The organism is Stenotrophomonas sp. FW305-3-2-15-E-LB1 (assembly GCF_058787375.1).
In genome coordinates this window covers 1-115,343 of record NZ_JBYSZR010000012.1, presented here as the reverse complement: position 1 = coordinate 115,343, position 115,343 = coordinate 1, and the positions used below count along the sequence as shown (strand labels likewise).

General features: G+C 66.4%; 97 protein-coding genes, 1 tRNA gene and 1 pseudogene (1 of these 99 running past the window's edge). 49 read left to right on the top strand and 50 right to left on the bottom strand.

Features of this window, described 5'->3' with window-relative positions; translation table 11 throughout:
- Positions 1–1,871: the 5' portion of a M13 family metallopeptidase gene (locus AC3WL7_RS11240; protein ID WP_283221717.1), read on the bottom strand. 223 nt of this gene lie to the left of the window's left edge; only the first 1,871 of its 2,094 coding nucleotides appear in the window; it begins with the start codon at positions 1,869–1,871; its stop codon lies off the left edge, out of view.
- Between the two features lie 103 nt (positions 1,872–1,974).
- Between AC3WL7_RS11240 and AC3WL7_RS11235 the strand changes: the two genes are divergently transcribed.
- On the top strand, positions 1,975–2,394 hold the full coding sequence (locus AC3WL7_RS11235; protein WP_492750307.1) for a hypothetical protein: 420 nt from the start codon (positions 1,975–1,977) through the stop codon (positions 2,392–2,394).
- Between the two features lie 214 nt (positions 2,395–2,608).
- On the opposite strand, the gene gpmA is transcribed toward AC3WL7_RS11235, so the two are convergent.
- Positions 2,609–3,358 carry a 2,3-diphosphoglycerate-dependent phosphoglycerate mutase gene (gene gpmA / locus AC3WL7_RS11230; RefSeq protein WP_283221715.1) on the bottom strand — a complete coding sequence of 250 codons (750 nt, stop codon included), beginning with the start codon at positions 3,356–3,358 and terminating at the stop codon, positions 2,609–2,611.
- Between the two features lie 94 nt (positions 3,359–3,452).
- Between gpmA and nfi the strand changes: the two genes are divergently transcribed.
- Positions 3,453–4,142, top strand: a complete 690-nt coding sequence (gene nfi, locus AC3WL7_RS11225; protein WP_283221714.1) for a deoxyribonuclease V — start codon at positions 3,453–3,455, stop codon at positions 4,140–4,142.
- A gap of 154 nt (positions 4,143–4,296) precedes the next feature.
- Here nfi and AC3WL7_RS11220 read toward each other — a convergent pair whose 3' ends face one another.
- Positions 4,297–5,250, bottom strand: a complete 954-nt coding sequence (locus AC3WL7_RS11220) for a cation diffusion facilitator family transporter (RefSeq protein WP_492750306.1) — start codon at positions 5,248–5,250, stop codon at positions 4,297–4,299.
- Between the two features lie 201 nt (positions 5,251–5,451).
- Here AC3WL7_RS11220 and AC3WL7_RS11215 point away from each other — a divergent pair, with 201 nt between their 5' ends.
- Entirely contained in the window at positions 5,452–6,867 is a 1,416-nt protein-coding gene (locus AC3WL7_RS11215; RefSeq protein ID WP_492750305.1) for a GGDEF domain-containing protein, read from the top strand.
- Here the strand turns inward: AC3WL7_RS11215 and AC3WL7_RS11210 are convergent, their stop codons facing one another.
- Positions 6,868–8,058, bottom strand: a complete 1,191-nt coding sequence (locus tag AC3WL7_RS11210; protein ID WP_492750304.1) for an MFS transporter — start codon at positions 8,056–8,058, stop codon at positions 6,868–6,870.
- A gap of 83 nt (positions 8,059–8,141) precedes the next feature.
- Between AC3WL7_RS11210 and AC3WL7_RS11205 the strand changes: the two genes are divergently transcribed.
- The 9 genes from AC3WL7_RS11205 (at position 8,142) to map (ending at position 15,925) form a co-directional block, all read left to right on the top strand.
- Entirely contained in the window at positions 8,142–8,570 is a 429-nt protein-coding gene (locus AC3WL7_RS11205; RefSeq protein WP_200732771.1) for a winged helix-turn-helix transcriptional regulator, read from the top strand.
- A gap of 96 nt (positions 8,571–8,666) precedes the next feature.
- Positions 8,667–9,002 carry a hypothetical protein gene (locus AC3WL7_RS11200; protein WP_200732770.1) on the top strand — a complete coding sequence of 112 codons (336 nt, stop codon included), beginning with the start codon at positions 8,667–8,669 and terminating at the stop codon, positions 9,000–9,002.
- Positions 8,999–10,579 (top strand): PepSY-associated TM helix domain-containing protein, encoded by a 1,581-nt coding sequence (locus tag AC3WL7_RS11195; RefSeq protein WP_492750303.1) that lies wholly within the window; start codon positions 8,999–9,001, stop codon positions 10,577–10,579. Before AC3WL7_RS11200 ends, AC3WL7_RS11195 begins: the two co-directional genes overlap by 4 nt.
- Positions 10,576–10,875: a DUF3325 domain-containing protein gene (locus AC3WL7_RS11190; protein WP_492750302.1), complete on the top strand. Its 300-nt coding sequence runs from the start codon at positions 10,576–10,578 to the stop codon at positions 10,873–10,875. The genes AC3WL7_RS11195 and AC3WL7_RS11190 overlap by 4 nt, the downstream gene beginning before the upstream one ends.
- Positions 10,876–10,896: 21 nt before the next feature.
- A complete protein-coding gene (locus AC3WL7_RS11185; protein WP_492750301.1) occupies positions 10,897–13,104 on the top strand; it encodes a TonB-dependent siderophore receptor in 2,208 nt (735 codons plus the stop codon).
- 137 nt (positions 13,105–13,241) lie between these two features.
- Positions 13,242–14,369 carry a metallophosphoesterase gene (locus AC3WL7_RS11180; RefSeq protein ID WP_492750300.1) on the top strand — a complete coding sequence of 376 codons (1,128 nt, stop codon included), beginning with the start codon at positions 13,242–13,244 and terminating at the stop codon, positions 14,367–14,369.
- Positions 14,370–14,485: 116 nt separating this feature from the next.
- Positions 14,486–14,845 (top strand): bleomycin resistance protein, encoded by a 360-nt coding sequence (locus tag AC3WL7_RS11175; RefSeq protein ID WP_492750299.1) that lies wholly within the window; start codon positions 14,486–14,488, stop codon positions 14,843–14,845.
- A 68-nt stretch (positions 14,846–14,913) separates the two neighbouring features.
- The gene (locus AC3WL7_RS11170; protein WP_079221179.1) at positions 14,914–15,126 is read left to right on the top strand and encodes a ParD-like family protein; all 213 of its coding nucleotides are present in this window, start codon (positions 14,914–14,916) and stop codon (positions 15,124–15,126) included.
- Positions 15,127–15,136: 10 nt separating this feature from the next.
- On the top strand, positions 15,137–15,925 hold the full coding sequence (map, locus tag AC3WL7_RS11165) for a type I methionyl aminopeptidase (RefSeq protein ID WP_492750310.1): 789 nt from the start codon (positions 15,137–15,139) through the stop codon (positions 15,923–15,925).
- 32 nt (positions 15,926–15,957) lie between these two features.
- Here the strand turns inward: map and AC3WL7_RS11160 are convergent, their stop codons facing one another.
- Both AC3WL7_RS11160 and AC3WL7_RS11155 read right to left on the bottom strand, forming a co-directional pair.
- On the bottom strand, positions 15,958–16,524 hold the full coding sequence (locus AC3WL7_RS11160; protein WP_492750298.1) for a hypothetical protein: 567 nt from the start codon (positions 16,522–16,524) through the stop codon (positions 15,958–15,960).
- Between the two features lie 69 nt (positions 16,525–16,593).
- Positions 16,594–17,208, bottom strand: coding sequence for a LysE/ArgO family amino acid transporter (locus AC3WL7_RS11155; protein ID WP_492750297.1), 615 nt, complete (start codon positions 17,206–17,208; stop codon positions 16,594–16,596).
- Positions 17,209–17,313: 105 nt separating this feature from the next.
- On the opposite strand from AC3WL7_RS11155, the gene AC3WL7_RS11150 reads away from it, so the two are divergent.
- On the top strand, positions 17,314–18,207 hold the full coding sequence (locus AC3WL7_RS11150) for a LysR family transcriptional regulator ArgP (protein WP_200732763.1): 894 nt from the start codon (positions 17,314–17,316) through the stop codon (positions 18,205–18,207).
- 24 nt (positions 18,208–18,231) lie between these two features.
- Here AC3WL7_RS11150 and AC3WL7_RS11145 read toward each other — a convergent pair whose 3' ends face one another.
- Positions 18,232–18,783, bottom strand: coding sequence for a hypothetical protein (locus tag AC3WL7_RS11145; protein WP_492750296.1), 552 nt, complete (start codon positions 18,781–18,783; stop codon positions 18,232–18,234).
- A 112-nt stretch (positions 18,784–18,895) separates the two neighbouring features.
- Here AC3WL7_RS11145 and AC3WL7_RS11140 point away from each other — a divergent pair, with 112 nt between their 5' ends.
- From AC3WL7_RS11140 to AC3WL7_RS11125, 4 genes are read left to right on the top strand one after another with little or no spacing between them, the layout of a single operon-like run.
- Entirely contained in the window at positions 18,896–20,305 is a 1,410-nt protein-coding gene (locus AC3WL7_RS11140) for a TolC family protein (RefSeq protein ID WP_492750295.1), read from the top strand.
- Positions 20,298–21,311 (top strand): HlyD family secretion protein, encoded by a 1,014-nt coding sequence (locus AC3WL7_RS11135; RefSeq protein ID WP_492750294.1) that lies wholly within the window; start codon positions 20,298–20,300, stop codon positions 21,309–21,311. Before AC3WL7_RS11140 ends, AC3WL7_RS11135 begins: the two co-directional genes overlap by 8 nt.
- On the top strand, positions 21,296–22,483 hold the full coding sequence (locus tag AC3WL7_RS11130) for an ABC transporter permease (protein ID WP_492750293.1): 1,188 nt from the start codon (positions 21,296–21,298) through the stop codon (positions 22,481–22,483). Before AC3WL7_RS11135 ends, AC3WL7_RS11130 begins: the two co-directional genes overlap by 16 nt.
- Positions 22,480–23,616 carry an ABC transporter permease gene (locus AC3WL7_RS11125; RefSeq protein WP_492750292.1) on the top strand — a complete coding sequence of 379 codons (1,137 nt, stop codon included), beginning with the start codon at positions 22,480–22,482 and terminating at the stop codon, positions 23,614–23,616. The genes AC3WL7_RS11130 and AC3WL7_RS11125 overlap by 4 nt, the downstream gene beginning before the upstream one ends.
- Here the strand turns inward: AC3WL7_RS11125 and AC3WL7_RS11120 are convergent.
- Positions 23,585–24,961 carry a hypothetical protein gene (locus AC3WL7_RS11120; RefSeq protein WP_492750291.1) on the bottom strand — a complete coding sequence of 459 codons (1,377 nt, stop codon included), beginning with the start codon at positions 24,959–24,961 and terminating at the stop codon, positions 23,585–23,587. The two genes, AC3WL7_RS11125 and AC3WL7_RS11120, sit on opposite strands and share 32 nt — an antisense overlap.
- Positions 24,962–25,108: 147 nt before the next feature.
- A complete protein-coding gene (locus tag AC3WL7_RS11115; RefSeq protein ID WP_492750290.1) occupies positions 25,109–25,471 on the bottom strand; it encodes a glycine zipper 2TM domain-containing protein in 363 nt (120 codons plus the stop codon).
- Positions 25,472–25,617: 146 nt separating this feature from the next.
- On the opposite strand from AC3WL7_RS11115, the gene AC3WL7_RS11110 reads away from it, so the two are divergent.
- The 3 genes from AC3WL7_RS11110 (at position 25,618) to AC3WL7_RS11100 (ending at position 31,310) form a co-directional block, all read left to right on the top strand.
- Positions 25,618–26,010 (top strand): barstar family protein, encoded by a 393-nt coding sequence (locus tag AC3WL7_RS11110; RefSeq protein WP_492750289.1) that lies wholly within the window; start codon positions 25,618–25,620, stop codon positions 26,008–26,010.
- A 388-nt stretch (positions 26,011–26,398) separates the two neighbouring features.
- Positions 26,399–30,928 carry an RHS repeat-associated core domain-containing protein gene (locus AC3WL7_RS11105; RefSeq protein WP_492750288.1) on the top strand — a complete coding sequence of 1,510 codons (4,530 nt, stop codon included), beginning with the start codon at positions 26,399–26,401 and terminating at the stop codon, positions 30,926–30,928.
- Positions 30,929–30,938: 10 nt separating this feature from the next.
- Complete coding sequence (locus AC3WL7_RS11100; RefSeq protein ID WP_492750287.1) at positions 30,939–31,310, top strand: toxin-antitoxin system YwqK family antitoxin; 372 nt, start codon at positions 30,939–30,941, stop codon at positions 31,308–31,310.
- 1,148 nt (positions 31,311–32,458) lie between these two features.
- Here AC3WL7_RS11100 and AC3WL7_RS11095 read toward each other — a convergent pair.
- Together AC3WL7_RS11095 and AC3WL7_RS11090 are read right to left on the bottom strand one after the other, a co-directional pair.
- Positions 32,459–32,914, bottom strand: a complete 456-nt coding sequence (locus AC3WL7_RS11095) for a PaaI family thioesterase (protein WP_492750286.1) — start codon at positions 32,912–32,914, stop codon at positions 32,459–32,461.
- Positions 32,915–33,771: 857 nt separating this feature from the next.
- On the bottom strand, positions 33,772–34,707 hold the full coding sequence (locus AC3WL7_RS11090; RefSeq protein ID WP_492750285.1) for a LysR family transcriptional regulator: 936 nt from the start codon (positions 34,705–34,707) through the stop codon (positions 33,772–33,774).
- 110 nt (positions 34,708–34,817) lie between these two features.
- Here AC3WL7_RS11090 and AC3WL7_RS11085 point away from each other — a divergent pair, with 110 nt between their 5' ends.
- On the top strand, positions 34,818–35,867 hold the full coding sequence (locus AC3WL7_RS11085; protein ID WP_492750284.1) for an alcohol dehydrogenase catalytic domain-containing protein: 1,050 nt from the start codon (positions 34,818–34,820) through the stop codon (positions 35,865–35,867).
- A gap of 31 nt (positions 35,868–35,898) precedes the next feature.
- Here AC3WL7_RS11085 and AC3WL7_RS11080 read toward each other — a convergent pair whose 3' ends face one another.
- The gene (locus tag AC3WL7_RS11080; protein WP_492750283.1) at positions 35,899–37,053 is read right to left on the bottom strand and encodes a glycoside hydrolase family 43 protein; all 1,155 of its coding nucleotides are present in this window, start codon (positions 37,051–37,053) and stop codon (positions 35,899–35,901) included.
- Positions 37,054–37,087: 34 nt separating this feature from the next.
- Here AC3WL7_RS11080 and AC3WL7_RS11075 point away from each other — a divergent pair, with 34 nt between their 5' ends.
- From AC3WL7_RS11075 to egtB, 15 genes are all read left to right on the top strand, one after another.
- The gene (locus AC3WL7_RS11075; protein ID WP_492750282.1) at positions 37,088–37,924 is read left to right on the top strand and encodes a 2-dehydro-3-deoxygalactonokinase; all 837 of its coding nucleotides are present in this window, start codon (positions 37,088–37,090) and stop codon (positions 37,922–37,924) included.
- A 129-nt stretch (positions 37,925–38,053) separates the two neighbouring features.
- Positions 38,054–39,157, top strand: coding sequence for an aldose epimerase family protein (locus tag AC3WL7_RS11070; protein ID WP_216822060.1), 1,104 nt, complete (start codon positions 38,054–38,056; stop codon positions 39,155–39,157).
- 122 nt (positions 39,158–39,279) lie between these two features.
- The gene (locus AC3WL7_RS11065) at positions 39,280–40,428 is read left to right on the top strand and encodes a cellulase family glycosylhydrolase (protein WP_313140600.1); all 1,149 of its coding nucleotides are present in this window, start codon (positions 39,280–39,282) and stop codon (positions 40,426–40,428) included.
- Between the two features lie 73 nt (positions 40,429–40,501).
- The gene (locus AC3WL7_RS11060) at positions 40,502–43,258 is read left to right on the top strand and encodes a TonB-dependent receptor (RefSeq protein ID WP_492750281.1); all 2,757 of its coding nucleotides are present in this window, start codon (positions 40,502–40,504) and stop codon (positions 43,256–43,258) included.
- Positions 43,259–43,357: 99 nt separating this feature from the next.
- Positions 43,358–44,074: a FadR/GntR family transcriptional regulator gene (locus tag AC3WL7_RS11055; protein WP_492750280.1), complete on the top strand. Its 717-nt coding sequence runs from the start codon at positions 43,358–43,360 to the stop codon at positions 44,072–44,074.
- Between the two features lie 25 nt (positions 44,075–44,099).
- On the top strand, positions 44,100–44,720 hold the full coding sequence (locus tag AC3WL7_RS11050; RefSeq protein WP_254051543.1) for a 2-dehydro-3-deoxy-6-phosphogalactonate aldolase: 621 nt from the start codon (positions 44,100–44,102) through the stop codon (positions 44,718–44,720).
- A complete protein-coding gene (gene dgoD, locus AC3WL7_RS11045) occupies positions 44,717–45,865 on the top strand; it encodes a galactonate dehydratase (RefSeq protein WP_108760093.1) in 1,149 nt (382 codons plus the stop codon). Before AC3WL7_RS11050 ends, dgoD begins: the two co-directional genes overlap by 4 nt.
- A gap of 5 nt (positions 45,866–45,870) precedes the next feature.
- Positions 45,871–46,656 (top strand): SDR family NAD(P)-dependent oxidoreductase, encoded by a 786-nt coding sequence (locus AC3WL7_RS11040; RefSeq protein ID WP_492750279.1) that lies wholly within the window; start codon positions 45,871–45,873, stop codon positions 46,654–46,656.
- On the top strand, positions 46,653–47,555 hold the full coding sequence (locus AC3WL7_RS11035; RefSeq protein WP_492750278.1) for an SMP-30/gluconolactonase/LRE family protein: 903 nt from the start codon (positions 46,653–46,655) through the stop codon (positions 47,553–47,555). Before AC3WL7_RS11040 ends, AC3WL7_RS11035 begins: the two co-directional genes overlap by 4 nt.
- 26 nt (positions 47,556–47,581) lie before the next feature.
- Complete coding sequence (locus AC3WL7_RS11030) at positions 47,582–49,141, top strand: sodium/sugar symporter (RefSeq protein WP_481562157.1); 1,560 nt, start codon at positions 47,582–47,584, stop codon at positions 49,139–49,141.
- Between the two features lie 5 nt (positions 49,142–49,146).
- Positions 49,147–50,232: a sialidase family protein gene (locus AC3WL7_RS11025; RefSeq protein WP_492750277.1), complete on the top strand. Its 1,086-nt coding sequence runs from the start codon at positions 49,147–49,149 to the stop codon at positions 50,230–50,232.
- Between the two features lie 63 nt (positions 50,233–50,295).
- Positions 50,296–50,883: a TetR/AcrR family transcriptional regulator gene (locus tag AC3WL7_RS11020; protein WP_079221150.1), complete on the top strand. Its 588-nt coding sequence runs from the start codon at positions 50,296–50,298 to the stop codon at positions 50,881–50,883.
- A gap of 30 nt (positions 50,884–50,913) precedes the next feature.
- Positions 50,914–51,504, top strand: a complete 591-nt coding sequence (locus AC3WL7_RS11015) for an HD domain-containing protein (protein WP_492750276.1) — start codon at positions 50,914–50,916, stop codon at positions 51,502–51,504.
- 159 nt (positions 51,505–51,663) lie between these two features.
- Entirely contained in the window at positions 51,664–52,245 is a 582-nt protein-coding gene (locus AC3WL7_RS11010; protein WP_492750275.1) for a DUF308 domain-containing protein, read from the top strand.
- Positions 52,211–54,358 (top strand): ergothioneine biosynthesis protein EgtB, encoded by a 2,148-nt coding sequence (gene egtB, locus AC3WL7_RS11005; protein ID WP_492750274.1) that lies wholly within the window; start codon positions 52,211–52,213, stop codon positions 54,356–54,358. Before AC3WL7_RS11010 ends, egtB begins: the two co-directional genes overlap by 35 nt.
- 33 nt (positions 54,359–54,391) lie before the next feature.
- Here egtB and proC read toward each other — a convergent pair whose 3' ends face one another.
- Genes proC through AC3WL7_RS10970 form a run of 7 tightly spaced genes read right to left on the bottom strand, consistent with a single transcriptional unit; the run spans position 54,392 to position 64,094 of the window.
- The gene (gene proC / locus AC3WL7_RS11000; protein ID WP_492750273.1) at positions 54,392–55,213 is read right to left on the bottom strand and encodes a pyrroline-5-carboxylate reductase; all 822 of its coding nucleotides are present in this window, start codon (positions 55,211–55,213) and stop codon (positions 54,392–54,394) included.
- Complete coding sequence (locus AC3WL7_RS10995; protein WP_492750272.1) at positions 55,210–57,213, bottom strand: alpha/beta hydrolase family protein; 2,004 nt, start codon at positions 57,211–57,213, stop codon at positions 55,210–55,212. Before AC3WL7_RS10995 ends, proC begins: the two co-directional genes overlap by 4 nt.
- Positions 57,210–58,202 carry an alpha/beta hydrolase gene (locus AC3WL7_RS10990; protein WP_492750271.1) on the bottom strand — a complete coding sequence of 331 codons (993 nt, stop codon included), beginning with the start codon at positions 58,200–58,202 and terminating at the stop codon, positions 57,210–57,212. The genes AC3WL7_RS10995 and AC3WL7_RS10990 overlap by 4 nt, the downstream gene beginning before the upstream one ends.
- Entirely contained in the window at positions 58,199–58,837 is a 639-nt protein-coding gene (locus AC3WL7_RS10985; RefSeq protein WP_492750270.1) for an FMN-binding negative transcriptional regulator, read from the bottom strand. Before AC3WL7_RS10985 ends, AC3WL7_RS10990 begins: the two co-directional genes overlap by 4 nt.
- 13 nt (positions 58,838–58,850) lie before the next feature.
- Complete coding sequence (locus tag AC3WL7_RS10980) at positions 58,851–60,290, bottom strand: amidase family protein (protein WP_492750269.1); 1,440 nt, start codon at positions 60,288–60,290, stop codon at positions 58,851–58,853.
- On the bottom strand, positions 60,287–61,822 hold the full coding sequence (locus tag AC3WL7_RS10975) for an amino acid permease (RefSeq protein ID WP_492750268.1): 1,536 nt from the start codon (positions 61,820–61,822) through the stop codon (positions 60,287–60,289). Before AC3WL7_RS10975 ends, AC3WL7_RS10980 begins: the two co-directional genes overlap by 4 nt.
- 22 nt (positions 61,823–61,844) lie before the next feature.
- Entirely contained in the window at positions 61,845–64,094 is a 2,250-nt protein-coding gene (locus tag AC3WL7_RS10970; protein WP_492750267.1) for a TonB-dependent receptor, read from the bottom strand.
- Between the two features lie 274 nt (positions 64,095–64,368).
- Here AC3WL7_RS10970 and AC3WL7_RS10965 point away from each other — a divergent pair, with 274 nt between their 5' ends.
- From AC3WL7_RS10965 to katG, 4 genes are all read left to right on the top strand, one after another.
- Positions 64,369–64,866: an Lrp/AsnC family transcriptional regulator gene (locus AC3WL7_RS10965; RefSeq protein ID WP_108746217.1), complete on the top strand. Its 498-nt coding sequence runs from the start codon at positions 64,369–64,371 to the stop codon at positions 64,864–64,866.
- Between the two features lie 234 nt (positions 64,867–65,100).
- The gene (mutS, locus tag AC3WL7_RS10960; RefSeq protein WP_428992517.1) at positions 65,101–67,656 is read left to right on the top strand and encodes a DNA mismatch repair protein MutS; all 2,556 of its coding nucleotides are present in this window, start codon (positions 65,101–65,103) and stop codon (positions 67,654–67,656) included.
- 188 nt (positions 67,657–67,844) lie between these two features.
- Complete coding sequence (locus tag AC3WL7_RS10955; RefSeq protein ID WP_492750266.1) at positions 67,845–68,495, top strand: DUF937 domain-containing protein; 651 nt, start codon at positions 67,845–67,847, stop codon at positions 68,493–68,495.
- A 146-nt stretch (positions 68,496–68,641) separates the two neighbouring features.
- The gene (gene katG / locus AC3WL7_RS10950) at positions 68,642–70,882 is read left to right on the top strand and encodes a catalase/peroxidase HPI (RefSeq protein WP_492750265.1); all 2,241 of its coding nucleotides are present in this window, start codon (positions 68,642–68,644) and stop codon (positions 70,880–70,882) included.
- A 158-nt stretch (positions 70,883–71,040) separates the two neighbouring features.
- Here katG and AC3WL7_RS10945 read toward each other — a convergent pair whose 3' ends face one another.
- The 3 genes from AC3WL7_RS10945 to AC3WL7_RS10935 form a co-directional block, all read right to left on the bottom strand.
- A complete protein-coding gene (locus tag AC3WL7_RS10945; protein ID WP_492750264.1) occupies positions 71,041–72,234 on the bottom strand; it encodes a glycoside hydrolase family 5 protein in 1,194 nt (397 codons plus the stop codon).
- Positions 72,235–72,420: 186 nt separating this feature from the next.
- Positions 72,421–72,828: an RNA-binding S4 domain-containing protein gene (locus AC3WL7_RS10940; RefSeq protein ID WP_108768217.1), complete on the bottom strand. Its 408-nt coding sequence runs from the start codon at positions 72,826–72,828 to the stop codon at positions 72,421–72,423.
- A gap of 9 nt (positions 72,829–72,837) precedes the next feature.
- Positions 72,838–73,074 carry a hypothetical protein gene (locus AC3WL7_RS10935; protein WP_079221133.1) on the bottom strand — a complete coding sequence of 79 codons (237 nt, stop codon included), beginning with the start codon at positions 73,072–73,074 and terminating at the stop codon, positions 72,838–72,840.
- Positions 73,075–73,136: 62 nt separating this feature from the next.
- On the opposite strand from AC3WL7_RS10935, the gene AC3WL7_RS10930 reads away from it, so the two are divergent.
- Complete coding sequence (locus AC3WL7_RS10930; protein WP_492750263.1) at positions 73,137–74,591, top strand: MATE family efflux transporter; 1,455 nt, start codon at positions 73,137–73,139, stop codon at positions 74,589–74,591.
- Positions 74,592–74,651: 60 nt separating this feature from the next.
- Here AC3WL7_RS10930 and AC3WL7_RS10925 read toward each other — a convergent pair whose 3' ends face one another.
- From AC3WL7_RS10925 to ffh, 11 genes are all read right to left on the bottom strand, one after another.
- The gene (locus AC3WL7_RS10925; RefSeq protein ID WP_492750262.1) at positions 74,652–75,059 is read right to left on the bottom strand and encodes a DUF1801 domain-containing protein; all 408 of its coding nucleotides are present in this window, start codon (positions 75,057–75,059) and stop codon (positions 74,652–74,654) included.
- Between the two features lie 43 nt (positions 75,060–75,102).
- A complete protein-coding gene (locus tag AC3WL7_RS10920) occupies positions 75,103–75,534 on the bottom strand; it encodes a DUF1801 domain-containing protein (RefSeq protein WP_492750261.1) in 432 nt (143 codons plus the stop codon).
- Positions 75,535–75,558: 24 nt separating this feature from the next.
- Positions 75,559–75,939, bottom strand: coding sequence for a DUF6404 family protein (locus AC3WL7_RS10915; protein ID WP_312736179.1), 381 nt, complete (start codon positions 75,937–75,939; stop codon positions 75,559–75,561).
- Between the two features lie 82 nt (positions 75,940–76,021).
- Positions 76,022–76,423, bottom strand: a complete 402-nt coding sequence (gene rplS / locus AC3WL7_RS10910; protein ID WP_079221128.1) for a 50S ribosomal protein L19 — start codon at positions 76,421–76,423, stop codon at positions 76,022–76,024.
- A 154-nt stretch (positions 76,424–76,577) separates the two neighbouring features.
- Positions 76,578–77,336, bottom strand: a complete 759-nt coding sequence (gene trmD, locus AC3WL7_RS10905; RefSeq protein WP_492750260.1) for a tRNA (guanosine(37)-N1)-methyltransferase TrmD — start codon at positions 77,334–77,336, stop codon at positions 76,578–76,580.
- An 8-nt stretch (positions 77,337–77,344) separates the two neighbouring features.
- Positions 77,345–77,857, bottom strand: coding sequence for a ribosome maturation factor RimM (gene rimM, locus AC3WL7_RS10900; protein WP_295517092.1), 513 nt, complete (start codon positions 77,855–77,857; stop codon positions 77,345–77,347).
- A 44-nt stretch (positions 77,858–77,901) separates the two neighbouring features.
- Positions 77,902–78,162: a 30S ribosomal protein S16 gene (gene rpsP, locus AC3WL7_RS10895; RefSeq protein ID WP_079221127.1), complete on the bottom strand. Its 261-nt coding sequence runs from the start codon at positions 78,160–78,162 to the stop codon at positions 77,902–77,904.
- Between the two features lie 130 nt (positions 78,163–78,292).
- Positions 78,293–79,075: an aminotransferase class IV family protein gene (locus AC3WL7_RS10890; protein WP_492750259.1), complete on the bottom strand. Its 783-nt coding sequence runs from the start codon at positions 79,073–79,075 to the stop codon at positions 78,293–78,295.
- Entirely contained in the window at positions 79,072–80,148 is a 1,077-nt protein-coding gene (locus AC3WL7_RS10885; protein WP_492750258.1) for an NAD(P)H-dependent flavin oxidoreductase, read from the bottom strand. Before AC3WL7_RS10885 ends, AC3WL7_RS10890 begins: the two co-directional genes overlap by 4 nt.
- 118 nt (positions 80,149–80,266) lie before the next feature.
- Complete coding sequence (locus AC3WL7_RS10880) at positions 80,267–80,701, bottom strand: hypothetical protein (protein ID WP_492750257.1); 435 nt, start codon at positions 80,699–80,701, stop codon at positions 80,267–80,269.
- A 91-nt stretch (positions 80,702–80,792) separates the two neighbouring features.
- Positions 80,793–82,169: a signal recognition particle protein gene (ffh, locus tag AC3WL7_RS10875; protein WP_079221123.1), complete on the bottom strand. Its 1,377-nt coding sequence runs from the start codon at positions 82,167–82,169 to the stop codon at positions 80,793–80,795.
- 122 nt (positions 82,170–82,291) lie between these two features.
- On the opposite strand from ffh, the gene AC3WL7_RS10870 reads away from it, so the two are divergent.
- Positions 82,292–83,086, top strand: coding sequence for a cytochrome C assembly family protein (locus AC3WL7_RS10870; protein ID WP_492750256.1), 795 nt, complete (start codon positions 82,292–82,294; stop codon positions 83,084–83,086).
- Between the two features lie 94 nt (positions 83,087–83,180).
- On the opposite strand, the gene AC3WL7_RS10865 is transcribed toward AC3WL7_RS10870, so the two are convergent.
- From AC3WL7_RS10865 to radA, 4 genes are all read right to left on the bottom strand, one after another.
- Entirely contained in the window at positions 83,181–83,648 is a 468-nt protein-coding gene (locus AC3WL7_RS10865; RefSeq protein ID WP_492750255.1) for a YqhG/Tai3 family protein, read from the bottom strand.
- An 86-nt stretch (positions 83,649–83,734) separates the two neighbouring features.
- A complete protein-coding gene (locus AC3WL7_RS10860; RefSeq protein ID WP_492750254.1) occupies positions 83,735–86,041 on the bottom strand; it encodes a tetratricopeptide repeat protein in 2,307 nt (768 codons plus the stop codon).
- A 55-nt stretch (positions 86,042–86,096) separates the two neighbouring features.
- Positions 86,097–87,953 carry an ATP-binding protein gene (locus tag AC3WL7_RS10855; RefSeq protein ID WP_492750253.1) on the bottom strand — a complete coding sequence of 619 codons (1,857 nt, stop codon included), beginning with the start codon at positions 87,951–87,953 and terminating at the stop codon, positions 86,097–86,099.
- A 173-nt stretch (positions 87,954–88,126) separates the two neighbouring features.
- The gene (radA, locus tag AC3WL7_RS10850) at positions 88,127–89,506 is read right to left on the bottom strand and encodes a DNA repair protein RadA (protein WP_079221118.1); all 1,380 of its coding nucleotides are present in this window, start codon (positions 89,504–89,506) and stop codon (positions 88,127–88,129) included.
- A gap of 204 nt (positions 89,507–89,710) precedes the next feature.
- Between radA and AC3WL7_RS10845 the strand changes: the two genes are divergently transcribed.
- Entirely contained in the window at positions 89,711–91,768 is a 2,058-nt protein-coding gene (locus tag AC3WL7_RS10845; protein ID WP_079221117.1) for a putative bifunctional diguanylate cyclase/phosphodiesterase, read from the top strand.
- 273 nt (positions 91,769–92,041) lie between these two features.
- On the opposite strand, the gene cyoD is transcribed toward AC3WL7_RS10845, so the two are convergent.
- The 10 genes from cyoD to AC3WL7_RS10795 all read right to left on the bottom strand — a co-directional run bounded on the left by cyoD (position 92,042) and on the right by AC3WL7_RS10795 (position 101,167).
- On the bottom strand, positions 92,042–92,383 hold the full coding sequence (gene cyoD / locus AC3WL7_RS10840) for a cytochrome o ubiquinol oxidase subunit IV (RefSeq protein WP_079221116.1): 342 nt from the start codon (positions 92,381–92,383) through the stop codon (positions 92,042–92,044).
- Positions 92,383–93,021, bottom strand: coding sequence for a cytochrome o ubiquinol oxidase subunit III (cyoC, locus tag AC3WL7_RS10835; RefSeq protein ID WP_108760122.1), 639 nt, complete (start codon positions 93,019–93,021; stop codon positions 92,383–92,385). The genes cyoD and cyoC overlap by 1 nt, the downstream gene beginning before the upstream one ends.
- Positions 93,018–95,015, bottom strand: a complete 1,998-nt coding sequence (gene cyoB, locus AC3WL7_RS10830) for a cytochrome o ubiquinol oxidase subunit I (RefSeq protein WP_492750252.1) — start codon at positions 95,013–95,015, stop codon at positions 93,018–93,020. The genes cyoC and cyoB overlap by 4 nt, the downstream gene beginning before the upstream one ends.
- A gap of 2 nt (positions 95,016–95,017) precedes the next feature.
- Positions 95,018–96,061, bottom strand: a complete 1,044-nt coding sequence (gene cyoA, locus AC3WL7_RS10825) for a ubiquinol oxidase subunit II (protein ID WP_200733924.1) — start codon at positions 96,059–96,061, stop codon at positions 95,018–95,020.
- Between the two features lie 278 nt (positions 96,062–96,339).
- On the bottom strand, positions 96,340–97,590 hold the full coding sequence (locus AC3WL7_RS10820; RefSeq protein WP_492750251.1) for a hypothetical protein: 1,251 nt from the start codon (positions 97,588–97,590) through the stop codon (positions 96,340–96,342).
- Positions 97,591–97,705: 115 nt separating this feature from the next.
- Positions 97,706–98,062 carry a hypothetical protein gene (locus tag AC3WL7_RS10815; protein ID WP_492750250.1) on the bottom strand — a complete coding sequence of 119 codons (357 nt, stop codon included), beginning with the start codon at positions 98,060–98,062 and terminating at the stop codon, positions 97,706–97,708.
- Between the two features lie 581 nt (positions 98,063–98,643).
- On the bottom strand, positions 98,644–99,069 hold the full coding sequence (locus tag AC3WL7_RS10810) for a hypothetical protein (RefSeq protein ID WP_492750249.1): 426 nt from the start codon (positions 99,067–99,069) through the stop codon (positions 98,644–98,646).
- A gap of 65 nt (positions 99,070–99,134) precedes the next feature.
- The gene (locus AC3WL7_RS10805) at positions 99,135–99,767 is read right to left on the bottom strand and encodes a hypothetical protein (RefSeq protein ID WP_492750248.1); all 633 of its coding nucleotides are present in this window, start codon (positions 99,765–99,767) and stop codon (positions 99,135–99,137) included.
- 408 nt (positions 99,768–100,175) lie between these two features.
- Positions 100,176–100,652: a hypothetical protein gene (locus tag AC3WL7_RS10800; protein ID WP_492750247.1), complete on the bottom strand. Its 477-nt coding sequence runs from the start codon at positions 100,650–100,652 to the stop codon at positions 100,176–100,178.
- Positions 100,640–101,167, bottom strand: a complete 528-nt coding sequence (locus AC3WL7_RS10795; protein WP_492750246.1) for an RHS repeat-associated core domain-containing protein — start codon at positions 101,165–101,167, stop codon at positions 100,640–100,642. The genes AC3WL7_RS10800 and AC3WL7_RS10795 overlap by 13 nt, the downstream gene beginning before the upstream one ends.
- A 767-nt stretch (positions 101,168–101,934) precedes the next feature.
- On the opposite strand from AC3WL7_RS10795, the gene AC3WL7_RS10790 reads away from it, so the two are divergent.
- Together AC3WL7_RS10790 and AC3WL7_RS10785 are read left to right on the top strand one after the other, a co-directional pair.
- Positions 101,935–103,758, top strand: a complete 1,824-nt coding sequence (locus tag AC3WL7_RS10790; protein WP_492750245.1) for a hypothetical protein — start codon at positions 101,935–101,937, stop codon at positions 103,756–103,758.
- Between the two features lie 1,132 nt (positions 103,759–104,890).
- On the top strand, positions 104,891–105,727 hold the full coding sequence (locus AC3WL7_RS10785; RefSeq protein WP_492750244.1) for an HNH endonuclease: 837 nt from the start codon (positions 104,891–104,893) through the stop codon (positions 105,725–105,727).
- A gap of 506 nt (positions 105,728–106,233) precedes the next feature.
- Here AC3WL7_RS10785 and AC3WL7_RS10780 read toward each other — a convergent pair.
- The 3 genes from AC3WL7_RS10780 to AC3WL7_RS10770 form a co-directional block, all read right to left on the bottom strand.
- Positions 106,234–106,309 (bottom strand) — tRNA-Thr (locus tag AC3WL7_RS10780).
- 36 nt (positions 106,310–106,345) lie between these two features.
- Positions 106,346–107,350, bottom strand: a complete 1,005-nt coding sequence (locus AC3WL7_RS10775; protein WP_492750243.1) for a 2-hydroxyacid dehydrogenase — start codon at positions 107,348–107,350, stop codon at positions 106,346–106,348.
- Between the two features lie 74 nt (positions 107,351–107,424).
- Positions 107,425–110,310, bottom strand: coding sequence for an autotransporter domain-containing protein (locus AC3WL7_RS10770; RefSeq protein WP_492750242.1), 2,886 nt, complete (start codon positions 110,308–110,310; stop codon positions 107,425–107,427).
- A gap of 303 nt (positions 110,311–110,613) precedes the next feature.
- On the opposite strand from AC3WL7_RS10770, the gene AC3WL7_RS10765 reads away from it, so the two are divergent.
- The 4 genes and pseudogenes from AC3WL7_RS10765 to AC3WL7_RS10750 all read left to right on the top strand — a co-directional run.
- A complete protein-coding gene (locus AC3WL7_RS10765; protein ID WP_492750309.1) occupies positions 110,614–111,075 on the top strand; it encodes an RNA polymerase sigma factor in 462 nt (153 codons plus the stop codon).
- Between the two features lie 14 nt (positions 111,076–111,089).
- Positions 111,090–112,040 carry a FecR family protein gene (locus tag AC3WL7_RS10760; protein ID WP_492750308.1) on the top strand — a complete coding sequence of 317 codons (951 nt, stop codon included), beginning with the start codon at positions 111,090–111,092 and terminating at the stop codon, positions 112,038–112,040.
- Between the two features lie 10 nt (positions 112,041–112,050).
- Complete coding sequence (locus AC3WL7_RS10755) at positions 112,051–114,822, top strand: TonB-dependent receptor plug domain-containing protein (RefSeq protein WP_492750241.1); 2,772 nt, start codon at positions 112,051–112,053, stop codon at positions 114,820–114,822.
- A gap of 315 nt (positions 114,823–115,137) precedes the next feature.
- A pseudogene (locus AC3WL7_RS10750) lies at positions 115,138–115,343 on the top strand (IS110 family transposase); the annotation flags it as partial.

Sequence of the window (115,343 nt, the reverse complement as noted above, 5' to 3'; positions counted from 1 at the left end):
CCATCGACATCGACATTCGCCTTCGGGTCTTCCTTCAGGGCCATCTGCAGCGCGTCGTACGCCACGGTCAGGCCGCCCAGGTCACCGATGTTCTCGCCCAGGGTCAGCTTGCCCTTCACGAACACGCCCGGCACCGACTCGTAGCCGTCGAACTGCGCGACCAGCTTGTCGGTGCGCTCGGTGAAGGCCTTGCGGTCGCCGTCGGTCCACCAGTTGTCGAAGTTGCCGTTGGCGGCGAACTGGCTGCCCGAATCGTCGTAGCCGTGCATCATCTCGTGGCCGATGACCGCACCGATGCCGCCGTAGTTCAGCGCCGGATCGGCCTTGGCGTCGAAGAACGGCGCCTGGAGGATCGCCGCCGGGAACACGATCTCGTTCTTGGTCGCGTTGTAGTACGCGTTGACGGTCTGCGGGGTCATGCCCCACTCGGTCTTGTCCACCGGCTTGCCGATCTTGTCCAGCATGTAGCGGTAGTTGAACGCGCGTGCCGCCTGCATGTTGCCCAGGTAGCTGTCACCGTTGGTCTGCAGGCCCGCCCAGTCACGCCACTTGTCGGGGTAGCCGATCTTCGGGGTGAAGCTGGCCCACTTTTCCAGTGCCTTCTTCTTGGTTTCCTCGCCCATCCACGGCAGCTGCTCCAGGCGCGCCTTCAGCGCCTCCGACAGGTTTTCCACCAGGTGCTGCATGGCGACCTTCGATTCGGCCGGGAACACGGCGTCGACGTACAGCTGGCCCAGGGCTTCACCCATGCCACCGTTCACCGATTCCAGCACGCGCTTCCAGCGCGGCTGCATTTCCTTCTGGCCACGCAGGGTGGTGCCGTAGAAATCGAAGTTGGCCTTCTCGAACTGGCTGCTCAGGTACGGCGAGGCGTCGTCGATGGTGTGGAAACGCAGGTAAGCCTGCCAGGTGCTGGCCGGCACGTCGGCCAGCATCTTGTCCATTTCACCGAAGAAGCCCGGCTGGGCCAGCGAGAACTTCTGCGCGGCCGGCACCTTCAGGGTGTCAAACAGCGCGGTCCAGCTGAAGTTCGGGGTCAGCTTGTCGGCGTCGGCAGCGCTGAGCGGGTTGTAGCGCTTGGCCGGGTCGCGCATTTCGATACGCGACATCGATGCCTTGGCCAGGCGGGTTTCAAAGGCCATCACGGCCTTGGCCTGCTCGGCGGCCTGCGCAGCGTCCATGCCCGACAGGGTCAGCACCTGGGCGATGTAGGCCACGTAGGCGTCACGGATCTTGGCCTGCGATTCGTCGAAGTAGTAGCCCTTTTCCGGCAGGCCCAGGCCGCCCTGGCCGACGTAGGCGATGACGTTGGCGGAATCCTTGTAGTCGGCGTTGCCGAACAGCGAGAACAGCACGCCCTTGCCTTCGGCCTGGCTGTCGCGCAGGTACTGGGTGATGGCGGCGGTGTCGTTCAGCGCAGCGATCTTGTCCAGCTGCGGCTGCAGCGGCGCCAGGCCGGCGGCCTCGATCTTGGCTTCGTCGTTGCCGGTCTTCCAGATGTCACCGATCTTGGCTTCCACCGAGCCGGCCTTGGCCTGGCTGGCGGCGGCCTGCTCGACCAGCGCGTGCTGCACTTCCAGCGAGCGCTCGCGCAGGATCTCGAAGCTGCCCCAGGTGGTCTGGTCGCCCGGCACCGGGTTGGCCTGCAGCCACTTGCTGTTGACGAAGCCATTGAGGTCGGTACAGGCGGCGATGGACGGGTCCAGGTCGGCGCTGTTGAGCGAGATCAGCGGCGTCTTGATCTGCGACTGATCGAAGGCCGGCTTGGCATCGGCGGTAGCGGCCGGCGCGGTTTCATTCTTGCCACAGGCGGCCAGCGAAGCAGCGATGGCGATGGTCAGGCCCAGCGGGACCAGGTTGCGGACGTTCATGGAGTCTCTCTCCGACGGCGAATCGTCCAGCGTAGCGGGCGCGGCGATGCCGGGGACCGGCCAAAGGTCACAGGGGGGATGCGGGCCGTTACCATGCTCCGCGATGATCATCATTACCCTCGCCACGCCGCCGGACGCTGCGCTGCGGCTCTACACCCTCCCCGGCCTGGTTGATCCAGGGCACTTGCCCGCCCCCCTTGCGGCCCGGATCGTGGAGGCTCCAGCGGGGCACCTGCTTGCGTGGTCCGCAGCCGAAAACGGAATCGCGGGTTTCAGCCAGGACGGCCGCAGCCTGGTCCTGCCACTTCCGCTGCTGGGCGCCGGCATCGGCAGCATGCAACGGGCCAAGGGCAGTGGCTTCGTCACGCTGTTCGTGAAAACAGCCGACGCGGGCATGATCGAGGTCGTGGGCAGCCAGACGTTCCAACAGGCCGCGCTGGATCGATTGCTGGCGCAGCAGGCCGCACTGGGCGCGTTGCTGGGCTGCACACTGACCGTGGAAGACTGGGGTTACGACTGCTGACGGCGGTGCAGCGGCTCTCTGGGGAAACAGCAGCCGAGCATGGGCTCGACTCTACAAACAGCAGCCGAGCATGGGCTCGACTCTACAAACAGCAGCCGAGCATGGCTCGACTCTACAAACAGCAGCCGAGCATGGGCTCGGCTCTACAAACAGCAGCCGAGCATGGGCTCGGCTCTACAAAAAGCGAAAGGCCGGCTTGCGCCGGCCTTGTGCTTTATTTTGCCTTGCCCTGGTTGGCCACGGCTTCAGCGGCCTTGCGGGCGGCTTCCGGGTCGCCCAAGTAGCGGAACGACTTCACGGTCAGGTCGTCGTTCAGTTCGAACAGCAGCGGGATGCCGGTCGGGATGTTCAGCTCAAGGATCTCCTCGCGCGAGACGTTGTTGAGATACTTGTACAGCGCGCGCAGCGAGTTGCCGTGGGCGGTGACCAGCACGGTCTTGCCCTCCTTCAGCTGCGGCGCGATGGCGTCGTGCCAGTACGGCAGCACGCGGTCCAGCGTGGTCGCCAGCGATTCGGTGCCCGGCAGTGCGTTGCGGTCCAGGCCGGCGTAGCGGCGGTCGTGGATCGGGTGGCCCGGATCTTCCAGCTCCATCGGCGGCGGCGGGATGTCGTACGAACGACGCCACACCTTGACCTGGTCCTCGCCGTGCTTGGCAGCGGTCTCGGCCTTGTCCAGGCCCTGCAGGCCACCATAGTGGCGCTCGTTCAGGCGCCAGGACTTGTTGACCGGCAGCCAGTCCTGGCCCAGTTCGGCCAGCGCGCCCTGCAGGGTGTGGATGGCGCGCTTGAGCACCGAGGTGTGGGCGACGTCGAACTGCAGGCCCTCTTCGCGCATCAGGCGGCCGGCGTTGGCGGCCTCGCTGCGGCCCTGGTCGGTCAGGTCGACATCGACCCAGCCGGTGAAGCGGTTGTCCAGGTTCCACTGGCTCTGGCCGTGGCGCAACAGTACGAGTTTACGGGTCACTGCAGGATCTCCAACGCGAGGATAGGCAGGCGGCCATTGTAGCCCCGGCCACGCTCACCGCGCCGTGGCAGCGGTCATGCCATGCTCCGGGCCGATGAAGACCGTGATCGATCCGGGCCACTGGCAAGGCAGCGTCGCCGCCGCCCGAGCACACCAGGTGCAGCTGGCCAGCCGCGTCGAGCGCCAGGACCGGCTGCCGGCCGCGCCACGCTGGCTGGCCGGGCTGGACGTGGGCTTCGAGGACAACGGCGCCATCACCCGCGCGGCCGCCGTGCTGCTCGATGCCACCACGCTGCAGCCGGTGGCGCAGGAAATCGCCCGCATTCCCACCGTCATGCCCTACATCCCGGGCCTGCTCAGCTTCCGCGAACTGCCGGCCCTGCTGGCCGCGCTGGCGCAGCTGCCACGCACCCCGGACCTGGTGTTCGTCGATGGCCATGGCATCAGCCACCCGCGGCGGCTGGGCGTGGCATCACATCTGGGCGTGGTGACCGACCTGCCGAGCATCGGCGTGGCCAAGTCGAAGCTGGTCGGCCGCTTCGAAGAACCCGGTGCCGAGCCCGGCGCACAGACACCATTGCTGGACGGAGACGAGCAGCTGGGCTGGGTGCTGCGCAGCAAGGCCCGCTGCAAGCCGTTGTTCGTGGCGGGCGGCCACCGGGTCAGCGCAGATACCGCGCTGGCCTGGGTGCAGCGCACGCTGCGCGGCTATCGCCTGCCCGAACCAACCCGCCTGGCCGACCGCCTGGCCTCGCGCCGCGATGAGGGTAGGGTCGACGGGTAGAGGCGACTGGGTAGAGTCGACTGTTAGTCGACTACCGCGCGCAGCGCGGGGTTTTCGGGGTTTTCCGCCAAGAGCAGTCGACTAACAGTCGACTCTACCCAGTCGACTCTACCCAGTCGACTCTACCCAGCCGACGAGACCCAGTCGGGATCTGTTACCGGTGCACGTGGCCATGATGACCCTGTACATCATGGTCATGATCGTGCTCGTGCCTGGCCGGTTCCCCGCACGCTTCGCCGCAGTGGTCAGCCTCGATCTGCAGGGTCACATGATCGATGCCGAACTCCTCGTGCAGGCGTGCGCCCAGTTCACGGCGCAGCGCGTCGGCGTCGGTGCCATCGCGCATCACCACGTGCGCGGTCAGCGCCGGGGTGCTCGATGCCAGGGCCCAGACGTGCAGGTCATGCACGTCCAGCACGGCGGCATGCGCACTCAAGCCTGCGCGCACCTTGGCCACATCGGTGCCCTTGGGCACGCCTTCCAGCAGTACGTTGATGGCTTCGCGCATCAGCACCCAGGTGCGCGGCAGCACCCACAGGCCGATCAGCACGGCAAGGATCGGATCGATCGGCTTCCAGCCGGTCCAGTGGATCAGCAGCGCGCCAACGATCACCGCCACCGAGCCCAGCATGTCCGCCCACACTTCCAGGTAGGCGCCTTTCACGTTGAGGCTTTCACCGCTGCCGGCCTGCAGCAGGCGCATCGAAATGAGGTTGATGACCAGGCCGATCGCTGCGATCACCAGCATGCCGGTCGATGCGATCTCCTGCGGCTGGCGGAAGCGCGCAATGGCTTCCCACAGGATGTAGCCGGCAACGACGAACAGCATCGCGCCATTGATCATCGCGCCCAGTGCTTCCAGCCGCGCATAGCCGTAAGTGCGTCGCGCATCCGGCGGGCGCCGGCTCAGCCGCACCGCCACCAGCGCGATCATCAGTGCCAACGTATCGGTGGCCATGTGCGCGGCGTCGGAGAGCAGTGCCAGGCTGTTGGTCCAGAACGCACCCACCACCTCCACCACCAGGAACGTGGTGGTCAGGCCGAGCGCCCACCACAACGGTTTCTCGTGGCGGATTTCCGATGGCAGGTGGTCGTGGTCGTGGCCCATGGCAAAGCTCCTGTGCAATGCGGTCAGGCTACGCGCGGTGGCCGCGGGAGACTATTACGCTGTTTATAACATTGCAGGCGTCGCCGCCCTGCCATCGATGCAGGCACGCTGCATGCCGCTTAAACTGCCGGCTCGCCCCCCATCAACCGTACACCCGCGCTGCCGATACCGGTGGTCTGCCGTACGCCGCTGGATACCGACGTGGACACACCCCAACTGGATGAAGCCAGCCAACCGCTGGCCGACGCCTGGCAGCACTGCCTGCTGCAGGCTGGCCCCGCAGCGACCGCGCTGCTGCGGCAGGTCGCGCAGGATGCACCGCCCGCGCTGGCACACCGCTTCTACGACGTCCTGCTGCAGGATGCGCGTGCGCGCCGCTTCCTGTCCCACGAGCAGGTGAAGGATCGCCTGCAGCCCGCCATGCAGCGCTGGCTGAACCAGTTGCTGTGCACCGATGCCGAAGGCGTGGCCATGGCGGTGGCCGCGCAGCGTGTGATCGGCGATGTCCATGCACGGGTCGGCATTCCCGTGGACCTCGTCACCCGCGGTGCGCGCGTGCTCAAGCACGAACTGTTCGTGCGCGTGCGCGGCCTGGCCAGTGATGCGGATACGGCGTTCGCCGCCATCGACTGCCTCAGCGCAACCATGGACATCGCCATGGAAGGCATGACCCTGGCCTATACCCATGCCCGCGAGCGCTCATCGCGTACCGATGCGGCATATCGCCTGTTCTCGCTGGTGCAGAACGTGAGCACCGAACGCGAGCGCCAGCGTGCGCTGCTGCTGGACTGGGAAAATACCCTGCTGTACACCTTGGCCGGCCACACCTGCGATGGCGAAGGCGCGAGCCTGGCCACGTCCGAGTTCGGCCTGTGGTTCACCCACAAGGGCGTGCCCAGCTTCGGCGAAAGCAGCGAGACCCAGCAGGTGTCCCGCCTGGTCGCGCGCATCGACGCCTGCCTGGTGCGCGCCAAGAGCGATGACACCGCACAGCGGCTGGCCGTGCTGCCGCCCATCCGCGAAGACCTGGCCACCATCCGCAGCCTGATGACGCTGCTGTTCGAGCGCATCGGCGAACTGGATGCGGGCAGCGATGCACTGACCAACCTGCTCAACCGCCGCTTCCTGCCGACCGTGCTGCGACGGGAAATTGAGCTGGCCACGCGCAACCAGACTCCTTTCTCGCTGCTGTTGCTGGATCTGGACCACTTCAAGGCGATCAACGATGGCCATGGCCACGACGCCGGTGACCGCGCGTTGCAGCACGTGGCCGCCCTGCTGGGGCAGCTGACCCGTGGCAGCGATTACCTGTTCCGCTACGGCGGCGAAGAGTTCGTGGTGGTGCTGGTGGCCGCCAGCGAATCGCAGGCGATGGTGATCGCTGAAAGCCTGCGGCGACAGATCGCGCAGTCGCCGGTCAGCCTGGCCAACGGCCAGCAGCTGGACCTCAGCGCCAGCATCGGCGTGGCCGCCCACGATGGCCACCCCGACTACGAGCGGCTGATGGCGCGTGCCGATGCGGCGATGTATGCCGCCAAGCGTGGCGGACGCAACCGGGTGGTGCTGGCTGATGCCACCCTGCCCGACGCACCCGGGCGCCGTGCCCTGCAACGCTGACTATCCCCTCGCGCCGCACGGCTGGCGGCGCAGGCGGCACAGCGCCCACCACAGCAGCGCCAACGCCGCGATGCCGGCCCCCAGCAGGCACACCGCGCCCCAGCCGTGGCGCGCCTGCACCCAGGTGCCGGCCGCCGCGCCACTGCCGCTGCCCACCGCATAGAACAGCATGTACAGCGCCACCAGGCGCCCATGCTGTTCAACCGGTGCGCGCAGCAGCAGCGCCTGGTTGGCTACGTGCAGTGCCTGGCCGCCCAGATCCAGCAGCACCACGCCCAGCAGCAGCAACCCCAGCGAGTGCGGCAGCCCCAGCAGCGGCCACCACGCCGCCAGCATCAGCAGCAGCGCGGCCAGGCTGACGCGCACCGCGAATCCACGATCCATCCAGTGGCCCACGCGCGCGGCCAGCAGCGCGCCGACAATGCCTGCCACGCCCAGTGCACCGATCGCGGCGGTGGACCAGTGCAACGGTGGCGCCGACAGCGGCAACGGCGCCGCCGCCCAGAACACGTTGAGGCCCGCAAACAGCAGCAGCGCCAGCGGCCCGCGCTCACGCAGCGCGCGGTCGTCGCGCAGCAGCGTGGCCATCGATGCCAGCAGCGCCCGCCATGACGGTGGTGTTGCCGGTACCGGCAAGGCCGGCAGCCGCCGCCACAGCAGCAGTGCCAGCAGGGCCATCAGCACTGCCGACAGCAGGTAGACCGCGCGCCATCCGCCCACCGCGGCCACGCTGCCGGACAGCACGCGCGCCGACAGCAGGCCGATGAACACCCCGCCCTGCACGACGCCAACCATGCGACCGCGCTGCGCGGCCGGCGCAAGCGTGGCCGTGTAGGCGATCAGGCCCTGGGTGAGTGCCGTACCCAGCAGCCCGGCCAGCAGCATGCCCGCCAGCAGCCAGGGTGCCGTGCGGGCGCTGGCCAGCAGCAGGAGCGCGGCCACCAGGGCCAGCAACTGCACGCGCAGCAGGCGCCGGCGGTCGCCGCGGTCCGCCAGCGGCAGCAGGCCGAGCAGGGCCAGCACGCTACCCACCTGGGTCGCGGCCAGCACCCCACCGGCGACGGCCGCATCCAGCGCGAACGCCTGCGCCAGCCGCTCCAGCAGGGGCTGGGCGTAGTAGACATTGGCCACGCTGGCGCCGGCGGCGACGGCCAGCAAGCCCAGCAATGGCCGCGATACGGGAGTGCTCATCAATGTGGTTGCATATCGAAACTGGATGCACGGTAGCGCCGCCGGTTTTAAACTGCAACCAGATTCCACACCCGGACGCCGCCATGCACGCCGACAGCCCCTGCCCCGTGGCCCGCAGTGCCGATCTGCTCGGCGACCGCTGGGCGCTGCTGGTCATCCGCGATGCCTTCGACGGCATCACCCGCTTCGGTGATTTCCAGCGCAGCCTCGGCGCCGCCCGCAACATCCTCAGCGACCGCCTGCGCCGGCTGGTGGAGGCCGGCCTGCTGGTGCAGCAGCCCGCCGCAGATGGCAGCGCCTACCAGGACTATGTGCTGACTGCCGCCGGGCGCGACCTGTTCCCGCTGCTGGTCGCCCTGCGCCAATGGGGCGAACGGCACCGTTTCGCCCCCGGCGAAGCGCATTCCACCCTGATCGAACGCGCCAGCGGCGCCGCCCTGCCCCACATGCGGCCGCAGGATGCCGCCGGCCGCGCCATCGCCCCCGAGCAGACGGTCGTTCGCAAGCTCTGACAGAAGGGCACATCCCCCGAATGGGGGACTCGACAGCGCTACCGGTGTCAAATAGCATTCGCTCGCAATTGCAGACGATTCCTATTGACATCGGCTATGGCCGCACCCTCTTCCCCCCCTGCTGCCGGCACCGCGCCGGCCAAGCGCGTGCCGCGCGGTAACGGCCATGGCCTGTTGTGGGCCCGTGGCCTGCTCGGCCTGCTCGGTGGCTATGCCGTGGCCGCCTGCTGGGCCGCCGCACTGGCGCGCCTGCTGCCCGGCGCCAAAGCCGATGCCACCCTGGTCGCCACCATGGCCGCCTTCGTGGTCTACGCGCTGGCCGCGATCTGGGCCTATGCCGCACGCAGCACCCTGCGCGCCACGTTGGGCCTGCTGGTTGCCGGTGGCCTGGGCGCGCTGCTTGCCTGGCTGCTGCGCGGGGGCGTGGCATGAGCAATCTGGGTGGCATCCGCCAATCGCAATCGGTACTGCATACCTGGTCGGGCCTGGTGGTCGGCTGGGTGCTGTTCCTGATCTTCATTGCCGGCACCGCTGCGTACTGGAAGGAAGAACTGACCCGCTGGATGCAGCCGGAAATCGGCCTGCCCGCCAGCAGCGCCACGGCTGTCAGCCAGGCCCAGCAGTTCCTCGCCCGCACCGCGCCGGATGCGCAGCGCTGGAGCATCGAACTGCCCGACTCGCGCAGCAGCGCGACCGCCGTCAGCTGGCAGCCACAGGGCGAGAAGGAACGCCGCCGCGGCCAGCGCAACCCGAACCAGGCCACGCTGGATGCCGACGGCAAGCCGGTGCAGGTGCGCGAGACGCGCGGGGGCAACTTCTTCTATCGCCTGCACTTCGACCTGCACTACGTGCCGGTGCTGTGGGCGCGCTGGTTCATCAGCGCCTGCTCGATGCTGATGCTGATCGCGCTGATCAGCGGGGTCATCACCCACAAGAAGATCTTCACCGACTTCTTCACCTTCCGCCGGGGCAAGGGCCAGCGCAGCTGGCTGGACGGCCACAACGCACTGGCCGTGCTGTCGCTGCCGTTCCATCTGATGATCACCTACACCGGCCTGATCACACTGATGACGCTGTACATGCCGTGGGCGGTGGATGCCAACTACCCCGGCGGCCGCGATGCGTTCTTCGCCGAACTGTTCCCGCGTGCGGAAAAAGTCGAAGCCAGCGGCACCGCCGCGACCCCGCCGGCGCTGGCCGAGGTGCTGCGTCGCGCCGAAGTGCAATGGGGCGGCGGCCATGCGGCCTCGCTGCAGATCGAACAGCCTGGCGATGCGGCGATGCGCATCAGCGTGCGCCGCCAGCAGGGCGACCAGATCGCTGGCGCTGCCGACACGCTGGCCTTCGATGCGCGCGGCAACCTGCTGGATGCGGCGCCGCCGCGTTCGGCCGCCGTCATCACCCGCGACGGCATGATCGGCCTGCATGCCGCGCGCTTCGCACCCACCACGATGCGCTGGCTGTTCTTCCTATCCGGCGTGGCCGGCACGCTGATGGTGGCCACCGGGCTGGTGCTGTGGACGGTGAAGCGGCGCACCCAGCTGCCGGATCCGGCGCGGCCGCACCTGGGCTTCCGCATCGTCGAACGCCTGAACATCGGCTTCGTCACCGGCCTGCCGGTGGCCATGCTGGCCTTCCTGTGGGGCAACCGCCTGCTGCCGCTGGACGTGGCCAACCGCAGCGATGCCGAGGTGAAGGTGTTCTTCTACGCTTGGGCCGCCTGCGTGGTGCACGCGATGCTGCGCGCGCCGCGTCGCGGCTGGGTCGAGCAGCTGGCGCTGGCCGGCGTGCTGGCGCTGGGCCTGCCGCTCTACAACCTGGTGGCGTGGCACGGTGGCGCGCTGTCCGCGCTTGCTGCCGGGGATGGCGCCAAGGCCGGCATCGACATCGGCCTGCTGTTGATCGGCGCCGGCCTGCTGTGGGCCGCGCGCAAGGTGCACCGTTTCGTGCCGGCGCAGCGCAAGCCGCGCACCGCACGCGCCACCTCGCCGGCCGAGGCGGGCGCATGAGCGTGCTCGCCCTGCTGTTGGCGGCCGCCGCCTTCGCCTGCCTGGCGATGGCAATGGAACGCCACCACCGCGATGTGGCCGGCCATGCGCCGCCGACGCCGCGCCGTCGCCTGCTGCAGGGGCTGGGCGTGCTCGGGCTGCTCGCCAGCCTGCTGGCCAGCATCGCCGCCTGGGGCATTGCACAGGGCTTTGTTGGTTGGTGCGGCGTGCTCGCCGCCGGTGCCGGGGCGATGGTGCTCTGGCTCAGTTTCCGCAGCCCGGCCAAGCCGGTGCCACGCCCGTCTTCCCGTTCCTGATCCAGAAACCGAGGTTCCATCATGAAGCAGCCTTCGCCTGGCGCCCTGCGCCGGAACGCCCTCGCCTTGTCGCTCGCCTGCGCCGCTGCGCCGGCCTTCGCCCAGGACAGCGCGCCAACCACCACCGAACTGGACCGGGTGATGGTCACCCAGCGCACCGAGGGCTACCAGGTCTATGGCACCAACACCGCCACCAAGCTGCCGCTGACCCTGCGTGAAACCCCGCAGTCGCTGACCGTGTTCACCCGCCAGCGCATCGAGGATTTCAACCTCATCACCATTTCCGAGGTGCTGCAGCAGACCCCGGGCGTCACCATCCAGTCCTATGACAGCAACCGCACGCTGTTCAATGCGCGCGGCTTTGCCATCAACAACTTCATGTTCGATGGCATCCCCACCAACTACACCACCGGTTCGGGCGGCAACTCGATCCTCAGCGACACCTCCATCTACGAGCGCATCGAAGTGGTGCGCGGCGCCAGCGGCCTGGTCACCGGCTCGGGCAATCCGTCGGCCACGGTGAACATGGTGCGCAAGCGCCCGACCGAAACCTTCCAGGCCAGCACCAGCCTCAGCGCCGGCTCGTGGGATTACAAGCGCGCGGAAGTGGATGTGTCCGGTCCGCTCAGCAAGGGCGGGCGCGTGCGCGGTCGCTTCGTCGGCGCCTACACCGACAAGGAAAGCTGGGTGCGCTTCCAGCATGACAAATCGCCCAGCCTGTACGGCGTCATCGAAGCCGACCTGACCGACAGCACCCGCCTGCGCGCCGGCATCGACTACCTGAAGACCGGCTCCGATGGCGGTGCCTGGAGTGCCTCGCCGCTGTACTTCCGCGACGGCACGCGTGCGCACATGCCGCGTTCCTACAGCGCCGCGGCGCGCTGGAACGAGTGGAACCGCCAGAGCACCAACTACTTCGCCACCCTCGAACAGCAGCTCGGCGCCGGCTGGAGCGGCCGCCTGGCCTACAACCACCGCGCCACCGACACCGACTCGCTGCTGCTGGCCGGTTCCAACACCGGCAACTGGGCCGATGCCGTGACCGGCCTGGGCCTGCGCATCGCCGATACCTACTCGGTGTCCGAGACGCGCGAGGATGCCTTCGACCTCTACGCCTCCGGCCCGTTCCAGCTGTTCGGCCGTTCGCATGAGCTGGTGGTAGGCATCAACCACTACGACCGCGACCTGGACACCATCCGCGCCGGCATCACCTCGCGCCCGTACAACGTCAACGCGTTCCCGAGCATCTACGAGTGGGACGGCAACATCGGCAGGCCGACCACCTTCAACTACGGCATTCCGTCGAACACGGTGAACACCACCGAAACCGGCTACTACGCCGCCGTGCGCCTGAACCCGATCGACCCGCTGAAGATCATCGCCGGTGCGCGCTATTCCGATTACCGCACCACCACCGACAACTACGACGTCAACGGTGTGTTCACCAGCCGCAGCGCACGCACCACCGCGCACGAGCTGACCCCGTACGTGGGCGTGCTGTACGACCTCAGCAGCAGCATCACCGCCTTCGCCAGCTATTCGGACGTGTTCCAGGCCACCGCGCGCCGCGACATCAACAACCAGCTGCTCGACCCGACCACCGGCGGCAACTACGAGTACGGCCTGAAGGGAGAGTTTTTCGGCGGACGCCTGTACACCGCGTTGAACGGCTTCTACATGAAGCAGGACAACGTGGCCGAGCTGGACCCGAACGGCGGCGAGATCAAGCTGCCCGATGGCAGCTCGCCCTACATCGCCAGCAAGGGCATCACCACCCAGGGCGGCGAGTTTGAAGTGTCCGGCTCGATCACCGACCACTGGAGCATGACCGGCGGCTATACCTACAGCTACAGCAGCAACCCCGATGGCAGCCGCTTCGCCAGCACCAGCCCGATGCACCTGGCACGCTTCAACACCACTTACAGCCACGGCCAGTGGACGGTCGGCGGCGGCGTCAGCGTGCAGAGCGAGATCTACCAGATGCAGCCGATCCCCACCGGCCGCTTCAATGCCAACGGCACCCCGGTCACTGCAACCGGCAAGATGAGCCAGGGCGGCTACGTGCTGTTCGACCTGATGGGCCGCTACCGCATCAACGACAACCTGAGCGTGGGCGTGACGGTCACCAACCTGTTCGACAAGGTCTACTACCGCAACGTCGGCTTCTTCAACGCGGGCTACTGGGGCGAGCCGCGCCGGGTGCTGTTCAACCTGCGCGCGAAGTTCTGATGCCACCGTGCGGCGCCGGCCACCCGACTCCGCACAGTGACCCCCACCTTCGGCGCATGCTGCCGGGGTGGGCATCGGCGTAGCATCACGGGCGGGCCTTCGGGCCCGCCTTTTTGTTGCCCGCCGAGGAACCGCCCATGCTGCACCGTCGCCTGCCCAACCCTGCCCTCCTGCTGTTGCCGCTGGCCCTTCTGTGCGCATCGTCGGTGCAGGCACGCGAGGTGGCCGCGCCGGCCGAGCATGTCGATGCCGATGGCCCCTACGTGTTCCGCGTCGGCGACCAGCTGCGGGCGAAGTGGATCTGCGGCGACCAGGTGCAGATGCGCACCCTGCCGGCCCAAGCCAGCGGTACCGACATCACGCCGCAGTGCGGCTACGGCCACAGCGTGCATGTGCTGCCGCCGGCAGCGCCCTCGGTGTCGGTGCTGCCGGCCACGCCGCGCATCGTTGCGGTGTCCGACATCCATGGCCAGTACGGCCTGCTGGTGCGCCTGCTGCGCGCCAACAAGGTGATCGATGCGCAGGACCAGTGGGCGCTGGGCAAGGACACGCTGGTGATTGCCGGTGATGTGTTCGACCGTGGCCCGCAGGTGACCGAAGCGTTCTGGCTGCTGTACGGGCTGCAGCAGCAGGCCGCCGCGGCCGGTGGCGCGGTGCATTTCGTGCTGGGCAACCACGAAACCATGGTGCTGTACGACGACCTGCGCTACGTCAATCCCAAGTACCTGCGCAGCGCGCAGCTGCTGGGCCGTAGTTACCCGCAACTCTATGGAGCCGATTCGGTGATCGGCCAGTGGCTGCGCACCCGCCCGGTGCTGCTGAAGATCGGCGACACCCTGTTCCTGCACGGCGGCATCTCGCCCGACGCCGTGCAGCTGGCGCTGCAGCCGGCCGCGACCAATGCCGCCTACCAGGCCTCGCTGGGCACGCCCAAGGCCGAGGTGAAGGCCAACCCGGCCACCGCGCCGCTGTATGACGGCAAGACCAGCCCGATCTGGTACCGCGGCTACTTCGATGGACGCCTGGACAGCAACGGCGTGCAGGCCGTGCTTGATCAGCTGCACCTGAAGCGCATCGTGGTCGGCCACACCTCGATGCCGCACGTCAGCACCTTCCATGGTGGGCGCGTGATCGCCATCGACAGCAGCATCAAGAACGGCGAGAACGGCGAACTGCTGTTCATCGAAGATGGCAGGCTCAGCCGCGGCCTGCTGGACGGTACGCGGGTGCCGCTGGCTGAAGGCGTGCCTGGCGAGGATGACTGACCCCGAGCAAGCTCAACTGCCGTTGGCATTGGTAGAGTCGAGCTTGCTCGACTGCCGTTGGCGCGATTTCAAAGCCAGTCGAGCAAGCTCGACGCTACCCATCAGGAACCGCCGCCATGCCCCAGACCGTCATCCCGCAGCTGCGCATGCTGCACGCCGACACCACCCTGCCGTTCTACGTGCAGGGCCTGGGCTTCTCCGTCGACTGGGAACACCGCTTCGGGCCGGGCATGCCGCTGTTCGCCCAGCTCACCCGTGATGGCCAGACCCTGTTCCTCAGCGAACATGCCGGTGACTGCCAGCCCGGTGGCGCGGTGTACTTCAAGGTCGATGACGTGGACGCGGTGTTCCGCGCGTTCAGTGCCGCCGGCGTGCCCATCCCGCAGCCGCCGAACGATACCGAATGGGGCACCCGCGAAATGCTGCTGGTCGACCCGGACGGCAACCGCCTGCGATTTGCGACCCACAGCGACTGAACGGCGGGGACTTGAGCGGGAATATATGAACCATATATGCTTCATATATTCCCCATCGAGAACCCGCCATGGGCATCGTCAACATCGATGACACCCTGCACGACCAGCTGCGTCGTGCCTGCACCGTCTCCAGCCGCTCCATCAACGCCCAGGCCAACTTCTGGATCCGGGTCGGCATGCTGTGCGAACTCAACCCGACCCTGAGCTTCCAGGACATCGTCGCCAGCGAACTGCGCGCGGCCGGCGTGCAGCCGCCGCTGCTGCCCGCGGGCCAGGCCTGAGCCGATGGCCATCATCAAGCGCCCCGACGAAATCGCGCTGATGGCCGAGTCCGGGCGGCTGCTCGCGCAGGTGTTCGCCGCACTCGACGCGCTGCCGCTGGAAGGCCGCAGCACGATGGACATCAACGACTTCGTTGAACGGATGATCGTCGACGAGCTGCACGCGCGGCCCGCCAGCAAGGGCCAGTACGGCTTTCCGTACGTGCTCAATACCTCCATCGACAACGTCATCTGCCACGGCGTGCCCAGCCACCATGACGTGCTGCGCAGCGGACAGATCGTCAACCTCGACATCACCCTGGAAAAGAACGGCTACATCGCCGATTCCAGCACCACCTACCCGGTGGGCGAGATCGACTACGCCGCACGCAAGCTGGTCAAGGTGGCCTACCAGGCCATGTGGAAAGGCATCGCCGAAGTGCGTCCCGGCGCGCGCCTGGGCGACATCGGCCATGCCATTGCCCGCCATGCGCGCAGCCATGGCTACAGCGTGGTGAAGGAGTACTGCGGCCACGGCATCGGCCAGGAGATGCACGAAGACCCGCAGATCCTGCATTACGGCCACGCCGGCACCGGCATGGAACTGCAGGAAGGCATGGTGTTTACCATCGAGCCGATGCTCAACCAGGGCAAGCCGGCCATCCGCCAGCTGCCGGACGAATGGCCGGTGTACACCCGCGACGGCAAGCTGTCGGCGCAGTTCGAACACACCGTGGCGGTGACCGCACAGGGCGTGCGCGTACTGACCCTGCGCCCGGGCGAGACGCCACTGTGTGCGATTGACCAGGCAGGGCACTGACACCCCAGGGTGGCGGAAGCGGCCGGGAACCCTCAGAACGTGCGCGTACAGACCAGGATCGAACGATTGGCATCGGCCGGGTCGGCCATCAGCTCAGGGGCCGTGCCAGCGTCGGAGGCGGGCGAGGACGGGAAGCCGCCGCCCAGCTGCTGGCCCAGGATGGATCGCGCGGTTGCGGCATCCTGCTGCAGGTAGAGCGCCACGCTGGGGAGGCCGCCGGTGCCGGGCAGCGCCATGCGCTGCACCGTAAGCCCACGGTAGCGTTCGTCCATGCAGAAATAGTAGAAGTCGGCGTCACGCCCGCAGGCGGCCCCGGGATGGGCGCGGAACCAGTCCGTATCCGGCGCCGTGGCCACCTGCCCCGGAAGATCGTTGACGAACAGGCCTTCGTAGCGGCACTGATGAAAGCCGGCCAGCATGTGCGCGAAAGCGGGATCGCCTGCCGCCGCAGCCACCGTATCGGCGGGCACGGAAACAGACGGCGGTGGGTGCGCGCCGCACGCCGACAACAGCGCACCGGCCAGCAGCATCAGCGGCAGCGCACGCCGCGACAACGGACCCCGCATGCCGCCCATGCCGGAAGCAACGTCCGGATGCATCAGAACACCTCCCTCGGGCAGACACCGGGTCGAATGGATGACCCGGAACATCCGGGCAGTGGATGCAGCCTAAAGCGGACGCAGCAGCAACAGCAATGCCAGGCCCGCCATGAACAAGGCAATGCCGGCATCCAGCACGCGCCACGCGTTCGGGTTGCGGAACAGGGGCTGCAACAGGCGCGCGCCATAGCCCAGCGCGCAGAACCAGAGCACGCTGGCCACGCCGGCGCCGGCGGCGAATGCCCAGCGCAGGTCGCCGGGGTAGCGCGTGGACAGGCTGCCCAGCAGCACCACCGTATCAAGGTAGACGTGCGGGTTGAGCAGGGTGAAGGCCAGGCAGGCCAGCAGCACCTGGCGCCGGTTGCCGCCGTCGCTGCGGCCGGCCGCCAATGCGCTGCCGCCGCGCCACGCGCGCACGCCCGCCTGCAGGCCATACCAGCCCAGGAACGCCGCACCGCCGAAGCGCAGCACCTGCAGCAGCAGCGGCCACTGCAGCACCAGCGCGCCCATCCCGCCGACACCGGCCAGTATCAGCGCGATGTCCGCGCCCATGCACGCCAGCACCACCGTGCCCACGTAGCGGCGCTGCAGCCCCTGGCGCAGGACGAAGGCATTCTGGGCGCCGATGGCGATGATCAGGCCGGCGCCTGCGAACAGGCCGGCCAGGGCCGCGGTGAACCACATGGGGACGGGCATCCAGCAGGAAGGGACGCGCAGGGTGCAGCCCACGGCCGATTAAGGCCAGCTGGTTTTTCTTAATCCTGTGCAGGAAAACTGAAGAGGCCCGGCATGGACCTGGTACACCCGCAACTGGCCGCCTTTGCTGCGGTGCTGGAAGAAGGCAGTTTCGAGGCCGCCGCGCGCCGGCTGGCGATCAGCCCGTCTGCGCTGTCGCAGCGGATCAAGGCGCTGGAGGACCGCCTGGGCCAGGTGCTGCTGGTCCGCCAGGCGCCGTGCCGGCCCACCGCGGCCGGTGAAATCCTGCTGCGCAGCGTGCGGCCCATGCAGGCGCTGCAGAGCGAAGCGCTGGCCGAGCTGCTGCCCGAACGCGGCAACGATGCCACCCGCACGCCGATCCCGCTGGCGGTCAACGATGATTCGCTGGATACGTGGTTCGTCGCCGCCATCGCCGACCTGCACCAGCGCCATGGCTACCTGTTCGACCTGCGCATGGACGACCAGGACCACACCCTGGAACTGCTGCGCGATGGCAGCGTGCTTGGCGCGGTCACCGCCGAGGGGCGCGCACTGAAGGGCTGCAACGTGCATCCGCTGGGCGCGATGCGCTACCACGCCATCGCATCACCGGCATTCGCACGCCGCTGGTTCAACAAGGGCATGCAGGCCGATGCGCTGGCCGTGGCGCCGATGATCGTGTTCAACCGCAAGGACGAACTGCAGGCACGCTTCATGCGCCGCCTGACCCGCGCACGGCTGCAGCCACCGGTGCACTACCTGCCCTCCTCCACCGGCTTCGTCGAAGCCGCCGCGCGTGGACTGGGCTGGTGCCTGGCCCCGGAAACACTGATCGCGCCGGCGCTGGCCGAGCGCAGGGTGACCGTGCTGGAGCCACGCCGCTGGCTGGATGTCCCGCTGTTCTGGCAGCACGCCGCCGTGCGCTCGAGCACGCTGCAGCACATCACCCAGGCCCTTCGCAGCGCAGCGGAAGGCAACCTGCGCTGAGCCCATGGCACGCACGCTGCAGGCTCAGCAGGCGATCCAGTAGTCGATCTGGAACAGGCGCCCCTCGCCGTCGAAGCGCAGGTCGTAGCGCTCTTCGGTCAGCCCGCGTGGGTCCGGGGTGACATGCACCGTGTCACCGCTGCGGTGCGCGCGTGGCACCCGCTGCAGCACATCGGCAGGCGAGGTACGCGCGCCGATCTGCGTGCCATTGGCCAACAGCAGCGCGCCCTCCCGGCCTACGTCGAAGCGACGCAGCACTGCGGTGCGGCCATCGCTCTCCCACGCCTGCCCCGCCCAGCTCAGCAGCTGGATATCACCCTCGTCGTAGGCGCTGCCGCACTGGTAGGGTGAGGGTTCGCGCTGCGAGGGCGTGCCCAGCGCCTGCAGCACGCTTGGCAACGGCACGCGTTGGCCATGCGCCAGCCGTCCGCCGCCCTGCACCTGCATGCCGATGATGGCCGGGCCGGTGCGCGCCGCCACATCCGTGGCAGCGGCCCACCCCCATGGCAGTGCGAGCAGCAGCGCGCAGGCCAGCCACAGGTGGGCACGTCGGCATTTCCAGTGGCAACCCTGCATCGCGCGCTCCTGTCCACGTGGCGGCAACCACTGTAGCGCGCGCCGCACCCACAACGGCTTCACGGCGTATCCACTAGTTTTTGCCGGACTCTTTACGGATGACGGACCCGACGTGCACCTGCAACGTCCTTCCCCGCGACCGCACCGCGCACGTTGGCTGCTGGTCTGCGCGACGCTGCTGCCGGCCGCCGGCTACGCCCAGGCGGGTGCGGACAGCGCCGCAGTGGCCGCCCTGCAGTGGGAACAAGCGCGGCAGCGGCTGGAACAGGTTTCCGACGCACTGGCCGCTGCCGATGCCGGCGTGCGCAACAAGCAGGAACTGCAGGACGCAACGCGGCTGCTGCGCCTGCCGGAAATCACCGGTGAGGTGCGCCGCCTGCAGTTCCAGAAGACCCTCACCCTGCCGCTGGGCTCGCTGGAACCGGTGGCCGAGGCGTATGGCATCGACTCGCCCCTGACGTTCACCGAACGCGACTGGCGGACCCGCCCGGTGGTGACCGCCGTGCTGCCGCTGTACACCGGTGGCGTCATCCCGGCGGCGCAGCGCGCGGCCAGCGCCGCCAGCGAACAGGCCAGCGCGGAGCGCGAGGCGCAGCGGCAGTCGCTCACCGTGCAGCTGGCCCAGGCCTACTTCGGCCAGCGCCTGGCCGAACAAGCGGTGGACGTGCGCCGCGACGTGCGTGATGGCCTCGACCGCCACCTGTCCGATGCGCAGAAGCTGGAACGCGAAGGCTTCGCCACCCGCGCCCAGCGCCTGCAGGCCACCGTGGCCCGCGACAAGGCCGAGCGCGAGTACCAGAAGACCCTCAACGACCTGGCCACGCTGAAGGCCGCGCTGGCCACCCTGCTGCGCAGCGGTGGCGAGGTGCAGCCACTGTCGCCGTTGTTCGTGCAGCGCGCACCGCTGGAACCGGTGGCCAGTTTCGAGCGCACCGCGCAGGCGCGGCAGCCGCAGATCCGCCGCCTGCAGGCCATGGTGGCCCAGGCCGAACAGGGCGTGCGCGTGCAGCAGGCCAAGCTGAAACCGCAGATCTTCGCCTTCGGCCAGTACGACTTCCGCCGCCGCGATGAAATGCTGACCGACCCGGACTGGGCCTTCGGCATCGGATTGAAATACACCTTCCTGTCGCCCAGTTCGCGGCCGGCGCAGATCAGTGCGGCCCGCGCGCAGCAGGAACAGGCCGAGGCCGGCCTGCGCGAAGCCGAGAACCAGGTGGCGCTGGGCGTGCGCAAAGCCTGGAACGAACTGGACAGCGCACGGCAGCAGTTCGTGCTGCTGGACAGCAGCATCGCCCAGGCCCAGGAGAACCTGCGCCTGCAGGAGCTGGCCTTCCGCGAAGGCCAGGCCACGTCGCTGGATGTGATCGACGCGCGGCTCGGCCTGGGCGGCGCCCGCGTCGAACGCGCGCAGGCGGCCTACCAGTACGACATCGCGCTGGCGCAGCTGTTGGAGATCAGTGGACAGATGGACCGTTTCGAAGACTACCGGCGCCGTGCGGACGAGGTGATCGACCATGAGTGATGTGCTGCACGACGACGCCACCACGCCTCCGGGCAAGCGCCGCCTCGGTGTGATCCTGGTGCTGGTGCTGCTGGCCGTGGTGGTGCTGGGCCTGTGGCTGGCCTGGCGGCGCCCGGCCGACCAGATCCAGGGCATGGCCGACGCGGATACCCTCAACGTCGCCGCCAAGATCACCGCGCGCGTGGCCGAACTGAAGGTCCGCGAGGGCGACCGCGTGCTGGCCGGGCAGATCCTGTTCCTGCTCGACAGCCCGGAAGTGGCCGCCAAGGAACAGCAGGCGCAGGGCGCGCTGGCCGCCGCCCAGGCAGTGGCCGACAAGGCCGACGCGGGCGCACGCAGCGAAGACATCCGTGCCGCCGAGGCCAACTGGAAGCGGGCCGAAGCCGGTGCCACGCTGGCCGAAGCCACCGCTCGCCGCGTCCAGAACCTGTTCAACGAAGGGGTGATGACCCGGCAGAAGCGCGACGAAGCGCAGGCCCAGGCCACCAGTTCGCGCGAGCTGGCACGCGCCGCACGCGCGCAGTACGACATGGCGCTGGCCGGCGCCCGCGAGCAGGACAAGCGGGCGGCACAGGGCCAGGTGCAGCAGGCGCAGGGTGCGGTGGCCGAGGTCAACGCCGCGCGCGCCGAAGTGGAAGGACGCGCGCCGGTGGCGGGCGAGATCAACAAGCGCATGGCCGATCCGGGCGAACTGGTGCCGGCCGGCTACCCGGTGTTCACCCTGGTCGACATCGACCGGATGTGGGTGTCGATGAACCTGCGCGAATCGCAGATGCAGGGCCTGAAGGTCGGCAGTACGGTGCGCGGCCGCATCCCGGCACTGGACCAGGACGCCGAATTCAAGGTGTATTTCATCAATCCCGCAGGTGACTACGCCACCTGGCGCAGCACCCGCCAGTCATCGGGCTACGACGTGCGCAGCTTTGAGGTGCGCGTGCGTCCGGCAGATCGCATCGAGGGCTTCCGCCCCGGCATGAGCGTGCTGTTCGCGTGGCCCCAGCACTGAACCCGGGCGAGGCCGGCTTCGCTGCATCGTGGCGGCGCGAACTGCGCACGCTGCGAGGCAACCGCGCCGACCTGCTGCTGGTGACCGTACTGCCGCTGCTGATGCTGGCGCTGATGGCCTGGATGTTCAGCCCCTCGGTGATGCGCGACGTGCCCATTGCCGTGGTCGACCTGGACCACAGCAGTGACAGCCGCCTGCTGCTGCGCATGCTCGACGCCAGCCCTGGCGTGCGCGTGGCCAGCCAGCCGGTGGACATCGATGACGCCCGCGCGCAGCTGCGCCGGCTGCAGGTGTATGCCATCGTGCTGGTGCCGCGCGATGTCACCCGGCAGGCGCTGCGCGGCCAGCAGGGCACGGTATTTGCCTATTACAACGCCACTTACATGACCACCGGCCAGTCGGCTGCGCGCGACATCGGCGATGCCGTGGCCGCCTGGAACGCGCGCCTGCTGCGCGAGCGCATCGCCCTGCAGGTCGGCCCCGGCAAGCTGCGCGCAGCACCGATCGCCGTGCAGTCGGACATCCTCTACAACCCTGCACGCAGCTACGAGCTGTTCCTGCTGCCATTGATCTTCCCCGCCGTACTGTCGCTGGTGTTGGCGCTGGCAGTGGCCGGCAGCCTGGGCCGCGAGATCCGCGATGGCACCCTACGCGGCTGGCTCGGCCATACGCCGTGGCCGGCGCTTGCCGGCAAAATAGCGCCGTACGTCCTGCTGTTCTCCGTGTATGGCGCACTCGGCGTGGGCTACCTGGCCTGGCTGCGTGGCGAGGGCATCGCTGGCAGCGTGTTCCTGCTGCTGCTCGGCCAGCCGCTGTTCTACCTCGCCACCGCGGCCTATGCCCTGTTCTTCGTCGGCATCACCCGGGATATGGGCACGGCGCTGTCGGCCGTTGGCCTCAGCATCGGCACCGCGCTGGCCTTTTCCAGCGCCACCTTCCCGGTCATCGATGCACCGCTGTTCACCCGCATCTGGCATCTGCTGCTGCCGCTCAGCGCGTACATCAAGCTGCAGACCCAGCAGCAGTTCGTCGGTGCGCCGCTGGCGGTCACGCTGTGGCCGCTGGGCACGCTGCTGCTGATGATCATCCTCGCCGGTGGGCTGGGTGGCTGGCGCCTGCTGGCCTTTGCCCGCAGCACGCAGGCCGCGCAGCCCTCCGGGGCCGGCGCATGAGCGGGGTCTGGGCCAGCCTGCGGCAGACCCTGCTGGCCGTGCTGCTGGACCGTTATGCCATCGTGGTGATGGTCGGCGCGGTCATCCTGTACTCGTTCTTCTACCCGGCCGCGTACCGGCACCAGGTGGCCGGCAACCTGCCGATCCTGGTGGTGGACGAAGACCACAGCGCCACCAGCCGCGAACTGCTGCGCAAGCTGGATGCGCTGCGCGTGGCGCGCGTGGTCGGCCAGCCCGCCGACATCGACAGCGCGCGCCGCCAGCTGGAAGCCGGTGATGCCGAAGGCATCGTGCTGATCCCGGCCAACCTGGAACGCGACATCCTGCGTGGCCATCCGGCCAAGCTCGTCCTGCTCGGCAACGGTGCCTACCTTGGCCGCGCCAGCTGGGTGCTGGGCAGCGTAGCTGATGCGCTGGGATCATTCGGGCGCGAGGCGGCCGTCACCCAGACGGCCTTCATGGGCGCCCCGCAGGCACCGCCGGTCAACCTCGTGCAGCGGCCCCTGTTCAACACGCACGAAGGCTATGGCAGCGCCATCGTGCCCGGCGTGGCCGAACTGATCGTGCACCAGACCCTGCTGATGGGCATCGGCGTGCTGCTCGGCGGGCGCCGCCTGGCGCTGGGCCGGCGCCTGCGCTTCGACCTGCCCACGCTGGCCGGCATGGCCCTGGGCTTCGGCCTGATCGGCCTGTTCGGGCTGTTCTACTACGCCGGGTTCACCGCCTGGGTGCAGGATTACCCGCGCGGCGGCAATCCCCTGGGCCAGCTGCTGGGCGGCACGCTGTTCATCGCCGCCACGGTGGCGTTCGGCCTGTTCGTCGGCAGCTTCTTCCGCACCCGCGAACGCGCCTTCCAGTACATCATCGCCACGTCCATCCCGCTGTTCTTCCTGGCCGGCCTGTCCTGGCCCACGGTGATGACGCCGCAACCGCTGGTCTGGCTGGCGCAGCTGCTGCCCACCACCTCCGGCATCAACCTGATGGTGCGGCTGACCCAGATGGATGCCGGCCTGGCCGACGTCAGCCATGAATTGATCACGCTTGGTGTCCTGCTGGTGCTCTACGGTGCCCTCGCCTTCTGGCGCCTGCACGGCCCCTCGATCAGGGATCGGGGGCGTACCAGAACGGAATGAAGTATTCGCGCCGGCGGTCGCCGCCGCGCGTCGGACCGCCGGCATTCCACAGCAGATGCAGGTCATGCCGGCCCGGTGCCAGCCCGGCCATCGGCAGGTAGCCGGCCAGGCCGCGCATGTCCAGGTCACGCCGCTCCATCGGCACGAAGGCGTGCAGATCCACCGGCTTGCCGTCCAGCTGTACCGTCCAGAGCTGGGCCAGGCAGTCCACCGCCGCAGTGGCGGCCGCTGCGCCGCGGGCGTCATTCTTCCCCCCCGGCAGCTGCGTGCAGCGCTCACGCGCCAGGGTGTTGTCGCGCTGCGGGCGGTGCGGGATGAACAGCCGCAGCTGGGTCGCGCTGACGGTGTCGGACGGGATCATCGGGTACGGCAGCAGCTGGTCGTGCGCCGAGCGCATCGATTCGTAGTGCGCGCTCAGCATGCCGTGGTCGACGGCTTCCTCGGTGACGACCTGGTAGCGGTTGAACAGCGAGAACTTCACCGAACCCGCCACCTGCAGGCCCCCCAGCAGCATCGCCACCAGGATCGCGGACATGTAGCCCACGATGAAGAACCGCGAGCGCAGGTTGCTCTGCATCGTCAGCTGCATGGTCTGGATCAGGCGCATCAGCGGCACCCGCTGCAGGCCACCCAGCACCCCCTGCAGCATGCGCTGCTGGCGCGCCGTCGACTGCCCGCGCGCCTGCCGCCGCGCGATCGACTTGTCCAGCATTGCAGGCAGCAGGCCCAGCACCAGCAGGCCCGCCATCACCACGCCCATGAAGATCAACGCCGCGGTGTCCGAACCGCCGCACAGCGCAGCCACCACCATCGCCAGCCCGAGGATGAGGATCGCCATCACCAGGGTGCCGGCCAGGGTCTGCACGCACATCAGCGTGGTCGAGAACAGCATCGTCGCCAACCGGTCGGCGCGCTGGATGCTGCCATCCAGGCCGCCATCGCGCGCACGCATGAAGGCCCGCGACACCGGCCCCATCTGCGGCAGGTGGTCCCAGTCGATGCCCTTGGGGAAGTGCGATTTCAGGCCGACCAGGCCGATCCAGTAGCCGCGAACGGTCAAGTGCGCGATCAGCGCCACCGCCAGCACGTAGCACATGCCCACGCTGATGCTGAAGACGAACCACAGCACCTGGAAGTACATGCCTTCGGTATGCAGGCTGCTGCGCGCCCAGATGTCGAACAGATAGCCCGGCACAGCCAGCAGTGCGAAGGCCAGCAGGCCGGAGATGAACAACTCCAGCTCATCGGTGCGCTCGCGCAGGCGGCCGAAGCGCGTGCTCGCCTCCTGCTCGGGTTCGGCGTGGCTGGCAGGCACGACGGGTTCGGCAGCAGGCGATTCGTTCACAGGGCGTTCATCCGTTGAAGTCGGCGCAGTATAGGGGGCGCGCCGTTGCCTGCGATACGCCCGCCCACAACGACGAACGCCGGCCCAGGGGCCGGCGTTCGAGGTACCGCGTCGTGGAAGGGAGCGGGTATCAGGTCGTGCGGTGACTCAGCGGTAGACGCGCTCGCAGCGGCGCTCGACCACGCGGTCACCGGTCTTGTTCTGGTGGTTGCCCTGGATCTGGCGGCCGGCTGCACCGCCGGCGACGGCACCCGCAACGGTGGCGATCTTCTTGCCGTTGCCGCCGCCGACCTGGTTGCCGAGCAGGCCACCCAACACCGCACCGGTAGCAGTACCGGCGATGCGGTTGGGATCGCGCGAGTTGCGCTGCACTTCCACGTTCTTGCAGACCACGCGGCTGCCATCGTTGAACTTGCGGCCTTCATCGCGCGGGCCATAGCTCTGTGCGCTGGCTACCGACGACGCCGCAATCAGGCTGCCCAGCAGCAGTACGCGAAGGGACGTGTTCATGGCGATCTCCTGTGATCCGGTGTGAGTCCAGTCTCCCGCCGGCAACGCCAACCGAAGGTGAAATACCGGTCGTCACCAGCTGAAGGGCCATGCAGCGTTCAGCGATGCGACGCCGGTGTTGGCACCGCGTGCCCTACAGTGCCTGCATGACCCTGTACCTGCAGATCGAAGGCCGCGCGATCACTGGCATCGACAGCCTCTATGCCGAGTTCAACCGTGTGTTCATGGTGGGCGAGGACTGGCAGCTTGGCCCCAGCCTGGATGCGCTGGACGACCTGCTGTACGGCGGCTACGGCACGCTGGCCGGGCACGCCACGGCCACCGTGGCCTGGCGCGATGTCGAGCTCAGCCGCGTCGCACTGGGCGTGGACGCGACCTGCGCCTGGCTGCAGGCGAAACTGCAGCAGCCGGGCCCATTCAATACCGATGTGATCCGCCGCCAGCTGGATGCACTGGAACGCGGCGAAGGCCAGACCTACTTCGAGATCGTGATGGAAATTTTCGCGGGCCATCCGCGGATCACGTTGCGGCTGGAGTAGGTGCCCCAAGGGCGATGTCGCATTCCGCCCTCACTGCACGCGCTCAATTGACGCAATTGGCCTGCACACGCATCTGGATGATTTCACGTTGATCGTTGCTTCAGCACGCCTTCGGGCGTGCGGAGTGGACGCTGTCGCATCAGGGCGAGCTCATTGCAACACCCGCCATTTGACGCTTGAAAGCAGGTGTTTGCAGGTCTGGCCCCACAGTGAGCGATCAATGAAGAGCGTCTGCCGGCGCAGCGATGCTCCAGTCATTTTCGATGCCTGCCCCACCACATTGGGCGCCGAGCCAGAGCATGGAAATGGTTGACTGCGCGAAGTGCCAGGACGCAACTGATATCAACAGCTCGGCCGAGTCTGTCGTGACCCATGAAGGAGTATGGCGATGCAGGGACTTCTGGCGATGCAACGCGTGGCGGTGCGCTTCGGTATGGCGTCCACGCTTCTGCTCAGCTTCGCGGTGCAGGCCGAGACCTACTGGCTCGACTCCCGCTTCAACGACAGCGAGCCCCACTACCCCACAGCAGAAGAGGCCTGCGTCACCGGCGAACTGGAACGCCGCCTGGATGGCCATCGTGCAAAGAGCGCGTTACCGCATCGCTACGCCGCTGTTTCCGTCGGACCATACCTCGATGGCGAAGCCATATGCCGGGGCCAACTTCAACGCCGCCAGTTCAATTCGTGGCTGCCCGTCGAAATTGTGAACACATTCGTCTACGGCCCACGCGGCGCAAGACCGCCCTGCCCGCTCGGCGGCCTCGCCGACCCGGACACCGGTCAGTGCGGCATACCCAAGTGCGACAGCAACTGCCCCGCCGACGGAGGCAATGCATCCAACCCCATAGCCAGCGCTACCGGCAACAAGCGTCAGCAGGAGACGGACTACGTTGGAGCGGGAGCATTCCCACTGCAGTTCGTTCGCGTCTACAACAGCCATCGCGTGCCGGACAGCCGAGCGCTTCCTATCGGCATTGGCTGGAGCCACAACTATGCAACCCGACTCGAACCGGTCACCGACGCCGCCGGATCGGTCGTACGCCTCCGAGCGCATCGAGCCAATGGCGCCATTCAGACCTTCAGCCTTGTCAATGGCGAATGGACTGCAGGTAGCGATGTTCCGGAGAGACTGACCGTCATCCTGACAGGAGGGTCACTGGCTTCGGCAAGCTATCGCCGTGCGGACGATTCCGTCGAAGCCTATAACGAACTCGGCCGCCTGCACTCCATCACCTCGCGCGACGGGCTCGTGCAGACGCTGTCCTATGCCTCCGGCGCGGGCATCTCGCCGTACGTTCAACGCGTTACAGACCCGCAGGGACGGTCACTGGTGTTCGGCTACACAAGCGATCGCCTGACGAGTCTGACCGACAGCGCCGGGGCGGTCATCACCTACGCCTACACCGGCAGCGACCTGACCAGCGTGACCTACCCCTCGCCACGGTCAGGCCCGGCGACGCGTCTCTATCACTACAGCGAGCCAGGCCAGACCGGAGGGGTGGCGCAGCCGCACCTGCTAACCGGCATCACCGATGAGGACAACAACCGTTACGCAAGCTGGGCCTATGACGCCCAGCGGCGTGGCGTGCTCAGCGTGCACGGTCCCTTCGCTTCCGGAACCGCAGATCGAGTCGAACTGCAGTTCAACAAGGACGGCAGCACCACGATCACCGACAGCCTCGGCAATGCCAGACGCTACGCGTTTGGCGTCGATCACGGAGTTGCGCGACTCGCATCGCTGGATGCGCCTTGCGACGACTGTGCCAGTGTTGCCGCGGCACGCACTTACGACAGCAACGGATATCCCGCCAGCAGGACGGACTTCAGGGGCAACACTACCCGCTATGCCTACAACGCTCGCGGACTGCAGACCCAGCGGATCGAGGCAGCCAACGACCTCGGGGGCAGCAAGCGCACAATCCAGACAGACTGGCATGCGAGCTTCCGCCAGCCCATCGCACGGCGAACCTACGACGCAGCGGACAGGCTCGTTGCTGAAACCAGCTTCACTTACAACAGCCGTGGCCAGGTGCTCAGCGAGACTCGCAGGGATCCGGAAACATCCATCAGTCGCACAACGACGACGACCTACTGCGAGCCCGGTGACGCAAGCGCCGGCACCTGTCCGCTGGTTGGATTGCCGATCAGCACCAAGGGCCCGCGTACCGACATCAGCGATACGACGACCTACGTCTACCACCAGACCGACCACGGCGATTGCAAAGTTGCCCCGACGGCATGTGCCTATCGCAAGGGTGATCTGTGGAAGATCATCGATCCGCTGGGGCGCATCACAGCCTTCCCGACCTACGACGGCGCGGGGCGACGATTGTCCTCCGTCGATCCGAACGGTGTAGAGACGAACTACGAATACCATCCGCGCGGCTGGATGACAGCGGAGAAAGTGCGAGGTCCGGATGACAGCACCGAGAGTGATGACCGCATAACGCGCACCGACTACCGGCCAACCGGCCTGGTCGAGCAGATCACCCAGCCCGACGGCGACTCGCTGGCGTTCTCCTACGATGCCGCGCATCGACTGGTACGCCTCACCGACAACAGTGGCGGCTACATCGCCTACACCCTGGATACGGCGGGCAACCGCATTGCGGAGGAGACCCACGACCCGGCCCAGAGAGTGCAACGCAGCCTGTCGCGCATCTACGACCTGAACGGGCGGCTTGCGACAGTCGCCGATGCGTCCAGCAACCCGACGGATTTCACGTACGACGACAACGGCAACATTACGGCGGTGACGGATGCATTGGGCCGCACTGAACGCCGTGAGTACGACGCACAGAACCGCCTCAGGCAGACCACGCAGGATGCCGGCGGAATCGCCGCCGCTACGCATTACCTCTACAACCCGTTGAATCGGCTTGTACAGGTCACTGACCCAAAGGGGCTGCAGACACACTACGCATACAACGCACTAGGCGACCTGCTGCAGCTGAGCAGTCCAGATACAGGCACCACCCGTTACAGCTATGACAGCGCAGGCAATCGCGACGGCGTGACAGACGCCCGTGGGCAGGCATTGGCCTACCGCTATGACGCGCTCAAACGACTGACCCGCGTTGCAGTTGCCGGTGCGCCTGCGCTGGACACGTCCTACCTCTATGATGCCGCGCCAACTGAGTGTGCAACGGGCGAGACCTTTGCCTCTGGCTATCTGAGCCAGATCGTGGATGCCAGCGGCACGACGGGATACTGCTACGACCGCTTCGGCCGCATCGTACGCAAGACCCAGGTAACCGGCAGCCATAGCTTCGCAGTTCGCTACGCCTACAGCTTGGGTGGAAAGCTCCAAGCCATCACCTACCCAGATGGCACCTTGGTTGATTACGGGCGTGACCCCGAAGGCCGCATCTCGGAGATAGGCGTTACATCGCCCGGCGCCAGCCGCCAGGTGCTGCTGTCCGGTGTCACGTACTACCCCTTCGGACCTGCGGCAGGCTGGAGCTACGGTAATGGTCGGACCTTGGTCCGAGCCCATGACCGGAACTACCGCACCATCTCGCTGAGCGATGTCGACCGGGACGGCCTGGATGCAGGATACGCCTACGACGCCATTGGCAACCTTACCGGCCTGCACACCGCTGGCCATGAATCTCCGGCGCTTGCCACCTACGACTACGACGCCCTCAAACGTCTGGTTGCATTCCGGGATGGGGCCACAGGAACCGCGATCGAGCGCTATGGCTACGACGCTACGGGAAACCGCACATCGTTCACCAACGCTGAAGGGACCGACGGTTATGCCTACCGAGCTGACAGCCATCGCCTTCTCTCGGTAGAGGGGGCATCCCGGAAGTACGACGCCGTTGGCAACACAGCCTCCATTGATGGCACGGATAGAGAGTTCGTCTTCGACCCGCTCAATAGATTGATACAGGTCAAGCAGAGCGGCCAGGCGATCCAACAGTACGCATACAACGGCCGTGGTGAACGGGTGCGAAGCTACCTGGGGACAACCACCACCACCTACAGCGTCCACGATGAGGGCGGCCAGTGGCTGGGTGACTACGATGCCACGGGCACGCCGATCCAACAGGTGATATGGCTGGGCGACCTGCCCGTGGGTGTATTGGTTGGCACCGCAGCGTCTTCGAATCGCCTGCACTACATCGAGCCGGATCATCTCGGCTCGCCGCGCGCGGTCATCGAGGTGGGCCGCAACGTTGTGGTCTGGTCTTGGGATCTGCGGGGTGAGGCGTTTGGCAGCGACGCGCCCAACGAGGATCGGGATGGGGACGGAACGCTCTTCACGCTCAACATGCGCTTCGCCGGACAGCGCTATGACTCCTACAGCGGCCTCAACCACAACTACGCTCGCGAGTACGAACCGGCTACGGGCCGGTATCTGCAGAGTGACCCGGTTGGCTTGGCGGGGGGCATCAGCACGTACAGCTATGTCGAATCCAACCCCCTGCTCTATACGGACAGCACCGGGCAGAGCAAGGATCAGGCTTGCATGGCGTCATGCACGGTGAGCGGAAGTGTCATCGGCGGCGGTATCGGCTACGCCAGCGGTGGCATAGCTGGCGGCGTTGGCGGTGGTGCGGGATGCACCTTGTTCGCTCCAGGTGTTGGCACCGTCGCATGCGGGGCGGGCGGGGCTGCCGCCGGCAGCAGTGCCGGAGGACTGGCTGGCTCGATCGTTGGCAGCAGCCTTGGATACCTCACCGGTCTGGCGATCTGTCCGAGCGATGAAGACAATACTGACAAGTGCTACAGGCGATACGATGTAGAAGAAAGGGCGTGCGACAAGTGGCGAGGACGCGGCCCAAGCGAAGATCCTGATCGGTGGTATCGAGCTTGCCTGACACGAGCGGCGGACCGTCGCAACCTCTGCGTCGGCAACAAGGGTCAAATCGACGGAGAGCCGCAACCTTGGTCACCAAGCGACCTTCGTTAGGATGCTACCCATGAAAAATCCCGAAACTAAATTGGTGGAAAATTATTTTCCTTCTGGGAAGCTCGAGTCCCGAGGAACACAGGTCGATGGGCGGTGGGTGGGTATCTTTCGACGCTGGCACGAGAACGGCGCACTTTTCACTGAGAGCGAGTATGTGAATGGCCAGTTAAATGGAATGATCCGGGAGTGGGCAGAAGACGGGCTTTTGCTAATGTCTGCCACCGTAAAAGACGGCGAGTTTGATGGGCCTTTCAAGAGCTGGTGGAACTCAGGCTTGCCCAAAGAGGAAGGAACGTACAGAGCAGGAAAACGAATCGGACGTTACACTTGGTACGACACAGATGGCTCGGTCTGGAGATCTTCGAACATTGTCAGGGAGTAGGCTCTGTCAAGAATCTCGCATAGACGGACCGAGCCGTGACCGCAGTGAGGAAGATGCGTCGTGCGACAGGTCGAGAGGCTTGGGAACAAGCAAGGACGCTGATCGCTGGTATCGAGCATGTCTGACACGACCGGCGGATCGTCGCAATCTGTGCGTCGCCAATAAGGGCCAATCTGACCATGATCCGCCGCCATGGTCGGAAGACGACTTCCCCTAGGATATTTCCGATGACAGAAAAAAAAATAGAAACGGTCGATACATACTATCCATCTGGAAGAATCCAGTCTCGTGGCACCATGGTCGACGGGCGGTGGCATGGCGTTTTTCAACGCTGGTACGAAAGTGGCGCACCGTTTTCTGAGTTTGAATATAGGAATGGGTTAAAGAACGGAGTCCTCCGTGAATGGTCAAAAGACGGGCTACTGCTTCTCTGCGCCACCCTCCAAGATGGCCATTTTCACGGCCCATACAAGAACTGGTGGGACTCAGGGCTCGTTAAGGAAGAGGGAAATTTTCACTCTGGAAAAAGAGTCGGAAGATACAACTGGTACAAAGTAGACGGGTCGCTCTGGAGGTCTTCTGACATCTCCGCGGATTAAGCTCTCATTGGCGTCGCAAACAAAGGGACAGCTGCCGATGAGCCACCAGAATGGTCACGGCACGAATTCCGCAAGGCGGCACTCATGAAAGATAAAAGGTTTAAAACGGTAGAGAGCTACTTTATCTCAGGAGCCCTGCGGTCCCGTGGAACCCGAGCTGATGGACAATGAGTCGGCCCCTTTGAATGTTGATACGAGATCGGTGAATTACTTTGTCAGTTCGAGTATAGGAATGGCCAGAAGAATGGGGTGCTTCGGGAGTGGTCGAAAGATGGCGTATTGCTTCTGTGTGCCACTCTTCAAGATGGAGAGCTTCATGGCCCCTACAGGAGCTGGTGGAGCTTAGGCCTGCTCAAAGAGGAAGGAACCTATCAGGAGGGCAAGCGGATCGGAAAATACACGTGGTACAAGCTCGATGGTTCCTTGTGGAACGTTGTCGACAATGATGACGACCAGGCGGAATGACTCGCCGTAATCGCATGGACTGAGCCGCTCGTAAACTACGGACGCAGATTTATTGAGGATGGGAGAGGGTACGGGCCGGCAGCGTCACGGGTGACGATCAGCAATGGCGAAGGTCGCTGTTGCATGCGCGTAGAGCTTCCCCGCGTCGTCAACTACCTTGGCCTCCGCGAGAGCCATCGTTCGTCCGAGATGGAGAACGCCGCCGACGCAACGGACGACCGCTTGGCCTGGTGCCACGCCCTTGACGTAGGTGATGTTCAGGTCCGTGGTCGCATAGCGCGTGCCGACGTCGAGCTGCGTCTGCACGGCCAGCGCCATGGCGCCGTCAAGGAGTGTGGCCAGATAGCCGCCATGGACAGCGCCCATCGGGTTGGCATGCTCCAGGCCTGGCGCGCCGCTCAAGGTCACGTGGCCGTCGTCAACGGCATCAATCGAGAGTCCCAGCGTCTGGCCGATGCCCTTGCCCAGGCCACCCGCTGCCATTGCGTTGCGGAGGAATTCAAGCCCGGTTGCGCTCTGTCTTTCAGGGGTCTGGTTCATGGCGGTACCTGCTTTGCGTTGCGATTCCATCTACCAGTTGGTAGGCTGACAATCAACGACCCGAAGTGTTGATGCCTGCCCACCCGGCGCGCTCGGCACGTTGAGTCATGCGCGGCTACCTGATCGAGGGCAACTTCATGACCAGCGTTCGTACCCTGCCGGCGACAACGCCTGCCCTCCTGCCGAACGTGGACCGGAAGAGCACGCGTTTGCCTGCCTGCCCCGCTTCGGACTTCCCGACCCTGGTGAAGGCGCAGGCCAGGCCCCCCGCGCCAGCGATCGCGGGGACATCGCTGATGCAGGTCGCGCAAGCGCCGCGTCGGCCGGAAACGGACGCGATGCTTGTACAGATGCTCATGTGTCGAAAAGTGTTGCAGCAGGCATCACCGAGGGTGGGCCGACCTCCGCCTGCGGCCTCCGCAAGTGGTGCTGCCGCCACTGACTGCACTTCACCCAAGAGCGCGGACGCGATCGACCGTGCCTGCCCTGACGGACCCGACACCTTCGCTACAGCCGAGCACACTCAGAACCCAGCCACGTTGCGAGCCGCCTCCTGCTGGAATATCCCCGGGTACGCAGCGCCGATTGCATGCCCGCAGCACGTCGTGGCAATGAGCCCGTCCCTGCCTGAAAACATCCTGTTCTTGATACCGGGCCGGATCGTTCCCGATCCAGCGCACTCGGCCAGCACGCGACCGCTGCGTCGGCGCAAGCCGCGTCCACCCGGCAGCCATGGCCATCCCCCTGCTCTGCCCGCCGCGGGCTTCAACAGCGACGAACAGCCAGAGTGATCGCTGCACTGCATCCGCGCTGGCGTGCGCCACGGCGTGTGCCCAGCTGGCGCGTGGAAGGAAACATCATGCCTCCCCTGCGAACGGCGCGCCTGGAGCTTCAGTTCGAATCAGCCTGATCAAAGCCTTCAGTCCTGGCGGCACGTACCGGTGGCCCGGGTAGTACAGCGCAAGGCCAGGAAACTCGGGGCACCAGTCTTCAAGCAGCCGAAGCAGGCGACCCTCGGCGAGCGGCTGGGCCGCCAGATGCTCGGGAACGAACGCGATGCCGATGCCCTCCATCGCAGCGTCGACCATCAAGGGCTGATCGGTCAGGGTCATGGGCCCGGACACATTGACGCGCTCCGTCGTGCCCTGGCGCTCGAACTCCCAGCGGTAGATGGCCCCGCTTTCGAACCGGAAGCGGATGCAGTCGTGCTGATGCAGATCCAGCGGGCGCATTGGGCGGCTGCGCGCCCGCAGATACTCCGGGGAGGCGACCACCGCGAACCGCATGGGAGCGGTAACGGCTACGGCGACCATGTCCCGCGGCACTGCTTCGGCCAATCGGATGCCCGCATCGAAGCCGTTCGACACGATGTCGTCCAGCCGACCGTCGCTGACAATATCCAGGTGGACCTGCGGGTAGAGCTGCAGGAATCGCGCCATCACCGGTTTCAGCACCAGGCGGATGGCGCCTTCACTGGCGTTGATGCGGACCGTGCCGCGCGGCACGTCTGCGCCTGCATCCACCGACTGCAGGGCTTCCTCGATGGAGGCCATGGCGGGCCGCAGCTTTTCTGCCAGGCGCTCGCCCGCATCGCTCAACGAAACGCTGCGGGTCGTGCGGTTGAACAGGCGTGCGCCCAACCGCTGTTCGAGCGCCTTGATTGCATGGCTGATCGCGGACGGGGTGATGTTCAACTCGGCAGCGGCGCTGCGGAAACTGCGATGCGTTGCCACCGCCAGGAACGCCGTAAACGCGGTCATCTCAACGCCGGTCGATTGATGAAGCGCTTTCATCATGAGATCAAATATTGGAGATATTGTCTTGATAGTAAACCGATTCTAGGCTCACGGTTGTCCGCGGGTGCCAACCCTCGGGGTTCGCAAACCGAAACAGGATCGAGACGATGAAGACGATGAAAGCGGTTGTGATGACCGGCCCCAACAGTCCGTGGCAGGTGCAGGACGTGCCCGTGCCAGTGGTCGAAGCGGGCCAGGTACTGGTCAAGGTCTACGCATCGGGCATGTGCTACACCGATGTGTGGGCGACCCAGGGCTATGGCGGCGACATCTATCCCCAGACACCCGGGCATGAAGTGGTTGGCGAAGTCGTCGAGGTCGGTGCGGGCGTGCGCTCGCGTCGGGTAGGCGACCGCGTGGGCACCACCTGGGTCCAGTCGTCCTGCGGCCGCTGCCCCTACTGCCGCGAAAGCCGCCCCTTGTCCGGCCAGACCGCCATGAACTGCGAGGCCCCCCGTACCACCGGCTTCGCTGCGCAGGGTGGCCATGCCCAGTACATTGCCGTCTCTGCCGAGGGCACGGTTCTGCTTCCGGACGGCCTGTCCTATGTGGACGCTGCGCCGATGATGTGCGCCGGCTACACCACGTGGAGCGGCCTGCGTGATGCGGCGCCCCAGCCCAATGAGAAGATCGCCGTGCTTGGCATCGGTGGCCTGGGGCACGTTGCACTGCAGCTTTCCAAGGCCTGCGGCTTCGAAACCATCGCCATCACCCATTCGGCAGACAAGCATGCCCTCGCCCGCCAGTTCGGCGCCGACCATGTCGTTGCCAGCGGAAAGGAACTCAAGGACATCGGCGGCGCTGATGTGCTGCTGGTAACGACCAATGAATTCAGTTCTGCCGAAGAAGCCATGGCCGGCCTGCGGGTCGATGGGCGCATCGTGCTGTGCGGCCTGGACTTCAGCCAGCCGTTCTCGATCTCATCAGAAGGCGTGCCTTTCCACATGATGCGCCAGCGCGTGATCGGCTCGACCCACGGCGGCCAGCAGTACCTCAGCGAGGTGTTGAATCTGGCGGCCACGGGCAAAGTGAAGCCGCTGGTCGAGACCTTCGCACTGGACCAGGCAACCGAAGCCTATGACCGGCTGGCATCGGGGAAAATGAGATTCCGCGGCGTCTTCCTGCCTTGGGGTGGGGCTGCGCAACGCGGTACGTAAAAACATTGCGCTGCACCAGGAGGGTGAGCGCCTAGTTGCGCTCACCACGTCCCATCGGCAGATCAAGCACCGGCCACCCCTTCTTGTCCCAGTGCACGGGCTGGACGCGCGGCGAGCGCTTGGCAGTGCAGCCCATGTCCGGACCGGAATTGCCGTGGTAGATGATCCAATCGTTGCCATCACTGCCCTGGAAGAACCCGTTGTGACCCGGCGCATACACGTTGCCTGCTGGGTTCTTGGCAAGGATGGGCGCCTTCGCCTTGGTCCATGCTCGGGCATCGAGTGGATCGGAACCGGCCTTCGCGTGCAGCAGCCCGATCGCATAGTCGTCGGACCAGCATGCGCTTCCCGAATAGGTCAGGAAGAGGTCGCCGTTGGGGCCCTTCAGGAACTCCGGCCCTTCCAGGATCTGCCGGCCCCCCTGGCGCTCCCACGCCTGGTCCGGCCGCGCAATGATGACCTCCTCGCCCTGCAGGGTCCACGGGTTTGCCATGGCCACGATGGCCAGCACGCTGTCGGGGCCCACGTAAGGCGAATAGACGAAATAGCGCTTTTCATCGATCACGAAGGTGGTGCCGTCGATGCCGGCATGCGCCGTGGCCAGGCGCCCGCGATCAATCCATTCGCCTTTCGTCGGATCGGCATTCGTGTTCTCCAGCACGAACACGCCGCGCTGGGCATCTTCCTGGCCTTCGGCAGCGCCGCTGGCGGCAGCGGTGTAATAGATGTACCAGCGGCCATCGATGCGGTGCAGTTCGGGCGCCCAGATGGATGTTGCGTTGGGCCCGGTGGCTGGCGGGCGCCAGACCGTGACTTCCCGGGCCTGCGCCAGGTGTGCGAGGTCGCTGGTTGCGCGGATCGCCAGGCGGTCACCGTGGGTGGCCATGTAGTAGAAGGTCCGCCCATCGCGGACGATCCACGGATCAGGGCCGGAATCGAGCAGCGGATTGTCCCGCGCCGGCTCGATTGCTGCTGCCCCTGCAGCTGCCTGCAGCAGTGCCGCTGCGAGCACTACTCGAAGTGTGTTCTGCACCATCCCGCCCTCCCATTGATGTCCACACTGGCCGGTTGCCAGCCGGCCGTCACAGAAACATATAATCGGACAATTGGCAACGGCCACGACGTGGGGATGGGACATGCAGCATGACGTGCACAGCATCATCGGCATCAACTGGGGCAGCAGCAATCTTCGTGCCTACCTCATTGATGCATCCGGACAGATGACCGACAGCCTTGAGGCCCCGGCAGGCGTGGCCGGTCTCGACCGCGATGGCATGGTGGCCGCCGCCGATGCGATCCGCCAGCGCTGGCCCGCCGCTGGCCACGTCTACGCGGCCGGCATGATCGGTTCCACCGTCGGCTGGGTGGATGCGGGCTATGTGGATTGCCCCGCCGGTGTGACCGATGTGGCGCGCAACCTGGTCACGGCCCGTATCGGGACGCTGTCGATGCGCATCGTGCCTGGCATGGCCTGTGTGCGCACCGCCGACGGCGCGCCGGATGTGCTGCGCGGCGAAGAGACCGAGTTGTTGGGGCTGCTCGCCGGTGGTGGCATCGAGGCCACCTCGATTGTTGCCCTGCCCGGCACGCATACCAAGTGGATCGAACTGGTCGATGGCCGCGTCCACTCCTTCATGACCGCGATGTCCGGCGAGCTGTTCGACCGCCTTGCCAGCGGCGGCCTGCTGGCATCGGTACTGGAAGGACCGGGCGACGCCGGCCCGGCATTTGCCGAAGGCATGCGTGCAGCAGTGCGGGGTGGGCTGGGGTTGGGCACGTTGCTGTTCGGCGTGCGCGCACGGGTGGTGCGCGGGGTTCTGCCGCGCACCGAAAGCAGCGCGTACCTGCGTGGCCTGCTCGCCGGTGCGGAGATCGCCGATGCGCTGGCGCTGTACCCGCAACTGCAACAGGCCTGCGTGCCATTGATCGGATCAGCGCCGGTGTGCCGCCTCTACCAGGCCGCGTTGGCCGGGATGGGCATCGCATCGCGTCCGGTGGCTTCAGCCGATGCCGTGGTACGCGGATTCCATGCGCTTCATCAACTGGCGGCGAGCTAGGCCGAATACGTCGTGCTGCGTCGCAACGTGCGTATTGTCTGATTATATGTTTTTGTACGCCCACGACATTGAGAGGGGTCTGGGGCAATGCTTGCTGGCAAGGGAAAGACGGCGGGACTGATCGGGGCGATGGCACTGGCGGCTGCATCAGCCGCACACGGACAGGCGCGCACGGTGCTGGGCACCACGGCGGATGGCACCCGGGTCGAGTCGATCCAGTTGCGCGACGGCAGCGGCATGCAGGCCACCGTATTGACCCTGGGCGCAGCACTGCATTCGCTGCAGGTGCCGGACCGCGATGGCGCGTACGCCGATGTGCTGCTCGCTGATGGCACGCTGCAGGCCACCCTGGACAAGCCACAGTATTTCGGCGCGACGGTCGGTCGCTTCGCCAACCGCATCGCCGCAGGTCGCTTCAGCCTGGATGGCCACACCTACCAGGTGCCGACCAATGACGGCCCCAACAGCCTGCACGGCGGCAGCCGTGGCTTCGACAAGGTGGTCTGGGATGTGGTCGAGGCCAAGGCCGACCACGTGACGCTGCGCCACGTCAGCGCCGATGGGGAACAGGGATTCCCCGGCACGCTCACCGTCACCGCGACCTACACGCTGCAGGGCAATGGCCGCCTGCTGGTCGAGTACCGCGCGACCACCGACGCGCCGACCATCGTCAACCTGAGCAACCACGCCTACTGGAACCTGTCAGGCGAAGGCTCGGGTACGGCCATGGAGCACGAGCTGACCATTCCGGCCAGCGCCTACACGCCTGTGGATGCCACCCTGATTCCCACCGGTGTGCTGCAGCCCGTGGAAGGCACGGCGTTTGATTTCCGCACGGCCAAGCCCATCGGGCGCGACCTGCGCCGTGGCGATGAGCCGCAGCTGCTGCACGGCCACGGCTATGACCACAACTGGGTGATCAGCCGCAGCCCCAGCAAAGAGCTTCGTGAGGTTGCCCGCGTCCACGACCCCCGTTCGGGCCGGGTGATGACCCTGTTGTCGACGCAGCCGGGCCTGCAGTTCTACTCCGGCAACTTCCTTGATGGCAGCACCGTGGGCAAGAGCGGTTCGGTCTACCGCCAGGGTGATGCCATTGCGCTGGAACCGCAACTGTTCCCGGACACGCCGAACCAGCCTGCGTTCGGCTCGGCACGGCTGGACCCTGGCCAGACCTATCTGAACCGCATCGTCTACCAGTTCTCGACCGACCGCGACGCCCCCGCGCGCCGCTGAGTCACGCCTCCGTCGCGGCGGCCAGGCACCCGCGGCCGCCGCGACCCGACGACATCGCACCACGCCCCGCCCTTCCGGCACCTGCCGGGAGCGGGCAGCTCATGACCAAGGAGATGCATCCCATGCGAAAGTGGCTTTCCCCCTTGCTGGCAACCCTGCTCGCCGTCGCGCCGATGGCACATGCGAGCGACACCGCACGCTGGACCCCGGCGCAGGCCGACGCGTGGTATGCAAAGCAGCAGTGGCTGGTCGGTTCGAACTACGCAACGTCCAACGCGATCAACCAGCTGGAGATGTTCCAGCCCGAGACCTTCGACCCGGTGGCGATCGACCGCGAGCTGGGCTGGGCACACGAGCAGTTCGGCATGAACACCATGCGCGTGTACCTGCATGACCTGCTGTGGAAGCAGGACCCGCAGGGCCTGATCAAGCGCATCGACACGTTCCTGGCGATCGCGCAGAAGCACGGCATCCGCCCGATGTTCGTGCTGTTCGACAGCTGCTGGGATCCGGACCCGGTGCTCGGCCCCCAGCACCGCCCCATTCCGGGCGTGCACAACTCGGGCTGGGTGCAGAGCCCCAGCCGCCATGCCCTGGTGGACCCGGCCAATGACGCCCACTTCCGCAGCTATGTGGAAGGCGTCGTGGGCGCCTTCGCCGATGACAAGCGCGTGCTGGCCTGGGATCTGTGGAACGAACCGGACAACCCGGGCGGCGGCAACTACATGGACAAGCAGCTGGAGGGCGAACAGGCCCGCATTGCCGAGCTGCTGCCGAAGATCTTCGAATGGGCGCGGAGCAGGAAGCCGACCCAGCCGCTGACCAGCGGCGTGTGGATCGGTGATGACTGGTCGCCGGGCGCCGCTTCGCTGACCTCGATCCAGCGCACCCAGCTGGAACAGTCCGATGTGATCACCTTCCACAACTACGAGCAGCCCGAAGCCTTCAAGGCACGTGTCGCGCAGCTGCGCAAACATGGCCGCCCGCTCATCTGCACCGAGTGGCTGGCCCGCGGTGCCGGTTCCAATGTCGACACCATCCTGCCGATCGCCCGCCGCGAAAACATCGGCATGATCAACTGGGGCTTCGTGGATGGCGCCATCCAGACCCGCTTCCCGTGGGACAGCTGGCAGCGCCCGTACACGATGGAAGAACCCACCGTCTGGTTCCACGACCTGTTGAAGGCCGATGGAACGCCTTACCGCGCCCGTGAGGCAGAGCTGTTCCGCAGCCTGGCCAAGACCCCGCGCAACGCCGTGCCCGCCCTCTGAATCTTCCGCTGCGCCGGCACTGGCCGGCGCAGCTCCCACCTGCGCTTGTTTTCCGGAATCCGGAGCTACCGCCATGACCGTTTCTTCTTCCCGCACCTTGCTCTCCCTTGCCATCCTGTCCGCACTGGCCCTGCCCGGCCTTGCCCAGGCCCAGGACACCAGCACCGCCGGACCGGCCTCACCTACGGCCCAGCAGCCGACCGCCACCGATCTTGATACCGTGACGGTGACCGCGCTGCGCCAGAGCCTGCAGACCGCGCAGACGCTCAAGCAGGAAGCGGCCATGGTGGTCGATTCAATCGTTGCCGAAGACATCGGCAAGCTGCCGGACAACAGCGTTGCCGATGCACTGCAGCGCGTGACCGGCGTGCAGGTCGCGCAGGGCAACCAGGGCGAGACCACCGGGGTCGTCATCCGTGGCCTGCCCAATGTGGTGAGCACGCTCAACGGGCGCGAGATCTTCAGCAGCTCGGGGCGCGGCTATGCGTTCCAGAACCTGCCGGCCACCGCAATCAAGACCCTCAGTGTCTACAAGAGCAGCGAAGCCAGCCTGCCGCTGGGCGGCATCGCCGGCCTGGTCGATATCCAACTGCGCAGGCCGCTGGATTTCGACGGTGCCGAGATTGCCGGCACGGTCACCGGCACGCACAGCAAGTACGGCGGCGACATCGACCCGTCGGCCAGCCTGCTGCTGAGCAACCGCTGGGATACCGACGCCGGACAGTTCGGTGCCATGGTCAACTTCGGCTATGTCGGCAAGCACTATGTCTACGATGCGGTGTGGGGTGACTTCCCCAAGGTGCTGAACAACGACGACGGCACACCGATGCGCACCGACGCTGGCAACCTGGTGGCGGCGCCGAATGGCTGGGGTACCAATTACAGCCAGGGCGACCGCAAGCGCAGCGCCGTCAACTACGCGCTGCAGTGGAAGCCGAACGAGCGCACCGAGGTCTATGTCGAAGGCCTGTACGACTTCGTGCGCGATGACTATGACCAGGCATTCCTGTTCAGTTTCCCGGTGGGCGCGGTACAGCCGACCCGCCTGCAGGTGGGCGACAACTGCTATGCCAACCGCCTTGACGGCCCCCTGGCCGGGCAGACCATCTGCGATGCCACCAGTGGCGAATGGACCGGCGACACCTATGCCGCCAGCAGCACCCAGGCCCATCGGCAGCGTGGCCAGGACATCCAGAACGCGCTTGGATTCAAGTGGCGCGGGGATCAGCTGGAGCTGTCCACGGAGGTGTCGCGGACCTCGGGCTACTACCGCGATGAGAACTTCATCATCGACACCTTCATGAACGGCCCGATCACCACGATCTGGGACGGCACGACAGGCAAGCACCAGAACTGGCATCTGGCCGGCAACCCGGCCAGCGACTCCTCGCGCTACTACCTCAATGGGCTCTTCCAGACGTGGGGCGAGTCGCGTGGCGAGGAGAACAGCTGGCGCGGTGATGGCCGCTTCGAATTCCTCGATGGCCCGATCGCCGCCATCCAGTTCGGCCTGCGCTATGCGGACCGCAATGCAAGCGCGAAGGGCAGCGTCGAGATCAGCACCCCGCCCCCGGGCGGTCCCGGCACCGGCAACATCACCGCTTCGCCGAACCCGGCCAACCAGGTCGACGCCCTGCTTGCATCCGGCGCGATCCCGGGCGGCACGTTCTTCTGCAGCAAGCGCGGCAACTCGGCCCTGAACCAGCCGTTCCTGACGCCCTGCTATGACTATCTGATCGGCAACGCCGATGCGCTGCGCAACTACTACGGGCTGGCCGACGGCCTGGCCGCAGAGAATCCGGGGCGCTTCTTCGACATCCAGGAACGCAAGTCGGCCGGCTACCTGCAGGCCAAGTACGATTTCAACCTGGGCAACCTGCGGGTGGATGGCATGGTCGGCGTCCGCGCCGAGCAGATCAAGCGCGAGCTCAATGCCTACTCGTTCGATGCCGCCAGCGGCGTCTACAGCGCCATCAGCCGCAACACCGAAGATACCCAGGCGCTGCCCAATGCCAGCTTGAACCTGCACTTCAACGAGGCCTGGCAGCTGCGCCTGGTCGCGGCCAAGACCATGAGCTACCCGGACTTCGGCGCGCTGAATCCTTCGATCTCGCTGAACCCGGGCACGCTCAACCGTGCCGGCGTGGCCAGCAGCGGCAACCCGGACCTGAGCCCGATCAAGTCGACCAACTACGACGCCTCACTGGAGTGGTACTTCTCACCCGTGGGCTACGTCAGCACCGGCGTCTTCTACCGCGACATCAACGGCTACATCCAGAACTACATCACCAACGTCGACATCGCCGGGGAAACCTACGAGCTGTCCTCGCCGCAGAGCGCCGGCAGCGGCCACCTGCAGGGCGTGGAATTCGCCTACCAGCAGACCTTCGACTTCCTGCCCGGGGCCTGGAGCGGCCTGGGTGCGCAGTTCAATTACACCTACATCGAAGGTGACACCAAGTCGCCGGAATTCATCGGCGGCCCGATCACCACACGCCCGCTGCAGAACGTTTCCAAGAACAACTACAACGCGGTGCTGTTCTACGAGAACTTCGGCATGTCGGCGCGCCTGGCGTATGGCTACCGCAGCCGTTACATCGATTTCTTCACCCAGCCCACCGTGGCCGGCACCGAAGACCAGGTCGAGGCTGCCAGCTCGCTGGACTTCTCGATCAGCTACGACGCCACCCCGCGCACCACCGTGGTGTTTTCCGCCACCAACCTGCTGGGCAACAACCTGCACCAGTACTGGGGCAACGGCAACACCCGCCCGCGTGACATCCGCTACCAGGACAAGACCGTGGGCATCGGCTTCCGGTTCAAGCTCTGAAGGAAGACTGCATGAACACCCCCCACACCCTGCTGCATCCCTTTTGTCGGATAATAGGAGTGGCCGCGGCCTGCGGCGCACCGAGCCAGAGGGGCACCCGTGAAACGGATCGAGGTACGCAATCTCTACGACCAGGTCGCCCAGGAGATCGGGCAACGGATCATCAGCGGCGTACTTCAGCCGGGCGAATTCCTGCCCAAGGAAGAACTTCTGGCGCAGACATTGTCCGTGAGCCGTTCCGCGCTGCGCGAGGGCTTGAAGGTACTGGGCTCGAAAGGGTTGATCGAAACACGCCAGAAGACCGGGTCACGGGTACGCGAGCCGCGGCACTGGAAGCAGCTGGACAGCGACATCCTGGCGTGGCGCTGCGCGTTGATGCCCACCCAGGATTTCGTCAACAAGCTGGTGGAGATGCGCGAAGTGATCGAGCCGGCGGCAGCGGCGCTGGCAGCCCAGCGACGCTCGCCCGCGCAGCTGGCCAGGATCGGCGAGGCGTACCAGGCGATGGCCGATGCGACCGACCAGGACGCATGGGCCAAGGCCGACCTGGCGTTCCACGAGAGCGTGCTCGATGCCACCAGCAACGAGCTGCTGGGCTCGTTGTTCTCGGTCATCGACGCGGCGCTGGGCACCTTCTTCCTGCTCTCGGCGCAGACGGCCAAGGACTTCAAGTACTCCCTGCCCCGGCATTTCGACGTGTACGACGCCATCAGGCTGAAGCAGCCCGATGTGGCGCGCGCCGCCATGCTGGACATGATTGCCGACTCCAAGGCCAACCTGAAGGGTGGCCGGCGCAGGCGCGCACCCGTTCGATAGAGGACTTCCGATGAGTACCGCGTGGATGCAACCCCTTCCCCTGGTTGCGATCCTGCGCGGGCTCACCCCGCAGGAAGCACCCGCGATCGGTGCGGCCCTGGCCGATGCCGGCTTCCATCTGCTGGAAGTGCCGCTCAATTCACCGCAGCCACTGCACAGCATCGAACTGCTGGCCCGGCAGCTGGGTGACCGTTGCCTGGTCGGCGCTGGCACGGTGCTGACCACCGGCCAGGTACAGGACGTCGCCAATGCGGGCGGCCGCCTGCTGGTGATGCCCCATGCCGATGTCGAGGTGATCGCTTCGGCACATGCGCTGGGCATGCGCTGCACGCCCGGCGTTGCCACCCCGACCGAGGCCTTCGCTGCGCTGCGCGCTGGCGCCGACGCACTCAAGCTGTTCCCTGCCGAGCAGTTGCCGCCCCCCGTATTGAAGGCCTGGTCAAGCGTATTGCCGGCGGGCACCGCACTGCTGCCCGTGGGCGGCATCACCCCTGAGCGCATGGCCGCCTATCGCAGCGCCGGCGCCGCCGGCTTCGGCATCGGCTCGGCGCTGTATGCCCCGGGTACCCCGGCGGCCGAAGTCGCACGCCGCGCACGCGCCTTCATCGACGCCTGGCACCAGGCGAACACGGACTCCCACGCATGAAAATCACCGCCATCACCACCTTCCTCGTGCCGCCGCGCTGGTGCTTTGTGCGCATCGACACCGACACGGGCATCAGCGGCTGGGGCGAGCCCATCGTCGAAGGGCGCGCACATACCGTTGCCGCCGCTGTGGAAGAGCTTTCCGATTACCTGATCGGCAAGGACCCGCGCCACATCGAGGACCACTGGAACGTCCTCTACCGCGGCGGCTTCTATCGCGGCGGCCCGATCCTGATGAGTGCGCTGGCCGGCATCGACCAGGCGCTGTGGGACATCCACGGCAAGGCACTGGGCGTACCGGTGCATACCCTGCTGGGCGGCCCCGTCCGCGAGCGCATCCGGGTCTATTCGTGGATCGGCGGTGACCGCCCCGCAGACACGGCGCGTGCGGCTGCCGAAGCCGTGGCCCGGGGCTTCACTGCGGTCAAGATGAACGCCACCGAGGAGGTGCAGTTCGTCGATTCGCATGCCAAGGTCACCCGCGTGCTGGAGAACGTGCAGGCCGTGCGCGATGCGGTCGGCAACGATGTCGGCCTGGCCGTGGACTTCCATGGGCGCGTGCACAAGCCGATGGCCAAGGTGCTGATGCGCGAACTGGCCCCGTTCAACCTGATGTTCATCGAAGAACCGGTGCTTTCCGAACACCTGGAAGCCATTCCGGAACTGGCCGCGCTTTCGCCGGCACCGATCGCCCTGGGCGAACGCCTGTACTCGCGCTTCGACTTCAAGCGCGTGCTGCAGACCGGTGGCGTGGACATTCTGCAGCCGGATCCTTCGCACTCGGGCGGCATCACCGAAACGCGCAAGATCGCAGCCATGGCCGAAGCCTACGACGTGGCCCTCGCCCTGCACTGCCCGTTGGGGCCGATCGCCCTGGCCGCCAACCTGCAGCTGGATGCGGTCTGCTACAACGCCTTCATCCAGGAACAGAGCCTGGGCATCCACTACAACGCCAGCAACGACCTGCTCGACTACCTGGTTGACCGTACGCCCTTCCAGTACCAGGATGGCTTCGTCAGCATCCCCGATGGCCCCGGGCTGGGCATCGAGATCAACCAGGCCTACGTGGACGAGCGTGCCGCCGAAGGCCATCGTTGGCGCAACCCCATCTGGCGCCATGCCGATGGCAGCGTGGCCGAGTGGTGAGCGGCATGAGCATCCCCCTCCCTCCGCAGCCCACCATGGCCACCTATCCCAGCCTGGACGGCCGCAGTGTGCTGGTGACCGGCGGTGCCACCGGCATCGGCGCAGCCTTCGTCGAGCACTTTGCCCGGCAGGGTGCCAGGGTCGCCTTCCTCGACATCGACGATGCCAGCGGCCATGCACTGGTCCAGGCACTGGCCGATGTGCGCCACGTGCCGATCTACCTGCATGCCGATGTCACCGCGCTTGCGTCCTTCCAGGCCGCCATCGCCGAGGCCCGCCGGCAGATCGGCCCCATATCGGTGCTGGTCAACAACGCGGCCAACGACGCCCGCCACAGCCTTGCCGACACGCAGGCCGAAGACTTCGAGCGCAGCATCGCGGTCAACCTGCGCCACCAGTACTTCGCCATCCAGGCCGTCGCAGCGGACATGCGCGCACTCGGCGGCGGCTCGATCATCTGCCTGGGTTCCACCGGCTGGATGATCAAGAACAGCGGCTACCCGATGTACGCCATGGCCAAGTCGGCCGTGCACGGCTTGGTCAACGGCCTGGCGCGGGAACTGGGCCAGGACCGCATCCGCATCAACGCGCTGGTGCCGGGCTGGGTGATCACCGAAAAACAGCAGCGGCTGTGGCTGGATGAGGAAGGCGAGGCACAGCTGCGCCGCGCGCAGTGCCTGCCCGGTTACCTGCGTGCGGATGACCTTGCCCGTGCAGCGCTGTTTCTTGCGGCCGACGACAGCCGCATGTGTACGGGGCAGGATTTCATCGTGGATGGAGGCTGGGTGTGAATGCGGCCCTGACTCCTGCGGTGGCGTCCGCCAATACGCTCGGCGAAGGCGTCGTGTGGTGCGAACGCGAACAGGCGGTGTACTGGACCGACATCGTCCAGTCCCGGCTGTGGCGCTACCATCCAGCTACCGCAGCGGTGGACCAGTGGGCGATGCCCGAACGCCTGGCATCGGTGGCCTTGTGCGAGGCGGAGGGCTGGCTCCTGCTGGCGCTGGCAACGCGGCTGGCATTCTTCCATCCCGGGCGCAACGAACTGCGCGAACTGCACCGGCTGGACGAAGTCGCACAGACCCGCGCCAACGACGGCGCCTGCGACCGCCAAGGCCGCTTCGTGTTCGGCATGCTGCACGAACCAGCTGTCGGCCTGAAGCAGGCCGTGGCGCCGTTCTACCGGCTGCACGCCGATCTGCGGCTGGAGCGCCTTGCCCTGCCAGCGGTTGCGATCTCCAACAGCGTGGCCTTCAGCCCGCGCGGTGACACCCTGTACTTCTGCGATTCGCAGCAGAAGCTGCTGTGGTGCTGCCGCTATGGCGACACGCTCGGCCCGGTGCAGGTGTTTGCCGACCTGCGTGATGAGCCCGGCGAGCCGGACGGCAGCGCGGTCGATGCAGAGGGCGGCCTGTGGAATGCACGCTGGGGCGCATCACGGATCGTCCGTTATTTGCCTGATGGCCGCAAGGACTGCGTCATCCATGTGCCGGCCAGCCAGCCGACCCGGCCCGCCTTCGGCGGCAGCGACCTGCGGACGTTGTTCGTCACCAGCGCGCTGGACGGGCTGGACCCGGCCCAGCATTTCCGCGAGCCGCTGGCCGGCCATCTGTTCGCCATCGATGCCGGCATCGCCGGCCTTCCCGAGCCCCGGTTCGCCGGCAACCCCGACCACCTGCCGCCCCGCTGACAGCGCGGACCACCCGCGGAGATTCCATGAGCCTTTCCACCCTCGATATCTGCATCGTCCTGGCTTACCTGGCCGGCATCTTCATCCTTGCGCAGTGGGTGTCGCGCGAGAAGGCCGGGCAACAGAAATCGGCCCAGGACTACTTCCTGGCCAGCCGCAGCCTGCCCTGGTGGGCGATCGGTGCCTCGCTGATCGCAGCCAACATTTCGGCAGAACAGATCATCGGCATGTCCGGCTCCGGCTACGCCATCGGCCTGGCCATCGCCTCGTATGAGTGGATGGCGGCGCTGACCCTGCTGATCGTGGGCAAGTGGTTCCTGCCGATCTTCCTGCGCAATGGCATCACCACCATGCCGCAGTTCCTGGAGGAACGGTACGGCAACCGCATCCGCACGCTGATGGCGGTGTTCTGGCTGGGGCTGTACGTATTCGTCAACCTGACGTCGATCCTCTGGCTGGGCTCGATCGCCATTGCCGGCGTAGCCGGCCTGGACCAGAACGTGGCGCTGGTGCTGCTGGGCGCATTCGCGCTGCTGTACCAGCTGTACGGTGGCCTGAAGGCGGTTGCACTGACCGACATCGTGCAGGTCTGCCTGCTGGTGCTGGGCGGCCTGCTGGTAACGTTCATCACGCTGGGCAAGATCGGCGACGGCAGTGTCAGCGATGGCTTCATGCAGCTGTGGCAGGCGCACCCGGAACGGTTCGAGATGATCCTGAGCAAGGACAACCCGTTCTACAAGGATCTCCCCGGCCTGTCGGTGCTGCTGGGCGGCATGTGGATCGCCAACCTGAGCTACTGGGGCTTCAACCAGTACATCATCCAGCGGGCGCTGGCCGCGAAGAATCTGCAGGAAGCGCAGAAGGGGGTGGTGTTCGCAGCCTTCCTCAAGCTGCTGCTGCCGGCCATCGTGGTGGTGCCGGGCATTGCCGCGGTGATGCTGGCGCCCAACCTGGAACGCCCTGATGCCGCCTACCCGACCATGCTGGGGCTGCTGCCCAGTGGCATTCTCGGCCTGGTGTTCGCCGCCCTGATCGCCGCCATCGTCGCTTCGCTGGCGTCCAAGATCAATTCGGTGGCCACCATCTTCACCCTGGATTTCTACGCCAAGCGCGCACCGGACGCACCGCAGGCCAAACTGGTCCGGGTCGGCCGGCTGGCGGCCACCGTTTCGATCATCGTGGCCCTGCTGACCGCACGGCCGCTGCTGGGCAGCTTCGACCAGGGCTTCCAGTACATCCAGGAGTTCACCGGCTTCTTCACTCCGGGCATCGTGGTGATCTTCCTGCTGGGCCTGTTCTGGAAGCGCGCCAATGAAGCCGGCGCGCTGGCGGCAGCCATCGGTTCGTTCGTGCTGTCGCTGGCGTTCAAGCTGCTGTGGCCGCTGCTGCCCTTCATGGACCGCATGGGCGTGGTGTTCCTGGCCACGCTGCTGCTGGGCGTCGGCGTGGCGCTGGCCACCCGTGCACGCGGTGATCGTGACCGCATCCGTACCGATGATGTGGGCTTCGCGACCGCGCCTTCGTTCAACGTTGCCTCGTTGGCCGTGGTGGCCATCCTTGTCGCGCTGTACGCAACCTACTGGTGACCAACATGCGCCTGATGAAAATGCCCCCGATGGACGCTCTGGCCCGCCCGCTGCGACGCAGCGGCCTGGCACTGGGCTTCGCTGCGCTGCTTGTCGCCGCCCAGCCTGCCACTGCAACCACCGTGGAGTGGGGAGACACGGTGACGGTTGACGCTGCCAATGCCGGTTGGGGCCGTCTGGCCCGGCTGCCCGACGGGCGCTGGCTGGCAGTAACCACTCACTATCCCAAGGGCCGCCCGACCACGCTGCAGCTGCTGGTCAGTGATGACAACGCACGCACATGGGCGCCCCTGTCGAGCGTGTCCGAGCCCGGGCGGCTGCTCGACAACGGCGAACTGCGCGTCATGCCCGATGGCCGGGTGCTGCTGGCCATGCGCTCACTGATCGACCGCCGCTCGTACCGTCTCAACCTGTATGCCAGCGATGACCAGGGCCGGCAGTGGCATTTCCTCAGCACCATTACCGCCAATGAAACGCCGCGCGGGCGCAAGGACCGCGGTGTGTGGGAACCCGTGCTGACGCCGCTGCAGGATGGCAGCCTGTCGGTGGTCTATGCCGATGAAACCCGCGCCGACGAAAAACCCTCCTACAACCAGGTGGTGTCGCAGCGCATATCCCGCGACGGTGGCCGCACCTGGTCTGCAGCGGCGACCATTGCCGAACAGCCTGGCGGAGGCCGCCTGCGGCCCGGCATGCCGGTCATCTCGGCTCGCCCGGGCGGCGGCTACCTGATGGTGCTGGAAACCTGCGGCGACGATCCTCAATGCCCGGTGTCTTACAAAACGTCAGCGGACGGCCGCACGTGGCCGGTCGGCCTGGGCACGCCCCTCGCCGATCAGAAGTGCGGCCCGCATGTCATGAATACCGCCAGCGGCGCAATGTTCGTGACCTCCTGCCTCAACGAGGTCAGCGCAAGCGAGGACGCCGGCACTACGTGGAAGACGATCCGCCCGCCCGCATGGCCACTCGGCTTCCGTCACTCCTGGCCCGCCGTTGTTGAGATCGGCCCACAGGAGATCGGCGTGGTCAATGTGGTGGAGGGGGCTGTGCAGATCCGGTTCGGCACCTACCTCCCATCGAGTGAGCGCTGAACGGGCACGTTGCGCCAAAGCCTACCAACTGGTAGATTGATACTTTGGACCTTCAGGTGCCTCATGGATACCGAGCTCTCGCCGAAAGCTGCCGAGATCGTCGCCTACACCCGTATTCTGCTCGAGTCTGGCGGCTACAACAGTTTCAGCTATGCAGACATCGCAGCGCAGGTAAACATCAGCAAGGCCAGCATTCACCACCACTTCCCCACCAAGGTCGATCTGGTCCGGGAGGTCGTGGCGCGCTACCGCGCCGAAGCCCGTGCCGGCCTGGCGCTGCTGGAAGGCCAACTGGACAACCCGCTGGGCGAGCTGACCGCCTATTCGGATTACTGGTCCAGCTGCATCCTGGGCGGCACGTCCTCGTTCTGCATCGGCGCAATGCTGGCCGCCGAGCTGCCCACGCTGCCGCCCGAAGTCGCGGCCGAGGTGCGCGGGCATTTCGATGACCTGAGCCAGTGGCTCACCTCGACGATGACGCGGGGCCTCTCCCGGGGCCAGCTGCAGCTGCATGCGACGCCACAGGTGGAAGCCCGCACCTTCATGGCCGCGGTACATGGTGCGATGCTCGCCGCGCGTGGCCTGGGCGAACCGGCGGCGTTCGAGTCCCTGGTCCGGGTGTCGCTTGATCGCCTGGCCCCGGCCGCCTGATCCCCTTCGACCCCACGGGAAGCGTGCTCCATGGCGACGACACTTCAGAAACAGGTAGCCTTCCTTCGCGAGATCGACCAGCTGAAGAGCGTGGTTCGCCAGTCTCCCCTGCTCGACCGCAGCCGGCGTGAAAACTCGGCCGAACATTCCTGGCACTTGGCGATGTACGCACTTGTGCTGGTTGAGCACGCCGCGGAAGCGGTCGATGTGCAACGCGTGCTGACCATGCTTCTGCTGCACGACATCGTCGAGATCGACGTGGGTGACATGCCGATCCATGGCGGCACCAGTGCCGCCCATCAGGCGCAGCTGGAGGCCGTTGCCGCCCAGCGGCTTTTCGGCATGCTGCCGCAGCCACAGGGCGAGGACATGTTGGCGCTGTGGCATGAATTTGAAAGCGCGCGCAGCGCCGACGCCAGGTTTGCAAAGGCGCTGGATCGCTTCCAACCCCTGCTGGCGAACATATTCGCCGGCGGCGGGACTTGGACGGAGAATGGCGTCTCCATGGAACAAGTGCTCGAGCGCTATGGTCCGGTCATCCGCGAAGGCGCGCCGAGCCTGTGGGCACTCTGCGAACAGTGGGTCATCGAGCACTTCCAAGGCCACCCGGCGCCCCGCTGAAGCCCAGGAAATGAACAGAAGGCAACCCGGCGCGGTGCCCTGACGGAAACTGATTGACGACCTACCTACTGGTAGGCAAGCATGCACGTCACCAGCCTACCTATTGGTAGATAGGCTACCACCCACCCACGCTTCTTCCTTTCGAATCCGGAGAATTTCATGACTGCCACCGCCCCTTCCGTGTCCCCGGCAAGTGCCTGGCTCCAGCGCTACTACTTCCTGCGCGCAGGCGTATCCATTGCGTGGATCGCCTTGGCCGTTGTGGTTGGCCGGCAGAACGCAGCCGTAGGTGCGGTGCTGCTGGTGCTGTACCCGGCATGGGATGCGCTGGCGAACTACATCGATGCCCGCCGCACCGGTGGCTTGGGTGCGAACGGCACGCAGATGTTCAACTTCATCGTCAGCGTGGTGACTGCCATTGCCATCGGCGTTGCCCTCACTTCCGGCATGGTCGCCACGATCAAGGTCTTCGGTGTCTGGGCGATCCTCTCCGGCCTGCTGCAACTGGCTACCGCGGTGCGTCGCTGGAAGAGCGCAGGTGGCCAGTGGGTCATGATCCTCAGCGGCGCGCAATCGGCAGCCGCCGGCGCGTTCTTCTTCAAGCAGGCCAGCAGTGGCATCGCCCTGGATGTCACCACGGTGGCCCCCTACGCCGGCCTGGGCGCGTTCTATTTCCTGCTCTCGGCCATCTGGGTGACCGTCAGGAATGCGCGCGCACGTTCGGCCGTCAAATCGGGCTGAGTCTGTGAGCCATCTACGCCGTCGCTATCGTGTTGTACGTGCGCACAGCGTCGCTCTGGCCGGCCCGCTGAGCGTGGAAGACCAGGCGGCCCAATCCATGCCGGATGCCAGCCCGACCAAGTGGCATCTGGCACATACCAGCTGGTTCTTCGAAACGTTCCTGCTGGCGCCGCACCTGCCGGGGTACGCTGCGTTTGATCCAACGTTCGGCTACCTCTTCAACTCGTACTACGAAGGCGCCGGCCCACGGCTGCCGCGTGCAGAACGCGGCCTGATGACACGCCCCTCCGCCCACGATGTACTGGCGTATCGCGCCCATGTCGATGCTGCAATGGACAGGCTGCTTCACGCGTTGCCGGCGGCCTGCACCGGACTGGTCGAGCTTGGCCTGGCACATGAGGAGCAGCATCAGGAACTGATCCTCATGGACGTGCTGCACCTGTTCTCCCGATCGGCGCTGTCGCCTGCGTATCGACCGGAACTCCCCTCCCGCGCGCGGCCTGCCGGGCCCCTGCAATGGGCGGACATCGCCGGCGGGCTGGTGAACATCGGCGCGACGGGCGACGACTTCGCGTTCGACAATGAAATGCCGCGCCACACGGTCTTCCTGCCCTCCTTCGCGCTTGCCGATCGCCTGGTCAGCAATGAGGAATGGTTGGCCTTCATCGCCGAAGGCGGCTACCGGCGGCCTCTGCTGTGGCTGGCCGATGGCTGGGCAACCGCGCAAGCGCAGGGCTGGCAGGCACCGCTCTACTGGCGCGATGAAGGCGACCACTGGAGCACCCTGACGCTGCAGGGCCGCACCCCATTGGATCCACACGCCCCCGTGCGCCACGTGAGCTATTACGAGGCTGACGCCTACGCTCGCTGGGCCGGTGCGCGCCTGCCCAGCGAAGCCGAGTGGGAGCACGCTGCAATGACGCTGCCCAACCTGGGCGGCCTCTACGACCAGGCATGGCAATGGACCTGCAGCGCCTACCATGCGTACCCGGGCTTCCGCGCGCCGGCTGGAACCGTGGGCGAATACAACGGCAAATTCATGGCAGGCCAGATGGTCCTGCGCGGAGGTTCCTCGATCACCCCTCCAGGACACGCAAGGGCGACGTACCGTAATTTCTTTGCGCCTGCCCAGCGCTGGATGTTCAATGGCGTGCGCCTGGCACGCGACAACGATCCTGCCGTGCCCGCACCGTCAAGCGCGTTCCTCGATGACGTGCTTCGTGGTTTCTCGGCGACCCCGAAAAACGTGCCGGCCAAATACTTCTATGACGAAGAAGGCTCGCGCTTGTTCGAGGCGATCTGCGCCACGCCCGAGTACTACCTTACCCGCACCGAACTGGCCCTCCTGCGGTCTTCGGCGGCCGACATCGCCCGCCACATCGAACCCGGAACCGTGCTCGTAGAGTTCGGCAGCGGCGCCAGCCTGAAGACACGCGTCCTCCTGGATGCTTCACCGCACCTCGGCGCTTACGTACCCATCGACATCAGCGCGTCCGCACTTGCGCAGGCGGGTGCGGCCATCGCACGTGACTATCCCCATCTGCAACTGGCCGCACTGGCAGGCGACTTCACCCAGGCTGTCACCCTGCCCGCGCTCGCTGATGGACATGCGCGGCTGGGCTTCTTCCCGGGTTCTACGCTGGGCAATTTCAGCCCAGGGGAATCGGTCGCGCTGCTGTCGCATCTGCGCAACCTCCTGGGCTCGGGCGCCCAGCTTCTGATCGGCGTGGATCTGGTAAAGGACAGGGAAACGCTGTTGGCTGCGTACGACGATGCCGCCGGCATCACCGCAGCCTTCAACCGCAATCTGCTGGTGCGGATCAACGACGAACTGGGCGCCAACTTCGATCCGGGTGCATTCCTGCACCGTGCGCATTGGAATGCCAGCGAGTCCCGCATGGAGATGTGGCTGGTCAGCCGCCGCGAGCAGGAGGTACGGATTGCAGGCCATCCTTTTCACTTCGCCCTTGGCGAAGGACTGCACACCGAGAGCTCCCACAAATTCACGCCCCAGCGCCTGGCGGCAATCGCAGAATGTGCCGGCTGGAGAGTGAAGGATCAGTGGCTGGACCATGATCTGCCTTACGGGCTGTTCCTGCTGTCGTTGGCCTGAGGGGAAACGACGCCGGCCATGATGCTGCGCAGCTCAGCCACCTGATGCGGCCATGGCCTGCGCGCGTGCCTGGGCCGCTCCGACGGCCGCGTCCAGCATTGCTGGCCAGCCGCCCTCGGCCAGCACCGCCAGTGCGGCCTGCGTGGTTCCGCCGGGAGACGTCACCTGCGCCCGCAGCTGCGCGGGTGTCGTGACAGAGGCCTCCAGCATGCGCGCTGCGCCCAGCAGCGTCTGCTGGGCCAGCTGCCGGCTGCTGTCGGCTGGCAGGCCGCGCACTTCGGCGGCCCGCTGCAGGGCTTCGGCCAGCAGGTACAGATACGCCGGGCCACTGCCAGCCACCGCCGTCGCCGTGTCCATCTGCGCTTCCTCGTCCAGCCACACGGTGGACCCGCAGCCACGGAACAGCGCTTCCACCTGTGCACGTGCCGCGTCAGGCAGCGCACCGCCGGCATGCAGTGCGGTGATGCCCGCGCCGATCGCTGCAGGCTGATTGGGCATGCTGCGCACACTGACATCGATGCCCAGCCACTGCTGCAGCCGGGCGTGGGTAATGCCGGCCATGATCGACACCACCTGCGGCGAGACCGCAGCGGCCGTGGCGGCCAGCGCGCGGCACACTGCTTCGGCGGCCTGTGGCTTCACCGCCAGCACCCACAGCGGTGCCCGCTGCGCCGCCTGCGTGGCCTGTTCCACCACCTGCACGCCGAGCTCGGCAGACAGGCCCTCGCGGATGCCCGGCAAGGGATCGGCCACCACCATCCGTGCGGGGTCCTGGCCTTGCCGCAACAGCCCCTGCAGCAGGCAGCGCGCCATGTTGCCACCACCGATGAACGCGATATCGGCAGCAGCCTTCATCGCACCGGCTCCGTGCCCAGCTGGCTGTCCAGCCAGTCCAGCACGCGCTGCTGGACATCACGGCCGTGCGCCTGCTCGAAGAACCAGTGCGGCCCGCGCGGGTACGTCACCATCTCCACCGGCGTGCCATTGAAGCGCAGCGCGCGGTACAGCATCTCGCTCTGCGACAGCGGCACGCGCTTGTCCTGTTCGCCGTGCAGGATCAGCACCGGCACGCGGATGTTGCTGGCATGGCGGATCGGCGAATGCTGGTCGTAGACGCTGCGGTTGCGCAGCGGATCGCCAAAGTAGCCGGGCAGGTAATCCGGCGTATCGGTGGTCAGCGCCATCGCACCGATGTCGATGACCCCGGCCCCGACGATCGCGGTCTTGAAGCGCGGGCTGTTCGCCACCGCCCAGGCCGCCATGTAGCCGCCATAGCTCCAGCCCCCGATCGCCAGCCGCTGCGGATCGACGACGCCTTCCTTCTCCAGCAGGTCCACGCCGTCGAGGATGTCCTGGAAATCACCGCCGCCCCAATCGTTGCGCGCCCGCTCGGCGAACGCGCGGCCGCCGCCTTCGGAGCCGCGCGGGTTGGGCAGGAACACCGCATAGCCGTGCGTGGACAGCAGCTGCGCCCAGTCGTGCCAGGAACCCAGCCACCCCGACCACCACGCCCACGCCGGACCGCCATGGCCCTGCACCAGCGTCGGCAGCGGCGTGCCGGGCTTCCAGCCGGGCGGCGTGACCAGCAGGCCGGTGATCGGCAGGCCATCACGCGAGGAGGTCCACGCCAGTTCACGCACGTTGCCATGCGCCCAGCCCGCAACTTCCGGGTGGTGGTCGCTGCGCACCGCCAGCGCTGCGCCCTGCTGCAGCCAGACTTCCGCCGGCTGGCTGTTGCCGATGCCCAGGTAGGCGCTGCGCCCGCTGCGCGTGGTGGTGAACGCGGCGAAGGGAATCTGCGGCCGCGCCAGTTCCGTCCAGCGGCCATTGGCTGCATCCAGGCGCAGGAAGGCGCCGCGCACGCCGCGCTGGCCCAGCCCCAGCAGGTGCCCGTCGTCCTGCCAGCGCGCCAGCCACAGCGTACCGTTCCAGTCCGCCCCCAGCACCGTGCGCTGACCGCTGCCGATGGCATGCACGGTGATGTCGGCGGTCATGCCGTGCTCGCCGAGGTGGCCGTACAGCAACCGCGTACCGTCGGGCGACCACTGCAGCGGGTGCGCCGACGCTCGCGGTTCCAGCTCGGCCTGCTGCGCACCGCTGCCGGCATCCACCAGCACCACCTGCGAGCGGTACCAGAAGTCATTCAGCGTGGTGCCCTGCGAAACGCGCAGCGCCAGCGTGCGCCCGTCCGGCGACCACGCCAGGTCATGCACCTGCTGCCCGGGCGCGCTCAGCACGCGGGTCTGGCCGCTGCGCAGATCGCGCAGCCAGACGCGGCTGAACGTGGTGGGATGGTCCACGCGCTGCGCATCGTCCCTGGCCTCGCCGGCGGCGGTGGTGGCCGCATCGGGGACATCGGCCGACAGATAGGCGATGCGCGTGCCATCGCGTGATACCTCGAAAGCGCTGACATCGCCCTCTGCGCGGGTCAGCAGCTGCGGTTCACCGCCCTGCGCATCCACGCGCCAGACCTGCGCGCCGCCCAGCGAAGCATGCTCCACGTCGGCAGGCAGCGCGCGGGTGGAGATGAAGTCCAGATAGCGGCCATCGTCGCTCCAGCGTGGATGCTCTTCGCTGGCAGTGTCTGCGGCGGGCAGTTCCTTCGCGGTTGCCTTGCCACTGGCCGGTACCCACCAGATGCGGCTGCGCGGCGGCTTGCCCTGCGGCTGTGGCGTGCCGACCGTATAGGCGATGCGGCTGCCGTCCGGACTGATCTGCGGGTCGCCCACCACCTTCAGCGCCATGATCGCCTGCGGGGTCGGCAGCACCGGCGCCGCCGGGGCGGCAGCCAGCGATGGCAGTGCGACCGCCACGCACAGGCAGGCGCACCACATCCGGTTCAACAACAGGCTCATGCAGGGTTCCCTTGTGTGGCAGGCGGCAGCAGATGCTGGCGCACCCATTCTGCGCCACGGCCGATGGCATCGTTTGCCAGTGCTGACACCGCCATGGCTTCGATGAAACTGTGCGGCGCGCCGCGATAGACCTGGCTGTCCACCGTGACCCCAGCATCGCGCAGGCGCTGCACCATCGCCTGGTTCTGCTCGGCCAGCACGTCGCGGTCGCCCCACAGCAGCAGCGCAGGCGGCAGCCCGTGCAGCGCGGCATGCAGCGGCGCCGACAGCGGACCGGCCACGGCCTGCGCATCCGCGCCCAGGTAGGCGGCCCAGAACTCATCCATTTCCGCCCCGCTGAGCATGTCCTGCGGCTGGCCCAGCTGCTGCCGCGCCTGTTCGGACAACTGCGGTGTCCATGCACCGTAGTTCAGTACCAGCGCCTGTATGCAACCGGGATCGCCGGCATCGCGCAGGCGCAGGGCGCTGGCCACGGCCAGGTTGGCACCGGCCGAATCACCGCCCAGCGCCAGCCGCTGGCCATCGATGCCGAAGCGCGCGCCTTCGCTGCGCAGCCACTGCAGCGCGATCACCGCCTGGTCCAGCGCTGCCGGGTACGGGTGCTCGGGTGCCAGGCTGTAATCGATGGCCACCACCGGCAGCTGCGCGCGATCAGCGTATTCGCGCAGCAGGCGGTCATGCGTATCCAGCCCGAACATGCACCAGCCGCCGCCGTGCAGATAGACCAGGGCGGGCGACGGCGCGGCCGGCTGCTGCTGCGGGGTCAGCACGCGCAGCTGGAACGGCCCGTACGCGGAGTCCAGCGGCACATCCACGCTGTCGCGCATGCGCGGGCCGCCCTCGCGCCAGGGCGCACGCGCCTGTGCGGCAATCACCCGGCGCTGCGGCCAGTCCAGCGTGCGTCCAGCGCGCAGGCGCGCACCTTCGTTGCAGACATCTTCGATGAAGCGGCGGATCTGCGGGTCCAGCGCATCCAGGCTGCGGCTCATGCGTCCTCCCCGCGGCCGGCGGCGAAGTCGATCATCCAGTCCGCCAGCGCGTGCTCGCCACCGGCCTGCAGGCCGGCCAGCAGCTGCGCGAAGTCGTGCCGCGCTTCGTCCTGGCCCAGCTTGAAGGTGGCACGCACTTCGCGCACCTCACCGCGCAGCGCCACCACGCCGCTGGCCAGCCGCGCATAGCGTTCGCCCATTTCGTGCAGCGACCAGGCTTTGGCACGGCCGGCTTCCATCTGCGTGATCAGCGCATCCAGCTCGTTGCGGATGTCCGCGTCCTGCGTACTGATAGCAACATCCAGCTCGAACATCGCCGCGGCATAGTTCCAGCTTGGCGCCTGGGTGCGGTCATCCAGCCAGCTGGGCGAGACGTAGGCATGCGGCCCCATCAGCAGCGCCTGCGCGCGGCCGTCGCGCTGCAGCCGTGCCACGTGCGGGTTGCGCTTGGCCAGGTGGCCGCGCAGGGCCACCAGCCGGCCGTGTGCATCGCACTCGGCACGCAGCGGCAGAGGGGTGAAGGCCGCATCGTCGCCGCCGGTGGACACCAGCCAGGCGAAGGGTTGGCTGGCTAGCAGATGCAGCACGTCGTCCTGGTTGCGGGCGGCGTAGCGGCTGTCGCGGGCATGGCCCATCAGTAGAGCTCCATCAGTGGGGTTGGTCCAGTGCGCTGGCCACGGACACCGCAGGCCAGCGGTCGCGCCATGGCGCGGCCTGTTCAAGTTCGGCGGCCAGCTGCAGCAGCAGGGGCTCCTGCCCGCGGTCGGCGGCAAACTGCATGCCCACCGGCAAGCCGTCACGGTGGCCCACCGGCAGCGAGATGGCCGGCGTGCCGGCCAGGTTCTGCAGTGGCGTATAGCTGATCCACTCGAACATGGCTGGCAGCAGCGTGTCGAAGTCGCGGTCCGGGGCGAGTGCGCCCAGCGGCGGCGGCAAGGTGCGCACGGTCGGGGTCAGCAGCACGTCGTAGTGCTGGTGGAACTGGTTGAATGCCGCTGGCAGTGCCGCCAGCACCGCATAGGCCTGCTCCAGCTCGGGCACGCCACAGTGCTGGCGGTGGAAGCGCGCCAGGCCGTGCGTCCATGGTTCCAGTGCATGTGCCGCGAAGTCATCGCCGCCCTGCGCCACCGCCAGTTCGACCGCATCCAGCCCCAACCGCGACCACAGGGTGTAGAGGGCCTGCCAGACCTCACGGCCCGGCAGCGGATAGGTGGTGGCCTCGACTGCATGGCCCAGCGCCGTGCACAGCTGCGCGGTCTGCTCCAGCACGGCCGCCACCGCCGGATCCGGTGCCAACCTAGGCAACGATTCACTGATGACGCCGATGCGCAGCCGGCGCGGCGGCTGCAGCCAGCCGCGCGGGTCCAGCCCGGCGCGGGGATGGGCCGCACTGAACGCCCACGCGGTATCGCGCACGCTGCGCGACATCAGGCTGTCGGCCACGATCAGGTCTTCAATGGCATGCCGTCCGCGCACCATCACCGTGCCGCCGCGCCCCGGCTTCAGCCCGACCACGCCACAGGCCGACGCCGGAATGCGGATGGAACCGGCGCCATCACTGCCATGCGCCAGCGGCACGATGCCCGCGGCCAGCGCGGCGCCGGCCCCGCCACTGGAGCCACCGGGCGAGTACGCGGGGTTCCACGGGTTGCGGGTGACCGGCCCGAGCAGCGGCTCGGTCGATCCCATCAGACCGAACTCGGGCATGGAACTCTTGCCGATGGCCACCAGCCCAGCCGCATCGAAGCGCTGCGCGAATGGCAGCGCATCCAGCGCCGGCACCGCGCTGCGCGAGCGTGAACCGCCACGCGTGGGCATCCCTGGGTAGCGCAGTGAATCCTTCGGCAGCCACGCCACGCCAGCCATGGGTGCATCGCGGCGCACGCGCGATGCGTGCTCCAGCGCCGCATCGGCATCGACATGGCTGAGTGCGCCCAGCATCGGGTCCAGGTGGCGCACGCGCGTGAGTGCCGCAGCAACCAGTTCGCGCGGTGAGAGTTCGCCGGCACGCACCAGCGCGTGCTGGTCGTGCGCATCCAGATGGCCCAGCTGCAGTGCCTGGGCCAGCGGAAAATCATCAAGGGTCATGCCATGGGTTCCTGAAGCCGGCGGCGCGCACGGCGCTGCCCGTAGAAGACATAGATGGCCGCACCGGCCAGCACGTAAACCAGCAGGATGCTGGCCGGCAGCACATCGCCGCGGCGGACCTGGGCCAGCATGTCGCCCAGCACCGGCACCATCATCGCCACGCACATCACGATGCCCAGCACCGGTACAACGCCCAGCCACACGCCGCCGATCCAGACCCCGCCCAGTGGCACGCGGAAGCCGCCACGCAGCTCTGGACGGGTGGAGCGCAGCCACATCACCGCGATGCACACCACGATGAACGCCGAGGCGATGCCCAGGCAGATCAGGTCGCCCAGGATGCTGATCGGCAGCAGCGCGGCCAGCAGTGCACTGGCGCTGCCGAATGCCACGCTGGCCAGCCACGGTGTGCCGAGCGTGGGGTGCACGCGGGTGAAGAACGCCGGCAGCAGGCCATCGCGCGCGATGCTCAGGCTGATGCGTGAGGCGCCGTAGGCGTTGGCCAGCAGCACCGAGCCCAGCCCGGTCAGCGCGCCGATCTTGATCAGCACCGCAAACCCCGGCCAGCCGATGCGGTCCACCGCCAGCGCAACCGGGTCCGGCACGCCCAGCTCGCGGAACGGCACCAGCCCGGTCAGCACAGCACCGGCCGCGACGTAGAGCACGGTGCACACCACCAGCGAGCCGAGGATGCCCACCGGCACGTCACGCCGTGGCTGGCGCGCTTCGGCGGCGGCCATCGAGACAGTCTCAAAGCCCAGGTAGGCAAAGAACAGCATGGCCGCTGCACGCAGCACGCCGGGCCAGCCGTAGGCGAAGCCGCCCTCATTGGCCGGCAGGAACGGCTGCCAGTGCGCAGCGTCGATGAACTGCGAACCGACCGCGATGAAGGCCAGCAGCACCGCGATCTTGATCAGCACCAGCACCAGGTTGGCCAGTGCCGAGCGCCCTACCCCGGCAATCTGCACGGCGGCAGCGGCCAGCACCGCCAGCGCTGCCACCGCATTGATGCCGCCGCTGAAGGACAGCACGGTATGCCCGCCCTGCGCGGTGGCGGTCACGCTGGACACCGCCAGCCCCAGCGGCACGACCACGTGCAGATCGCCCAGCAGGCTGGTGAGGTAACCGGCAAAACCGGCGGCCACCGCAGCGGCGGCCAGCAGGTATTCCAGGATCACCATCCACGCCAGCGCCCACGCCGCGCCTTCGCCCAGCGTCACCTGGCAGTACGAATACGCTGAGCCGGACACCGGGATGACCGATGACAGTTCGGCATAGCACAACCCGGTGAAGCCGCAGGCCAGCGCCGCCAGCACGAAGGCCAGTACCACCGCCGGGCCGGCGAAACTGGCCGCGGCAGTGCCGGTCACCACATAGATGCCGGCGCCGAGGATGTTGGCGATGCCCAGCACCAGCAGGCTGCCGGCACCCAGCCGGCGCTGCAGGCCGGCGCGCTCGCCGTCGGCCACCACCGCCTCCAGCGATTTGCGCCGCGCTGCCAGTTGCCAGCGCCCGATTGAACGTTGCTGCACGCGGCCGCTCCCGTCCATCGTCTCAGTAACGCCAGTGCACGGTGACGCCGACGGTGCGCGGCCGCACCAGGCCTTCGCCGATGCCGTTGGTTTCGGTCACGCTGCGGGTAATGCCACGCTTGTCGGTCAGGTTGCTGCCGAACAGGGTGACATCGGTGTTGCCGAAGGTCATGCGGTAGCGCAGGTCGAACAGGTTGTAGTTGCCCTGGCGGTTGGGCGTGATGCCCGGCACGGCCGAGTTCAGGTCGCTGATGCCACCGCCCACGTACTGGTGTGACAGCGACAGCGTCGGCGAGAAACGCGCATCGAAGTGCCAGCTGAGCAGGTTGCTCACCGTCCAGTCGGCCGAGCCCGGCAGCTGCGATCCCTTCGGCGCGGTGCCGTAGTACAGGATGAACAGATCCTCATCCAGGCGGGCGCGCTGCCAGGTGGCCGATGCCTGCCATTCGAAAGCATCGACCGGGCGCCAGGTGGCGGACAGTTCGACGCCACGGCTGTAGGCCTTGCCGCCATTGCTGGCGTAGTTGAACAGGTCCGGCGTCTGCAGCCGCAGCTGGATGTCCTTCCAGTCCACGTAGAACAGCGTGGCATCCAGCAGCAGGCGCCCGCCGGCCCAGCTGGTGCGCGTACCCAGTTCGTAGTTGACCAGGCTGTCACTCTTCGACCCGGACGGCACCGGGTAGGCGCTGAGTCCGGCGGTGTTGGGTTCGCCGAAGCGGAAGCCCTCGGACACCAGGCCGTACACCATCACGTCCGGGTTCACCTGCCAGGTCAGGGAGACCTTCGGATTGAAGCCGTCTTCCTTGGTCTCCTGGGTCGACACCTTGGGCGCGCCCGGCCAGGTCGAGAAGCCCACCTGGGTACTGACCGTGCGCACCTTGTTGCGGAACAGGCGGCCGCCGACGGTCAGCTTCCACTGCTCGTTGAAGTGCACGCTGCCTTCGCCGAACAGCGCCGCTTCCGAGCCGGACAGGTCGGTCAGGAAGCCGTTGAAGATCTGTCCGTCCGGCGCGATCACCGCGCCACTGCCGGGGCCGAACAACGGCGAACGGTCGAACGCGGCAGCCGCACCTTCCGCGCCCAGCTGCTCGTGCAGGCGCTTGTCCGAATCGAAGTACATGCCACCCACCAGCCAGTCGATGCGGCCACCCGGCTTGGACGACAGGCGCAGCTCGATGCTCTTGCCGGTGCTTTCACCGCCGGAGGCGATGTACAGCGGCGCGGTCAGGTCCAGGCCCAGGTCGGCGTTGTAGGCCGCACGCACCGGCGTGTAGTCGAAGCGCCAGTCCTGTTTCTTTTTCTGGTAGGCCAGCAGCGCGGTCAGGTCGGCAAAGCCCAGGTCCTGGTCCAACCGCGCGCTGTGCACGGCCACCTTTGTATGGGTGTACTCGGGCAGCGCGGTGCGGCGCGTGAGGTCACCCAGTCCGGCAATCTGGTAACTGTTGTCATCGCTGTCGGTGTTCTGCAGCAGGCTCAGCCAGGTCAGGGTGGTGCCCTCGTTCGGGGTCAGCACCAGCGACAGCCGGCCACCATCAAGCGTGCTGCTGTTGGCGCCGTCCCTGCCGGTGCCGATGTTGTCGATGAAGCCGGGATCGTCGCGGTACTGCGCCACCGCACGCACCGCCAGCAGGTCCTGCTTGATCGGCACATTCACCATTGCCTTGCCGGCAAAGCCCACGTCAGCGTTGCGGGTCTGGCTGACGGTCGCTTCGGCAGCGGCATCGAAGGCGCCGGTATCGGCGATGTTGGCCACGTAGTTCACCGCCCCGCCCATCGAGGCCGACCCGAACAGCGTGCCCTGCGGCCCCCGCAACACTTCCACCCGGTTCAGGTCGAAGGCATCGATATCGGGAATGGCGATGGTCCAGCCCGGTTCGGTCAGCGGCACTTCGTTGAGGAAGTAACCGGTCGTGGGCTGGCCCTGCACATTGCCAGCGCTGGTGGCGATGCCGCGCATCACCACGTGCGAGACACCCGGCTGGTAGTTGTTGAAGACCACGCCGGGAGTGCGCTGGATGTAATCGGCCAGCGACTGCGCGCCGATGTCCTGCAGTTGCTGGTCGGTGACTGCCGACACCGAACCGGCGATCTCACGCACCGATTCCTTCAGCTTGCCAGCGGTGACCACCACCGTGTCCAAGGTACGGGCCGGGTCGGCCGCAGCGCCGGCGGGCGCCTCCTGCGCCCAGGCCGGGGCGGTGGCGAACAGGCCGAAACAACACGCGAAACGGACAGCATGGCTGAGCGGGCGAAGGCGGAGCTGCAACGGCATGAGACGGTCCCCCAGGTGGCGATGGACGTGGCGCCGGTCGCGCTCTGCGCAGCGGCAACCCACATGGCTGAGGTCGAGTGAAAGTGAAAACAGCCACCGCTGTCCAGCAGAATCAACGGACACCGCACTAGCGACAACGTGTTGATTGAATTATGTTTATTTCATGGGGAGCCGTGGATTTGGCCGTTATCACATGTGAAATACGCAGGTTCTGCGGCCCGGCCCCTCAAATTGCGAACAAACTGCGGCGCGCTGCCGCACCGGGAAAGCCCTGATGACCGCCAAATCGCTGGACCGCATCGACCTGAAGATCCTCGACGTGCTGCAGCAGGATGCACGCATCACCAACCAGGCCCTGGCCGATCGTGTTGCGCTGTCGCCCAGCGCGTGCCTGGCACGCGTGCGCGCCCTGGAGGCCAAGGAGCTGATCCGCGGCTACCGCGCGCACGTGGCGGTGGACCGCATCCGCTCGGCCACGGTGGTGCTGGCAATGGTGGCCTTCAGGCGGCACGCACTGGAGGAGTTCACCGCCTTCGACCGGCGCATCCTGGGCATGCAGGAAATCGTCGAGGCCAGCCGCATTTCCGGCGAGTACGACTACCTGCTGCGGGTGATCGTCAACGATGTGCACCACTGGAAGGACATCGCGCGGCTGCTGCTGGGCGGCGACTACGGGGTGGAGAAGATCGTGTCGCAGTTCCTGATGGACGAGGTGAAGCCGTTCAGTGGCTACCCCCTGGGAGACGGTCCGACCGGGAAGCGCAGCAGCTGACAGGCGAATGAAACCGGAATGATCCAGCGCGCTCCACGCGGTCCGTCGTAACATTCATGGGCATGATCGCCGGTGCCCGGAGTGGCGTCGCAGCACGATCGCAGCAGAACATCCCGCTACTTGCCGCTTCTGACGGCAACCCGCCCTCACCCATCGAGACCGGACGCATTGCAAGCCACTGATTCAAAACAGAAGAGCAGCCCTTCCAAGGCCGCTACCGAACACACCCCGCTGATGAAGCAGTTCTTCGCAGCCAAGTCCGACTACCCGGACCTGCTGCTGTTCTTCCGCATGGGCGACTTCTACGAGCTGTTCTACGACGACGCCCGCAAGGCGGCGCGGCTGCTGGACATCACCCTCACCCAGCGCGGCAGCTCCGGCGGCGCGCCCATCCCGATGGCCGGCGTGCCGGTGCATGCCTATGAGGGCTACCTGGCCCGCCTGGTGGCGCTGGGCGAATCGGTGGCCATCTGTGAACAGATCGGCGACCCGGCCCTGGCCAAGGGCCTGGTCGAACGCAAGGTGGTGCGCATCGTCACCCCCGGCACGGTCACCGACGAGGCGCTGCTGGACGAGCGCCGCGACACCCTGCTGATGGCGCTGTCGCGCACGAAGCAGGGCTACGGCCTGGCCTGGGCCGACCTGGCCGGCGGTCGCTTCCTGGTCAACGAAGTGGAGACAGACGACGCGCTGGAAGCCGAACTGGCCCGCCTGGAGCCGGCCGAGCTGCTGGTGCCCGACGAAGAGAACTGGCCCGAATTCCTGCGCCAGCGCACCGGCGTGCGCCGCCGCGCGCCGTGGCTGTTCGATGCGGACAGCGGCCGCCGCCAGCTGCTGGCCTTCTTCAAGCTGCACGACCTGAGCGGTTTCGGCATCGACGACAAGCCGCGCGCCACGGCAGCCGCCGGCGCCCTGCTCGGCTATGTCGAGGAAACCCAGAAGCAGCGCCTGCCGCACCTGACCTCGATCGCGATGGAAACCGCCGGTGAAGCGATCGCGATGAACGCCGCGACCCGCCGCCATCTGGAACTGGATACGCGCGTGGACGGCGACACCCGCAACACGCTGCTGGGCGTGCTCGACAGCACGGTGACGCCGATGGGCGGCCGCCTGCTGCGCCGCTGGCTGCACCGCCCGCTGCGCCTGCGCGAGGTGCTGGTGCAGCGCCACCATGCGGTGGAAACGCTGATCGACCGCGGCAGCGACGCCGACATCCGCGAGCAGTTCCGTCGCCTGGGCGATCTGGAACGCATCCTCACCCGCGTGGCGCTGCGCTCGGCGCGCCCGCGCGATTTCTCCACCCTGCGCGATGGCCTGGGCCTGCTGCCGGCCGTGCGCGAAGTGCTGGCACCGCTGGATTCGCCGCGCCTGCAGACCCTGCACGCCGCGCTGGGCGAGCACGACGAGTGCGCGCACCTGCTGGCCAGCGCCATCGCCGAGATGCCGCCGCTGAAGCTGAGCGACGGCGGCGTGCTGGCCGATGGCTTCGATGCCGAGCTGGACGAACTGCGCCGCCTGTCCACCCATGCCGACCAGTTCCTGGTCGACCTGGAACAGCGCGAACGCGAGAGCAGCGGCATCGCCACCCTCAAGGTGGGCTACAACCGCGTGCATGGCTATTACATCGAAATCAGCAAGGGCCAGTCCGACCGCGCGCCGGTGCACTACACCCGCCGGCAGACGCTGACCAATGCCGAGCGCTACATCACCGAGGAACTGAAGGCCTTCGAGGACAAGGTGCTGTCCGCGCGCGACCGTTCGCTGTCGCGCGAGAAGTACCTGTACGAGCAGCTGCTGGACACCCTCGGCGGCCAGCTGGAACCGCTGAAGCAGTGCGCCGCCGCGTTGAGCGAACTGGACGTGCTGGCCGCCTTCGCCGAGCGCGCGCAGGCGCTGGACTGGGCGCGCCCGGAACTGCAGGCCGAGCCCTGCCTGAAGATCGAGCGCGGCCGCCACCCGGTGGTCGAAGCCGTGCGCGAACAGCCGTTCGAGCCGAATGATCTGGACCTGCATCCGGACCGTCGCATGCTGGTCATCACCGGCCCGAACATGGGCGGTAAATCGACCTACATGCGGCAGAACGCGCTGATCGTGCTGCTGGCCCACATCGGCAGCTTCGTGCCGGCCAGCCGCGCGCTGATCGGCCCGATCGACCGCATCCTCACCCGCATCGGCGCCGGCGATGACCTCGCCCGCGGGCAATCGACCTTCATGGTCGAGATGGCCGAGACCAGCTACATCCTGCACCACGCCACCGCGCATTCGCTGGTGCTGATGGACGAGATCGGCCGCGGCACGTCCACCTACGACGGCCTGGCCCTGGCCGATGCAGTGGCCCGCCACCTGGCCTACCAGAACCGCTGCTACACGCTGTTCGCCACCCACTACTTCGAACTGACCGCACTGGCCGACGAACAGCACGAAGGTGGCCGCAGCGGCATCGCCAACGTGCACCTGGATGCGGTCGAGCACGGTGAAGCACTGGTGTTCATGCACGCGGTGAAGGATGGCCCGGCCAACCGCAGCTTCGGCCTGCAGGTGGCCGCGCTGGCCGGCCTGCCGCGGGCGACAGTGGCCCAGGCCCGCCGTCGCCTGGCCGAGCTGGAACAGCGCGGTGGCGAAAGCCATGCCGCTGAAGTCTCGCCGCAGGCGCTGGATGCACCGCAGCAGTTCGGCCTGTTCAGCGCACCGGCCAGCAAGGCGCAGGAAGCGCTGGCCGCGATCGACCCGGACGAGCTGACCCCGAAGCAGGCGCTGGAAGCCCTGTACCGGTTGAAGACGCTGCTGTAACCGCGCCCGTTGGCAGGGCTGAGCCGAGCATGGGCTCGGCTCTACAGCAGCGCCGTCACGCCCTCCCTGTAGAGCCGAGCCCACGCTCGGCTGGTGTAACCCCGGCCGCCGGGCATGGCCCGGCGCTACCCCTGTAGAGCCGAGCCCATGCTCGGCTGCCTTCGCATTTCCGTCGTGTACCCGGCGTTATGCTCGGGCGGTCCTTCCTTCACAGAACGGAGACCGCCGTGAACACCGAATCCCTCGCCGCTTCCCTCTTCCAGCAGCTGCAGCAGGGGCAAGGCCTGCAGCAGGTGTCCCAGCAGCTCGGCCTGGACAGCAGCCAGACCACCCAGGCGGTGGGCAGTGCGCTGCCGCTGCTGCTGGGCGCGATGGGCCAGAACGCCAGTGAGCCGCAGGGCGCGCAGTCACTGCTCAATGCACTGCAGCGCGATCATCTTGGCGGCGGCAGCGGCGGCGGTTTCGACCTCGGCGGCATCCTCGGCGCGGTGATGGGCGGTGGTGGCAGCGGTGCCACCGACGGCGCCGGCATCCTCGGCCATGTGTTCGGCGGCCAGCAGCCGCAGGCGGCCGAGCTGCTCGGCCAGAAGACCGGCCTGGACAGCGGCACCACCGGCAAGCTGCTGGCCATTCTCGCCCCCATCGTCATGTCGTTCCTGGCCCAGCGCTTTGCCCAGCAGGGCAATGCCGGCGAACTCAGCTCGGCCCTCGGCCAGGAAGCCCAGCATGCTGGCGGCGGCGTCGGCAGCCTGCTGGGGGGCGCACTCGACCAGGACGGCGATGGCCAGTTTGGTGCCAGCGATCTGCTCAAGCTCGGTGCGGGCCTGCTCAAGCGCTGATCGCGCACAACGGTCCAAGCCCTGCCCTTGATAGGCCGCCACTATCGCATCGGTTGAATCAATCGAATTTACCCATCAGTAGGCGCCACCTATGGTGGTCAGGCCTCCCCCGATTCCACCTTTCGCCAGTCCACAGGTAGACACCCATGAAAAGCGAAGCCAAGTGCCCGTTCAACCACGCCGTCGTCGGTGACGCGACGACCAACCGCGACTGGTGGCCGAACCAGCTGCGCGTGGACCTGCTCAACCAGCACTCCACCCGCTCCAATCCGCTTGATGCGGGCTTCGATTACGCCACGGCCTTCAAGGGCCTGGACTACGCCGCGCTGAAGGCCGACCTGAAGGCGCTGATGACCGATTCGCAGGACTGGTGGCCGGCCGATTTCGGCCATTACGGCGGCCTGTTCATCCGCATGGCCTGGCACAGCGCCGGCACCTACCGCATCGGCGATGGCCGTGGCGGCGGTGGCCGCGGCCAGCAGCGCTTCGCCCCGCTCAACAGCTGGCCGGACAACGTCAGCCTGGACAAAGCGCGCCGCCTGCTGTGGCCGATCAAGCAGAAGTACGGCCAAGCCATCTCCTGGTCCGACCTGCTGATCCTGACCGGCAATGTCGCCCTCGAATCGATGGGCTTCAAGACGCTCGGCTTCGCCGGTGGCCGCCCTGATACCTGGGAACCGGACCAGGACGTGTACTGGGGCCGCGAAACCACCTGGCTGGGCGGCGATGTGCGCTACGCACACGGCTCCGAAGGCGTGCAGGAAGACCACGGCGTGCTGGTGTCCGATGACGATGCCGATGGCGACGTGCACTCGCGCAAGCTGGAAAACCCGCTGGCCGCCGTGCAGATGGGCCTGATCTACGTGAACCCGGAAGGCCCGGACGGCAACCCCGACCCGGTGCTGGCCGCGCATGACATCCGCGACACCTTCGCCCGCATGGCCATGGACGACGAGGAAACCGTCGCCCTGATCGCCGGTGGCCACAGCTTCGGCAAGACCCACGGCGCCGGCCCGGCCGACAACGTCGGCAAGGAACCGGAAGCGGCCGGCCTGGAAAACCAGGGCCTGGGCTGGGCCAGCAGCTTCGGCAGCGGCAAGGGCGGCGACACCATCACCAGCGGCCTGGAAGTGACCTGGACGCGCACCCCGGCGCAGTGGAGCCACGATTTCTTCGAGCTGCTGTTCGGCCACGAATGGGAACTGACCAAGAGCCCGGCCGGCGCCCACCAGTGGGTGGCCAAGAACGCCGATGCGGTCATTCCCGACGCGCACGATCCGTCGAAGAAGCACCGCCCGACCATGCTGACCACCGACCTGTCGCTGCGCATGGACCCGGCCTACGAAAAGGTCTCGCGCAGGTTCCTCGAGGATCCGCAGGCCTTCGCCGATGCCTTCGCCCGCGCCTGGTTCAAATTGACCCACCGCGACATGGGCCCGCGCGCGCGCTACCTGGGCCCGGAAATCCCGGCCGAGGAATTCATCTGGCAGGATCCGGTGCCGGAAGCGAAGCATCCGCTGATCGACGCCAAGGACATCGCCGCGCTGAAGCAGAAGATCGCCGCAACCGGCCTGAGCGTTGCCGAGCTGGTGTCCACTGCGTGGGCGTCGGCCTCGACCTTCCGCGGCTCGGACAAGCGTGGTGGCGCCAACGGTGCGCGCATCCGCCTGGCCCCGCAGAAGGACTGGGCGGTGAACCAGCCGCAGCAGCTGGCCAAGGTGCTGGCCGCGCTGGAAAAGGTGCAGGCCGAGTTCAATGGCGGCGGCAACAAGCAGGTGTCGCTGGCCGATCTGATCGTGCTGGCCGGCGGCGTGGGTGTCGAACAGGCCGCCAAGGCCGGTGGCCATGAGGTGAGCGTGCCGTTCACCCCGGGCCGCACCGATGCCAGCCAGGAACAGACCGACGTCGAGTCGTTCGCGGTGCTGGAGCCGGCCGCCGATGGCTTCCGCAACTATCTCAAGGGCGCTTACAGCGTGCCGGGCGAAGCGCTGCTGATCGACAAGGCACAGCTGCTGACCCTGACCGCACCGGAGATGACCGCCCTGGTCGGCGGCCTGCGCGTGCTCGGTGCCAATGCCGATGGCGGCAAGCACGGTGTGTTCACCGCACGCACGGGCACGTTGAGCAACGACTTCTTCGTCAACCTGCTGGACATGGGCACGCAGTGGAAGGCCACCGGCCGCGAGAGCTATGAGGGCCGCGCCCGCGGCGAAGGCAGCGCACGTTGGACCGGCACCCGCGCCGACCTGGTGTTCGGCTCCAACGCCGTGCTGCGCGCACTGGCCGAGGTCTATGCCAGCGCCGATGGCGAGAAGAAGTTCGTGCAGGATTTCATCGCCGCCTGGACGCGGGTGATGGAACTGGACCGCTACGACCTGCACGGTTGAGGTGATCCGGGTGGTCGCCGGGCATGGCCCGGCGCTACCCGAACGCTGTGGTGGGTGCGAACCCCCGCTCTGGTGGGTGCGAACCGTTGGTTCGCACGCTCCCCTGCTCTGGTGGGTGCGAACCGTTGGTTCGCACGCTCTCCGCACGGGCTACGCTTTCAACGCACCCCGTCTTTCAACCGCTGCAGGATCGGCGCAAACAACGGCGCCTGCAGCGACCGCGGTGGCTGCACCGCCTCGCCCTTCTCCAGCGCCTGCCAGTACGACCACGGCAGCGCCTTGTCGCCCAGTTCGTAATCCATGCCATCCCAGCCATCCTCGCGGAAGGCATAGAACGCCCAGTGCACCTGCTGCTGCTCGGCCACGGCCAGCACGTCACGCAGGTAGGTGCCGCAATCCGGCCAGCGGCGCATGCAGCCGAACTCGCCGATCACCATCCGGTTGGCACCGATGCCATGGGTCTTCGCCCAGTCCATCGGCTGCTGCAGGTAGCTGCGCACGCGCTCCGCATCCCAGCGCTGCTTTCCCGCGCCGAACGGCACCACGGCCGGGTAGCGGTACGGCGTGGCGCGCTTCTGGTTGGGCGCACTGGTGGCCGCATAGGGCTCGTACATGTGCACGCTGTACAGCAGCTTCGTATCGTCCAGCGGCGCCGGCCAGTAATCGAAGGCATCGGCCGCCGCATACCAGCCGGCATCGAGCATCAGCGGCATGTCCGCATCCACCGCGCGCACGCTGGCGATCAGCCCGCGGTACAGCACGCGCAGATCACGCGGACCGTCCTGCACATCGGCATACCACTGCTTCATCGCCTCGCGCGGGGCATGTTCGGCCAGCGCAGTGCCGTATTCCGGCGCCGGCTCGTTGATGAGGTTGTAGGCGGCCAGCGCGGGGTGGCCCTTCAACGCGGTGGCCAGGTCGCGCCAGAAGCGCTGCGCAGGCAGGTGCTTGTCCATCGACTGCCACAACCGCTGGTCGACCACGTCATTGTTCTTCTGCTTCCAGCGCAGCAGGGGCAGCGACAGCAGCACCAGCACCACCTTCAGGCCTGAGGCATTGGCGTCATCCAGCGCACGGCGCAGGGTGGCCACGTCGGCCTGCACCAGCCCCTGGTAGTGGTCGGCATCGCCCATCAGGAAGTCGCGGCCGCCGGCACTTTTCCATTTGTCCGGGCTCAACCGCACCCAGGTCGCGCCGGTGTCCCGCAACGCCTGGAAGTAGGCACGGTCGGGCGGGCTTTCGTTGAAGCTGTTGCCGCCGCGCTGCGGCGTATCCCAGAAGGTGATGTCAGCGGCGAACGCCGGAGCGGCGGTGGCGAGAGCCAGGCACAGCAGGGTGCGGCGGAGGAACATGCGGGTCTTCCATGAAGAGGAAGATCCAACGTGCAGGGCACAAACCCAACGCTGGCTGAGTGCGCGCGTGTTCGCCGGGCATGGCCCGGCGCTACCGACGCGCCCTGGTGGGTGCGAACCGCCCGCTCTGGTGGGGGCGAACCGCCCGCCTTGGTGGGTGCGAACCGTTGGTTCGCACGCTCTCGGTCAAAGCGCGTCCAGATCGCCCAGTGCGCGGATCAACCGCCGCGCGCGCTTGTCCGGCTTGTGCTCCGGCGGCTGGAAACCATCGCGGGCGGCGATGCGCAGCGCGCGCTGTTCGGCACGGCGCGCCTTGGACGCCTCGCTTTCGGCATACAGCTGCTGCGCCACCGGCGCCGGTCCGCGCTGGTCGCTGATGCCCAGCACCTGCAGCTCGAAATGCTCTTCGCCGCGGTCCACCTGCAGCTGCTCGCCCACGCGCACCGCGCGCGAGGATTTCGGGCGCTGCCCGGCCACGGCCACCTTGCCGGTTTCAATGGCCTGCTTGGCCAGGCTGCGGGTCTTGTAGAAACGGGCCGCCCACAACCAGATATCCAGGCGGACACTGGGCGACAGCGGGGAAAGCTCGGACATCGGCAGGTACTACTCCGTGCGCTTGTTCAGGGGTCGCGGGTTGGCGGGGTCGCTGCGGCAGCCAGTGCCCCCCATCAACGTCGGCGTGCCCGCCAGGTCCTGGCGCTGGTTGCCGACCAGGCACTCAGCGCGGTCGGCGGGCCGCACCTGGGCATCACCCAGCCGGTCACCCGTCGAACATGCGGCCAGCGTGGCCACGATCAAGGCCCCCACGCAGTGCCGCGCCAGCTGTTGTCGTTGATGCATTGCCACACCCCGCAAACCGGCTTGATGCTAGTGTGCGCCTCCCGGGAATCGATCACCAGCCCATGGCCAAAGCGCCGCTCGACCTGACCTCCGGCCCCATCGGCCGCAACCTGCTGCTGTTCGCGCTGCCGATCCTGGCAGGCAACATCGCCCAGTCGCTGAACGGTTCGGTGAATGCGGTGTGGGTGGGGCGCTTCCTCGGCGAGGCGGCGCTGACCGCCACGGCCAACGCCAACAACATCATGTTTTTCCTGATCGGCTCGGTGTTCGGTTTCGGCATGGCCTCGACCATCCTGATCGGCCAGGCCATCGGCGCACGCGACATCGCCCAGGCCCGCCGCGTGGTCGGCACCAGTGCCACCTTCTTCATCGGCCTGTCGGTGATCATCGCCATCGCGGGCTGGTTCCTGGCCCACCCGCTGCTGGCCGCGATGGGCACGCCGGCCGCCTCGCTGCCGCTGGCCGAGGCCTACCTGCGCATCATCTTCCTGGCCATGCCCACGCTGTACGCATTCGCCTTCCTCAGCGCCGCCCTGCGCGGTGCCGGTGATTCACGCACGCCGTTCCGCTTCCTGCTGGTGTCGGTGCTGCTGGATATCGCGCTGAACCCGGTACTGATCTTCGGCCTCGGCCCGTTCCCGGCACTGGGCATTGCCGGCTCGGCCTGGGCAACGCTGGTGTCGCAGACGCTGTCGCTGAGCGGCCTGCTGCTGTACATGCGGCACAAGCGGCACACGCTGTGGCTGGGGCGTGCCGACATGCACCTGTTCAAGCTCGACCTGGCCATCCTGCGCGCGCTGGTGGTCAAGGGCGTGCCGATGGGCCTGCAGATGGTGCTGATCTCGCTGTCGGTCATCCTGCTGATGACCATGGTCAACCAGTACGGCACGGCCACCGGTGCCGCCTATGGCGCGTCGCTGCAGCTGTGGAACTACGTGCAGATGCCGGCGATGGCCATCGGCGCGGCATGTTCGTCGATGGCGGCACAGAACGTCGGAGCGCAGCGCTGGGATCGTGTCCGCGGTACCGCGCGCCAGGGCATCCTGTTCAACTTCCTGCTGACCGGTGCACTGATCCTGCCGCTGGTGCTGCTGGACCAGTATTCGCTGGCGCTGTTCCTGCCGCAGGGCAGCGAATCGCTGCAGATCGCCCGCCACCTCAACCACATCGTGATCGGCTCGTTCCTGTTCTTCGGCGTCAGCTTCGTCATTTCCGGTGTGGTCCGCTCCACGGGCGCGGTCATTCCGCCATTGCTGATCCTGGCCGCCTCGCTGTGGGGCGTGCGCGTGCCCTTCGCCGAGTTCCTGCAGCCGTACTGGGGCGCTGATGCGATCTGGTGGAGCTTCCCGGCCGGCTCGCTGGTGTCGATGCTGCTGTCGCTGGCGTATTACCGCTGGGGTGGCTGGCGCAAGGCGAAGATGATCACCCCGCCACCGGCAGAACACGTGGCCACGCCATCGGAAATCCCGGCCTGCCCGCCGTCTCCGGTGGCGGATCCGGACGCCGTGGCCCGGTAGCGGCGGGCCCCCCCCCCCGAGCGCAGCGGTTGCCAGACATCCGCCGGGCATGGCCCGGCGCTACCGTTTTTTCTTCGCGGCATTGTGCTTGGCCGCTGCTCGCATCAGGGCCTTGAACGCCGTCGCATCAGGCATCGCACCTTCATGGATGTCGATCGCGCGCCGGGTGTTGCCTTCCAGGCTGGCGTTGAACAGCTGCTTCGGATCCGGCAGGGCCGCGCCGTTGGCGAAGGTCAGTTTCACCGCCTGTTTGTAGCTCTCGCCGGTGCAGAGGATGCCGTTGTGTTCCCACACCGGCGTACCGCGCCACTTCCAGGTCTCCTCCACGTCGGGCAGCGCTTCATGGATCAGCGCGCGCACGCGGGCCAGCGCCTGGCCGCGCCAGTCGCCGAGTTCGGCGATGCGGGCATCGATCAGTTCGGGGGCCGTGCGCGTTTCTTCGAGAGTTTCCGGGGCTTTTCTGGGCATGTCAGCGCTCACGCGGAACAGTGGGAACAGTGGGAAAGGAAAACTAGAAGCGTACGCCCGGCAGTTCACGGACCTGCTGCAGCCAGTCCCGCAGTTGTGCCCGGTCCAGCACGCTGTCTTCGTACAGGTGCAGGTAACGGGTGGTGGCCTGCCGCGAGGGCTCGGGCGGCTCGGGCTTCAGCAGCGTGCCATGGAACAGCGCCACCTTGATGTAGCGGGTGCAGCAATGGAAGCTGAGGAACCAGCCCTGCCCTTCGGCGACGCCGTACATGGGCGAATTCCAGCGCACCGCCTTGTGCACGCCGGGCATGGCCTCGGTGATCAGCGCATCCAGCTGCTCGCCGAAAGCGCGTTTCCAGCCGGGCATGGCAGCGATGTAGGCCTGGACCGGAGCATCGCCCTCCCCCTTCGCGATCTGCGGATTGCCACCGGACAGCAGCTTCGGCGCAGCGGTGGCAGCTTGCCTGGTGGGCATCGCGCAGCGCTCCGTGGTTCGCGGTCAGCGGGTTGGCGCAACCGGCAGGTCGCGCCACAACGGCAGACCGCGGCGCAGGCGCATGACGCGCATCACGACGGCCATCAGCAGGCCGAAAAGCACGCCGGCCAGCAGCGCGCTGAACACCGCGCCCCCTGCCGGCATGTGGGTATTGCGCCAGACCAGCAGCCACATCAACACGCCCCAGCCCACCGTGAACCAGCTACCCATCAGCAGTGCGTTGGATGCCACGCTGGCCAGGATCGGCGGTGGCGCGTTGAAACCCATGCGCCACAACAGGCGATGCAGCGGCGGAGCCGAGTGGCGGCGATGCACGCCCGCAAGGTCGAGATGGCGCAGGGCAGCCTGCACCTTGGGCGGGTAACGCTGTTCGGCTGTGCTCATGCCGCGACCATAGCGCCGGCGGATGCACAAACGCAAACGGCCGCCTGAAGGCGGCCGTCGCGGCAACAACCGAAGTTGTTTATCAGGCCTTTTCGGCCAGACGGGCAGCCTTGGCGGCAGCAGCGGCAGCCAGGTCTTCCTTGATGCGGGCAGCCTTGCCTTCCAGGCCACGCAGGTAGTACAGCTTGCCGGCGCGGACCTTACCACGACGCTTCACTTCGACCGAGTCGATGATGGCGCTGTGGGTCTGGAAGACGCGCTCGACGCCGTAGCCGTGCGAGATCTTGCGGACGGTGAACGAGGAGTTCAGGCCGCCGTTCTTGGTCGCGATGACAACGCCTTCATAGGCCTGCACGCGCTCACGGGTACCTTCCTTCACCTTCACGTTGACGACAACGGTGTCGCCCTGGCTGAACTTCGGCAGTTCGCGGGTGATCTGGGCGGATTCGAATTCCGCGACGATGGACTTGTTCAGCTTGCTCATGGGTTACACCGATTCTTGTTCGGGTGGGCGTGTCGTGTCGACAACGTAGGCTCATGCAGTCACGGAACTGTGCTGCACGTTTGTTGTGGGTACTGCGCGCACCAGCCGGGGCTGGCGGGAATTGGCCATGATAGCCGATAAAGCCAGCCCTGCGCTAGGGGCTGGCCTTCTGTTTCTGGGCCTGGCGGGCCTGGTCCAGCAGCTTGCGGTCGGCCTTGCCCAGTGCCTGTTCATCCAGCAGGTCCGGCCGCCGCGCAGCGGTACGGGCCAACGACTGCTGGCGGCGCCAGGCGGCGATGGCCGCATGGTTGCCCGAGCGCAGCACATCCGGCACGTCACCCAGCGGGTGCTGGGCCGGCTGGCTGTAATGCGGGCAGTCGAGCAGGCCGAGTTCGCCTTCGAAGCTGTCCTGGGCCGCCGATTCGGCGTCGTTCAGGGCACCGTCCTGCAGGCGGGCCACGGCATCGATGATGACCGCCGCACCCAGTTCACCACCGGACAGCACGTAATCGCCGAGGGAAATCTCCTCGTCGACGTTGGCTTCCAGGAAGCGCTCGTCGATGCCTTCGTAACGGCCGCAGAGCAGGACCATGCGCGGCAATGCCGCCAGTTCCCGCACCTTGGCCTGGGTCAGCGGCGCGCCCTGCGGGCTGAGGTAGATCACCCGCGCCGGGGTCGGGTCGGCGTCGCGGATCGCCTGCAGGCAGGCCTGCAAGGGCTCGATCAGCATCACCATGCCCGGGCCACCGCCGAACGGACGATCGTCCACCCGGCGGTAGTTGCCTTCGGCGTAATCACGGGGGTTCCAGCCATGCAGGCTGAAAAGACCCTTCTCCTGCGCGCGCCCGACCACACCCAGCCCAGCGGACTGGGCGAGGAACTCGGGGAACAGGGTGATGACGTCGAACCGCATGCTCACACTCAGAACTCGGGATCCCAGTCGACCACGACCAGGTTGGCCTCGAAGTCGACCGACTTGACGAAGTCCGGCTGCACGAACGGGATCATCCGCTCGCGATCGCCACGGACCACGACCACATCATTGGCGCCGGTGCTGAACAGGTGCGAGACCTGGCCCAGGGCAACGCCCTCGGTGGTCTTCACATCCAGGCCTTCCAGATCGACCCAGTAATACTCGTCGGCGTTCGGCGGCGGCAGCGCACTGCGGGCCACGTAGACCTCGGTGCCGTGCATTGCCTCGACCACGTCGCGATCCTCGACGCCGGGGAACCGGGCGACCAGGTGCTTGCCGATGTCACGGCCACGAGCGCCTTCAAGCGTCGATTCCTGCCCGTTGGGGCTGCGCAGGATCCACGGCTGATAACGGAAAATGGCGGAACGAGGCTCGGTCCAGGACTCGAGCTTGATTTCGCCGCGCACACCAAAAGCGCCGACAACCCTGCCCAGCAGGATGCGGCGCTCGATATCTTTCATCTTCGTCAACCGAGAGGGCCACGCCGAAGCGTGGCCCTTCAGACTCAGGCCGCGACGGCCTGGGACTTGGCCGCTTCCTTGATCAGGTTGCGGACCTTTTCGGTCGGCTGGGCGCCGTTCTTGACCCAATGGTCAACGCGGGCCAGGTCCAGCTCGATGCGCTTCTCGCCGCCCTGGGCGACCGGGTTGTAGAAACCAACGCGCTCGATGTTGCGGCCGTCGCGCGCGCTGCGCACGTCGGTCACGATGATGTGGTAGAACGGACGCTTCTTGGCGCCGCCGCGGGTCAGTCGAATCTTGACCATGGTGTTTTTCCTATTGCCCAGTCGCCAGGATGGCGAGGTAAGCGGGCGATTATAGCGGCAGAACGCGGCCGAGCCAACCCCAAGGGTGGCCCGCCTTCACGGTAGCGCCGGGCCATGCCCGGCGGGCCTTTCAGCCCAGACCGTCCGACGTCACCCCCGCCAGCACCGCCCTGCCCTGTTCAGCCAGGGCCTGCGAATCCGGCAGAACCTGCCCGTCGATGGCGTCCAGCGCCCACAGGCCACTGGCGTTGCAGGCAAAAGCCGCCTTCACGCCGGTCAGTTCGGCCAGCCGCAGCGGCTGCGTGGCCTGTGCACCCGGCCAGTGCCGCTGCAGCAACGCCTCGGCCGTCCCGCGCAGGGCCGGGGCCTGCGGCCAGAGCAGGCGTTCACCATCGTGCAGCGCCAGGTTCCAGGTGCTGCCCTCGCTGATTTCGCCTGCGGCCGACACGAACAGCACATCGTCGAAGCCCGCGGCCATCGCCGCCCGGCGCTCGGCAAACAGGCCGAAGGTACCCACATGCTTGATCTGCGGCAGTTCGCGCTGCCACGCCACGCTGCGCACCCGCTTCGGCGCGACCAGCGCCACCGGCGCGGACACCGCCACCAGTACGTCCACCGGCACGGCCGCCAGCGGATTGCGGAAATCGAAGTGGCGCGAATACACCGTCACCCGCAGCGAGGCATCGCCCTGCCCTGCCTGCTGCAGCGCCTGCGCCATCCACGCCTGCACCTGCACGACATCCAGCGCACTGCCGAACAGTTCAGACGTCGCATGCGACAGCCGCGCCAGGTGCAGCGCCAGCCCCTGCACGGCGTGGCCACGCACCTGCAGGGAGGTGAAGTGGCCATAGTTGACCAGGGCCGGCAGCAGATCCTCCACCTGCGCCGGCCGGCCATTGCAGAACACCGTCATCGCAGCAGGGCCTGCGCCTGTTGCCACATGCCGCGCAGCACATCAGCCGCCGGTTGCGCCGGTGCCATCCATGCCGACTGCCCTGCCCAGGCCTGCATCGCGGCCAGGCGGTTTTCCTGCGCCGCCTGCTTGCGCATCGGCGCGGTCAGGCCGCGCTGCACCGGATACGGGCGCGGCGCCGGAGCACCTTCGGCAACAGCGGCACGCACATACGGCGTTGCCAGGCCACGGCCCAGGCGGCCACTGAAGGCGCGGGTCGGCCAGATGTCTTCGGGTTCGCTCGCAGCCAGCCCATCCGCCCACGCCGAAGCGATCGCCGCTTCCGGCGTGCGAAGGAAAGCGGTGCCGATCTGCACTGCGCTGGCGCCGAGGGTCAGTGCGGCCGCGATGCCGCGTCCATCGGCAATGCCGCCGGCGGCGATCACCGGTATCTGCAGGTGGTCGGCCAGGCGGGGCAGCAGCGCGAACAGGCCCACCAGCTGGCGCTCGGCCAGGCTGGGATCAAACGCGCCACGATGGCCACCGGCTTCGGCGCCCTGCGCCACCACCGCGTCAGCACCCGCGTCCTGCGCAGCGCGCGCTTCGGCCAGCGTGGTCGCGCAGGCGATCCAGCCGATACCGGCGTCCTTCAACTGCTGCACGTGGCGCGGCGACAGCACGCCCATGATGGTCGAGGCCACGGCCGGGCGCGCAGCCAGCAGGGCCGCGAACTGTTCGTCGAAATCGGCCGGGGTCGCGTCGGCGGCGCTGGCAGGCACCTCCGGCCCCCACTGCGCGAGGAAGGCACGGCTGGCCGCTTCGGCGGTGACGTCACGGCCGGGCGATGGATCCGGCAGCCACAGGTTCACCTGTGCCGGGCCTGCGGACGCGGCGCGGAAATCGTCCATCCAGCGGCCGATATCGGCCGCCGGTGACAGCACCGCACCCATCGCGCCCATGCTGCCGGCATTGGCCAGCGCGGCCGACAGCGGCACCGGACAGGCACCCGCCATCGGCGCCAGCAGGATCGGTACGGAAACGCCGAAGCGCTGGCAGAACGCCTCGGCGCGGGAAATAACAGCAGACATCTGCATGAGGCCTATCGTTTCGGACAGGCCCCCATGGTGCGCGCATGAGAGGGGTAGAGTCGAGCTTGCTCGACTGGCATGCGCCTGCCGCAGTCGAGCAAGCTCGACGCTACGGGGGCGCGGCTCAGCGTGCCGACACCGCGTAGGTGCGGACCAGCTGGCTGTCCATTTCCTCGTTGAACTGGAAGGTCACATAGCGCGCGTCGTCGGCCGCGAATTCCTCCTCGGCACTGGCACGACCGATCTCGGCACCCTCGCCGTCCAGCGCGCGTGCCACCAGCTTGCCCTTGAATGCCTTGTCAGCCACGACGTAGACCGCCGCTTCCTTGGAGCCCATGCCACGGCTCTTGCCCAGGGTGACCGTGAGCCCGTGCGCGGCCAGGCCAGGATCGACCTGCAGCGTCACGTTCATCTTCTTGTCCACGCCTTCGCCCAGACCGGCCACGAAATCGGCGGCGGTGCCACTGATGGCGCTGCCGGCCTTCTGCGACATCGAGGTGTCGTCCTTGCAGGCAACCAGCGCCAAGGCCAGCGCCATCACCATGATCGACTTGCTCATCAGCATTCCCTTGTCAGATGTAGCGCGTAGTCAAGCAATACAGCCAAGGCGACGCAAGTGCCGATTCCGACACCCGCCCCGCCCTCCGGCATCAACGGAACGGCAGGCCGCGGCCGCCCATGGCCCCCATCATGCCCTTCATGCTGCGCATCATGCCCTTCATGCCACCGCCGGCCATCTTGCTCATCATCTTTTCCATCTGCATGTACTGCTTCATGAGCTTGTTGACGTCGGCCGGGGTCACGCCCGAGCCCTTGGCGATGCGCGCGCGGCGCGAGCCGTTCAGCAGGTTCGGGTTGCGCCGTTCCTTCTTGGTCATCGAGCTGATGATGGCGATCATGCGCGGCACTTCCTTGCCCTGGCTGACCTGCTGCTTCAGGTGCTCGGGGATGTTGCCCAGGCCCGGCAGCTTGTCCATCAGGCCGCCGATGCCGCCCATGTTCTGCATCTGCTCGAGCTGGTCGCGCATGTCGTTCAGGTCGAACTTCTTGCCCTTGGCGACCTTCTCGGCCAGCTTGGCGGCCTTGTCCTTGTCGACCTGCTGCTCGACCTGCTCGACCAGCGACAGCACGTCGCCCATGTCCAGGATGCGGCTGGCGATACGGTCCGGGTGGAACACGTCCAGGCCTTCCGGCTTTTCGCTGACACCGACGAACTTGATCGGCTTGCCGGTGATGTAGCGCACGCTCAGCGCGGCACCACCACGGGCGTCACCGTCGGTCTTGGTCAGCACCACGCCGGTCAGCGGCAGCGCATCACCGAAAGCCTTGGCGGTGTTGGCCGCGTCCTGGCCGGTCATGGCGTCGACCACGAACAGGGTTTCAGCCGGGTTGACCGCCGCGTGCAGGGCCTTGATCTCGGCCATCATCGCTTCGTCGATGGCCAGGCGGCCGGCGGTATCGACCAGCAGCACGTCGACGAACGACCTGCGTGCATCGTCGATGGCCGCGCGCACGATGGCTTCCGGCTTCTGGTCGGCGCTGGACGGGAAGAACAGCACGCCGACCTGCTCGGCCAGGGTCTTCAGCTGCTCGATGGCGGCCGGACGGTAGACGTCGGCCGAGACCACCATCACCTTCTTCTTGCGCTTTTCCTTCAGGTGCTTGGCCAGCTTGCCCACCGTGGTGGTCTTGCCGGCGCCCTGCAGGCCTGCCATCAGGATGATGGCCGGGGCGGGAACATTGAGGTTCAGGTCGCTGGCTTCGGCGCCCATCACCGCGGTCAGCTCGTCGCGCACGACCTTGATGAGGGCCTGGCCCGGGGTCAGCGACTTCAGCACTTCCTGGCCGACCGCACGCACCTTGATGCGCTCGATCAGGGCCTGCACCACCGGCAGCGCGACGTCGGCCTCAAGCAGCGCGATGCGTACTTCGCGGGTCGCCTCGCGGATGTTCTCCTCGGTCAGGCGGCCACGGCCACGCAGGCGCTCGATGGTGCCGGAAAGGCGCTGGGTCAGGGACTCGAACATGCTGCGCAACCTGTCTGAAAGCGGGGGACAATAAGGCAGACAGTATAGCGGGTCCGTCCACCCTGCCGGGCTGCGACCACGGGGCCGTCGCCAGCATCCCGGGGGTATGCGAAACTGCAACGATGTTAATCGTTCTCATCGCCGCCCTGCTCTACCTGGCCGCCAGCGCCCTGCTGGTGCGTGCGCTTGGCCGCGATGATGCCGTCGGCTCGCCCGTCTGGCTGTGGCCCGCACTGCCGGCCATGCTGCTGCACGGCGGTTACCACGTACTGGTGGCGATGCGCACGACCGGTGGCCCGGACATGCATTTCTTCGCCGCGCTGTCGCTGGTCGGCCTGGGCATGGCCTGGCTGACCTCGCTGGTGGGCGCGCGCGGGCGCATGTCGGCGCTGGGCGTGGTGGTGTTCCCGCTGGCCGCGCTGCTGCTGGCGGTCTACCACGGCTATGGCCACGAACCGAGCAAGCTGCTGGGCTGGCGCCTGGCCAGCCACGCCTGGCTGGCGCTGCTGGCTTACGCCACGCTGAGCATCGCCGCCCTGCTGGCGATCATGCTGTGGCTGCAGGAACGAGCGCTGCGCCGTCGTGAATTCCGCCCGTGGCTGCGTGCGCTGCCGCCGCTGGCCGACCTGGAAGCCCTGCTGTTCCGGGTCATCACCGTGGGCTTCGCCCTGCTCACCCTCACCCTGGTCACCGGCGTGCTGTTCGTCGATGACCTGCTGGCGCAGAAGCTGGTGCACAAGACCGTGCTCAGCGTGCTGTCGTGGGTCGTGTTCGGCGTGCTGCTGATCGGCCGCCGCCGCTACGGCTGGCGCGGGGTGAAGGCGGTGCACTGGACGCTGTCGGCGATGCTGTTGCTGCTGCTGGCGTTCTTCGGCAGCCAGTTCGTGATCGAACTGGTGTTCGGGCATACGCGGTAAAGGGTGCCGACCGACGGTCGGTACCCACGGTAGTGCCGGCCGCTGGCCGGCAACACAATCCCATGCCATTGCCGGCCAGCGGCCGGCACTACTTTCAGGGGATGGGCTGGGCGAGGATCTTCCGCACCGACTGGCCGCCGTTGGTGATCACGTCGTCCACCTGCCAGCAGCCCTTGCCGTGGCGGATCATCGGCAGGCGGGTGAGGTGGGCGCTCTTCCACACCGAGTAGCTCAGCGTGACCTCGCCGGCCGTGGCCGAGGCGGGCTTCCAGCCGTAGCGCACGGCGCTGTCGATCTCGCCGTCCTGGCCATCCAGCCAGGGGTCCGAATCGATTGTGCAGATGCCCTCCTCGCGCACCTGGCAGGCACGCTCCTCGCGCAGCGCCTTGGCGAAGGCCGGGCTGACCAGGGCCGCCGGCGCGTCCAGCACGCGGCCGTCGTCACCGGAGGTGGCCTCGAAGAACGCACGAGCCACGCCCGCCGCATCCTCGCAGGCCGGTGCAGCGTGCGCGGCCGGCGCCAGCAGCAGGCTGGCGATCATCAACATCCGTGTGTTCCGCATGGTTCTCTCCTGGAAGTGGGGACGCCGGGCATGGCCCGGCGCTACCGGATTCGCGCGGGATTGCCGGCCAGCGGCCGGCACTACCTTTACAAGCCGTACCGCTCGATCACATCCAGGTGCGGCTGCCGCTCCTGGTCACAGGCTTCAGCCAGGCGCAGCCAGCACTGCGGGTGCGACCAGCCGGCGGTGGACTGCTGCAGGTAGCGATGCAGCGCCAGCGGCGCATGCCCCTGCGGCTGGGCCACGGTGAACAGCAGGCCCGGCAAGGTGCCCTCCTCCGCATCCGGATCGGTCACGGTGTAGTCGGGGCGGCTGTGCGCCCAGACCTGCCAGCCCTGCGCTTCGGCGCCTTCCACGAATGCGTTCCAGGCCTCCTCGCCCGGGTGCGCGCCGTCGATCAGCCAGCTGCGCTCGAAGCCGCCGCGCTCCAGCACGTGCACCTGCGCATAGGTCGGGATGAAGTGCTGACGCTGCTCTTCTTCCTCCGGCGCCGGATGCACCAGCGCGGCATCGAACACCACCCAGTCGCCCACCTGCTGGGCACGGTTGGCCGGTGCGTTCTCGACGATGCGCGCGGTCACCGGGCCGGTGCGGCGTGCGTAGTACTCCATCGGCTCGCCCTGTTCCAGGCTGCGGATGATCACCCAGCCCCACGGTTCCTCGACCACGCCGTCCTGGCTGGTCAGCTCCATGCCGATGGCGGCGGCCGAGCGGCGCACCGCCTCCCAGTCGCCTGCGGCACTGGCCGCGCTCATGTGGTCCCAGTGCGCAGCGTTGGCATCTTCCAGCGTCTCCACCAGCTGCGCGTAGCAGGCCTGTGCATCGCTGAAGCGGCCGGTTTCCATGTACATGCGGGCGAGCGTGCCACGTGCGCCGTGCGAACCCGGCGACAGCGCCAGCAGCGCCTGCGCGGCCTGCTCCAGCGCCGGCCAGTCGGACACGCGGCGTGCGCGCTGCACCTCGCACCAGTGCGCGAACACCGGCACGCTGCCGCGATAGGTGTCAGCCAGGCGGCGCAGGCCATCGTCATCGCCCTGCTCGGTCAGCCAGCGCATCAGGGTGTAGGCAGCGGCACCATCTTCATGAGCATGGGCACGCACGAAGTCCCACAGCAGCGCGCGAGCCTCGGCCTGCGCACCACAGGCATTGAGCGCCGATGCGGCCACCTCGGCCAGCGCTTCGTCGTCCGGGCACTGCGCGTGCGCCTGCAGCAGCCACTGCGCCTCGCGCTCGGGATCACGCGACTGGTCCTGCTCACCGCGCGCTTCCAGCCACGCCAGCAGTTCGGCCGCCGGCACCGGCAGCGGTTCCACCTCGGGCAGTGCGTCGATGCGTGCGGCCAGGCCGGCCACGCGCTCGCTGGCCCCCCGATCCTGGCGCAGCTGCGCCAGATGGGTGCGGGCCAGGCCGAGCTGGCGTTGTGCCACCCAGCGTGCACCGCGCTGCAGGGCCAGTTCCAGGCTCAGTGCCGCCAGCTCGATCACCAGGCGGTGCGCGCCGACGCTGGCGAAGTGCTCGATGATGGTGTTGAAACGCGTGCCCAGGTTCCAGGTATTGCGGGCCGGATCGCGGCTGCACAGCAGCGCCACCGTCGTGGCCCACAGCCGCCAGGTGTTCGGGGTCAGTTCGCTCCACGGCACCAACTGCTGCAGCGCTTCTTCGTCGCGGCCCAGCTGGGCCAGCGCCCAGGCGCGCGACAGGCGGCGCGGCACCGTGCAGTTGGCTGGTTCGTACTCGCCGGCGGCGGCCACTTCGGCTTCGCGCTGCTCGATCAGCACCATCGCCTCCTCGGCGCGGCCGCTGGCCAGCAGGATCTTGATCTGCATTTCCGGGAAGCTGTCGAACACTTCCTTGCCGCGCGCTTCCACCGCATCGGCCTGCGCCTTCAGGTAATCCAGCGCATCCTGCGCACGGCCGTCATCCAGCAGGGCATCGGCCTTTTCGCAGCTCAGGCACTGGAAGCAGGCCCAGGTCGGATCGATGCGCGCCAGCGTTTCATCGCACACTTCGATGCGCTCGGGCACCCAGCCCGGGCCGTCGATGTTGCCGTAGCACGCGGCCAGATCCTGGGTCACGCAGATCGACTGCGGGCACTCCAGGGTGTCTTCGCGGTGCGCGCGCTCGAACAGCGAGACGGCTTCGCCGAGCGCGCTCTCGCCTTCGACGCGGTTGCCCACGCGATTGCGCAGGGCCCAGTGGCCGACATAGACGTCGACCCAGGGATTGTCCAGCGCCTTGCCCAGCGCACGCGCCTCGGGCAGCAGCGCATCGACGCGGTCGACCTGCAGTTCACTGACTTCGTCGGCAAGGCGGGTCAGCAGGTGCGCGTTCTGCGCCTGGCCTGCCTGGCGCAGGTCTTCCTGCAGCTTTTCGACCCAGTTCCAGATATCCATGGGGTTGGTGCTCCTGTCTAGCGTGAGGCTGGATGAGAGAAAGTGTGTGGAATGCTCAGCGCAGCATCTGCTGCAGGGCCGTGGCGATTTCGCTGAAGGCGCCATTGAGGTCCGGGCCGGGCGTTGCGGCGCCACGGGCCAGCGGGCGCCCTTGGGCAGAGACGATGATCTTCAGCGAGCGCAGCAGGCGCGCGGCCGCCGGCGCCTGCGCATGCCCCTCGCGCTGTGCCTGCAGCAGGGCCTGCACGGCCGGGTTGTCCAGGTTGAGGTACAGCCGCGATGGCGCGCGCGACTCGATGCGGGCGGTGAACTGGCGGGCCAGCCGCAATGCTGCCATCGACACGCGCTTGTCGTTCTCGTCGTCTTCCAGGCGCTGCTTCAGTTCGGCCTCGCGGTCGGGCACGACCACCACCGGCAGTGCTTCGGGGCTGAAACGCGCCGGCAACAGCTGCTCGCCATCGCCCAGGTGTTCGCCCAGCCATGCCAGCTGCGCGGCATCCAGGCTGTCATCGGTGCGGAACAGCGCGCGGTTGCCCTGCTCGGTGCCCAGTTCAACAAGGCGCAGGCCCTTGGCCTGGGTCCAGCGGCGCAGGAACGGCACCACCGCATAGCGGTGGCCGTGCGCGACCGGCACGCCCATCGCACGGAACAGCATTTCCTCGAAGCCGCCGCCGTTGTCGAGGATCACATGCACGGCGCCGCGCGACGGCAGCGCGCTGGCCGGCAGGTCGCCCTGCGAGGTCGGCACGCGCACGTGTTCCAGCAGCAGCTCGAACAGGCGCTCATCGCACAGCGCCGCACCGAGCAGTGCTTCGTTGTGGCGGGCCAGCACGCGTCGCCAGGCTTCGGGCTGCTGCCGCGCGACCTCGGCCAGGCCGTCGATCAGCGCTTCCAGCAGCGCATGCTGCACGGCGCGGTACTGGTCGTCGCGCTGCAGGTCCTCGCGGCTGGCGGTCGGGGTCAGGCGCGAGGACTCGATCACCCCGCCGATGAAGCCCGCCCACGGCGGCAGCAGGTCACGCGCATCGTCATCCAGCAGCATGCCGCGCACGAACACGGACAGGTTGCGGTTATCGCTGGTGCCGTAGGTCGCGCCATCCTGCACCCACAGCATGCCGGTGGCATCGCTGTCGGCGTCGGCGCGCAGCGGCAGGGTCACGATGGGCTCGAAGTCGTGCTCGAAGCGCGCGGCAAACTGCAGCGCCTGGCGGCGCGCCTGCACCGGATGCAGCGCCACGTCGCCCTGCCCGCGCCACGGCGGCGGGTCGGGGTTGAGGGCCTCGGCCGCAGCGCCGATGAAGATCGGCTCGGACAGCAGCGCGCAGTAGCGGCCCAGCACCTCGTACAGGCGCGCCTCGTTGGCCAGCGGCAGGAAATCCGGGTGCAGTTCCAGTTCCACCTCGGTGCCGATGGCGCGTGCCGGCACTTCGCTGACGGTGTACTGCTCGGCGTTGCTGGACACGTAAAGATGGCCCAGCTCCGGCGTCTGGTACGAGGTGGTACGGACACTCACCCGCCGCGCCAGCACGAAGGCCGAGAGGAAGCCCAGGCCGAACATGCCGATCAGGCCGTCCTGGTCGTCACCGCCCTGGCGCAGGCCACGGGAGTAGCCGACACCGACGGTCGCCAGGTAATCGTGGATTTCCTGCCGGGTCAGGCCGGCACCGGTATCGATGATGCGCAGCACGCCGGCGGCGGCATCCACCCGCACCACGATACGCGAAGGCAGCTCGATGCCCGGCTGTTCAAGGCGGCGGCGGATGATCGAATCGTGCGCGTTCTGCACCAGCTCACGCAGGGCCACCATCGGGGTGGAATACAGGTGCTTGCCCAGCACCGTCATCAGTCCATTGAGATCGACCCCTGCGCGACGGATTTCGGCGGCGGGGGTGCTGAGCGTCGGGTCCTGCATGAAATCGGTTACTCCTTGCCACACAAGGCGCCACGGGGCGCCGTCGTCGAGCGGGAAAACTAGCACAGTGAAGCTGACCGTTACTGCATCGGATGCGTGTAGAGCCGAGCCCATGCTCGGCTGCCCTTGGCGGAAAAGCAGCCGAGCATGGGCTCGGCTCTACAGGACAGTTGTCACGCTGCGTCGATGGCCTCGGACAGGCGCTCGACCGCGATCACTTCCATGCCCTTCACCGTGCCGCCCTTGGGCGCATTGGCCTTGGGCACGATGGCGCGCTTGAAGCCGTGGGTGGCGGCCTCGCGCAGGCGGTCTTCGCCATTGGGCACCGGGCGGATCTCGCCGGACAGGCCGACCTCGCCGAAGGCAATCGTCTTCTCTGCCAGCGGCCGGTCCTGCAGCGACGACAGTACGGCCAGCAGTACTGGCAGATCGGCGGCCGTCTCCTGCACGCGGATGCCACCCACGACATTGACGAACACGTCCTGGTCGCCCACCAGCACGCCGCCATGACGGTGCAGCACCGCCAGCAACATGGCCAGGCGGTTCTGTTCCAGGCCGACTGCGACACGGCGCGGGTTGGACAGCGGCGAGGCATCGACCAGCGCCTGCACTTCCACCAGCAGCGGCCGGGTACCCTCGCGGGTGACCATCACGCAGCTGCCTGGCTGATGGGTACTGGCACCGGACAGGAAAATGGCCGACGGGTTGGAGACTTCCTTCAGGCCCTTGTCGCCCATGGCGAACACGCCCAGTTCGTTGACCGCGCCGAAGCGGTTCTTGAACGCACGCAGCAGGCGGAAGCGGCTGCCGCTCTCGCCTTCGAAATACAGCACGGCGTCGACCATGTGTTCGAGCACGCGCGGGCCGGCGATGCCACCTTCCTTGGTCACGTGGCCGACCAGGAACACAGCGGTGCCGGTTTCCTTGGCAAAGCGCACCAGCCGCGCGGCACTCTCGCGTACCTGGCTGACCGAGCCGGGGGCGGCGGTGAGGGTTTCGGTCCACAGCGTCTGCACCGAGTCGGCCACGATCAGCCGTGGCCCGGCCTTGGATGCATGCTGCAGGATCGACTCGACGCCGGTCTCGGCCAGCGCGTTCACACCGTCCAGCGGCAGTTCCAGCCGGTGCGCACGCCCGGCCACCTGGGCCAGCGACTCTTCGCCGGTGACATACAGCACCGGCAGCACGGCCGCCATCTTCGCCACCGCCTGCAGCAGCAGGGTGGATTTGCCGATGCCCGGGTCGCCGCCGACCAGCACCACCGCGCCTTCGACCAGGCCGCCACCCAGCACGCGGTCGAACTCACCGATGCCGGTGCTGACCCGGCGGTGCTCGGTCTGCTCGACATCCTTCAGCGCGGTGATCTTCGGCGGATCGATCTTGCCGGCCCAGCCGGCCCGGCGCGACGCAGGCGCCTTGGCCGCCGCCGCGCTCTCCAGCACGATTTCCGACAATGAGTTCCAGGCGTTGCACTCGGTGCACTGGCCCTGCCACTTGCTGTACTCGGCGCCGCATTCGTTGCAGACGTAGGCAGTGAGGCGGGCTTTGGCCATGGGGCAGGACTTCGGTGCGGGGAGGTGAAGGAGGATAGCCGAGGCCAGTCGCAGGCGCTGCGACCCCGGGCATGAGGGCAGCCCGGTCATGACATTCTCGAATATGAGATGAACATCACACTTTGATGCTCTAAGGTTGCGCTCCACGCAGCCGCTATAGTCCGCGCCGCTGCGCCCCCCTCCACGCCCCCCGAAGGACCCTCAATGACTGGCACCTACAGCCAGAGTCTGGTTGTTTTTTCGCTGCTGGTCGCCATCCTGGCGTCCTATACCGCCCTGGACATGGCCGGGCGCCTGGCCACGACCGAGGGCCGGGTGGCGCGCTGGTGGCTGGCCGGCGGCGCCACGGCCATGGGCCTGGGCATCTGGTCCATGCACTTCGTGGGCATGCTGGCGTTCAACCTGCCGATCCCCATCGGCTTCGACCTGGCCATCACCCTGTACTCGCTGGCGGTGTCGGTCTGCGCCTCGGCCTACGCCCTGTGGCTGGTCTCGCGCCCGCAGCTGCCGCGCCGCCGCCTGCTGGCCGGTGCGGTGCTGATGGGGCTGGGCATCGCCACCATGCACTACCTGGGCATGGCCGCGATGCGCATGCAGCCGGGCATCGATTACGACCCGCTGTGGTTTGCCGCCTCGATCCTGATCGCCATCGGTGCCGCCGGTGCGGCGCTGTGGATCGCCTTCCGCCTGCGCAGGGAGGGTGAGCGCACCCTGCGCCTGCGCCTGTTGGCCTCGCTGGTGATGGGCCTGGCCATCGTCGGCATGCACTACACCGGCATGGCCGCCGCCCGCTTCCCCGATGGCAGCCTCTGTGGCGCGGTGATCGATGGCGGCATCGACAGCCGCTGGCTGGCGATACTGGTCATCGTCACCACCCTGGGCACCATCGGCATCGCGCTGGTCGCCTCGCTGTTCGACCGGCAGATGCGCGAGCGCACCGGCCTGCTGGCCGAATCGCTGGAAAAGGCCAACGACAAGCTGCTGCAGGCGGCCCTGCACGACCCGCTGACCCAGCTGCCCAACCGCATGCTGCTGCAGGATCGCATCGAGCAGTCGATCGAGAAGGCACGCCGCCGCAACCACGGCCTGGCGGTGATGTTCTGCGATCTGGACGGCTTCAAGGCGGTCAACGATGCCTATGGCCACCAGCTGGGCGACCGCCTGCTGGTGCGCATGAGCGAGCGGGTCAGCGGCCTGCTGCGCCCGCAGGACACCTTCGCCCGGCTGGGCGGCGACGAGTTCGTGATCGTGCTGGCCGTGGATGAGCCGGACGATGCGGTGGTGGTGGCCGAGCGCATCATCGCGGCGGTGGCCGAGCCGTTCCTGATCGACGCCGCCGAACTGCAGGTCAGCGCCAGCCTCGGCATCGCCCTGTACCCCGACGACGGCGCCACCGAACGCGAACTGATGGCGCACGCCGACGCGGCGATGTACCACACCAAGGATGCCGGCCGGAACGGCTATACGTTCTTCACCCCGTCGATGCAGGTCAGCGCCAACCGCCAGCTGCGGTTGCTGCAGGACCTGCGCCGCGCCGCCGACCGGGGCGAGCTGCGCCTGCACTACCAGCCCAAGTTCGTCGCCGCCGGCACGCCTGCCGTGGGCGCCGAAGCACTGCTGCGCTGGCAGCACCCGGAGTTGGGCATGCTGGCACCGGATGTATTCATCCCCATCGCCGAGCGCAGCGGGCTGATCCTGCCGATCGGCGACTGGGTGCTGGACCAGGCCTGCGCGCAGCTGCGCAGCTGGCACGATTCGGGCCACCCGGAATGGACGATGGCAGTGAACCTGTCGCCGCTGCAGTTCTCCTCGCCGTCGCTGGTGGACAACGTGCGCGACGTGCTGGCGCGCCATGCGATCGCGCCGGAACGGCTGACCCTGGAGATCACCGAAACCACGGCGATGAAGGACGTGGAAGCCAGCCTGGCCATCCTCAACGACCTCACCGCGATGGGCGTGCATATCTCCATCGATGATTTCGGTACGGGCTATTCCAGCCTGCTGTACCTCAAGCGCATGCCGGCGACCGAGCTGAAGATCGATCGCGCGTTCGTGCGCGACCTGGAGCAGAACGCCGAAGACGCGGCGATCGTGTCGTCAATCGTGGCGCTCGGGCGCTCGCTGCAGCTGCAGGTGGTGGCCGAGGGCGTGGAGACGCGCGAGCAGCAGGAGTACCTGAGCGGGCTGGGCTGTGACCAGTTGCAGGGGTACCACCTGGGCCGGCCGATGGATCCGGACGAGTTCCTGCGCAAGGTGGGGTGACGCGGGGGGTTCATCCACGCATGGCGTGGATCTACTGCTGCCGGCCAGCGGCCGGCACTACCAGCGCACCCCAACCCGTTTCGCCGGGCCATGCCCGGCGAAACGCGGGATTGCCGGCCAGCGGCCGGCACTACCACCCGGAAGAACACCCAACCGACTTTCCCTGGTAGCGCCGGCCGCTGGCCGGCGAACGCACCGGACGCCCCACCCCACGCAAACAAAAAGGCCGCCCCGAAGGGCGGCCTTTTCGCGTGTGGCAACGTCGCGAAGACGTCAGTGCATCATGTGCACGTTCATGTTGTGCATGACCCACAGGGTGCCGATCACGATGATGCCGATCACCACGACGGTGAAGGCAGCAGCGTTGACGTTCCAGCGGCTTTCCGAAGAGCGGTCCAGGTGCAGGAAGAACACCAGGTGGACCAGCATCTGCAGCACCGCGGTGACCGCGATGACCACACCGCTGACAGTGCGCGAGAAGTCGCCGGACATCACCACCCAGAACGGGATGACGGTCAGCACCACCGCCAGCACGAAGCCGATCAGGTAGGACTTGACGCTGCCGTGGCTCTCGCCACCGGCTGCGTGGTCGTGTGCGTGGTTGTCATGTGCCATTACAGCGCTCCATTGAGGTAGACGACGGAGAACACGCCGATCCAGATGAGATCCAGGAAGTGCCAGAACAGGCTCAGGCACGCCATGCGGGTCTTGTTGGTCGGGGTCAGGCCGTACTTCTTCAGCTGCACGAACATCACCAGCAGCCACAGCAGGCCGGCGCTGACGTGCAGGCCGTGGGTACCGACCAGGGCGAAGAACGCCGACAGGAAGGCACTGCGGTCCGGACCATAGCCCTGATGGATCAGGTGATGGAATTCATAGACTTCCATGCACATGAAGCCGAAGCCCAGCAGCCAGGTGACGGCCAGCCACAGGAACATCTGGCCGACCTGCTTGCGGTGCATGGCGATCATGCCCAGGCCGAAGGTCAGCGACGAGGTCAGCAGCAGCGCGGTTTCCCACGCCACGAACGGCAGCTCGAACAGGTCCTTCGGACCCGGGCCACCGTCGGTGCCGCCGGCCAGCACCACGTAGGTGGCGAACAGCGAGGCGAAGATGAGGCAGTCGCTCATCAGGTACACCCAGAAACCGAAGACGGTGTTGCCGCCGGTGTCGTGGTGCTCGTGGTCGTCATGGCCATGGGCCGCCGCTTGCGCGGCGTGCCCGTGGCTCAGGGTCGAGGTATTGGTGCTCATGCCTTCAGCTCCGACTTCACCAGGCCCTGGAATTCCAGGTGCTTGCGGTGTTCGTTCTCGATGCGTTCCACCTCGGCGGCCGGGACCCAGTAGTCCACGTCCTGGTCGAAGGTGCGGTAGATGAACGTGGCGATCATGCCGACGAAGCCAATGATGGCCAGCCACCAGATGTGCCAGATCATCGCGAAACCGAACACCAGGCTGAAGGCGCCGATCACCACGCCCGTGCCGGTGTTGCGCGGCATGTGGATGTCGGTGTACTTGGCCGGCTTCGGCCAGGCTTCACCACGCTGCTTGCGCTCCCAGAAATCGTCCAGCTCGGTGACTTCCGGCAGGGTGCCGAAGTTGTAGAAGGCCGGCGGCGAAGAGGTTTCCCACTCCAGCGTACGGGCATCCCACGGGTCGCCGGTCAGGTCGGCGGTCTTCTTGCGGTCGCGGATGGACACGGCCACCTGGATGATCTGGCACAGGATGCCGGCACCCACGATGAAGGCGCCTACGGCGGCAACCAGCAGGAACGGCTCGTAGGCCGGGTTGACGGTGCTCTGCAGGCGACGGGTCATGCCCATGAAGCCCAGCACGTACATCGGCATGAAGGTCACGTAGAAGCCGATGAACCAGCACCAGAACGCGCACTTGCCCCAGAACTCGTTCAAGCGGAAGCCGAACATCTTCGGCCACCAGTAGGTGATGCCGGCGAACATGCCGAACACCACGCCGCCGATGATGACGTTGTGGAAGTGGGCGATCAGGAACAGGCTGTTGTGGAGCACGAAGTCGATGGCCGGGATCGCCAGCATCACGCCGGTCATGCCGCCGATGGTGAAGGTGACCATGAAGCCGATGGTCCACAGCACGGGCGTGGTGAACTGCACGCGACCGCGGAACATGGTGAACAGCCAGTTGAAGATCTTCACGCCGGTGGGGATCGAGATGATCATCGTCGTGATGCCGAAGAAGGCATTGACGTTGGCACCCGAGCCCATGGTGAAGAAGTGGTGCAGCCACACGATGAACGACAGCACGCCGATGCAGGCGGTGGCGTAGACCATGCCCTTGTAGCCGAACAGTGCCTTGCGCGAGAAGGTCGCGATGACTTCGGAGAACACGCCGAAGGCCGGCAGGACCAGGATATAGACTTCCGGGTGGCCCCAGATCCAGATCAGGTTGATGTACAGCATGGCGTTGCCGCCACCATCATTGGTGAAGAAGTGCGTACCCAGGTAACGATCGAGGGTCAGCAGCACCAGGGTGATGGTCAGCACCGGGAAGGCAGCGACGATCAGCACGTTGGTCACCAGGGCAGTCCAGGTGAACACCGGCATCTGCATCAGCTTCATGCTCGGGGTGCGCATCTTCAGGATGGTAATGAAGAAGTTGATACCACTCAGGGTGGTACCCAGGCCCGCGACCTGTAGGCCCCATATGTAGTAGTCCATACCTACATTGTTGCTGTACTCGATACCCGACAATGGTGGGAAGGCCAGCCAGCCGGTGGCGGCGAATTCACCGATCCACAGCGACAGCATGATCAGCACCGCGCCGGACACGAACAGCCAGAAGCTGAGCGAGTTGACGAACGGGAACGCGACGTCGCGCGCACCGATCTGCAGCGGCACGGCCAGGTTCATCAGGCCGGTGATGAGCGGCATCGCCACGAAGAAGATCATGATCACGCCGTGGGCGGTGAAGATCTGGTCGTAGTGGTGCGGCGGCAGGTAACCCTCGGACCCGCCGACGGCGATGGCCTGCTGGGTACGCATCATGATGGCGTCGGAGAAACCGCGCAGCAGCATGACGAAGGCGACGATGAGGTACATCACGCCGATCTTCTTGTGGTCCACCGAAGTGAACCACTCTTTCCACAGATAGCCCCACAGCTTGAACTTGGTGATCAGGGCCATGACGCCCAGGCCACCCAGCACCGCGCCGACCAGGGTGGTCAGCACGATCGGATCGTGGGGGATCGACTCAAGAGAGAGTTTTCCCAGCATGTTCATTCTCCCGAACCCATGTGGCCTTCATGGCCAGCGTGTTCGTGTTCTTCGGTGGCGTCCAGGTTCTTCCCGGATTCCTTGGAGTCATGCGCGTCCATCGGGGCGTGCCCCTCGTGCGCTTCATGGCTGGCCGCATCTGCCGCAGCAGCACCCGCGTGGGAATGCTTCATGCCGTAGTGCCTGTTGTCACCCATGTGCTTGGCGAGGACCCAGTTGAACAGGCCTTCTTCCACGGTGCCGTAGTAGGTGACCGGGTACCACTCGGAGTTCTTCGCTTCGCCCAGGGCCTTGAAGGTGGCCTTGTCGAGCGTTTCCGTGCCGGCGCGGACCTGGTCCAGCCACTGGCGGTACTCGGCATCGGTGACCGAATACGCGGTGAAATGCATCTTGGCGAAGCCCAGGCCGCTGTAGTGCGAGGACATGCCCGGGAATTCACCGGTCTCGTTGGCGATCAGGTGGAGCTTGGTCTCCATCGCCGCCATCGAATAGATCATGCTGCCCAGGTGCGGGATGAAGAAGGCATTCATCACCGTGTCGGACGTGATCTTGAAGTTCAGCGGGGTGTTGACCGGGAACTTGATCTCGTTGACGACCGCAACCTTCTCTTCCGGATAGATGAACAGCCACTTCCAGTCCAGCGAGATCGCCTCGATGGTGACCGGCTTGACGTCCGATTCCAGCGGCTTGTACGGGTCAAGCGCGTGCGAGGACCGCCAGGTCAGCACCGCCAGGACCAGCACGATCATGCAGGGGATCGACCACACCACCACCTCGATCGCCGTCGAGTGGGACCACTTCGGCTCGTAGCGGGCCTTGGTGTTGGAGGCGCGATACTTCCACGCGAAGGTCAGGGTCATGATGATGACCGGGATGACGACCAGCAGCATGAGCACGGTGGCCGTGATCAGCAGGGTCTTCTCATCCTGGCCGATCTGGCCCTTCGGACTGAGGATGGCCACTGCATCGCAACCGGTGAGCATCACCAGCAACGACAGCAGCAGGCCCGGGCGCAACCAGCGCCCAAGGGTTTTCAACGGAATCATCGGTCGATCCAATTGCGAGGGAATGCCGTTCCCCGTCCTGCCCGCTCCGGCCAAAGCCGGTCCCGCCTGCGGTTGAGACAGGCAGTGAGGTGGGGTCGAGTCAGCCTTTCAATTTTAGGCCGTCACGCAACATTTAAGAAGGGCATTGACAATGATCCAGCGCAGGAAGTGGCCGGATATCGCTGCGACACGTTGTCGCACCGGGTGCGCAGGGGGCGCGGATGCCGGAATCGGCAAAGCTCGATGAACGTATTCAGGAATGCAGATGACTGGCGACCCTACTGCCCTGCCGCGCCAGTTGGCGCGGGGTACTCGAAGCGCAGCTCGCGCTGGCCCTCGCCCACTACCGGCAGCAGCGGATCGGCGCCCACGCAGCCCATGCGCAGCCGTAGCTGATCCGCCGCAGGCACCCCGCCGCAACTGCCGAAGCTGGTGATCTCAACGCCCGGCAGCAGCGCTTTGAAGAAGGTCTCCGCCTCGCGGCGCGCCTGGTCGCGGCTGGCCGCCATCGCTTCCACGCTGTAGCGCAGCTTGATGGCGTACATGCGATCGATCGCGAAGACCATCACCGAGCTGTAAGCCGTGCCCTCGTGGCTGTAACCGAAGTCCAGCACGTTCGCATCCACCCGTGCAGGCCCACCGGGCCCGAGACTGGCGACCGGTACCACCATTGATTGCAGCGGGGACATGTCGCGCTCGCTGGCCATCTTTTCCCTGCGCGCGTCCAGCAACGCCTCGCGCTCGCCTTCGGCCGCCGCCCGCTGCTGAGCCGGTTCCTGCACGCCGGCGGGATAGAAGTACAGGTCGATCCAGCCGGTTTTGTCGCCCGGCCGCTCGAAGCGGACCGAAGCGCCACCCAGTACATCATCGTACCGGCGCTCATTTACCGCCTGCCACTGGCCCACCTGCATCGGATAGACCACGCTGGTGCCGCGCAGAAAATCGCCCAGAAACACCGTGAGGTCCGACGGCGCTGCATCGTCCGCGTCCAGTCTCAGGGTTTCCCTGGGAGCATCGCCGCTGCACTTTTCCTCAAGGACCGCCGCCACATGCGCGCGCAGGGTGCCGGCCTTCTGCAACTCGGCCAGGTGATCCACGCCCGGGATCTTCAACGAGGGATCAGCCTTCAAAAACACCGAGTAGGCCTTGAGTGCACTTTCCACGCCGGCCAACTGACGATCCACCTCGTCACCGTCACTGCCCTGCGTGATCTGGTAGGCCAGGTTTCCGAACATCTGCTGCGCAAGCACCTCCGGCGCAATGGAGGTTTCCTCATCCACAGTCTCGGGCAGCCCAAGGACGGGGCAGATAATCACCTGGTAATCCGGCGTTTCCATCGTCCAGTTAAGCAGCCACCGCCGCATGTCCTGCGCACCGGGCTGCAGCGGAGAGGCTTCCAGCTGCCGCGCTTCCCGTACGAAACGGGTGGTCTCGGCCTCCTGCGCGGCCCATGCCAGCGCAGGAAGCGCTACCGGAACCACGAGGGCTGCGGCAAGGATGGTTCGGCGCAACACATTCCCTGATGCCATGGCACACGATCCCTGAGGCCCCGGGACGGGGCGCGCTGGCGCAGCGTATCAGGCAGCCCCGGGCCGGGACAGCGGGTTTGTACGACCCCGCTTGCCCCGCCAGGATGTCAGGACGTCAGGACGGCCTGATTTCCCGGCACACCAGTTCCGCCAGCTCGCGGCAGGCGAAGAACAGCCCTTCCACTACGCCCTCATCGAGGTGGCGGCGGGGCGTGGCCATGGTCTTGCAGCGGTTGGCTGCGTGCAGCATCTCCGCCGCCGTGAGGATGGCCACGGCCGCACGGTCGATTCGTGCCAGGGATTGTCTGCGGCCGTCGGACAGGTTTTCTTCTGGCCAGAGCATGCCATCGGAGCCTTCGCCATCCCGGATGCGGGTGAGGCAGCCTTGGAAGGTGCTGATATCGGAGGTGGGGTCTTCATCGTCGTAGACGGCATCAACAACATGGAGCGGCGGGTTCTTGCGCGTGGTCATGGCATCGGCTTCCGTGGCTGTATTTGACAGCGCCACCGCGCGGAGGCGGGTGGCGGACGGTGCGGGTTGCAAACCGGGACAGAGAGTTACCATTGACCGGCGGATCCGAAGATCCCCACGCACCGCCCGCCATAAAGGCCGACGGATTGCCAGCCGGCACCGCTTCAGGACGGTGCCGGCTGGCAAGCGTAAGTAACATCTGTCTCGGGTTTGCACGCCCGGCCACCCTGTTCTGGTGGCGCGCCATGTTGTCTACGCCTGCACGTTCGATTCAATGAGAAAAATCCGAAAGGTTCGGAGGGAATCGAGAGTGCGGTGGGAAGTGTTGCATGCGGGGTGAGTGGCGGAGACGACGAGGAAAGTCGCGAGCGCACTGATGTAGAGGCTTATGCGACATCTGGAGCCGCGAACGGACCGGAAATCAGCGGGGCGCGTGACGCTTTTCGCTTCCCAATTGTTGTACTGCGAATTTTCGCACCGTTGATGGACAACGCGTGGCTTGGGCCGTTATGACGCAATCGGTCTATTGGGCGTGCAGGAAACGACAGCCTGGGCGAAGGATGGACCGGCGGCACTCCGGCCTAAGGCAGGATCACGGCGTTCTGAATGACACCAAGTCGCTCGGCGTCCAAGGGATGCACCTTCCCTTCAGACAGATAGAACCTGCCCCGTACAAGAACGCGTGCAACGCGCGCTCTCTGCAGAAGATCAGGCGCCATCGCTTCCCCATAAACAACCACGGACGAGACAGACTCACCATCGTCCATGGCCTCCCTGGTCGGGAAAAAGAGGGTGGCATCGCTGGCCACGCGAGCCCAGGCCCGGAACTCCACATCCCGGCCCTCAAACTGCTCGGGATGTGCCATCAGATAAACATAGGAGACAACGCAGAAATTTTCAGAACTTGAGTTTCCACGATACTTACAGATGTCAAAGCGCGGCGGGACTTCACAGCCGAACAATGACAATAAAACCAGACCCGCAAGAACCAAACCAACCATCTTCATCGTGGCACCCAAGTGAACCATTCTTCCATTGAACTGCGGAAGCCTGGGCTTCCGCCTCCGTAACCTCACACGTTCAACGTTCGCAACTCCTCCCAAGGGCCATCCACGATCCTGGCTCGCCACACACCTTCGCTGCCCGGCCCGATCACGATGATAGCCGCGGCCAGGTCGCCGTCGTAGCCGGTGGCGATCAACCCATCCTGCAGAACGAGCGACTGTGCGGCAACGTCGTTCTGCGTGCCGCATAGATCGAGCCGCAGGTGGCCGTCGGCATCGCGGTTGTTGAAATCAACAAAGAGTCTCGCGGAAGACGCGCCGAGGCACCACAGCATGGGAACAATCAGCTCCTCGCCTTCGTCCAGCCGTCCCTCTTCCACCGCGTCCATCGCAATCTGGGCGATTGCCTCACCGTCATGGCCCAGCCCTTGGCGCGACATCAGGGCAAGCAAGCCGGGCAGCTCGGACCGTGCAAGCCGATTCCGGGCGAACAGCCAGCGAACGACGCGCATATGCAACGCAGGATGGGTAGCGGACAGGAAGTGACCTCGCACGGCCCACAGGGCGGCGCGGATCAACGCATCGGAATCCGCACGCAACAGATACGTCGCAACGTCCGCATCAATCGGCGCCGGAACCCCGATGTCTCCCGACCAATACGCGTCCATCTGCACTGAATCGATGCCGTTGCCAACGGCCAACAGACCTGACTCAAGCAGGTGTGCAAGAAAGGCGTAATCCTCAGCTCCCACTATTGTCCCCCCGGCTGGGTCGACTCTCACCTGGGCGAGCGACGCCCGCCCTATGCAGGCTGAACACTCTTCAAGGCATCCCAAAAAGGAATACGCCACTCGCTTCGATATCTTCTGGTCAAAGAGCAGGTAAATGCAACCGGGCTACTCCTGCCGATCACGGGGTTCTGCTGTAAGAACGATGCGCTTGGTGAGGGCGGATGACATCGGGCGGAGGGTCTTCAAGTGGCGATAGAGCCAACTTTCGTACTTGGGCTCGCTCTAATCGTCTCAGCCACACTGTCTCCCGTGACTGGGGAAACCCCGAACGCTTTAACAATGACCTACGCATCGGCGTACCAACGGAGACCCACTATGTTATCGAAATCGATCAACGCCAGCGCTCACGATCAGCCGCGCAATCAAATCCATCACCATAGGCCCGGCCATCCATAAAAATGAATCAACCTCAAACCAACGATCTTTTCCGCCAGGAGTCTGAGAATAATCTCCACACAAAGCAGCAATGACCACTTTTTCTTGACCACCCTCCAGCAATATACCTCGCTCGTAGAGGATGGGAGCATAGCGATCCGCGCTTTTCGAAAGCAACACCGGAATTCCACGCTCACCGGAATGGCATCTATTGATCATGACTCCATGAGGATTTGATTCTATACACCCTTCAATCCTCAACCTGACCCCACCAAGCGACTGACCAGAAATCAACATTTCCTCAATGGATACACGCCGAGCGCGCTCCTCACCACTACTGCATCCACCCGCCAGGAATAATACCGCCACGCAAGTCACACATGAAAAAAAGGCGACCGGGAAGGCTGTCAATCCGCGCACGGCAAACCTCCTTGAGCGCTAGCGGCACACATTATATCCACTGACTTTGCAGCCTGCGCTTTGATCTTATCCCTTCGGCCGTCGGGATCGACAAACCTGTATGGGTTTGATGAGGCGTATCGATACCGATTGAACTGCCCAACCGGCTGCTCATACGCTGTCACCGGATCCACCGACAGGAACACACCCAACTGCGGATCCATGTACCGCTGCTGCATGTAACTCAGTCCGGTCGCCGAGTCACTCACATGCCCGGCATACACTGGCCCGTCCGTGACTTCCCCACCCACCACGGCGCCGTAAGGCTCGTAGTCATAGCGCTTGATCACGTTGCCATTGGCGTCGCTCTCGGCCACAACCGAGGCCAAGGCGTCCGTGTGGATGTATGTAACCGTCGTCCGGGCGATAGCGGATGTCGACACGCCAAGGCCAATGAGCAGCACGCAGCACAGCCAGGAGCCTAATGCTCCCGACTTGCGAATTCGATCTTCAAATCCCCTGAAGCGGGTCGACACACCGCCTGCAGTTCCCCCGAACGTGCGCACCCTTCCAATCCCTGAAAGTGCCTTGAAGCAAGGCTGTGTATCCATAGCACAGGAATGGCCGGGTGCGGTTTCCGGGTTACGAGCAGGGCGCGGAGCCGGGCGCGTGGGAAGCCGAAAGGACTGGCGGGCTGCGAGATTCGGAAATCGGGGGCTGCCAGCCATGGGCTGGCACTACGGGGGCCGGCATTCCGCCGGGCATGGCCCGGCGCTACCAGGGCACAAAAAAAAGCCCCGACCAAGGCCGGGGCTTTTCATACAACTGGTGCCGGAAACAGGAGTCGAACCTGCGACCTACGCATTACGAATGCGCCACCAAATCAATCACTTAGAAATTACACAACGTTCTGAGGGCCGTAGCCCTTTGTCGCTTGCACCACGTGCTACGCGGGCCGGCTCGCCCCAAGCACTCCGAATACGAGATGGGCACTGTCCGCGGCGCCAGTCGTGTGAGCAGCGCTCCTCTGCTTTAGGCGCCAACTAAGCCAGCCTCAATCGCAGAAGTGGCCTTGCCCTGCCCCAAGCACTTGGGGAAAGGAATAGCTGCACTCAAGAAGGCAGCTCCCCACACCCCACGCTCACCCCGGCAACGGCAGAACCATCCTTAAACACAAGGCATCCGAGGCGCGCAAGAGCAAAAGTTGACGCACATCACAATCAAGGATAAAACTGCGCTTATCCGCTTTCAGGAAGCACGGAAAGCATCTTGCGTTGCTAGGGGGCAACCATGCGGAGAAGCAATGCTCACAACTGACGACATCGTGCCCTACTGTGGCGTGGTTTTAGCCCGCTCAGACAAGCCCGGCGGCTTGATCCTTGTTGTGCAGAGACTAAAGAAGCGAATCAGCCAGGCATTCCATGCACAATGGACAGCACACGACCAAGACTCCGCAGATGGCTCGAGTTACATCACGTGCTTCTTCTCCTATCAACGCCCACCTCACTGGGCTCCTAGATCCCAAGTATTGGAGACAACCCATGCCTATTTCAGCGTAGGCCTGGTCAATGGATACTTCATCTTTCACTGTTCAGACAATGAAGTGAAGGATGAAATCCTAGATCTTTTAGATTCCGACAATTTTGATGTAAGCAAGATTGCGCGTGACGTCTTGAACTACGCCTTCATTGAAGGAAGTACCGTCAAGACACTATGGCTGCACGGCATACACAATCGCACCGCTGTCAAGGCGGACAGCAAGGCAATAACTGGCTCCAACCTTGAGCTCGCACTAGACCCAAGCGGCGATCAAAGCTACTCGTACAATTCGCTAAGAGGCAATGTAGAGCTGCTTCGCACGGAGCGGACATTCGGTGTGAACCTGAGCGAATCCTACCTCTGGCTGTACCGGATGAACACATGGTCCGAGTTCCTAGCAGCATGTAACGCGCTCACTGAAATACTCCGAAAGGCGAAAGGAAAGGTCTCGAGCAAACCGCTTGAAATCGTATCCCACCCCATTAGTGACACCGCCGCAATGAAGGGGCTATTTGATTTCAGCATAGTCGATAGCGAAAACCCGAGCGGCATTACCCTCGGTACGGGAAGATCATCTCTACTGAACAAGCTGAGGCAGGAATACGATTTCGAGCCTATCCATCAGATTGCCCAAGACAACATCATCAGACTGAAGGTTCACCACAGGACTAACGGACTCCGATCCTACCTCGGCGAGCTACACGCCGAGCCGACCCTTAATTCCGGAAAGCTTGGCTTCAAGGCGACCAAGGTTGGCGTCCAGCCACGGCAGAATGGAAAGCTTCAAGAGTTCGCCCGCATCTTCTCTCATCCACCGCTACTACAAGCATGGTACGACAGCGGCCATTCGATCACGGGCGGAGCATGCTACGAAATAAGTTACAAGAACGCTCCCTTTAATGGAATGTACTGGGGAGACTTCTCCAACTTCGACCTGACTAAAGAGAAGCCGATCGCCCCAGCTATAGGCGCGTTCCTGTCTAACATCGGCAACCCAGGAGAAGACTCTTTGTTCTCTTGGGTTTACTTGGCAATATGCAAGGGATCAAAGGCGAAGCGTCTTTCTCACATAGGGATGAAGTCGAGTAATGACTGGCTGCTTTGCGACGACGGATCCGGGGAAATATCCGATTTTCTCCATGCAACAACCATAGACAATCATCACCACCTAACATTGATCCACGTGAAAGCCGCGAACTCCGCCCAGCCCACACGGTTGATTTCGGTATCCGCACATGACGTGGTCATCAACCAAGCCATAAAGAACATCAATCACCTTAACAAGGCAAACCTGCTGGCGGCACTGAGCAGTCGCATCGGCACGACAAACACAAAGCCCACGTGGACAGTTACGAACGGCGTGACATCGCACGCCAATGCCAACGACTTTGTCAATGCAGTCGCGAAATGGAGTGCCGCGAGAGTCAATGTTCACGTTGTCATTGTTCAGCCGCACACGCTGCGCAAAGCGTTTCGAAATAAATCCAGCACCAAGCCTCATTACCAGCTATGCACTCTACTGAACAGCGCGGCCCACCAAGTTGCAGGCGTAGGCGGAACACTGACGGTAATCGGCGCCAGAACTTAGTAAGTGTATTCAACCGCAGCAGGCATCTTGGTTCAGCGAAGGGCAAATCGGTCAAAATCGACTATTCACCTCACTTCGCGTCAGAGCACAGGGCTGCGACGGCAAGGAGCTTTGCAGTACTGATGCAGTTACCCAAGACACCACAGATGACCGGACACCTCTTGGAACAACAACTTAGCCAACCCCAACTGGCAGCCAGGGTACCGATAAGTGCCTTGTAAGCCAGGGAGCCGCCACATTGAGCCGATTCGGGCCCGTGAAGCGCCAGGGAAAGCCAGGTGGTGCCCACGCCTGCTTTCGAGGCGGACAGCGGCTTGCGGTGTATGCGCCCCGGAACCGAACCTACGTGTAGTACCTCTCATTGACGTTGCGGTTGCAGGCAAGACACTTTCGATATGCGCCAAAACGCCCAGGACGCTCCCGTCCCAGCAAGCCACCGCATTCGCAAACCAAAGCGCTGCGCCCTTGATCCCAATGCCAAAGCCTTAGAGTAGCGCCAAGTGCAAGGGTGACCGATACCGCGATAGCCAACGCTGGGAGCCATCGCACCATCGCATACACCCCTGCAAGCACCGGACTCTCCCGGAGCATTCCCAGAGGCAGCGTCAGCAGCAACCCCAGCGCGAAAGCCGCAAGTGCGGGGGCATACATCCTTACCATCATCCACGTCCAACGATCCATGTAGCCGTCCCGTGATTGCATGGTGCATCCTTGAGCACAGCGGTCGCAGGGGGTGAGACTTGAACGGCGAACCTACTTTGCTGCCCGCACAAGGTCGGACACCATCATGCGCTTCCTACAAAGCAATCATGCCTTACGACTGCAGGCACAGACTCATAGACCGCTACCCGCATGGTGAACGTTAAGCTCAGGGCACATGCACTTTGATAGCACTCCGCATGGGCTATGCACTAGCCTGCAGGATCTCCAAAGCGTACCTACACGGCCAAGCCCCATGCGACATCTCGGCCAATTGCAGCATGCAGAAAGCGACATGCCGCTGACCATGAAGCCAGATCCCTAGCGCGCCTTGAAATTGACCACATCAAACTACGCCGCATAACACGTAGAGCATTGGCTTACGGAACCAATCCGCGCAGAATTACCCTGACCCGGACTTAGGAAAAGCATGATGAAACACAGCTGGATGGGGTGGGAGGAAATTGCGAACGCACTCTTGGCGTATGGGTTCGTCCGGATCGATGATGGAAAGAAAGCTTATTCCGAAGGCTGGAAATTGACCTCGCGAAACTTCACCGCATACGTCAAGCACAACAACGAAGACCCACTGGTCATCCACCCAAGGCATGGGGACAGGATGTCGATCCTGACCGGACTGCCGGGAGTCAAGCCATCAAAAAACCACCTCGTCCACAATACTAGTTACAGCGGATTCCCGAGGCGTCACAACAAGGGAAAGACCACAACAAACTACGGCCTTGATTTTGGATTCTCAAGTCGCACAGATCTCTACGGCTTCCTGGATTACCTTATTGGCGCAGATGGCCAGCCGCCTCAATCCGCAGAGGATGACATCGCATCCGCCTCTGACCTTCCATCGAATCCAACCGAATTGGAAACTGTCAAACTGGCGCGACGCGGGCAAGGAAAGTTCCGGAGCGATCTGATCGCGGAATGGACCAACTGCCAAGCCACAGGCTGCTCCAATCCTGCGTTGCTGCGCGCTTCTCATATCAAACCTTGGCGGGTGTCGAGTAATTTTGATCGCGTATCCTCAAACAACGGTCTTCTTCTTTCCGCGAACATGGATGCTGCATTCGACGCAGGCCTTATCAGTTTCAAAGATGACGGCCAGATCCTCATAGCATCGAGCTTTTGCACAAAGGACGCTGCATCAGCAGGGATCCATACAGGGATCCGCATCAGACTTCGTCCAGCCAACATCCCCTACCTTACCTACCACCGGCAGATGGTGTGGCGCGGGGACTCGGTTTTGGCAGAAGACTGAGTAGCCTGAGCCGCTTGCCAGCCAAAGCCGCCTCTCTCGCCAGCGAACCACAAAGAACAGAACGGCGAAGGGATTCGATGAGAAACTCCATCATGATTTTTGAAGCTCCTGCGTACTTCCAGACCAGGGATGCTGCAAACCGAGTTCGCCCCCTCAGCATGAGCACTGAGCGATCTGGTCCCATGACATGCAGCGGCAGGTCAGCCAAAACAAGCATGGTGGGACGGACGCGCTTCTTGCCGCGATTGCGCAGCTCGTTCGTGAAGGTTCCGGATTCGGGTCAAAAAAGGCCGGGCATTCATAGCACCGGAATGACCGGGTGCGGTTTCCAGATCAGGAACAGGGCGCGGCGCTAAGCGCCTGGGAAGCCGGGCGGGCTGCGAGATTCGGAAATTGGGGGCTGCCAGCCATGAGCTGGCACTACTGGGGCCGACATTCCGCCGGGCATGGCCCGGCGCTACCAGTGCACAAAAAAGCCCCGACCAAGGCCGGGGCTTTTCTACAACTGGTGCCGGAAACAGGAGTCGAACCTGCGACCTACGCATTACGAATGCGCCGCTCTACCAACTGAGCTATTCCGGCTGAGCAGGCGATTTTACGGGTAGCCCACCCCGCTGGTCAATCCGCCCCTACCCGGTTGGCGCAGGCTCGCCCGGCGGCGAAATCGGCCAGGTTGCCCAGGGTGATGGCCGAGATCTCCTGCAGCGCCTCCACGGTGAAGAAGCCCTGGTGGCCGGTCACCAGTACGTTGGGGAAGGTCATCAGGCGCTGGAAGGCCTCGTCGTCGATGATCTCGCCGGACAGATCCTGGAAGAACAGCGCGCTTTCCTGCTCGTAGACGTCAATGGCCAGATGGCCCAGGCGGCGCGACTTCAGCGCGCGGATCACCGCGTGGGTATCCACCAGGCCGCCACGCGAGGTGTTGACCAGCATCGCGCCGGGCTTCATGCGCGCCAGCGAGGCGTCGTTGATGAGGTGCTGGGTGTCCGGGGTCAGCGGGCAGTGCAGCGAGACGATGTCCGCGCGCGCCAGCAGTTCGTCCAGCGCGACCATATCCCCCACCCCATCAAAATCCGCCGACGGATAGGGATCATGGCCGAGCACCGTACAGCCCATGCCACGGAAGATGCGCGCGGTGGCCAGGCCGATCTTGCCGGTGCCGACGATGCCCACCGTGCGCCCGTGCAGGGTGCGGCCCAGCAGGCCATCCAGCATGAAGTTGCCTTCGCGCACGCGGTTGTAGGCGCGGTGGGTCTGCCGGTTGAGGGTCATCACCAGCGCCAGCGCGTGTTCGGCCACGGCTTCGGGCGAATAGGCCGGCACGCGGGCGACGAACAGGCCCAGGCGTGCGGCCTCGGCCAGGTCGACATTGTTGAAGCCGGCGCAACGCAGCAGCACCGCGCGCACGCCCAGCGCGTGCAGCGCCTGCAGCACGGGGGCATCAAGGCGGTCGTTGACGAATACGCAGACGGCGTCGCAGTCCTGCGCCAACGCGGCGGTGTGTACGTCCAGCGCGGCATCGAAGTGGACGAACCGGAAGCCCTGCCCGGCGCCATCGCGCGCGTTGGCTTCTTCCAGGAAGCGGCGGTCGTAGGGACGGGCGCTGAAGACGGCGATCTGCATGGGCGGGCCTGCACGGGAATCCTGCGCAGACCATAGCGCACCGGCGGCACTGCTGCCGCCGGTGCGCCCTTTACTCAGAACGCGTAGCCGAGACCCAGCATCACGCCGTTCTGCACCTGGCCATCGCGGCGCTCGCCCACGTAGTCCACCATCACCGACAGGCGGTCACTGGCACGGCTGGTGACGCCCAGGTTCCAGGCCAGCACCTGTTCGCCCAGGGTCTGGCTGCTGCTGCCGAACACCAGGTCCGGGGCGGCGGCGAAGCCGGTGCTGTAGCGGGCCTGGGTGTCGCCCAGTTCCTTCTGCCAGACCACGCGCGCGCGCGGGGTGATGCGCTCGCCGTTGGCACGGTTGAAGGTCTTGAACAGCTGCAGGCCAGCACCCACGCGGATGCTTTCCAGACTGTCGCCACGGCCGGCCAGTGCGCCCGCGCCCTGCCCTTCGTTGAAGCGGGTGGCGGAGGTGCGCGCGTAGTCCACCACCGGCAGCAGCGGCTGCACCACCAGACCGTTGCCGGTGGTGAAGCTGAAGCCGTGCTCCAGGCGCGCGGAGATCGCATCGTTGTTGTACTTGGCGCGCAGCGAATCGTTCAGGCCGTCGATGCCGGCAATGCCGCGGCGGGTGTCGTGGCGCAGGTCGGTGTAGCGCACGGCGGCCGACAGGTAGCCACGCGCGTAGGTGGCATCGAGGTAGCCACCGATATCCAGCGCGCGCACGTCACCGGTGAAGCCGGAACCATCGCGCGCCTTGGTCGACATGTCCGCCGCCGCCACGCTCACGCCCAGGCTCACGCGGTCATCGGCCACGCGCGTATCGGCACCCAGCACGATGCCGCCCACGGTGTGGCTCAGGTCGGCCACGCCGCCTTCGCCATCGATGCGGCCATGGCTGCCGAAGCCGCGGCCCCAGAAGCCGTGGTTGCGCGCACCGGCGCCGCTGTCAGTGCCGGCCACCGCCTGCGCGGCGGGCTCGACCAGATGCATGGCCAGCTGGTTGAACAGGCTGCCGCTGGCCATGCCGGGCTGCGCTGCAGCCGACTGTGCCGCCTGCGCCGCCAGGCCGCCGGCATCACCGCTGCCGCTGCGCAGGCCGGCCTGGTGCTGCGTCACCACGCTGCCGATGCTGCTCAGCAGGGCGTTGTCGGCCAGGCGCAGGGTGGCGTGCCCGTCACCACGCAGGGCACCAGCCTGCTGTGCGATGACATCACGGTCGGCAAACTGCAGCGCGCCCAGCAGCGACTTCAGGCGGGCATCCTGGCGGTCACCCGCCGCAGCCAGGGCAACGCCCAGGCTCTGGTTGCCGTTGCTGGCGGTCAGCTGTGCCAGCTGGTCGAAGCCCGGGTTGGCGGTCAGCGACAGGCCGTCTTCGGTCTGGTTGATGTTGAAGCTGAGCAGCGAGTTGTGGCGCGGGCGGAAGACTTCGTTGTCGGTGATGCTGGCGCTGTAGCCCGTATCGCCCAGGCGCACGGCGTCGGCGAAACCGTCCTCGTAGATCGGCCCGGTGACCAGTTCGCGCTGGTAGTTGCCGGCATAGAAGCCCTGGGCGACGTTCAACTCCAGGTGCGCGCCGGGCGAGATCACCAGCGCGCCGTCGGTCTGGCCTCCGTCGAAGAAGGTGCCCACGCGCAGGCGGCCGGTATCGCTGCCACCGGCTTCGGTGACATCGAACAGCACGTTTCCGCCCGGCATGATGTTGACGTAGCCATGGGTGACCAGGTCGCCACCGCGCGGCATCAGGGTGCCGTACACGCGCAGGCGGTTGAAGCCGTCCTCGCGCAGCGACGGGCCGGTCGCGCCGAGCAGCGCATCGGTATCGGTTTCCAGCGACGCGATGTCGCCGTGGCCGACCACCATGCCACCGGGCATCACGCGCACTTCCGGTGCGCGCAGCGCGCCACCTTCCAGGGCGATGGTGCCGCCGTCCACCAGCATGAAATCGGCGCCGGTGGTGGCCGAGGTGCGCCAGGTGCCGCCCTTGGCCACGCGGATCACGCCGGCCGAGTTGGCCAGCGCGGAGGCATCGAGTTCACCCAGGCGCAGCTGGCCCAGCAGTTCCTGCTGGATGCCCGGGTCATTGAGGTAATCCTGCACCGAGAAGCGGCCGATGCCATTGGGGCCGTTGCTGGCGGCGTTGTAGATGCTCACCGCATAGTTGATGTAGGTCGTGTCGTACTCGGCATCGTTCCAGCGCGCGAAATCGTCCTCGACGAAGGCCTGCAGCTGGCGGGCAGTGGACATGTAGCCCGGGTTGATGTCACCGCTGACGTTGCCGGCGACGGTCAGGGTATCGCCGGGGTTGCGGTAACCGGCCTCGGTGATGATGTTGTTGCTGTAGATGTCCTGGCCCGGGAAGAGCTGCAGGCTGCGGCCGCTGCCATCGGGATCGAAGCTGACCGACGTGCCGTTGGTGCGGGCCGGGTCGCGGAACACCAGCAGGCCGTTGGGCGCCACCACTTCATACATGGCCTTGTGCAGCAGGCCGGCATCCATGCCGCCGCCGTAGTTGTCGGTGTAGATCTGGGTCATGCGCGGCGACGGCGCGTAGGTGATGCGGCCGCCGCTGCTGGCGGCGTGGATCTGCACCGAATCGACCGTCGGCAGATCGCCTGCCAGGTAACGGTTGACGCCGCCGGACTGCATGATCGAGCACGACGAGATGCAGTGCCCGGACACGATGGTGTCCAGGCCGTTGGTGCGGATGATGGCCTGCAGCCACTCACCGGCAATCAGCGCGCCACCGTTGGAGGTGCGCAGCACGACTTCGCGGATCGGCCGGCCTTCGGCCTGTGCCTTGGCCAGCAGGGCCGGCAGCGCGACCACGTCGGCGAAGGTGACGCCACCACTGAGGACGACGCGGTCGTCCTGCACGTGGTAGTTCATCGCCCCTGCGTTGCCGATCGCGCCCAGCGTTGCCATGCCCACCAGGCCGGCCAGGGCCAGGCTCAACTTCGAATGCTTCATTGCGGTCTCTCTCTCCAAACCCGCACCACGCGGGACGAAAGCAGAACGCCGCAGCGCGCCGATCTCCCCCAGTGCATCGCACACGAAAATATGAATGCGTTCACATAACGCATTGGCATACGACACGGACTTCCCCCTTGGGTCATCGTCTTGTAAAACTCGATGACGCGTTTGTCGTTCGAGGCCCTTCCCCTGTCCGCCCCCTCCCCCCTGCCCCGTCGCGCGCCGGACCCGGCCGGGGTTCCGGATGCCTTCATCGCCTTCATCCGCGAGGAACGCGCGCCGCTGTGCGCTTTCCTGCGCATGCGTGGCGTCGGCCCGGATGATGCCGAGGACATTGCACAGGACAGCATGGAGCGGCTGATCCGCTACCGCGGGCACGGCACCGACGAACTGCGCCTGCTGCTGTACCGCATCGCCCGCAACCGCCTGGCCGACCGCGGGCGTTCTTCGCAGGCACGCAGCCACCTGCCGCTGGGTGTACGCGATGGCAGCGAGGAGCCGCAAGGCACTTCTCCCGATCCACTGCGTCAGGCAGAATCCGGCCAGATGATCGCGCTGCTGCGACAGGCACTGTTCAAGCTTCCCGAACGTGCCCGCGAGGTGTATCTGCTCAACCGCATCACCGGGATGAGCTACGCACAGATCGCCCGGCACTGCGGCATCACCGCCAAGACGGTGGAAAAACACATCGCCCGTGCCCTCCAGGGCCTGCGCAAGGAGCTGGGCAGCAATCCTCTCCACACTGATGGAGATAGTGAGTGACCCGCGACGCCTACATGGATGACACGTTGCTGTTCGAGCGCGCAAGCGCCTGGGTAGCCCGGCTGGAAGCCCCCGACTGCACGTCGATCGAGCGCGAAGCGTTCGAGGACTGGCTGGCCGAGCACCCTTCCCACGTCAGCGCCTGGGCACAGGCCGAGACGCTGCACCAGCGCAGTGCCGGCCTGTCCGGCGACCCGTGGCTGCGCACCGCCGCTACCCGTGCCGCCCGCGTGCCGGTACGCCGCTGGCTGCCTTCAGTGGCGGCTGCGGCCGGCGTCTGCCTGGCGGTGGGCATCGGCTGGATGGTCTTCACCGATGGCAACCCGACGCCGCAGATCTACGCCAACGCCAGCCACCAGCCGCAGGTGCGCACGCTGGCCGATGGCAGCGTCGCCACCCTCGATGCCGGCACCACACTGAGCGCCCGCTTCGGCTGGCGCAAGCGCGAACTGGAACTGGAGCGTGGCCGCGTGCAGCTGCAGGTGGCCGCCTCCGCGCGCGCGCTGCGGGTGCAGGCCGGCGGCAGCAGCATCCGCGATATCGGCACCACCTTCCAGGTCGAGCGGTTGACCGATGGCCGGGTAGAAGTGGCGCTGCTGGAAGGCGCCGTGGAAGTGACCAGCGGCAGCGCCCAGCACACGCTGGCCCCCGGCCAGCAGTTGCAGGTGTCGCCGTCCGGCCGCATCCAGCCCGGCCCGCAACTGTCCACCACCGCCGCCGCCGAAGCCTGGCCCGAGGGCCGGCTGGTGTTCGACGCCACCCCGCTGTCCACCGTGGTCGAACGCATGAACCGCTACGGCAGCACGCCGCTGGTGATTGCCGACCCGGACATCGCCGACCTGGCGGTGAGCGGCACCTTCCGTGCCGGCGATGCGCACGAACTGCTGTCCGCCCTGGAACTGGGGTGGTCGATCGCTGGCCAGCCGCGCAAGGATGGCGCGCTGGAACTGCGCCGCACCTACTGAGGCGGCGCGGATGCCCAGCCCCGGGGCACTGCGACAGGGCCTGATGGTCCTGATGTGGCTTGCCCTGGCCGGCGCCACGGCTGCTGCAGATGCGCCCGCCACCGCAGCGACCGAGTACCGCATCGCCGCCGGCCCGCTGGTGCCGGCGCTGCAGCAGTGGGCCCGGCAAAGCGGCCAGGCGCTGGTGTTCGATGCACGCGAACTGGCCGATCTGCGCACCCCCGGCACGCAGGGGCCGCAGGAACCTGCCGCGGCACTGAAAGCGCTGGTGGCCGGCAAGCCGGTCAACATCCTGCGCACCCCCAGTGGTGGCTTCGTGCTGCGCCGCCATGCCGTGGCTGCGGCACCGCCTGCCCGGGTCGTGCCGGCCCCGCCGCCGCGACCGCAGCGGCCGGCGCAGGTGGAACTGGCACCGATCCATGTCACCGGCAGCCGCCTGCCACGCAGCTCGGTGCAGACCACCCTGCCGGTGACGGTGATCGAACGCGAGGACATCCTGCGCAGCGGCTACGGCACGCTGTTCGATCTACTGCGCCACCTGCCCGGCATGAACGGCCACCCGCCGCTGAGCACCTCGCGCGGCGGTGATTCGCTGTACCTGCCGGTGGGCGCCGCCGCCACCACCAGCCTGGACGGCATGGGCCCGCGCGCCACGCTGTTCCTGGTCAACGGCCGCCGCCTGCCGCGCTACCCGATGGTGTCGCTGGAGGAAGGTGGCCTGACCGACCTGGGCGGCATTCCGCTCAGTTTCGTCGAGCGCATCGAACTGGTGCGCGGGGGCGCATCGGCCATCTACGGTGCCGACGCGATGTCCGGCGTGGTCAACATCATCCTGCGCGACCAGGCCGATGGGCCGGAGGCCACCCTGCAGACCGGCGCCAGCAGCCGCGGCGACGGCGACCAGCACCGCGTGCAGGCCGCCACCGGTGGCGTGCGCGACAACGGTGACCGCTGGTTCGCTGGCCTCGACCTGCATCGCCTGCGCCACGTCGCCGGTGACCGCCGCCGCTGGCATGCCGACAGCGAGCTGTACCCGATCGGGCTGATCCTGGCCAACGGTGATTACTACCCGGCTAGCGAATGCCACGCGCCGCTGCAGGAGGAAGAGGATGGCTGCTGGTACGACAGCGTGCGCCCGCGTTCGCTGCAGCCGGCATCGGACACCGTGGCCGGCTACCTGCGCTACCGCCACGAGCGGGGCGACGGCCGCTATGCCTATGTCGAGGCGCGCGCCAGCCACAACCGCCAGCGCTTCGAACTGGGGCCGACCGCAGTCGCACTGAACTTCAACCGCAACGCCCTGCTCAACGTGGTGCTGCAGGAGGGCGGCGAGGTGCAGCCGCGGGTGCGGGCCAGCGAAGGCGACCTGACCGTGGGCATCGGCCGCGACCAGAGTGGCCGCAGCTGGGAGGCCGGCCTGAGCGCGCAACGCAGCCAGGTGGACCTGCGTACCGGAGGCGCCGTGCGCAGCGAACGGCTGCTTGAGGCTGCGCTCGCGCTGGACTTCCTGCCCGGTTTTTCCACGCTGCCACCGGGCCTGGCCGACGAACTGTTCCCCGACATCCGCAACCGCGGCCGTACCAGCCAGCTGCAGGGCTGGTGGGGCGTGCAGCGCGAACTGATGGACCTGCCCGGCGGCAAGGCGCAACTGGCCACCGGCATCGACCTGCGCCAGGAACGCTGGACGTCGCTGCCCGATCCGCTGCTGGGCAAGGGCGAGCTGGCGCTGGGCCTGCCGCTGGAGCAGCGCCGGCTGTCGCGGCCGAGCAGTGCGGCCTACGCCGAAGTCGGCCTGCCGCTGGCCTCGACACTGCGCCTGGACCTGGCGGCACGGCTGGACCGCGATGATGGCGACAGCGCGTTCTCGCCGCGCGCCGGCCTGCGCTGGAGCCCCAGCCCGCACTGGTCGTTCCTGCTGGCCAGCGGCCGTGGCTTCCGTGCGCCCAGCCTGTTCGAGCGGCGGCGACCGCCGGCCTACTTCGGCCTGCTGGCGCTGCCTGCATCGGACACCCTGCCGCCGTGCGCACTACCGCTGCGCGGCGGTGGCTGCGCGGTGGAAGTGGATGTGGTGGAGAACGATGCACTGCGCGCCGAGACCTCGCGCAGCCATTCGCTGGCGGCCAGCTGGACGCCCACCGATGCGTTCTCGTTGTCGCTGACCCACAACATCGTCGAGCTGCGCAACGAGATCCTCGCCCTGCAGCCAAGCGATGCACTGTGGAACCCCGACACGTGGGAACTGGATGAGCAGGGCCGCCTGCGTGACCTGCGCCTGTCGTTCGACAACATCGGCCGCACCACCTCGCGCAACTGGGTGCTGCGCGGCGAATACCGCATCGATGCCGGCCGCGATGGGCAGTGGCTGTTCTCGCTGGATGGCCTGAAGCAGCAGGAACTGCGCCGGGACCGCGCGCATGGCGAAGCAGTGGACCTGCGCGGCCACGCCACGCCCACGTTCGCCGGCATCGTCAATGTGCAGTGGCAGAATCCCTCGTGGGACATCGCCCTGCGTGGCAACCGTGTCGGCCGCACGCGTGCGTGGCTGGCCGGTGAGGACTGCCCGCAGCAACAGCACGACGATCGCCGCTGCATGAACCCGGCACAGCTGCGCTGGAACCTGCACGTGGCACGCAAGCTGAGCCCGCGCGTGGTGGCCGCGCTGGACGTGCACAACGTGCTGGACACCGCGCCGGTGAACTACCTGGTTGGCAGCGGCGGGCAGATGGCCGGGCTGGATGATCCGCTGGGCCGCTACTTCCTGCTGACCCTGCAGTTCCGCTGACCTTCTTTTGTAGCGCCGAACCATGCTCGGCTGCGCTCTTGTAGAGTCGAGCTTGCTCGACTGCTCTTTCCAACAGCAGTCGAGCAAGCTTGTATGTTCCTCCCGGCTCCCACGAGGTATGTAGGAGCCAGGGTGGAGGGACCGTCAAGCAAGCATCTGCGGAGTCGAGCCGACAGACGAGTCGAGCGATCCCCATCCCGCACACGAACGTCGATAAAGGATCGTACGGCCCCAAAAAGGGGATCGTCGATGTAGGCAAGCTAACGTCGGTGCGGTACCACCCCAGCCCCTTAAAGATAGCTGGGAGTAGTGCAAATGTCCGATTCTCTTGAGATTGGCCTGGACGTGGACTCCAAGGAGCTCGTGCCAGCGGTGGTCGACTGCAAGGCCGGTGACAGAATCCCGAATACCAAGGCCGGCATAGCCAAATGGCTCAAGACCCTGCCTCCGCGGTGCCAGGTTGGCATGGAGGCGACCGGTCGCCACCATGAGCTTGTGGCGCGAATGGCCGGTCAGGCCGG

What these genes read in the sequence shown, in the direction of transcription:
- rimM (WP_295517092.1), bottom strand. Translation starts at nt 77,857, where the DNA reads ATGAAAGATATCGAGCGCCGCATCCTGCTGGGCAGGGTTGTCGGCGCT.
- AC3WL7_RS10860 (WP_492750254.1), bottom strand. Translation starts at nt 86,041, where the DNA reads ATGGATATCTGGAACTGGGTCGAAAAGCTGCAGGAAGACCTGCGCCAG.
- AC3WL7_RS11090 (WP_492750285.1), bottom strand. Translation starts at nt 34,707, where the DNA reads ATGAAAGCGCTTCATCAATCGACCGGCGTTGAGATGACCGCGTTTACG.
- AC3WL7_RS10760 (WP_492750308.1), top strand. Translation starts at nt 111,090, where the DNA reads ATGGATGACACGTTGCTGTTCGAGCGCGCAAGCGCCTGGGTAGCCCGG.
- AC3WL7_RS10855 (WP_492750253.1), bottom strand. Translation starts at nt 87,953, where the DNA reads ATGCAGGACCCGACGCTCAGCACCCCCGCCGCCGAAATCCGTCGCGCA.
- AC3WL7_RS11135 (WP_492750294.1), top strand. Translation starts at nt 20,298, where the DNA reads ATGAGTGATGTGCTGCACGACGACGCCACCACGCCTCCGGGCAAGCGC.
- AC3WL7_RS10915 (WP_312736179.1), bottom strand. Translation starts at nt 75,939, where the DNA reads ATGAGCACAGCCGAACAGCGTTACCCGCCCAAGGTGCAGGCTGCCCTG.
- AC3WL7_RS10940 (WP_108768217.1), bottom strand. Translation starts at nt 72,828, where the DNA reads ATGTCCGAGCTTTCCCCGCTGTCGCCCAGTGTCCGCCTGGATATCTGG.
- AC3WL7_RS10880 (WP_492750257.1), bottom strand. Translation starts at nt 80,701, where the DNA reads ATGAGCAAGTCGATCATGGTGATGGCGCTGGCCTTGGCGCTGGTTGCC.
- AC3WL7_RS11030 (WP_481562157.1), top strand. Translation starts at nt 47,582, where the DNA reads ATGAGCCTTTCCACCCTCGATATCTGCATCGTCCTGGCTTACCTGGCC.
- AC3WL7_RS10820 (WP_492750251.1), bottom strand. Translation starts at nt 97,590, where the DNA reads ATGGCATCAGGGAATGTGTTGCGCCGAACCATCCTTGCCGCAGCCCTC.
- AC3WL7_RS10885 (WP_492750258.1), bottom strand. Translation starts at nt 80,148, where the DNA reads ATGCAGATGTCTGCTGTTATTTCCCGCGCCGAGGCGTTCTGCCAGCGC.
- AC3WL7_RS11190 (WP_492750302.1), top strand. Translation starts at nt 10,576, where the DNA reads ATGAGCGTGCTCGCCCTGCTGTTGGCGGCCGCCGCCTTCGCCTGCCTG.
- AC3WL7_RS10845 (WP_079221117.1), top strand. Translation starts at nt 89,711, where the DNA reads ATGACTGGCACCTACAGCCAGAGTCTGGTTGTTTTTTCGCTGCTGGTC.
- AC3WL7_RS10755 (WP_492750241.1), top strand. Translation starts at nt 112,051, where the DNA reads ATGCCCAGCCCCGGGGCACTGCGACAGGGCCTGATGGTCCTGATGTGG.
- cyoD (WP_079221116.1), bottom strand. Translation starts at nt 92,383, where the DNA reads ATGGCACATGACAACCACGCACACGACCACGCAGCCGGTGGCGAGAGC.
- AC3WL7_RS11105 (WP_492750288.1), top strand. Translation starts at nt 26,399, where the DNA reads ATGCAGGGACTTCTGGCGATGCAACGCGTGGCGGTGCGCTTCGGTATG.
- AC3WL7_RS10995 (WP_492750272.1), bottom strand. Translation starts at nt 57,213, where the DNA reads ATGAGCCTGTTGTTGAACCGGATGTGGTGCGCCTGCCTGTGCGTGGCG.
- AC3WL7_RS11160 (WP_492750298.1), bottom strand. Translation starts at nt 16,524, where the DNA reads ATGCATCCGGACGTTGCTTCCGGCATGGGCGGCATGCGGGGTCCGTTG.
- AC3WL7_RS11155 (WP_492750297.1), bottom strand. Translation starts at nt 17,208, where the DNA reads ATGTGGTTCACCGCGGCCCTGGCCGGCCTGTTCGCAGGCGCCGGCCTG.
- dgoD (WP_108760093.1), top strand. Translation starts at nt 44,717, where the DNA reads ATGAAAATCACCGCCATCACCACCTTCCTCGTGCCGCCGCGCTGGTGC.
- nfi (WP_283221714.1), top strand. Translation starts at nt 3,453, where the DNA reads ATGAAGACCGTGATCGATCCGGGCCACTGGCAAGGCAGCGTCGCCGCC.
- AC3WL7_RS10810 (WP_492750249.1), bottom strand. Translation starts at nt 99,069, where the DNA reads ATGAAGATGGTTGGTTTGGTTCTTGCGGGTCTGGTTTTATTGTCATTG.
- AC3WL7_RS10965 (WP_108746217.1), top strand. Translation starts at nt 64,369, where the DNA reads ATGACCGCCAAATCGCTGGACCGCATCGACCTGAAGATCCTCGACGTG.
- AC3WL7_RS11085 (WP_492750284.1), top strand. Translation starts at nt 34,818, where the DNA reads ATGAAGACGATGAAAGCGGTTGTGATGACCGGCCCCAACAGTCCGTGG.
- AC3WL7_RS11235 (WP_492750307.1), top strand. Translation starts at nt 1,975, where the DNA reads ATGATCATCATTACCCTCGCCACGCCGCCGGACGCTGCGCTGCGGCTC.
- AC3WL7_RS11100 (WP_492750287.1), top strand. Translation starts at nt 30,939, where the DNA reads ATGAAAAATCCCGAAACTAAATTGGTGGAAAATTATTTTCCTTCTGGG.
- cyoA (WP_200733924.1), bottom strand. Translation starts at nt 96,061, where the DNA reads ATGATTCCGTTGAAAACCCTTGGGCGCTGGTTGCGCCCGGGCCTGCTG.
- AC3WL7_RS11050 (WP_254051543.1), top strand. Translation starts at nt 44,100, where the DNA reads ATGCAACCCCTTCCCCTGGTTGCGATCCTGCGCGGGCTCACCCCGCAG.
- proC (WP_492750273.1), bottom strand. Translation starts at nt 55,213, where the DNA reads ATGAAGGCTGCTGCCGATATCGCGTTCATCGGTGGTGGCAACATGGCG.
- ffh (WP_079221123.1), bottom strand. Translation starts at nt 82,169, where the DNA reads ATGTTCGAGTCCCTGACCCAGCGCCTTTCCGGCACCATCGAGCGCCTG.
- AC3WL7_RS10990 (WP_492750271.1), bottom strand. Translation starts at nt 58,202, where the DNA reads ATGAGCCGCAGCCTGGATGCGCTGGACCCGCAGATCCGCCGCTTCATC.
- AC3WL7_RS11115 (WP_492750290.1), bottom strand. Translation starts at nt 25,471, where the DNA reads ATGAACACGTCCCTTCGCGTACTGCTGCTGGGCAGCCTGATTGCGGCG.
- AC3WL7_RS10890 (WP_492750259.1), bottom strand. Translation starts at nt 79,075, where the DNA reads ATGACGGTGTTCTGCAATGGCCGGCCGGCGCAGGTGGAGGATCTGCTG.
- AC3WL7_RS10920 (WP_492750261.1), bottom strand. Translation starts at nt 75,534, where the DNA reads ATGCCCACCAGGCAAGCTGCCACCGCTGCGCCGAAGCTGCTGTCCGGT.
- AC3WL7_RS11200 (WP_200732770.1), top strand. Translation starts at nt 8,667, where the DNA reads ATGGCCGCACCCTCTTCCCCCCCTGCTGCCGGCACCGCGCCGGCCAAG.
- AC3WL7_RS10870 (WP_492750256.1), top strand. Translation starts at nt 82,292, where the DNA reads ATGTTAATCGTTCTCATCGCCGCCCTGCTCTACCTGGCCGCCAGCGCC.
- AC3WL7_RS10945 (WP_492750264.1), bottom strand. Translation starts at nt 72,234, where the DNA reads ATGTTCCTCCGCCGCACCCTGCTGTGCCTGGCTCTCGCCACCGCCGCT.
- AC3WL7_RS10765 (WP_492750309.1), top strand. Translation starts at nt 110,614, where the DNA reads ATGCGTGGCGTCGGCCCGGATGATGCCGAGGACATTGCACAGGACAGC.
- AC3WL7_RS11195 (WP_492750303.1), top strand. Translation starts at nt 8,999, where the DNA reads ATGAGCAATCTGGGTGGCATCCGCCAATCGCAATCGGTACTGCATACC.
- AC3WL7_RS10925 (WP_492750262.1), bottom strand. Translation starts at nt 75,059, where the DNA reads ATGCCCAGAAAAGCCCCGGAAACTCTCGAAGAAACGCGCACGGCCCCC.
- AC3WL7_RS11020 (WP_079221150.1), top strand. Translation starts at nt 50,296, where the DNA reads ATGGATACCGAGCTCTCGCCGAAAGCTGCCGAGATCGTCGCCTACACC.
- AC3WL7_RS11205 (WP_200732771.1), top strand. Translation starts at nt 8,142, where the DNA reads ATGCACGCCGACAGCCCCTGCCCCGTGGCCCGCAGTGCCGATCTGCTC.
- AC3WL7_RS11025 (WP_492750277.1), top strand. Translation starts at nt 49,147, where the DNA reads ATGCGCCTGATGAAAATGCCCCCGATGGACGCTCTGGCCCGCCCGCTG.
- mutS (WP_428992517.1), top strand. Translation starts at nt 65,101, where the DNA reads ATGAAGCAGTTCTTCGCAGCCAAGTCCGACTACCCGGACCTGCTGCTG.
- AC3WL7_RS10770 (WP_492750242.1), bottom strand. Translation starts at nt 110,310, where the DNA reads ATGAAGCATTCGAAGTTGAGCCTGGCCCTGGCCGGCCTGGTGGGCATG.
- AC3WL7_RS11075 (WP_492750282.1), top strand. Translation starts at nt 37,088, where the DNA reads ATGACCGACAGCCTTGAGGCCCCGGCAGGCGTGGCCGGTCTCGACCGC.
- AC3WL7_RS10865 (WP_492750255.1), bottom strand. Translation starts at nt 83,648, where the DNA reads ATGCGGAACACACGGATGTTGATGATCGCCAGCCTGCTGCTGGCGCCG.
- AC3WL7_RS11070 (WP_216822060.1), top strand. Translation starts at nt 38,054, where the DNA reads ATGGCACTGGCGGCTGCATCAGCCGCACACGGACAGGCGCGCACGGTG.
- AC3WL7_RS11185 (WP_492750301.1), top strand. Translation starts at nt 10,897, where the DNA reads ATGAAGCAGCCTTCGCCTGGCGCCCTGCGCCGGAACGCCCTCGCCTTG.
- AC3WL7_RS10930 (WP_492750263.1), top strand. Translation starts at nt 73,137, where the DNA reads ATGGCCAAAGCGCCGCTCGACCTGACCTCCGGCCCCATCGGCCGCAAC.
- AC3WL7_RS11150 (WP_200732763.1), top strand. Translation starts at nt 17,314, where the DNA reads ATGGACCTGGTACACCCGCAACTGGCCGCCTTTGCTGCGGTGCTGGAA.
- rpsP (WP_079221127.1), bottom strand. Translation starts at nt 78,162, where the DNA reads ATGGTCAAGATTCGACTGACCCGCGGCGGCGCCAAGAAGCGTCCGTTC.
- AC3WL7_RS10935 (WP_079221133.1), bottom strand. Translation starts at nt 73,074, where the DNA reads ATGCATCAACGACAACAGCTGGCGCGGCACTGCGTGGGGGCCTTGATC.
- AC3WL7_RS10970 (WP_492750267.1), bottom strand. Translation starts at nt 64,094, where the DNA reads ATGCCGTTGCAGCTCCGCCTTCGCCCGCTCAGCCATGCTGTCCGTTTC.
- AC3WL7_RS10790 (WP_492750245.1), top strand. Translation starts at nt 101,935, where the DNA reads ATGCTCACAACTGACGACATCGTGCCCTACTGTGGCGTGGTTTTAGCC.
- AC3WL7_RS11015 (WP_492750276.1), top strand. Translation starts at nt 50,914, where the DNA reads ATGGCGACGACACTTCAGAAACAGGTAGCCTTCCTTCGCGAGATCGAC.
- rplS (WP_079221128.1), bottom strand. Translation starts at nt 76,423, where the DNA reads ATGAGCAAGCTGAACAAGTCCATCGTCGCGGAATTCGAATCCGCCCAG.
- AC3WL7_RS11010 (WP_492750275.1), top strand. Translation starts at nt 51,664, where the DNA reads ATGACTGCCACCGCCCCTTCCGTGTCCCCGGCAAGTGCCTGGCTCCAG.
- AC3WL7_RS11110 (WP_492750289.1), top strand. Translation starts at nt 25,618, where the DNA reads ATGACCCTGTACCTGCAGATCGAAGGCCGCGCGATCACTGGCATCGAC.
- AC3WL7_RS11095 (WP_492750286.1), bottom strand. Translation starts at nt 32,914, where the DNA reads ATGAACCAGACCCCTGAAAGACAGAGCGCAACCGGGCTTGAATTCCTC.
- AC3WL7_RS11180 (WP_492750300.1), top strand. Translation starts at nt 13,242, where the DNA reads ATGCTGCACCGTCGCCTGCCCAACCCTGCCCTCCTGCTGTTGCCGCTG.
- AC3WL7_RS10980 (WP_492750269.1), bottom strand. Translation starts at nt 60,290, where the DNA reads ATGACCCTTGATGATTTTCCGCTGGCCCAGGCACTGCAGCTGGGCCAT.
- katG (WP_492750265.1), top strand. Translation starts at nt 68,642, where the DNA reads ATGAAAAGCGAAGCCAAGTGCCCGTTCAACCACGCCGTCGTCGGTGAC.
- egtB (WP_492750274.1), top strand. Translation starts at nt 52,211, where the DNA reads ATGCGCGCGCACGTTCGGCCGTCAAATCGGGCTGAGTCTGTGAGCCAT.
- trmD (WP_492750260.1), bottom strand. Translation starts at nt 77,336, where the DNA reads ATGCGGTTCGACGTCATCACCCTGTTCCCCGAGTTCCTCGCCCAGTCC.
- AC3WL7_RS10985 (WP_492750270.1), bottom strand. Translation starts at nt 58,837, where the DNA reads ATGGGCCATGCCCGCGACAGCCGCTACGCCGCCCGCAACCAGGACGAC.
- AC3WL7_RS10815 (WP_492750250.1), bottom strand. Translation starts at nt 98,062, where the DNA reads ATGACCACGCGCAAGAACCCGCCGCTCCATGTTGTTGATGCCGTCTAC.
- AC3WL7_RS11060 (WP_492750281.1), top strand. Translation starts at nt 40,502, where the DNA reads ATGACCGTTTCTTCTTCCCGCACCTTGCTCTCCCTTGCCATCCTGTCC.
- AC3WL7_RS11220 (WP_492750306.1), bottom strand. Translation starts at nt 5,250, where the DNA reads ATGGGCCACGACCACGACCACCTGCCATCGGAAATCCGCCACGAGAAA.
- cyoC (WP_108760122.1), bottom strand. Translation starts at nt 93,021, where the DNA reads ATGAGCACCAATACCTCGACCCTGAGCCACGGGCACGCCGCGCAAGCG.
- AC3WL7_RS10775 (WP_492750243.1), bottom strand. Translation starts at nt 107,350, where the DNA reads ATGCAGATCGCCGTCTTCAGCGCCCGTCCCTACGACCGCCGCTTCCTG.
- AC3WL7_RS11065 (WP_313140600.1), top strand. Translation starts at nt 39,280, where the DNA reads ATGCGAAAGTGGCTTTCCCCCTTGCTGGCAACCCTGCTCGCCGTCGCG.
- AC3WL7_RS11040 (WP_492750279.1), top strand. Translation starts at nt 45,871, where the DNA reads ATGAGCATCCCCCTCCCTCCGCAGCCCACCATGGCCACCTATCCCAGC.
- AC3WL7_RS11170 (WP_079221179.1), top strand. Translation starts at nt 14,914, where the DNA reads ATGGGCATCGTCAACATCGATGACACCCTGCACGACCAGCTGCGTCGT.
- AC3WL7_RS11125 (WP_492750292.1), top strand. Translation starts at nt 22,480, where the DNA reads ATGAGCGGGGTCTGGGCCAGCCTGCGGCAGACCCTGCTGGCCGTGCTG.
- AC3WL7_RS10955 (WP_492750266.1), top strand. Translation starts at nt 67,845, where the DNA reads ATGCTCGGGCGGTCCTTCCTTCACAGAACGGAGACCGCCGTGAACACC.
- cyoB (WP_492750252.1), bottom strand. Translation starts at nt 95,015, where the DNA reads ATGCTGGGAAAACTCTCTCTTGAGTCGATCCCCCACGATCCGATCGTG.
- radA (WP_079221118.1), bottom strand. Translation starts at nt 89,506, where the DNA reads ATGGCCAAAGCCCGCCTCACTGCCTACGTCTGCAACGAATGCGGCGCC.
- AC3WL7_RS11210 (WP_492750304.1), bottom strand. Translation starts at nt 8,058, where the DNA reads ATGAGCACTCCCGTATCGCGGCCATTGCTGGGCTTGCTGGCCGTCGCC.
- AC3WL7_RS11145 (WP_492750296.1), bottom strand. Translation starts at nt 18,783, where the DNA reads ATGCAGGGTTGCCACTGGAAATGCCGACGTGCCCACCTGTGGCTGGCC.
- AC3WL7_RS10785 (WP_492750244.1), top strand. Translation starts at nt 104,891, where the DNA reads ATGAAACACAGCTGGATGGGGTGGGAGGAAATTGCGAACGCACTCTTG.
- AC3WL7_RS11175 (WP_492750299.1), top strand. Translation starts at nt 14,486, where the DNA reads ATGCCCCAGACCGTCATCCCGCAGCTGCGCATGCTGCACGCCGACACC.